Raw genomic sequence first — 113,907 nt, 5'->3', positions numbered from 1 at the left:
GCGCGCCTTGTCCAGCCGGTCGGTTTGGGTGCGTGTGAGCGCGGCGGCCGACTCCTGTGCGGCGCGTTTACGAAGCCCCATCACGATTTTGGGTTCGCGCTTGTTGGCCTGCATCTTGGCGCCGTAACGCTTGCGCTGCGCGATCACCCGCTCAGCCTCGGCCAGGTCGCGACGTTCGCGGCGCACCCCGGCCTTGGCCGTCGAAATCGCTTGCGCGGCAGCCTCCTGCTCGGCAGCTATCTGGTCAGCGTAAGCGCTGTAGCCGCCGCCGTACCAGGTGACGGAGCCGTCGCGCAGGTCACCGATCCGTTCGACACGTTCCAGCAGCTCCCTGTCATGGCTGATCACCAGCAGGGTGCGTGGCCAGGTCTCGACGAGATCGTATAGATGCGTGCGGGATTCGCCGTCGAGGTTGTTAGTGGGCTCGTCGAGCAGCAGGATATCCGGGCGGCGCAGCAGCAGCCGGGCGATGCCGAGCCGGATCACCTCGCCGCCAGAGAGCTCACCAAGGGTGCGGTCCAACACCGTCTTCGGCAGCCCGAGACGTTCCAGTTCGGCGGCAACCCGGTCGGCAAGATCCCAGTCGTCACCGATGGTCTCGAAGTGGACCTGATCGGTGGAGCCGTTCTCGATGGCCTCGATCGCCGTCAAGACCGGTGCGAGTCCCAGTAGTTCGGGTACCGATTCGTCGGCGCGGATGGTGAGATCCTGTGGTAGATAACCGATGTGACCGCCGGCATGAACGGTTCCCGACGTCGGCTGCAGCTCCCCCGCAATGAGCCGCAGGAGTGTGGACTTACCGGATCCGTTGACGCCCACGAAACCAGAGCGGCCCGCCGGGACCAGCATGTCGATCCCATCGAGGGCGATGGCCCCGTCGGGGTGGATGTACGTAAGAGCTGACGAGGATATGACGGCAGACATAAGGGAGCCTTTCGAGTGAGGTGTGTGGAGACCAAACCTCACAGCTCCATGTCGTACCTTTCGCCGGGAACAAGAACATCAACCACACTAGGAGCGACCGCCCTGAGCGGCAAGCGAATTTCCCTCGCAGGTCAGGGCCCTCGCGCGTAGCATGCTGCCATGCCGGCCGGAGCAACGTCGGAGGAGTCAGCGCGTCAGCCAGCCGACGCGCCGGGTGATGACGACGCTCCTGCGGCTGTCGCCGACTCATCAGATCCGGTATCGGTCCTTCGCCCCGTCATCGCCGTGATCACCACGGTGGGAACACCGTTGACCATGATCACCGCCCTGCTGCTGTACTTCGGGTGGGCGCGCAGTGACGCCCAGTCGCGGTGGATGGGTATCGAGGTGAGCCTGTTCCGCTTCAGCACCCAGGACTATGTGCTGCGCAGCATCAGCACCCTGTATCTACCGATACTGACCACCGCGATCATCGGAATCGCTTGGCTGGCAGCGCATCGCCAATTGAGCGACATGATCGCCCGAGACGGTACAACCGGAACCGTACGTGTGATCTGCCGGGCCGCGATGTTCGGCGGGCTGGGCATCGCGATACTCGGCGTGGTCCTGCCCTCGATGACTCGCCGCTGGGAACCAGGGACGGTGGTGTGGCCGCTGATGATCGCGATCGGCACAGCGGTGGCGGTGTACGGCCAGCACCTGAGCCGCCAAGGACAGGAGCGCACCCAGCCGCGCAATGTCATTGCTCGCCCACAAGATGTGCTCGAGGCCGTGCTCATCGGCATCGTGATCGCGGCAGCGGTGTTCTGGGCGGTGCAAGGCTATGCAGATATTGTCGGGCGGGGGTATGCGCAGCGCTACGAAGAATCGGTGTGGACGCTGCCCCGCGCGATGGCGATCAGCGAGAGCCCGCTGGGTATCCACTCACCCGTGGTGCGGACCGAGGAGATCACCACCGGGCCCAAAACGCTGTACCGCACCACGGGGTTACGGCTACTCGCCGAATCCGGCGGCCGACTGTTCCTGATGACCGAGGGGTGGACCATCGAGGAAGGCAGCATCATCGTGCTGGAGGAGGACCAGTCGGTGCACTGGCAGTTCTCCCACTGACTCAGCGGGTGGTCGGACTAGTTGTCGTTGTCGTTGTCGTTGTGGACGAGGTCGTCGTGACAGTGCTCGACGTGGTCGAACTCGTTGTTGTGGAATCGGTCTCGTCCGGCGGCACGAAGCTGTTGTTATCACGCGAGCATGCGGTTCGGCCGCCGGTCTGCGGGAAGGACAATTCAGGCTGGCTACCCGGGTGTTCGTCATGCCAGGCCAGGAGTTTTGTGACCATGGCGGCGATGGTGTCGTCGACGCACTGCACCGGGCCGATCTCGGTGCCCGCGCCGCGCGCCGCGAAGGCTGTGGCCGCCACATCCCATTGGGACTGTTCGCCATTCACCGCGGCACGGCATGCGGCCAGCGCGGCGTCGTAGAGCTTGCCCTCGGGTTTCTGGACGTTCTTCAGGCTCTCGCAGTCGTGCTTGACGAAATAGACGTAAACGTCCCAGCCCGGTGTCGGGAAGGCAGGGTCCTTGGGCCCGTAGGGCACCCACGCAAGTCCGTCGTCCTTGGGCGTCTTCGCCGGCGAGGACGAATCGTCGCCGCCGGTACTCCCGTGGGAGCCGCCATCCCGAGTGACCGTCGTCTGGTCGGTGACCGTATGAGTCACCGTGTGAGTGACGGTTTCGCCGGCGCCGCCGCAGGCGGCCACGAGGACTCCGGCGAACACCGCACAGACCATGCTGCGGCGAAGTCTCCCAACGGGAGTCGGTGATCCAGACATGGCAACCTCCCAAACGGGACCGATGAACCCGATGTGGAAGTTACTCCGATAGGCCACTACCGCACTGGGTACTTGATTACTCGATTTTTCCCGCGAAACAGAACAACCGTCTGGTCAGTTGACGGGGACCTGCAGAATCGGGCGGTCGGTACCGGCTCCGGGGCCGTCAAAATGCCACCACTCACCCGAATACACCTGCAGCCCGCCGGCCTGCATGGCGCCGCGCAGCCGGGCACGGTTGGCCTGCTGGGCAGCGCTCACCCCGTCGGTGGCGTAGGCCAGGGAGCGGGGCGAGAAATCGTCGAAGCCGGTGCCCATATCGACCAGGCTCTGCGCATTGGCGAGGGTAACGTCCACCGAGCGTCCGGCCTCGTGGCTGCGGGCGTACTGGCCGGGTTTGGCGACCCAGTTGGGGTTGGGCACCACCTGGAACATCCGGACCTGCACATCGTGCGGGCGGTAACAGTCCCAGAAGACCAGCCGTTCACCGTTGGTGCGCAGCGTGTCGGCGGCGGTCTTGAGTCCGGGCGCCATGGACTCATGCACCAGGCAGCGGGCATTGGCCGGGTACAGCTGCACGCCGGTGAAGTTGTTGGTGGTGGCGTACCGCAGGTCGATGACCGCGTCGGGGACGACGCTGCGCACGTCAAGCAGTCCGGCGGCCCGGGCCGCGTCGCTGACAGGTGGGATCCCGGGGTCCGCACTGGCGGGTGCGAACTGGCTGAGGGCGCACCCGAGACCGAGGGCAACGAGGGCGAGACGCTTGAACATTTGCCCATTGTCCCCGGTGCACTCTCAGATTCCCGTATTACGCTCGATTCGTGGTCACCCCAAAGCTGGACCGCCGAATGTTTCTGGGTCTGGTCGCCGCCGGCGCCGTCACCGTGACGGGGCTCGGCGGGTTCCTGGCGCTGGAGGGCCGCGTCGGGTCCCGGTTGACCGGACGCTCGTTCATCGACCTGTTCGAGGCCACCGGCGGCACGTTCGTCGGGTACCGACGCAATCACGCCAAAGCCCTTGCGGTGTCGGGGCGTTTCGAAAGCAATGGCGCCGGAGCCGAGGTGTCGTCGGCGTCGGTGTTCGTCAAGGGTGTGCATCCCGTCGTCGGACGGTTCTCGGTGGGCGGCCAGAATCCGCACCAACCGGACACCGGGTCGGGACAGGCTTTGGCCCTTGATTTTTCGCTGCCACAGGGCGAGCAGTGGCGCACCGCGATGGCCGCCGCCCCGGTCTTCATGGCGCCGACCCCGGAGATGTTCTTCGGGCTGTTGTCGGCGCGCACATCGGGTGACAAACAGCGGGCTACCGCGTTCCTGCGGGACAACCCGGCCACGGCCGCCGCCCAGACGCTGATCGAGGCCGCCCCCAAGGCCTCGTCTTTCGCGACTGCCACCTACAACAGCCTCAACACCTTCATGTTCGTCGGCACCGACGGTGCGCGGACGCCGGTGCGGTGGCGTGTGGTTCCCGATGCGTCTGATGCCGCCGCAGCACTGAAAAATGGACCGAACTGGATGTTCGAGGCGCTGGCTCAACGAGTGCGTCGGGGCGAGTTGCGCTATCGGCTGCTCCTGCAGATCGGCGTCCCCGGGCAGGACCCGACGAACGACCCGTCGCTGCCGTGGCCGGCCGATCGCCGCCAGATCGACGTCGGGACGATCATCCTCGGACGCGCAACCATGCCCGAGCAAGAACGGATCCGGGACACCAACTTCGATCCGACGGTGCTGCCCAACGGAATTGAGATCTCCGATGATCCGATCCTGGCGGCGCGCGCGGCGGTCTATGCGGAGTCGTTTCGGCGGCGGGCGCGTGAAATCCCTGCGCCAGTAGAACAGTTCGGGCAGGACATGTGATGGCTGATTCCTCGTCGTCCTCGACGGACGAACGTTTCGGGTGGGCGGCACAGCTGCTGCATTGGACGATGGCGGTACTGATCATCACGATGCTGGTGCTGGGCGCACTGCTCGTCGGCTCGGTAGGCGATTATCCGTTGGTGCTGGCCTGGCATAAGTCCATCGGTGTGGTGGTGCTGGCGCTAGCGGTGCTGCGGATCGGAAACCGCATCGTAAACAGGCCGCCGCCGCTGTCACTGGCCCAGCCGGAGCGGTTCATCGCGGCCGGTTCCGAGCTCGCGATGTACACGTTGTTCCTGGTGCAACCGGTGATCGGGTGGGCGCTGGTCTCGGCGTCCGGGGTGCCGGTGGAGATCGCCGGAATGCGTTTCCCGTCGATCGTGCCGACCAGCATCGGGACGTACGGGGTGCTGCGCGAAGCGCATGCGTGGGTGGCGTACGCGTTGCTCGCCTGCGTGGTCGCGCATGTCAGCGCAGTGCTGTTTCATACCATCGGGTTGCGGGACAGGTTGCTCGCGAGGATGCTTCCGCGCCACTAGCAGCGAAAATGGCCGGGGCTGCGCCCATACCGGGGGCGCACCCATTATCGTTTCGGGGTGCCCGAAATGGATCGCCGTAAACTGATACTCACCATGGGCTTCGGCATCGCCGCAGCTGCCCTGCCTATTGCGACGGCTCACGCCGACCGCGGACGTCAACCGGCAGCGCCGCCCGATGCCCAGACGCAGGGTTACGTCTTCAGCGACGAGTTCAACGGGCCGGCCGGTTCAGCACCGGATGGATCGAAGTGGGTCGCGGCCAAGTTCCGCGAGAAGATCAAGAACCCCGTGTTCTGGGACCGCCCCGAAAACATGGGCGAGTACCGCGACAGCCGCACGAACATCTTCCTCGACGGAAACTCCAACCTGGTGATCCGCGCGACGAAGGAAGGCAACAAGTACTACAGCGGCAAGCTGCACGGCACCTTCCGCGGCGGCATCGGCCACACCTTCGAGGCGCGCATCAAGTTCAACTGCTTGACCGACGGTGCGTGGCCGGCATGGTGGCTGCTCAACGACAACCCCGAGCGCGGCGGTGAGGTCGACCTCGCGGAGTGGTACGGCAACCGCGATTGGCCCTCGGGCACCACGATTCACGCGCGTCTAGATGGCACCTCGTTCGAGACGCTGCCGATGCCAATCGATAGCAACTGGCACACCTGGCGCTGCACCTGGACTGAGGCCGGGCTGTACTTCTGGATGGACTACCACGACGGCATGGAGCCGTACCTGACCGTCGACGCCAATTCCCTTGAGGATTGGCCGTTTAACGATCCCGGGTACACGCTGCAGCCGATGCTGAACCTGGCGGTTGCCGGGTCCGGTGGCGGCGATCCGGCCGGTGGTTCGTACCCGGCGGAGATGCTCGTCGACTACGTGCGCGTCTGGTAGTTCGTCGCGTACGGGTTCGGCCTGCTACTTGCCGTTAATCCGATGAGTACTGGGCGATACCGAAGGCTTTCTTGGCCCGGTACATCGCGCCATCGGCCTCCACGAGGAGGTGGGTGACGATGGGCCCGAGGGTGTGGATCGTCGTGCGATCCGCCTCGGGCAGCACCGCGGCGGCGACCCCGACACTGGCGGTCACCGGCAGGGTGTCGCCCTCATCGATCAATGCCTCGTGCACTGCGTACCGATAGTCCAGGTCCCGTGGCGAGTCGGTGACCGCGACAATGCCGAATTCGTCGCCACCGAGCCGGGCCAAGAAAGCGTTCGGCCCGGCCACCGACCGCAGGCGGTGCGCCGTACGCTGCAGCACCTGATCTCCAACGTGGTGGCCGAAGGTGTCGTTGATCTGCTTGAACGAATTCAGGTCAACCATGGCGACAACCACATGCATGCCCGGCACACCGACTCTGGCCTCGTACGCCTCTTGCAGACCGCGCCTGTTCAACAGACCGGTCAGGTCGTCATGTCGGGAGAGGTGGTCTTTCCCGACGGCATGCTTGGTGAACCGCGCCTTGCCCAGGTAGATCAAGCATCCGGCAAACAGGTTCGCCAGCAGCATGGCGACCACCGCCGCTTCGAGGACCACGGTGCTCGAATCGTCGCGCGATAGTGCTCCCGCTACGGCCAGAACAGTCCCGGTCGCGGTCACCAGCGTCTGCGCGATGACCGCCACCCGGCCATGGAGTATCGACACGTAGATGTTGATGCCCAGTAGCCACGTCAGCTTCACAAAGGCGACGGCCGTTGTCGTCACCACGCAAATCCCGATCAGAACGGCGATATCGCAGTAGAGGACATACGCGACCGACTCGGCGTAGGTCACGGGCTTGGTCCGTGCGTAACGGATCCCCCATCCAAACGCCGGGATCGCGAGGCAGAAACACACCAGCGGAATCGTTGACAGTCCCGCGGAGGCAAGCAGGATTGCCGACGCACCAATAGCGGTGATGAACAACGCATTCACTGGCGAAACAGCACGCCGCAGTCGAACCCGTTCAAGGAGTTCATTGTTGGTGTCGTAGATCCGCGCGCCGCGACTCCACCTCGGGCGTACGTCAGCCCGAACCCGACTTGTGATACCCACTTATCGCCCTTACCAAAGCAACCATCGACAAACATGCGTCAACCGACATTGCCCGACCCATCAGCAGCTGACACAAAAGTGGTCACCTGCTTACCCACAATTTAGGGATACTAGATCACTCGCGTTGCTGCCAAGCGCAGGCAGCGCTGTCATCTGTTACGCGAGCGTGGCATTGATCAAACGTGCCAGTCGTTCACCGGCAGAGCGCAGCTGCGATTCGGCGATCGGCCGGTTTTGGTTGGTGTAGTCGGCACCGATGGTCGAGGTGTTCGGATAGACGCCGACGGCGATCTGGCAGCTGTCCTGTGCCCACTCGGCGGGGTCGGTGCTGCCGAGCTCCGGGGCGGGCAAGCCCTCGATCACCGTGGCGTACTGGGCGTCGCTCAGCCCGCGGGTGCTCAGCAATCCGCTGTCCCACACCGCGTGCAGATTGGTCGATCGCCCGTTGTAGGTCAGGGGGATGTCGTTGCCGCCGCGGTCGCGGGCATAGCCGGCGTGCATCGGCTGGTGAATATCGCCGACGAAGTGGACGACGAACTTCAGGGCATCCCGGCGTTCGGCATCCGGCTTCGATGTGTCTTCCAGGATGGCGGTCTGGGTGCGGATGGCCTCGATGACGTTGTCGCCGTTGGCCCCCGGCACGTAGTGGCAGGCGTTCTCGCCGATGTCGGCGTAGTGCCAGGGCGCGGTCTCGGGCCGGCTGGGGCGTACCTGGTCGGCCCAGTTCGCGACTCCGGCAAGCGTGGGATTGGCCTCGCCGGCGAGCAGCCGGGCGACCTCCGCTTTCGCGGCTGGGGTGAGCTTCGTATCGGCGACTGCTCCGACGATGTTGTGGCCCTGCGGACCCCAGGCCGCGGCCAGCGGAGCGGTCACCAGCAGCAGGGCAGCGGCGATCAGGAGCGCACCAAGCCTTTTCATCACCACTCCACGGTGACACAGTGTGGCCGCGCTGGCGTAGGTAGACGCCTACTCGATCCATAAGTTGGTCAAGTTGTGGCCGCCCAGAAAGCGCTCCAGCGCGTAGCATCCGGTTTGTGAGCATCTGGCGGCGTACCGACGGCAAGCACACCGGTGTTGGTCGCGACGAACCTGCCGCCGAGTGCGGTACCGAGGTTGCCGAGGCCACTGCTGCCGGCCCGATCTACATCTGGGATGGCACAACTCCCGAAGACCGCAAGGGCGGGTTCGCGATCGACGAGTATCACCCCGGGTCGGCGGTGACCGGGCAGATCGTGATCGCGGCCGATAAGAAGCCGCCGTTCGGCGAGTGGGAACCGCTCACCGAGTGGCCCGTCTAGTCCTTGGCGAACGCGATCGCCAGCTTCCTCTCCAGGTTTTCGTACGGCTCCCCCGAAATGTCGACGACCACCTGCGCGATGGTTCCACCGGTGAACGCATAGGGCGACTTGTAGGCCGAGGACACCCCCGAGCCGCTGTTGCGTCCGACGGACAGACTGGCCCCGGCGAGACCGAATGTGCCCGGGTGGATTTCGACGTCTTTCAGTGATCCGACGGCTTGTTCGTCGATGAACAGGGCGACCTCACCGACCGGGGTGTGGCTGCCCGTCACCGTGCCGGTCTTGGCGAAGCGGGCGCCAAGCACGTGCGCGCCCGGCGGCACCGCACCTTCAGATGAGACCTTCTGCTCCTTCTCCCCCATGAAGTTGTAGATGTAGTGCAGCTTTGAATCCTGAACAAAGAGAACGTGGCCGCCGTGCGCGCCGCCCTGTTTGAAGATGACGCCCTCGACGCCGGTTTCCATGGTGACCTCGGCAAGGATCGAGAACGACTGTCCCCGAATCTCGACCGCGGCGCCCAGGCCCACCTCGGCGCTGTTCGGGTAGTAGGTGAACGATGTGCGCTCCCCCGCCAGGTAGGGCCGCCACCGGGTCAGGGTTTCGAGAATGTTTAGGTCGGCCAGGGGCAGGCCGTTGTACTTGTCGGCCTCGGCGAACCAGAGTTGTTTCAGCTCGTCGAGCTTCTCAGGTTCGGTGTCGGCGAGGTCGCGGCATTGGCTGCGGTCGGACTCGATGTGGAACAGCTCCCAGCGATCCTTGTCGAAGTTCGACCAGCCCGACGGTGTGGCGGCATGCACGGTGTTGGCGAACCAGCCCTTATGCCAGATGCCGCGGGTGCCGAGCATTGTGTAGAACTGGGTGTCCTTGCCGGTGCCTGCGGCGGGATCCTGCAGTGCTGCTTTGAAACTCAGACCGTCGAGCGGCTTCTGGGCGATGCCTTTGACTGCCTCGGGCGGGGTGATGCCCAGCAGGTCGTAGATGGTTGGGGTGATGTCACAGACGTTCACGTAGGTGTCGCGGACCTCGCCGTGTGCGGCGATTCCGTTCGGCCAGCTGATGATTGCGGTGTCGGCGATGCCGCCCTCGTGAGAGGCGTAGCGTTTGTACAGCTTGTAGGGCGTGTTGAACGCCATCGCCCACCCGATTGGGTAGTGGTTGTAAGTGTCGGTACCGCCGAGGCTGTCGTAGAAGCGCAGGCTCTCCTCGACGGTGTCGATGTAGCCGTTGAAGAACTTGACCTCGTTGACCGAGCCGTTGGGGCCGCCCTCGCCGCTGGCCCCGTTGTCGGAGATGACGACGATGATGGTGTTGTCGAGCTGACCCGACTCCTCCAGGTAGTCCAGGACCCGGCCGATCTGATCGTCGGTGTAGCTCAGGAATCCGGCGAACACCTCGGCCATGCGGCTGAAGAGCCGCTTCTCCTCGTCGTTCAGCGAGTCCCAGGGGCGCACGGTGTCCTGCAGTGGCCAGGGTTCGCCGTTGGGGCCCTTGACGTCGAGATACGGGTTGACGGGCGACAATTCGGTGTCCGGCGGGACGATACCGAGGTTCTTCTGGTTCTCCAGCACGATCTCGCGGTACAGCTCGTAGCCCATGTCGAACTTGCCGGCGTACTTGTCGGCCCACTCCTTGAAGACGTGGTGCGGGGCGTGGCCCGCTCCGGGGCAGACGTAGGAGAACCAGGGTTTGTCGGGGGCGATCACCTTGGCATCGCGGATGAATTCGATGGTCTTGTCGGCGATGTCCTTGGACAGGTGGTAGCCGTCTTCCGGGGTCGCCGGCGGATTCACGGGGTGGTTGTCATAGACCAGATCGGGATACCACTGATCGGTCTCACCGCCCATGAAGCCGTAGAACCGTTCGAAGCCTCGCGACAATGGCCAATGCCGTTTGGTGGCGGCGAGATTCGACTCTTCCAGTGGGGTCAGGTGCCACTTGCCGACGCAGTAGGTGTTCCAGCCCTTCTCGGCGAGCACTTCGGAGAGCAGTGCGGTGTCGAACGGGATGCGACCGCTGCAGTTCGGGAAGCCATCGGTGAACTCCTCGATGGTGGCCATGCCGACTGTGGTCGCGTTGCGACCCGTGAGCAGCGAGGCGCGGGTGGGCGAGCAGAGGGCGGTGGTGTGGAACTGCGAGAGGCGGACGCCACGCTCAGCGATTCGGCCCATGGCGGGCATCTCGACCAAGCCGCCAAAGCAGTCCCATGTCGCGATGCCGGTGTCATCCCAGACGAGGTAGAGGATGTTGGGTGCGCCCTCAGGGGCGGTAGGCGCGGCGTACGGAGTCCAGTCGGGCTCGGAATCCCTTATGTCCAAGGCGATCTTGCCGTTGAAGTCTGATTCTGGCGATCCAGTCATGGCTGCTCCCTCGTAGGAGTTTCAAGATCATGGAATGGTGTCATAGTACAAGCGCCGTGCTATCAGTTCACGCGAGCGGCCATCGCTCGATGGATATGGAAACGCCGAGTATCCACAGGAGAACGACTGTGACCGAGCGCGATTACCCGAACATTCGTACGTCGCTCACATTAGAATGGAGCCGAGCACAGCACTCTCACAGTGCGTGTTCGTCGGGACGAAGTCATGGGAGGGAACCTCGTCGTGGGCAGGAGCTACCCCGAAAAAGACATCAAGTTGCTGTGGGGGCTTGCCGCCGGCAGATGTGCGTACCCAGGCTGCAGAGAACCCTTACTCGTCCCAGCCTCGGACGATGATCCTGCCGTCGTGATCGGTCAGATCGCCCACATCTATGCGTTTTCCGATGATGGGCCACGCGCAGACCCAGGCTTGCCACCGCCGGATCGAAACAAGTACCCGAACTTGATCTTGCTTTGCGGCAACCATCATCCAAAGAGCGACAAGCAGCCCAACACATACTTACCTGCCGACATGCTCGGGTGGAAGAGCGATCACGAGCAGTGGGTCCAAGATCGACTCACCGAGGAGATGAGCCAACTGCATTTTGCAGAGCTAGAGGCGGTGTGTCACCACCTAGTCAACAGGCCCGACGGAGCCACCTCAACACCGATGATTGCCGTTGGGGTCGCAGAGAAGATGGCGGCGAATGGCCTTACAGGTCATACCAGCAACCTTGTTCGTATCGGCCTCATGCAAGCACCGCAGGTTCAGCGGTACCTCGCTACGGTTACGTCCAAGCTCGATTCCCAGTTCGCCGGTCGCCTTCGAGCGGGATTTCTTGACCTCTACAGCAAGCACGTGACTGAGGGAACGACCGGAGATTCTCTCTTCTTTGCCCTGGTGAACGACGTGTCGAGCGCGACTCCTGGTGCCCAGGATGCAGCTGGACGTATACGCTACGAAGCAGCGGCAATCGCCGTCCTGAGCCACCTATTCGAGATCTGCGACATTTTCGAGGCACCATGATTGAACTGCTGCCTTCAAAGTATGTGCCACTAAGCATGTCATTGATCGGCCATGCCGCGCTCTTGCTCGACGAGCGGAGACAAGACCAAACTGTGAACGAACTCTGGACCCGGACTCGAAGTCTGAATGAAGACGTAGGGTTTAGCCACTTCGTCGATGCACTCACTATCTTGCACGCGCTTGGCACTGTCGAATTACGTTATGGGATCCTCCGGTGGTCAGAATGAAACTAGTGGCCATATCGAGCAACAAAGATTCGTTCAAACCCGTGGCCTTCAAATCCGGCTTGAATCTTGTGCTTGCCGAAAGAACTGATCAATCATTATCGACAGACTCACGAAACGGCGTGGGCAAGACTACCCTGCTGCAGATAATTGATTACTGCCTCGGCGGCCGTGTTATAGAGGGCGATAGTCTGCATAAACTAATTGGCAAGGATTGGTATTTCACGCTAGACATTGAGATCGATGGATCGCGGCTATCCGTTTCGCGAAATGTGGACTCATCAGAAGTAACGATTGAAGGCGACGGCATTTATAAGCTGGGACTTTCCGAGAAGGCCGAAGAAGTCGGGGTTGTTATCGGCCCAGTCGAATGGTCCAATTGGCTTGGAGCGAAAAGGTTTGACTTAGCAGATAGGGTCGACAGAGCGCCGAATTCACCAACATTCCGTGGAATACTAAGGCACTTTCTTCGCTTTAGGAGTGAGGCGTACAACAACCCTTTCAAGACATTTGGTAGTCAACCCCCTGTTCAAACTCAGGCCGAGAACGCTTTCCTTTTGGGACTCAACTGGAAATATGCGTTAGAGTGGCAGCGGCTGAAAGACCGCGAGAAGCGCCTGAAAGCTCTATCACCCTCTGATGTAGAAGAACTTGGCGAGGAGCTTGCAGAGCTTCAAGCCCGTCGTGCGCGTGAATCCGCTCAACTGAATCGGCTTGAGTCTGATATCGCCGAGTTTCGCGTTCTACCTGAGTACCGGGAGGTCGAAGCGCGTGCCAACACCGCGGCAGCTAAGATGCGAGAAGTATCTAATCAGGTACTAATAACGTCTCGCGAAATTCAACTCTACGAAGAGCAAGCCGTAGCGGAGTTTACGGCCGAAGACCAAACTAGAGTTGAGGATCTCTTCAACGAGGTAGGCGTCGTCTTCTCGGAGGGGCTCCGCCGCACGCTAAAACAGACTAGGGATTTCCACGCTTCGGTAACATCGAACCGTAAACAGTATCTCGAATCAGAAATCCGACGACTACGCAATGTGCAGGATGTGCGCGAACGCAATCTGCAGCAACTGGACAATCAGCGCCGCGGCGACCTTCAAATGCTTCAGGCACACGGAGCTTTGGAAGACTACGCTGCAATGCAGAAGCGTCTTGGCATATTGTCAGCCTCTGTCACCGAGATCGGTACACGTATCGAGACGATTCAAGAGGTCCGGCGAGGCAAGGCGGCATTGAAGGCTGAAGTATTGGAGTTAAGCGAGCGGGTCGAGCAAGATCTTGAAGAGCGTAGTCCGGGCTACGCTCCGATCCTTAACCGATTTTCGGAAGCATTCGAAGCTCTTTATGGCGCGGAGGCGTATCTACTGGTCGATGTTGGTGACGCAGGCTATCGGTTCAGAGTGAAGGTCCCCCGAGAAGGGTCGACTGGTACAGGGAAAGTCGGCATCTTTGCGTATGACTTGGCAGTCGCCGAGGCGTGGGCGACCAATCATCAGGGCTGTGGGTTCTTAGCACACGATAGTGTGCTATTTGACGGAGTCGACGAACGGCAGACGGCCTCTGCAATGGCCCTTGCCGCGGACAGCGCCAGCGCAAACGGGTTTCAGTATCTACTCACCGCCAACTCAGACGACTTACCCGCCGAGGAGTTCACGCGGGTTGGCTTAGACATAGACGCCAACGTAATTATTCGCCTAACGGATGCCGAAGAGTCAGGTGGCCTACTCGGCGTACGGATATGAGGGGCAGAGGAGCGGTTTCGGGCTCGCGCCGGGGGGCGACCTTCGTACCTGCTGCACAGCAGTTTGATATCGCCCCCTCTGCCGAGCCACTTGGACACACGCCCGGCCTGTCTCAACACAATGTGCGAGCCTCCTTGGCCATCGACAACCGGGCACCGCCAACACGGCCTGATACCTCTACTCCGCCACGCTGAACTCCCTCATCTAGCGAGTGTCAAGTATCAACCGAAACAGATGTAAACCATCAGCCGAAACACTGCCAGGCGTCAACCGGCACCGAACCGACAAGCATCAATCGAGGTCATACACCTCTGAAGTAGGGCGGGCGGGGCTCGAACCCGCGACCAATGGATTATGAGTCCACGGCTCTAACCAACTGAGCTACCGCCCCTAGCAGCACAGAACTCTAGCCGATCCGCCTCCCCGCCCCGGGAGTCAGCCTTGAACTCACCACTCGGCACACTGACCAGCGATAACCCCACGAGCAACACGACCATCGCCTTAGGATCACCCGGTGCCGAGCTCCATGAATCACCGAGGCTGACCTCATGCAGTTCCTGCATGACCTCGCTGAGGACCTCGCCACCCACTGGGTGATCTACCTGTCCATGCCGTTCATAGCGGCGGCCATCGGCTACGTCACCAAGCTTGTCGCCGTCGAGATGATGTTCCGCCCCCTGGAATTCGTCGGCATCCCACCGTATTTGGGATGGCAGGGCATCATCCCCCGCAATGCGGCCCGCATGGCGCAGGCCGCGGTGGGCCTGCTCATGGATCGCCTAATCGATCCCAAGGAGCTCATCGAGCAGATCAACGTCGATGACCTCGTCGACAAGATGGGCACCCCGCTCAACGAGATGATCGAGCAGATCACCCGCGACCTCATGAAATCGCTGGCCCCCAACCTGTGGGTCTCGCTGCCCGAGGCCGCGCAGAGCATCGTGCTCAAGCGCGTCAAGGAATCGGTGCCCGCCCTACTCGCACAGTTCAAGGGGGAACTGAAGGACAACCTCGATGCCGTCGTGAATCTGCGCACCGTCGCCGTCAACGCCCTTGTCCGCGATAAGTCGATGACGGTCAAGATGATCCGCACCGTCGGGCAGAAGGAAATGCAGTTCATCGTCCGCATTGGCATCCCGTTCGGCTTCTTCCTCGGCATCATCCAGGCCGCCACCTGGGCGCTGACCCACTCCCCCTGGATCATGCCGCTGTTCGGCGCCTTCACCGGGTTGTTCACCGACTGGCTCGCGCTGCAAATGATCTTCCGGCCTAAACGTCCGCACAAGTACTTCGGATTCCTCAAGTGGCAGGGCCTGTTTCACAAGCGGCGTGACGAGGTAACCCACGACTACACCCAGCTCATTTCCAACGAAATTCTCACCCCGGCCAATCTCATCGAAGACATGCTGACGGGCCCGCGCTCCGACCGATTCATCTCCCTGCTCACCCAGCAGATCCAGACCGCGGTCGACACCGCTACGGGAATCGCCAAGCCTTTCGTGGCATTCGCCATCGGCTCGGAGAAGTACGCGGCCGTCAAGCATGAGATCGCCGATGCGGTCCTGCATCTGATGCGCACCCGCACCGACGAACTCGGCTCGGCCGCCGCGGACGCCATGCAGCTGCCCGCGCTGCTGGAAAGCAAGATGAAGCTGATGACCGACGACGAGTTCGAAGGTCTGCTACGCCCTGCCTTCAAACAGGACGAGTGGAAACTCGTCACCGTCGGCGCCGTGCTCGGCTACCTCATCGGCGAGCTACAGGTGCTCCTGCTCCTCGAATAGGCCACTACGCATGCCGAGCTGCCAAACGCGCATGAAGCTTCGGCGCCGAACCGAAGTTGGGCATGCGTACGGAAGCGGCTAGCGACTGGGAGCCATAGGGCACGCAGCCGGCCCGATGTTCGCGTCTGACGCCCGCACGTTGGCACGGCTCACGTTGTACTCGTACCACGGCGCGCTCGGCCTCAGCCGATCGGCGATCGAACGTTTCACGCATCGCCGTTGCTCCTCGGGTAGCGACTGCACCGCCGAGAAGGCGTCGGTAGACAGGCTGCCCATGTACCGCTCGTCGAACTTCCCTGTCTGCTGGAAGTACTGCACATTGCGCTGCGCCACATAGCCTTCGGGGTTGAAGATCGCCAACCCCAGCATGCCGAAGGCACCGACGGCCACTACCACAGTGGGCAACCACCGGGCGCTCATCCGGATCCCCGCCACCAGAATCATCACCAGCACCAAACCCATGCCGAGCTCGATCCAGCGCACCAACAACCGCTCCACGCTGTACCCGTAGGCCCCCTCGTACAACGACATCCGATGGATGGCCGAGGCCACGATCACCAGCGTGGTCAGGCACAGCCCGCCGATCAGCACCCGCAGATACAACCGGTCGCGGGCATCCTCACGCCCCGCCACCCGGATCGCCACCGCGATCACCCCCATCACCAAGATGGTGACGAACAGCAGCTGCCAAAAGCCCTGCCGCGCATACTCCGCGTAGGTCAACCCCTCAGTGACCTGCACATGCTCATCTCCCCCGAATAACACCGAAATCTGCACGCCCACAAAGGCAATGAACAGCAGGTTGAGCGCGGCCAGCGGCAGGCTCCACTCCCAGCGCGGCAGCTTCTTGGGCTCGGTCGGCGCCATCCGGTCGAACGTCGGCGGCTTGGACAGCACGTAAATGGCGCCCAGCGCGAACGCGCCCACCAGCGCCCCGACGACAATCCGCCCGAGGACATCAGCGAACGAGACGAACGGCATGATCCCGTTGACCAGCGCACTGAACCGCGCATCGGCGTCGGCCAACAGCGCACCGAACGCCACCACCAGGCCCACCGTGATCAGCACGACCACCGCCGCCCGGTCCGGGTTGACCTTGCGGCCCCGCGACATCGTGCGCGTCCCACGCCGCGCCCAACCAGCCACCCGCGACGGCACCATCAGCATGACGAACTGCCCGTACGCCAATCCTGTCCAGGTGCGGGCCGGAGCCAACGTATAGAAGAACAACGCCAGCGACGTCAAGACACACAGCGAGACAAGCCAATCCGCATCACGCACGGTCGGTACCACCGCCAGACACAGCGCCACCACCAGCGCGCCGATGCGCGTCGGTGTCCATTTGATCGGTTGCGTCGCGAACGCCACGAGCGCGATCACAAACGCCGTCACCGTCCAGCCCAGACCCGGAAGGGAAGACCGCCAGCACAGCGCGCCCACTAGCCCCGCTCCCACACCGCCGAGCAGCGCGCCGCCGGTCATCTTCGAACGGATATCGCGCGGCCAGGCCGTCAGGAACCGAGTCGGCGGACCAAAGATCGGAACCGGCGGGCGCGGCACCGGAGGTCCCGGCGGAAGCGGCTGTCCCGGAATCGGATACGGGTACGGATACTGCGGCGTGATTGTCATGAATTCCCCTCCTGTGCATCTGAATCAAACTGCGGCAACGTGACGCGAACCCGGCACCCGGGTGCGTCCAAGATTTCGATGCGACCGCCATGCAGGTCGACGGCCCACTGCGCGATCGCCAAACCCAACCCGGTGCCGCCGTCGCGCGACCCGCCGTGGGTGAATCGCTCAAACACACGCGATCTTTCGTGCGGGGCGACCCCGGGCCCCTCGTCGGCGACCTCCAGCAGCAGTGCGTCCTCGCTGGCCCGCGCGAACACCGACACCTGTCCCCCGGGCGGGCTGTGCCGCGACGCGTTGTCCAGCAGATTGGCCAGCACCTGGTGCAGCCGGGCGGTATCGGCGATCGCCGTCAGATCGAACGGCTCGACCGTCACGTGGTAGCGCACCGACCGTCCGGTGGCCTTGGCCTCGGCGACCGCACCGTCCACGAAGTCACGCACCATGAACGGTTCGCGTTGCACCCGAACCGATCCGTTCTCCAGTCGGGACAGGTCCAGCAGGTCATCCACCAGTCGGCCTAGCCGCTCGGTCTGCGCCAGCGCGGTTTTCAGCGTCTCGGGGTCCGGCGAAGCGACCCCGTCGACGATGTTCTCCAGCACCGCCTGCAGCGCCGTGATGGGTGTGCGCAGCTCGTGCGAGACGTTGCCCACCAACTCACGCCGATACCGCTCGGCCGACTGCAACTCGGCCGCCATGTGATTGAAAGCCGTTGCCAGCTCGCCCACTTCATCACGGGAGGTGGACCGCACCCGACGTGAATAGTCGCCCTGCGCCATCGATCGCGCCGCCGCCGTCATGTCCCGCAGCGGCGAGGTCATCCCGTGCGCCAGAAACCACGTCACCCCGAACGACACCAGCAGCGCCAGCGTCAGCGCATACCGCAGCTTCCACTCGGCCGTGATCCAGAGCAGGCAGGTGGCAATCGCCAGCGCCACCCCCACCAGCACCGCGGTCTTGAACTTGAAGGAACGCAACGGATCCAGCGGGCGCGGCAGAAATTCCAGCAACTGACTCATCGCGGCGCCTCCAACGCATATCCGATGCCGTGTACGGTGCGGATTAACTCCTGACCGAGCTTGCGACGCAACGCCTTGATGTGGCTGTCCACGGTGCGCCGTCCCGAGGGCAGCCCCTCACTCCAGCCCCACACCTGATCAAGCAGCCGCTCGCGGCTGATCGCCACCCGCGGGTTATCGGCCAGATAGGTCAGCAGGTCGAACTCGGTGCGGGTCAGGTGCACCTCGTCGTCCTGGTGATAGACGCGGCGCTCGGCGACGTCGATCCGCACCTGCCCGACGCGCACATCCGTCATCGGCGCAGCGACGCGGTCCGTGCGGCGCAACAGCGCGGCGACCCGGGCCACCAACACCCGCATGCTGAATGGCTTGGCCAGATAGTCGTCGGCGCCCACCCCCAGCCCGACCAACATGTCGGTCTCGGTGCCGCGGGCGGTCAGCATCAGCACCGGCAGCGGCGTGTGCGCCTGGATCTGACGGCATACCTCCAGACCGTCCAGCCCGGGCAGCATGATATCCAAGACCACCAGGTCGGGCGCATTTTCGCGGCAATGCCGCACCGCATCGAGGCCGTTGTCCTCGGTGTCGACGGCGTATCCCTCGGCGCGAAGCCGCGCGGAAATGGATGCACTAATAGTGGGCTCGTCGTCGACTACCAAGATTCGTCGCTGGCTGGGCACATGACCAGGGTATTTGATGGCTGTGGTGATCGCTGTGACGTTTTGTGAAGGTTCTGTGGAGGCCTCTTCCCTTTCATGGGGCATTAGCGATACTGTCAGTAATTAATACTTCTAGTACCGGTAGTTGAAATGGGAGCCTGCATGACCAGCACGATCGACGTCGACGCATCCGCCGTCACCGAGTCCAACGTGATCACCGAGCATTCGGTGCGCAACGGGGACATCGAGGTGGCCTACTACGTGCAGGGGAACCCGGACGGCGAGACGATCCTGCTAGTGCATGGCTGGCCCGATTCGCATCACCTCTGGGACGGCGTGACACCGCTGCTGCGGGAGCGGTTCCGGCTGGTGGCCATCGACAATCGCGGCGCGGGAAAGACGACCAATCCCAAGAGTTTCCGTGACTTCCGGCTCACCGAGATGGCAAGTGACTATGTGGCCGTAGCCAATAGGGTGAGCCCCGACAAACCGGTGCACCTGCTGGGCCACGACTGGGGCAGCGTCGCCGCGTGGGAGGCCGTCTGCAATCCCGATCTGCAACATCGCTTCGCCTCCTTTACCTCGGTGTCGGGTCCCTCGGCCAGCCACATGAGCAAGTGGATGCGCGCCCGCCTTTCGCGGCCGACACCGCGCAATGCAGCACTCGCGCTCGGGCAAGCTGGGTCACTGCTGTACATGCTGGCCTCCATGACGCCGGTGATACCGAGCCTTGCCCTCAAGCTGACGATGTCCGAGAGCCGTTGGCGTGCTGGTCTTTCCGCTGCGGAGGGCGCGCCACCCGAGCAGATACACCTGGGACCGACGTTCATGTCCGATATCACCCAGACGCTGCGCGTCTACCGCGCGAATGCACTGCCCGCCGTCATCCATCCCGAGGAGCGGCGCACCAGCGTCCCGGTGCAGGTCATCGTCGGGAAGCGCGATCCCGCGGTGCGCCAGTCCTGCTACGACGACGAACCGCTGTGGAACGAGCGCACCTGGCGACGCGTCGTCAATGGCGGGCACTGGCTGCCCTTCTCGCACCCGCAGTTACTTGCCGCGGCCGCGATCGAGCTGATCGACGCGGTGTCCGGAAACCCGCCAGCACGCACACTGCGTCGCGCCGAAATGGGCAAGAACCGCAAGCAATTCGAGGACCAACTGGTCGTCATCACCGGCGCCGGCAGCGGCATCGGCCGAGAGACCGCGAAGGCCTTCGCCCGCCGGGGCGCCGAGCTGGTGCTCTCCGATGTCAACCTGGCCAGCGCCAAGGAGACCGTCCAACTGATCAAGCAGGAGGGCGGCACCGCCCACGCCTACCAACTCAACGTCGCCGACGAGACCGCGATCAACGCCCACGCCGATAAGGTAATCGCGAAACACGGTGTGCCCGATGTGCTGATCAACAACGCCGGCGTCGGCGCCGCGGGCGGATTCCTGGAGACGCCGTCCGAAGAGTTCCGCCGCGTCCTCGACATCAACCTGTACGGAGTGGTCAACTGCAGCCGCGCCTTTGGCGCGAAAATGGCCGAACGCCGCCTCGGCGGGCACATCGTCAACCTGTCGAGCATGGCCGCGTACTCACCGCAACAGAAGTTCACGGCCTACTCGACTAGCAAGTCGGCCGTCTTCATGTTCTCGGACTGCCTGCGCGCCGATCTGGACAAACACGGCATCGGGGTGAGCACCATCTGCCCCGGCATCGTGCACACCAATATCATTGCCACCAGCAAGATCTCCGGCGTCAGCGCCGAAGAAGAACAGCGCATGCAGCAGGCCGGGGACAAGGCCTACGCGATGCGCCGCTACGGCCCCGAAAAGGTGGCCGAGCAGATCGTCGACGCGGTCCTGAAGAACAAGCAGGTGGTCCCGGTGACACCGGAGGCCCGCCTGCAATACCTCAACAACCGCATCGCCCCCGGCATCGGGCGCTACTTCGCAGCCAAGGGCGGTATGACCGACCTGATGAAGCTCTTCCCTACCGGGCGGCGCTGACCGATCCTCGTCACGCCGAAACCGAGGTTGTGGTGAATTCGTGCGAGACGAATACGCCATAACCTCGGTTTGAGCGAAGGCATCCTGCCTACTGGGCGGCGCTCACCGACGACATGTGAAAGTCCGGGATCCGCAGCGCCGGCATGGCTTGGCGCGTCGCGTAATCGCTCCACTCGCGCGGCAGCGTGTACTCGGTGGCGCCCACCTCGCTTACCCGCCGCAGCAGGTCGATCGGGCTCTCGTTGAACCGGAAGTTGTTGACGGCGCCCGCGATCTTCCCGTCGCGCACCAGGTACACGCCGTCGCGGGTGAGCCCGGTGAGCAGCAACACCGTCGGATCCACCTCGCGGATGTACCAGAGCGTGGTCAGTAGCAGACCGTTCTCGGTGGCGGCGATCATCTCCTCCAGGGTCGATGAGCCCCCGCCGGTCATGATGAGGTTGTCGGCGCCCACCGTCGGGGTGGCATTGAATTCGGCGGCGTCGGCGCGCGAGTAGCTCAGCGCGTTGATCACCCCGTCACGCACCCAGTCGACGCGTCCGATACCCGCCCCGTTGTCGAACACCGACAGCGCCTCACGAGAGATCGGCGTCGCCACGAACGGGCTGCTCTGCAGACCCGGATACGACGGATCCGAGTACACCGTGACGGGCAGCTCGGTGAGTCGTTCGCCGATGCGAGTGCCGCCAGGCCCCGCGAAGGCGTTTCGGCCCTCGTGCGCGGCGCGCCCACCCATCGTCCACACCAGGTACTGCATGAGGTCCCCGGTCGCCGACGGCGGCAGCAGCGTCTCGTAGCGACCGGCCGGGAGCTCGATCTGATTCTGTGCGGCCGTTAACCTTTCGCTGAGCTGACACAGCAGCGAGGCGGTCGGCACGTCCACGAATTCGGGGGTGCACACACCCGCCCAGGCGCTGCCCACACCGCGTTTGGCGTTGATCTCCACCTGGCCCGTCGGCTGAGTGAACCGGCGACGCAGCCCGGTGGACGAGGCCAAGAACGTGGTCTGCCGCTCGTGGCGCGCGTACCCGTACAGGGTGTCGGGACCGTCGAAGCCCGTCGACAGGTCGGCGGCCAGCGATCCGAAGACGTCGGCGCCGGTGCGTGAGATCTCCGCGTCCCAGGCCTCCCCCGGGCTGTCTCCGGGGCCCAGCAGCGGCATGGCGTCGCGTGACGGGGGCGCCGCAGCGGCTTCGGCCTGACTGGCCGCCACCAGATCGGCCAGTGCCGCCGGATCGGCGTCCTCGGTGAGTACCGAACCGACACGGGTCTGATCCCCTTGTCGAACAATGGAAATCACCGCGATGCCGCGCTTGACCGACTCGCCGTTGGTGGTCATGGAGCTGCCGGCCCACCGCAGCGATGCCTCGCTGCTGTCCTGGATCAGGACGATCGTGTCGTCAGCGCCGCCGCGTCGCGCGGCCTCGGCCAGAACGTCCTCGGCGACCTGCTGTGCGGGAATCACGCGTTTCCGCCTTCCTGCTTGGTGTTGAGCACGTTGACGCCGCGGAACAGCGCCGACGGGCAGCCGTGGCTCACGGCCGCCACCTGTCCGGGCTGAGCCTTGCCACAGTTGAACGCACCGCCCAGGCGCCAGGTGGATTGCCCGCCAACGGCTTCCATCGACCCCCAGAAGTCAGTGGTGGTGGCCTGGTAGGCGACATCGCGCAGCTGCCCGTCCAGCTTGCCACCGCGAATGCGGTAGAACCGCTGCCCGGTGAACTGGAAGTTGTAGCGCTGCATGTCGATTGACCACGACTTGTCGCCGACGATGTAGATGCCGTCCTCCACGCCGGAGATCAAGTCGTCGGTGCTGCGCTCGTCCGGGGAAGCCAGCAGCGACACGTTCGCCATCCGCTGGATCGGCACATGGTGCGGGGAGTCGGCGTACGAGCAACCGTTGGAGCGCTCCTGGCCCAGCCGAGGCGCGAACACCCGATCCAGCTGGTATCCGACAAAAGTCCCGTCACGCACCAGATCCCAGCGCTGGGAGGCCACCCCCTCGTCGTCGTATCCCACCGAGGCAAGCCCGTGCCGTTCGTTGCGGTCGGCGGTCACGTTCATGACGGGCGAGCCGTACTTCATGGTGCCAAGCTTGTCGGGGGTGGCGAAGGAGGTCCCCGCGTAGGCGGCCTCGTAGCCGATGGCCCTGTCGTATTCGGTGGCGTGGCCGATGGATTCGTGGATGGTGAGCCACAGATTGGTCGGGTCGATCACCAGGTCGGTGGTTCCGGCGACCACGCTGGGCGCCTTCACCTTCTCGGTGAGCAGCTCCGGGATCTCACGGAGTTCGGTGCTCCAGTCCCATACGCCGTCGCCACCGATGGCCTCCCAGCCGCGGCCCATCGGTGGGGCCAGGGTGCGCATCGTCTCGAAGGAACCGGTGGCGGCGTCGACCGCGATCGCGTCCAGCTGCGACATCACCCGGACCCGCTGCTGGGTGATCGACGAGCCGAAGGTGTCGGCGTAGAAGGTCTGTTCCTTGACCGCGGTGAGCGTCGCGGAGGCATGGTCCACTCCATCGGAGGCCAGCAGGCGCCCCGAATACTCCTGCAGCACCGCGATCTTCTCGGCCTGCGCCACCGTGAACGGATCGATCTCGTAGTCGGACACCCACTGGACGTCGGCGTAGACGGGCTCGGCCGCCAGCTCGACGCGTTCACGGTTCAGGCTGCCCAATCCGCGCGCGACGGCCACGGCGCGACGTGCGGTCTCGGCGGCAGCGGTCGTGTCGAGCTGAACGTGTGAGGCGAATCCCCAGGTGCCGTCGACGATCACCCGCACCGCCAAACCGATGGTGCGCCCGGACACCGCGGTCTCCACCTGCTCGTCGCGCAGCACCAGCTCCTCGTTGATGAGCCGATGGATGCGCAGGTCGGCATAGCTGGCGCCGACAGCGCGGGCCGCGTTCAGCGCGGCGTCGGCAAGTTCGGCGCGCGGCAGCGCGAGGAAATCGGGATCAACGGACCGAGTCACGCGCTCAACGCTACCGGCAGCGTCGACGGGGTTTAATGTTCCAGTGCAACGCTCCCGGCAGACAGCGCTGGCCTACGGGCTGCTGGCCCCGAGTCTGTTCGGGGTCGCGGCGTTTCTGCTGCTGCCCATCCTGGTCGTCGTGTGGCTGAGCCTGTGCCGCTGGGATCTGCTGGGCCCCATCGAGTTCATCGGCCTGGACAACTGGCGTTCGGTGTTCTCCGACGGCGCCTTCGGCCACTCCCTGCTGGTGACGCTGATCTTCGTGGCGCTGGTCATTCCGGTCCAGACGGCCCTTGGGCTGGCCGCGGCGACGCTGCTGGTGCGCGGCCTGCCCGGCACCGTGATCTTCCGAACCATTTACGTCATCCCGTGGATCTGCGCGCCGCTGGCCATCGGCGTGCTGTGGCATTGGATGCTGGCCCCCACCGACGGTGCCGTCAATGCTCTATTCGGCGCGCGCATCGAATGGCTCACCGACCCCAGCCTCGCACTGCCGGTGGTGGCGGCGGTGAGCGTGTGGACGAACGTCGGCTACGTTGCACTGTTCTTCATGGCGGGCCTGCTGGCCATCCCCGGCGATGTGCACAACGCAGCCCGGGTAGACGGCGCGACGCCGTGGCAGCGGTTCCGCCGCATCACCCTGCCGATGCTGCGGCCCACGTTCTTCTTCGTCCTCGTTACCGGTGTGGTGAGCGCGGTGCAGACCTTCGACACCGTGTACGCGCTCACCAGCGGCGGCCCGCAGAACCGCACCGACCTGGCCGCGCACCGCGTGTATGCCGAGGCGTTCGAGTCCGCGCATGTGGGGCGCTCGGCCGCCATGTCGTTGGTGCTGTTCCTGATCCTGGTCACCATCACGGTGATTCAGCACCGCTACTTCCGGACGCGGGTGAGCTATGACCTCACGTGAGAAGCGTCAGGCACCGTGCCGCAGCGAGTTCACCGCGATGAGCAGTGCGATGGCCCCGAGGAACCCGTACAGGCTGAAGCGCCGCCACGGATTGGGCTGCAGGGAGCGGCCAGCCAGGATCTGCTCGGCCTGCTCCTTCGCGATGGGCGCGGCCGCCCAGCCATGCTCGGTCCAGGTGTGTATGGAGTAGCTCCCACCGAATGTCACTGTGAAAATGAAGAACAAGTGAAAGTAGCGGTACGCGAATGCCAGCATTTGAGTCGGTGACAGCTCAAGCTGATTCGAGCGCCCACCCCAGCCCCAGAACAACATCGAAATTCCCCTCCAGATGAGACCAACAGGATCATTGGCGACGAGAGCCTACCACCGCCTTCGCTGGCAGGCGCCGTTAAGAACCGCCCCAATCTACCTGCTGCTGATCCTCGGCGCGGCGATCACGCTTGGCCCGTTTTTGTTGGCGTTATCGGCATCACTGAAGTCGACGCGGCAGTTTGCCACCGACTCTCCGCTGGCCGCGCCGAATCCGTTCACGGTGCTCAACTACACCGGGCTGGCCGACGCCGGATTCGGCCGTGCCGCAGTGGTGACGGTGTTGATGACGGCGATCATCGTGATCGGCCAACTGACGTTCTCAGTGCTGGCCGCGTACGCCTTTGCGCGGCTGCAATTTCGGGGACGCGACGGCCTGTTCTGGGTGTATCTGGCCACGCTGATGATTCCGGCGACGGTGACCGTGGTGCCGATGTATCTGATGTTCACACAAGTGGGGCTGCGGAACACATTCTGGGCGTTGGTAATCCCCTTCATGTTCGGATCGCCCTACGCAATCTTCTTGTTGCGTGAACATTTCCGCACCGTTCCCGACGACCTGATTCGGGCGGCCCGCCTGGACGGCGCCAATACGCTCGATGTCCTCTGGCATGTGGTGGTGCCGGTGAGCCGCCCGATCCTGATCACGCTGACGCTCATCACCGTGGTGTCGCAGTGGAACAACTTCATGTGGCCGTTGGTGATCACCAGCGGAGGCAACTGGCGCGTGCTCACCGTCGCGACCGCCGGCCTGCAATCCCAGTTCAACGCGCAGTGGCCCATCGTGATGGCGGCGACCACCGTGGCGATCGTGCCGCTGGTGATCCTGTTCGTGGCGTTCCAGAAGTACATCGTCCGCTCCATCACCCTGTCCGGACTCAAGTGATGAAGTCCTCCACCCGCGCCGCCGTCACACTAGGACTTGTCGCGCTACTACTCTTCGGCATTGCCGGGTGGCTGGGTATCCCCAAAACATCCCACGGGAAATCGGTTGTGACCGTGCGCGTGTGGGATGAGCAGGTGGCGCGCGCCTACCGCAGCTCGTTCGACGAGTTCACCCGGCGTAATCCCGACATATCAGTCGTGACGACGGTGACGTCGTACGCAAGCTACTTCAACACGCTGCGCACCGATGTCGCAGGCCATGGCGCCGACGACATCTTCTGGCTCAGTAACGCCTACCTGTCCGATTACGCCGATACCGGGAACCTGCGCGCGGTTGACCCGCACGCGGATTGGGATCCGTCCGTCGTCGCGCAGTTCACCCGCGGCGGCAAGCTCTGGGGTGTCCCCCAGCTCAGCGATGCCGGGATTGCGCTGTACTACAACAAGAACCTGCTCGACGAAGCGCAGGTCGATCCCGCCGAGCTCGCGGATCTGCGCTGGGACGCCGACCCCGCCGTCGACACCCTGCGCCCGATACTGCACCGTCTCACCGGGCCCGGACATTGGGCGTACAACGCCGCCAATGACTTACAGGGCATCTACCTGAACTACCTAGGCTCGGCGGGTGCCGTCTTCCAGCTGGATGACAGGTTCGCATTCGCCAATCCACAGGCCGAGATGGCATTCCGGTACCTTGTCGACCTCATCAACGTCGACAAGGTCGCGCCCTCGGCCGCCGACACCAACGCCAACAACGACTTCTCGCGCAACCAGTTCCTGCAGGGACGGATGGCACTGTTCCAGTCGGGCACCTACAACCTGGCGCAGATCCAGCAGAACGCCACCTTCCCGTGGGGCGTGGCGATGATGCCGGCGGGCCCGGACGGCCGCGTCAGCGTCACCAATGGCATTGTCGCCGCCGCGAACTCGTCATCGGCTCATCCGGAGGCCGCGCAGCAGGTGCTGGCCTGGATGGGCGGCGCCGACGGGAACTCTTTCCTGGGGCGTGACGGCTCGGCAATACCCGCGGTACTGACCGCGCGGGATCCGTACTTTCAGTACTGGGCCGGTAAGGGCGTGGACGTCGCCCCGTTCTTCGAGGTGCTGAATGGCGCGCAAATCGCGGCTCCGGGCGGGCAAGGGTTTGGCGCCGGGTTCGCCGCACTGAAGCCGTATTTCGCCGAGATGTTCCTGGGGCGCCTGGATGTTCACACCGCGCTGGCCCAGGCGCAGCAGGCCGCGAACAAGGCGATTGAGCGCTAGCGCCGCGCTACAGCACCTCGAACAATACGACCGCGGTCCCGATGCCGATCACCAACAGCAGCGCGACCGCGTCACGCAGACCGGGGCGCGCCGGATGCGCGGCGATCTGCCCAGTCCCTCCGCGCGCCGTGATCGCATCTCCCATCTCCGAGGCACGCCGCAATGCGACGGTGATTGCGGCGGTGAGCATGTCGACCACCTCGGCCACCCAGTGCAAGCCGCGCCTGCCCTCGCGCACCTGCGGCGGGCGCAATCTGCGGGCCGCGACGAGTACCCGGAATTCGTCGGACAACATCGGGAACGACCGCAGCGCCAGCGCCAACGTCGCCGCACGCTCGTCGACCGGAATCCCGAGGACCTTCAACGGCCGGCCCAACGTCGCAACGGCCGGCGCGATCTCGGAGACATTCGTCGTCCACGACACCATGGCACCCGCACCCAGCAGCACGATCGCAACCGCGGTGGTGCGCGCCACCGCCAGTACACCGTGAAATCCGATGGTGAGTCCGCCGATATGCCAGAACGGCGGGCCCCCACTGAAGAACACCGTGAGGCTGCCGCCGATCACCAGCGCCACCATCCACAGCGGAATGGTGGGCATTGCCCCGCGCGGGATCTGCGCCAGCCACGCGGTCAGAATCACCAACCCCGCTACCGCGCCGATCGCCGTCCAGGTCGGGAACAACGTCAGCAGCACCGAAATAAGGAAGACCACAATGAGTTTGGTGCCAGCCCACAGCTCGTGGATCGGCGAGGTGCCGGGGACGGGGCGCAGCAGTACCACCGGACGGCGCGGTGCGCGCGTTGTCATGACAGCACCGATTCGGGCAGCAGCACTCCGGATTGCAGGTGCACGGTCCGCGGACACAGTTCCTGCATGCCGTCGAAGTCATGCGAGATGACCACGATGGTGAGCCGTTCACGCTCCCGCACCTCAACCAGCAGCCGCAGCAGGCCTGCCTGAGCCTCGGCGTCCAGCCCCGCGAGCGGCTCATCGAGAATCAAGGCACGCGGAGAGCGAGCCAACAGCCCGGCCAACACCACTCGGCGCATCTGGCCGCCGCTGAGCTGATCGATGGGACGCTTGGCGAGGTCAGCGTCCAGCCCGACCCTGGCCAGCGCTTCGATGACCCTGCCTATATCGCGTGCAGAAAACCCTGCCGCCGAAGCAATTTCGTAGTCGACGCGGCTGCGTAGGAGTTGCAGTCGCGCCGCCTGGAAGCAGATGGCCACCGATCCCACCTGATCGGATACCGGGCTGCCATCCAGGAGACATTGTCCCGTCGTCGGCTTGGTCAGACCCGCGGCGATCCACGCGAGCGTCGACTTGCCCGAGCCGTTGCCGCCGTGGATGAGCACCCCGTCACCCTCGTGCACGGTCAACGACACCTCATGCAATGCCATTTTCGCCCAGGGTGTTCCGCTGGCGTACTGGTGACCGACCGCGTCGAATTCCAGGACGACGGGCGAGGCGGCATCGGGCACCGCGGCCGTGGTGGTGGGCACCGGCACCGTCTGAATGGCGCCCAGCGCCGACTTTCCATTGACCGCGCGCAGAGCCACCTCACGGTCGGCGGCAGCAGCCTCCGACTGAAAATGTGTGATGTGCACCACGGACATTCGGTGCTGATCGGTGAGCCGTGACAGCACGTCCAGGAGCACCTGGCGCCCCTGCGGGTCAACCATGCTGGTGATCTCGTCGGCTACCAGCAGCGCGGGGTCACGCGCCAACGCCGACGCCACCGCCAGTCGTTGCAGCTCGCCGCCCGAGAGCGAAGAAGTGCTGTGCTGACCCATCCCCTCCAGACCGACCTCGCGCAGCAGACCGTCGATGTCGACCTCGTGATCGGCCGGCAGACCCCACACCACATCGTCGGCGACCTTGGTACCCAGCACCTGACTTTCCGGGTGCTGCATGACGATTGCGGTGCCGCCGATAGCGCCGAGCCCCACCGAGCCGGGTCGCTCGATCTCACCGGAGGTGGGTTCACGCCCGGCCAGGATGCGCATCAAAGTGCTCTTCCCGGAACCGTTGGGCCCGGTGATCGCGACATGCTCGCCCACATCGATAGTCATCGACAGCGGCGCCAGCGCATCGGATTCACCGCGCGGATAGCGGAAGCGGACATCCTTCAGGCGGATCGGCACCGGCCCCACTGCGCCCGCTGCCACCGGCGGGTCCAACTGGTGCACGTCGGGAATCACCGCGAGACGCCGAATCACCCGGGAGAGCACCCACCAGCCGAACATCGTGTTGAACAGGACGAACACGAACACGATGCCGCCGATGAACCACATCCAGTTGCGAATCGCAAAGTCGATCGCACTTGTCGTGTGCACGCCGACGGCTTCCAAGTGCGGAAGATGGCTGATCATCTTGAACAGGCCCTCCAGCGAGGCGCGGATAGCGTCGAATATCAAAGTACGCATCCGGTTCAGCAGTCCCAGCGCCCCGACCGCCAAAACCGAGATGATCGCGCTGCAGATCACCGCCAGCACCGTCAGCACCGGCATCCCGTGACCGCGACGGCGCACCACACCAGTCAGCCCGCCGATGTAGACGCAGTTGCCCATCGCGATCAAACCGCCTAGCCCGGCGAGCAGGAACGCGATGACACCGCCGGCCACGGCGGCGGCCAGCAGCACGCGGATCCGATAGCGATATCCCAGCAGACCCATGGGAATGGCACCCAGCAGTTGCAGAGCACCGAAGATGGGCAAGGCGACTCCGATGATGACCATGGCGGCGGTGAGCGCGGCCATCACGGCCGCCTGAGCCAATTCATCGGGTTGCAGTGCCCTGCGCCGAGGCGCGCCGGTCAAATTCACTTAAACAATTCTGCCAGCCAGCATGTTGGCACTCAGCACATTCTCAGGTTCGCGCTGCGGCGCACTAATTCACCGCGACGCCAATCAGATGCCCTATCACATAGGTGGCCCCGATAGCGATGGCACCAAAAGCCAACTGGCGCAAGGCACTGCGCCACGGAGCGCGTGCCGTGTAGCGCCCCGCGATCCATCCCGCGATCAGCAGACCCACCCCACCGCAGATCAGCCCGGCCAGAAGTGACGCGAATCCCAGCAGGAACGGGATCAGCGGCACCACCGCACCCACCGAGAACGTCAGGAACGAGGAGATGGCAGCCACCCACGGCGACGGAGTGTCGTTGGGGTTGATGCCCAGCTCGCGGGTGAGGTGAATCGTCACCGCGGTGTTCTCGTCCTGGTGGATCTCCTCAACGGCAGCGGCCGCCGTCTGCGGCGAGAGCCCGATATCGCCGAGCATGGCCATCAGCTCCCGCTTCTCGGCGTCGGGGTGGAGCTGGATGGCGCGACGTTCCACACTCGCTTCGTGCTCGATCTGCGAGTTGGATGTCGACACGGACGTGAACTCGCCCAGCGCCATCGAGAACGCACCCGCCACCAGACTGGCGGCGCCGGTCAGCACGATCGCCTGGGTGTTGAGCCCGGAGGCGCCCACACCGGCGACCAGAGCCGTGTTGGTCACCAGGCCGTCCATTGCGCCGAACGTGGCCGCACGCAGCCATCCCCCGGACACGTCCGGGTGCGTATGGTCAAATTCATGCGGTAGTTCGGCAGATCCCGTAGAGCCGTCGAGTGCCACGATGTTTGAATCTACTGCCAGGCCTTTGCAATCGCACCGCTCAAGAGGGGTATTACCGAAATGAATCGTTCACTGGCCGCGCTCGGCACCGTCCTGGTGTCCGGCGGACTGATGCTGGCGTGTTCAAACAATGACAAGAAGGAAGAGTCCTCCGGCTCCTCGGCGAGCAGCAGTGCCGCCAGCACGGCGGCGGCTGCTGCCAGCGGAATCGACATCGACAAGATCGACGCGATCAAGGACCAGTTCCCGTCCGGGTACACCACACAGGTGCAGCCGAGGGCGACGGTGAGCCAGCAGGAACTCGATCAGATGAAGGGCATCTTCGATCAGGCCACCTTCCAACCCAAGGAGTGCGCCGACAAGATGATGGGCTCGATGCCCAAGGTCACCGGCACATCGATGAAGGGCGTCACTGGCGCCAAGCCCACCGATCCCGCCAACCCGACGGCCAAGACGATGATCGTCACGGCGGCAATCGAGACAGCCAACGCGATTCCCGAGGACACCAGCAACGGGCAGTGCGACAAGTTCACCGTGTCTATCGCGGGAATGGCCGAGGGCACCGGCGAGAAGATCGAAGCACCCGCCATTGAGGGTGTGAAGACGACGGGGACGTCAACGACGCTCAAGATCAGCGCTCCCGGTATGGAGCAGACGATGCAGCAGACGACCTACTCGGCGCAGCTGGACGACCACCACGCCGTGACGGTGTCGAGCATGGGCGAAGTGGACAACAACGACCTGACCGATGTCTTCGTGAAGGCAGTCAACGCCGTCAAGGGTTAGTTCGCACCGGGATGCCCGCTCCCGCTTGGGTCGGGTATCCCGGCATTCCCCCGTACATACCCGGCGGGTAGTACCCGTAGCCGTATCCCGGCAGGCTCGGCACGCCCTCACACTTGGTGGTGAAGCCGGCCGCGGCGCAGACGCTCGCCTGCGCTGCGCCCACTTGCGGATTGGGCAAGATCATTGGCGCTGAAGCCAGAGCTCCGGCAATGATCGCCGAGCAGAGAGTTCGCGCCACTCGTCGTGGTCGCTTCATGCCTCCAGGATAGTCCTGGTTCAGAGGCCTTGGCACTGAATGTGATTCGTCACAGCACAGCGCAAAGTGCGTCAAGAGGAGCTGGCGCTATTGCATTCAACCTATTGATCAGCCGAGTAACTGATATTGGACTCTACTGGCACTTTGGCCATGAGATGGATGTACGCCATTGCCAGCTTCAGCTCGAACCACCCAACGACGCCGACAAGTACCACTCTTCCGCGCCACCCTGTTAGAACGATTCGGAGCGAATGGTCCCAATAGAACCCAGCGTCATATCTGAATCCGAAGACTTTCTTCCGCCGCGCACTCAATGAAGCACACAGCGTGTGCCCTTCAGGTGCTTTCGATCAATTGCCAAAGGCGACAATGCATCTTAAGAATTGCAGCTAGAAATCCAGCTCTGATGCCAACCAGGGGTTGATGCACATGGCCTGCCCCCCTAAACCAGCAAGAATCAGCGCAGAGAAAGACCGACATGATCCAGCCTGGACATCAAATCTTACTTCTCGATGAAACCTTCTTTGACAATCCCTGGCGGCTGTATGACCGACTACGGCAAGAAGATGTGTCCTTGCATCGCATCAAGTTACCCAATGGACTGCTAGCCTGGCTCGTCATCGACCATGCCCTCGGCAAGGAGATACTCTCCGATCCACGACTGAGCCGGGATGCGCAATCAGCCTGCCGCGCAGCCCTGACACAGGGGATCGGCAAGGATTGGCAATCAGGTTCTGGACACAAACCCTGGCTGATCAGCCTGCTCAATAGTGATCCGCCGGATCACACACGATTGCGTTCCATGGTAGCCACAATGTTCACCCCGGTAGCGAGCGCCCGAATGCAACCCATCATCAAGCAAGTTGCAGCGGAACTTGTCCAGGGTCTGATCGTCAGCGCTAGCGCGGCTAGCATAAACCTAATAGCAAGGTACGCAGCACCTTTGCCGATGATGGTGATCTCTCGACTGCTAGGCGTACCCGTTGCCGACCGAGATCAGTTCGACTCTCTGGTCCTGACGATCATGGATGAAAGTGCATTCGCTGATGGCATGTCCGGACAATTAGCCCTCATAGAATTGGGGAACTATTTATCCGATCTGGTGGCCATCCGGCGAAGCGATGAGCACCCCGGCGAGGGAGACGAAACAAGGCGCGCAGTCGATTTTCTGGACACACTGATCGCCGCACAATTCGATCAGCAGGGCCTTACCGACGCGGAGCTGATCTATCACGTCGCACTCATGCTGATTGCCGGATACGACACCACTGTGCACCTGATTGCCAATGCTGCGCACGCACTAGCTTCCAATCCTGCGCTGCGGCGGCAGATAAATGCTAAGCCTGCCGGCACCGAATCTCTTATTGAGGAGGTGCTGCGACACGACGGCCCCGGGCACACAACAACGTTGCGGCACACCACAAGCCCAATCACCGTCGCAGGCACCACGATCGGCACCGGAGAGTTTCTGCTCGTTTCGCTCGCCGCAGCCAATCGTGACCCCGCAGCTTTCCCTGAAGCCAACCGCTTTAAAATAGAACGAAATGGGTTGACACATTTAGGATTTGGGCATGGAATCCATCATTGTGTGGGCGCACCCCTAGCACGTTTGGAGTCAACCATTGCTATTCGCGCATTGGTGGCGGCCTTCCCCAACTTCACCCTCGCGGTCGATCCCGCCGCCCTGAAATGGCGGCGCAGCCTACAAGTTCACGGCTATCTCAGGCTGCCAATCACGCTGCATGGATGCAACCCTCCGCTCCCACAGATAGATAGATGAAGGCCCCGCGAATAGCGAAGCCGCACTTTGCTCAGGGTAGCGTGTGCGACACGGCTGCAGAAATTCGTCGCACGACACACGACGACCGATCAACTGCTGTGTTGACGGTCAAGCCAAGCGGCCTGTGCGTGGATTTCGGAGACCGTTAAGGGCGGGGCATGGACCGTCGGGTCCTGCAGGAAGCGCAAGACCATGCCGATCGTAAGGTCCCGATGATCGGCGCGAGTGACAGCCAGCATTTTCACTTGGATACTGTGCAAGGGACCTGCCGCACCTGAACATGTTGTGTTCGCCACCACCGGTGCGAGTACGACGCCAGGCGGTGTGAAGTACCGCATTCGGTATGGAACGAGCGACACGCATGACCCCGAGGCGACATGCGCTAGCAGTCCCGTGACGGTGCTGGCGCTCGCCGTCTGACGTGGAATGAAACCCGCAGCCTGGCAGATGGAGACATACTCTCGCGCCAGGTTCGCCTGCTCCTGCCACGGGAGCGCGAACCGATCGGTTTCGAGGTCACCAAGCGCAATGGCCGGCGCGTGCGCAAGCCGGTGACCCGAGGGCAGCGCCACCATCATTGGCTCAGTGGTCACGACCGAAACTGACAGTCCCGCCGAATCATCCAGCGGCCCATACAGAACCGCCACATCGACGTGTCCGGACTTGACTCTCTCGATCATTTCGTCGGATCTGCAGTCTTGCAGCTGCATCTGCAAGTGCGGCAGATCCTCATGACATCGTCGCAAAAGTGCAGGAGCAAGTGTGTACGCAATGAAGCCTGTAGTTCCTAACCGGAGCTCACCTTCCTCGCCATTGGCCACGCGGCGCGCACGCGCCACTGCCGCGTGCTGCGCCTCCAGGACACCTTCTATATCGATGGCGAATGCCTTGCCCGCGGCGGTCAACTCCACTGTGCGCGAGGTTCTGCTCAACAACATGATGCCCAGGCATTGCTCAAGCCTGCCGATTGCCTGACTCAAAGACGGCTGACTGATAAGAAGACGGTCAGCGGCCCGCCCAAAGTGCTTCTCTTCGGCAAGCACGCAGAACTGCTGCAGAAGACGAGGGCTCAGCTCAACCGGTTTCACCTCACAAGTATGCCGACGTATTTCGATAGCGCTCGACACGTATGTGATCTCACCCAGATCGAATCTTTCGTGTGACTTAGATCGCACAGATACAACATTTATCTAGCGAGAACACTCGCACGATTGCCCCGAGCCTATGGATCAGCCGAGCGGATCATATTGGACAACCGTCGTATTCAAGCCTCAAATGGCTGTCATGCCCTGCAATCGCAAAACATGCACGAAACGGAATGCAACCTTCGCGGTCGATTCTATCGGTTTGCCAGGAAATCGGAAGGTTGTTGTCAGTAAATACGCAGATTCCTGATTCCCCCTTAGATCTAGAACCCAGGCGCGCGATTGCCATCTACCGATATCAGGCGAAGCAACCGAAAGGACGGCCGATGAAACATGGGCTGGCAGGATTCCAGTCTGGCTGCCGCTGCGCTACATGCTTCGAGGAAGAGACGAGGCGTGTCGAAAAGATAGCCGAAGAACAGCGTCAATACTGGCAGCCAATCAACGAGGCAGCCGACGCAGCCTGGAACAATCGCTGGCGGACGTGGAAACCTCGACATTCGAGCGCCCGCTCATGGACTGAGGATGAGATCGCACTGGCCCGAGACCGATCTTTGCCAGCACGCATGCTTACCGTCCCCCTGGGGCGCACTCTCAGCGCTATCAATGCGATGCGGTATCGCCCTGAGGTGTCACAAGATGCAGATCCCAGCAGGGACCATCAGCCAACAGAAGAAACGTCACAATGCTCGGCGTACCCCGCAGAAGAGGACGAGGAATCGCTCGGCGTACACCCGCCCATTGTGGGCGTACCGGTGTCGGCACAAATCACACATGTACTGCCAACAATTCTCTTGCGGAAGACAGATTGATCCAGTCCGCGGAAGCCCGCTATGCACTGCAAGTAAAAACAGCCCACAGTATTTGCGGCATTCGTACGAATCTGCTACACGATAGTTCAAAGTGAGGGTTCGCAATGATTTCATTCATGTCGCTTCTGCCTCTCGGCATGCGGAAAAATACTGCCAGAGGAAGTAGTGACAGACCTCCTTCACACGACGACGAACTACATATAGCCGGCACCGCGCTTACGCCAGAATCCACCATCACACCGGAGGCAAGCCAGAATGGGTCGATCGTTGGCAATAATGCTGACGATCGCGACTTGACACCAATTTCTGGTAGCCAGACTTCGGCGAGGGATATGGTGATTTTGGGTAGCGGCAACGCCCTAGAGTGGTTTGGATGGGTGGTGTTCGTTTCCACCGCACCCTTCTTTTCGGAGCAGATCTTCGCTCACTCGTCACCGCTTTCGGCCATTCTTGCTACGTTTGCAGTATTCGCTGTTGGTTTTGTGGCACGACCCTTGGGGGCAGCGCTGCTCGCCCATTTAGCCGATCGGCGTGGCCGCGTCATCGCGCTGGCGCTGTCTATCGCCTGCGTGGCCGCGGGAAGTATCGGTGTAGCGCTATTGCCCACCTATCAGTCGATAGGCGACTTGTCCGGGGTTCTACTGCTCTGTCTGCGACTCCTGCAGGGGCTTGGGGAAGGTGGAGAGCTTCCGACCGCCCAAACCTACGTTGCAGAGATCGCACCGCGAGGACGCCGCGGGCTTTGGTCAAGCATGATTTATTTATCAGGTCAGATAGGCGTCATCTGCGGCCTAGCACTACCCGCATCACTGAGCTGGTTCCTCGGCGCGGAGGCAATGTCGGAGTGGGGATGGCGAGTGCCCTTCGCGGTCGGCGGCATCGCCGGCTTGGCTGCGCTAGCGCAGCGCATGACACTTCAAGAACCTCCGAGTTCAGCAAGCGTCGTTAGGTCAAGAGACGCACACCGAACCCCGTGGGGCCTGTATCGGCAACGAGCACTACAGATATGCGGTTTGGTCGCCGGTCCAGCAATAGTCGCTTACAGCTGGGGAGCTGCCGCACCCGCGTACGCAACCACGATTCTAGGAGTCAACCCAACAGCGGCCTTATGGGCCGCAGTAGGTGCATACCTCCTTTCGGTCGCCTCACTACCGGCATGGGCAACGCTCTCTGACCGGTACGGTCGCAAGCCCAACCTGCTGATTGGGGCTCTAGGATGTGCCGCAGCAGTGGCGCCAATGGAACTGCTGCTACGTAGCAGTGCCTGGCAATTGTTCGTCGCAATGTCGGTAATCCTCGTGCTACAAAGTGCCACACTTGCCATCGCCCCAGCACTGTTCGCCGAACTCTTTCCCACACATATCCGCGTTAGAGGCATGGCACTTCCGTACGCGATCACGGTTGCATTATTCGGTGGCACTGCACCGTATGTAGAAACCTGGTTGACGGCCCACCACCACCCGCACCTGTTCACAGCTGCCACCATCGTTGCACTCCTCGTCAGCGCTGGCACCGCACTGACTCTGCCCGAGACCGTGGGCACCGACCTCGAAGCCGTCACATGAGCTTCAGAAATCCACATAATTCCAGCCCTAATCGCAAGCACAGTTAGTGTTCAGGAGTTTCTATGAAGTTGTTCGCCGTGATCATGGTAATTTGCGCTGCAATCACAACGGTTTTGTGGGTATGGATACTATGGTTGTGGCGAGATTGACAGTCAGCTTCGAGCGATTGCTCTCGCCATGGATTGCCAACCGGAAAATTTCGCCGAGTCGCGCCAGCTGCGTTGCAGCAGTATTACTTCCATTAATGTGAAGAAAGTGTCTATGAAGAGCTCACCAATCCTTCGATTTTGCCGTGTATATTTCGGAATATTGTCTACCCACAGAACGCGAATCGGAAGAATTGAACGCTCCATCCGGGCGTTGCTTCTTCTGCCGCCGTTTACGCTATTAATTACTTGGTTGTATATCCGACAACGCCTACGCGGCCCAGTGACGGTCGAGGGGATAACTAAAGCGGGCATCCGCATACAATGCCAGCTTCCCGACCTCATTCAGACATACATATATTTATTCGGCACATGGGAACCCAACCTTACTGCCTTCCTTCGTCATCGACTGCGTTCCGGCGACACCTTTATAGACGTCGGGGCGAACGTTGGATACGTAACCTCGATAGCCAGCGCGTCGGTTGGGCCGAACGGGACCGTAGTAGCCATCGAGCCCGCTCCGCCTACAATTGCTGCATTGAAGGACACTCTAGTGAAGAACGGCCTGGGAAATACCCGCATAGTTCCATGCGCGGTGTCCGACCATGAGCACAGCCTTCCGCTATTTTTTGGTCCTGCCCATAACACAGGGCATACCGCTACAACTACCCTCCGAGGCTTGCAGGAAAAGGGGCAGGTTCGGGCCGCGCCACTCAGCGCACTCGTCACTCACGAAGAATTAGCCTCTGCACGCCTGATTAAGATAGATGTCGAAGGCGGGGAGGTTGGCGTGCTTGCCGGTTTGCGAAATTCACTTGATAAGTTAGCTAGTTACACAGAAATTATAGTAGAAATTTCCCCACAATGGTGGGTCGATCCAAAATTGCGACCGATCGATGTGTTATCGCCCTTTATTGAGCACGGGTTCCATGTTTATCTGATACCAAATAATTCGATGCCCTGGCGACATCTGTGGCCCAATGACGTCGACGCACCGAGTCGACTTCGTGACCTATCGCTTTTGGAGCGGCGAGTAGCACAGATTGATATTGTGTTGTCGCGTAGCGACGCAGATCTATTGTGACCTGGGCCGTTGGGGTGAGGTGGCGATTCGATCGCATCCGACATGGGCCTGCGAACCCATCGCCTGTGGGCGGCAATCACCGGCCAGGTGCTAGTTCATCGAAGAAACTCCCAGCAGACGAAGGCTAGCTCGACCGCTCCATACCAACGGGGAATACGCTCGACTTCTCGGCGCCGTTGTTGGTGTGACCAGGATCTAGAACGCCGCCCGGCTAGTCGGAGACCTTCCGTGCTGCCCACGCGGTCACGACCACAACCAATTCAAGCAATGACATCACCGGCAACGCGGCATGATGGCCTGCCCGTTAAGCCCGTCCGCTCGCTGCAGAGGCAGCTCACGCCGCTGGACCCCGGGACGCAAAAGCTCCGCCTCCCGGAGGAGACGGAGCTTTTGCGATGCTGTGCTCCCCCGCTTGGACTCGAACCAAGAACCGTCCGATTAACAGTCGGAAGCTCTGCCAATTGAGCTACAGGGGATTACCCGGTTCGCGTTGTTTGTACCGCGAGCCGAGGCATGACTCTAGCTTACGAGCCGGGGTGAAAGCCAAGTCAGTTCCCCCTCCGAGCGCGTTGTCGCGTAGAGGCGGGCACCTGGAAGTGTCCTGGCTCAGCCCTTCACAGGTGCATCAGGCAGGATAGGGGCAACTTCGTACGTCGGTGGAGGGTTCGTGATTCGGGTTTTATTGGTGCTGGCAGCGGGCTACGTGCTGGGCGCGAAGGCTGGCCGCCGCCGATACGAGCAGATCGTCAACGGGTATCAGGCGGTTACGGCCAGTCCCGCGACCAAGAAGCTGATCGAGATCAGCCGTCGCCGTCTGGCGCACAGCCTCTCCCCCGACCCACACATGGTGGAACTCACACCGATCGACGAGACGACCATGATCTTGGAGCCGGAGCCTCAGCTCGACAACAAGCAGGTCAGCCCGACACCTCGTCGCCGCTGACCTGCTCCAGCAGACTGCGCCGATACGCCTCCAGCGCCACCAGATCACCGAACAGCGCGTGGTACTCGTCGGCGTGCTCCACCGGCGACATCCGCTGCAGCTTCGACTTGACCTCGGCCACCTGCCGTCCGACCCACACCTCTTGCAGCCTGGCCAACACCGACCCGATGTACCGGGGCAGCTGCTCATCGCTGTCGACCTGAATGGCATCGACGGTCAGCGCATTGATCAGCATCACCTGATTCTGGGACGACGCGCTCTGCCGCACCTTCTCCGTCCACTCCGCACCGACGACTCCCGCCGCGGTGCCCCCGGCCGCCTCGATAGCGGCGTGCACCGCCACGTAGCCGGGATGGGTGAAGCTGTCGGCGGGCAGTGAATCGAATACCGGCCCGGCCAAGGCGGGGAACTGTAGTGCGGCCTTGAGCGCTTCCCGCTGGGGAGACAGGGTGGGGTCCTTGGGGTCGGGCATCGCAACCTTGGGTGCGGCCCCAGCTTCGGCACCGCGGGCACGACGGTCGGGCGAAGCAGCGCCGCCCCTCGCCGCCTTACCGGCCTCCTCACGCACCCGCGCGAGAATCTGGGCCACGTCGTCCCAGCCGACCCAGCCGGCCAGCTGCCGGGCGTACTCGTCGCGCAGCGTCGGATCCTTGATCTTGGCGACCATCGGCACACAGCGCCGTAGCGCATCGACCCGGCCCTCGGCGATCTCCAGATCCGATTCCGCGAGCGCCGAGCGGATCGCGAAGGCGAAGAGCGGAATTCGACGCGCAACCAAATCACTCAGCGCACCCTCCCCCGACTTGAGCCTCAGATCGCACGGGTCCATGCCATCCGGGGCCACCGCCACAAACGACTGACCCGCCAGGTTCTGTTCTCCCTCAAAGGCTTTCAGGGCCGCGGCCTGGCCGGCGGCGTCTCCGTCAAAGACGTAGATGAGCTCGCCACGGAAGTACGAGTCGTCCATCATCAGACGTCGCAGCATCGAGAGGTGCTCTTCACCGAAGGCGGTGCCGCAGGATGCCACCGCCGTGGTCACCCCGGCCAGGTGCATCGCCATCACGTCGGTGTAGCCCTCGACGACCACCGCCTGATGTCCCTTGGCGATATCGCGCCGCGCCAGATCCAGCCCGAACAGCACCGAAGACTTCTTGTACAGCATGGTTTCCGGGGTGTTGACGTACTTACCCGGCATGGTGTCGTCATCGAAGATCTTGCGCGCCCCGAAACCGATGACTTCGCCACTGCTGGATCGAATCGGCCACAGCAGCCGCCGGTGGAATCGGTCGATGGGGCCGCGGCGCCCCTCCTTGGACAGACCGGCAGCTTCCAGCTCCTTGAATTCGAAGCCTTTGCGCATCAAGTGCTTTGTCAGGGTGTCCCACCCCGCCGGCGCGAACCCGCACCCGTACTGCTTGGCCGCGGCACCATCGAAATTACGCTCGGTCAGGTACTGACGTGCCGGTGCCGCCTCCGGGGAATCCAGTGCGGCAGCATAGAACTCCTGCGCCGCGGCATTGGCGGCGACGAGCCGAGCCCGGGTGCCGCGGTCACGCTGCACGGCGGTGCCGCCGCCCTCGTAGTTGATGGTGTAGCTGATCCGGTCGGCCAACCGCTCGACAGCCTCCACGAAGGTGATGTGTTCGACCTTCTGGATGAAGGTGTAGGCGTCGCCGCCCTCACCGCAACCGAAGCAGTGGAAGTGCCCGTGGTTGGGCCGCACATGAAAGGACGGCGACTTCTCGTCATGGAAAGGACACAGGCCCTTGAGCGAGTCGGCACCCGCACGCTTGAGCTGAACGTAGTCGCCGACGATGTCCTCGATCCGGGTGCGCTCACGGATCGCCGCGATATCGCGATCAGGAATCCGGCCGGCCACCCGGTTAGCTTAGCCAACCTCGCCGTCAGGCCCAGCTGGCTTGCACGCCCTGACTATCGCGGTCCACCCGCTCAAGTCGACTTTCGGTGTACGAGGCGATCTGATCCACCACCACCCGGGTGCGGGCCGCGTCGTCTGCGGCGGCCTCGAACGCGGGCAGGAACACCGGATCCAGCGTGGCCGGGGCCCCCGCGACCAGCCACTGCGCCACCCGGTGGATGCGTTCACGCTGACGGGCCTGTACCGCGATATGCCGCGGATCGGACATGATGAATTGCAGCGCAAGCATTTTCAGCACCGCCACCTCGGCGGCCACTATCTCGGGCACGGTCAGCTCGGCCTCGAACCTGATCAGCGGGCCGTCCCCCGCCACCGTCCGGGTGGCGCCGATCGCGGCCGAGGCGAACCGGCCCACGAATTCACTGGTCAGCCGCTTGAGGTTCGCCGACGCCGTCAACGTGCCGTCATAGGGGCCGATGGCCGCCACCACCGGCAGCGTCGCCAACCGCGCGGCCGCCTCCTCCAGCGCCCCCTGCTCCAGGCCGCCGAACGAACGCACCCCCAACTCGGCCAACACCTGCGCCTCCCCCGGCGACGCCAGCACCCGCAGGTCGATGCGCCCGGAGATGACGCCGTCCTCAACGTCGTGCACCGAATAGGCGACGTCATCTGACCAGTCCATGATCTGCGCCTCCAGGCAGCGCCGCTGCGGCGGCGCCCCGGCACGTACCCAGTCCAGTGCGGCGCTGTCGGTGTCATAGGCCCCGAACTTCTTACCGCCGGGCGCACGCAGCCACGGATACTTCGTCGCGGCGTCCAGTGCCGCCCGGGTCAGGTTAAGCCCGGCGCTGTTGCCTTCGGCATCAACGACTTTGGGCTCCAGCCGGGTAAGGATGCGCAGGTTCTGCGCGTTGCCCTCAAACCCGCCGCAGTCCACGGCCACCTCGTCCAACGCCCGTTCACCGTTGTGTCCGTACGGCGGATGTCCGATGTCGTGTGCCAGCCCCGCGAGGTCTACCAGGTCCGGATCGGCGCCCAACCCGGTGGCGATACCGCGCCCGATCTGCGCCACCTCCACCGAATGCGTCAGCCGGGTGCGCGGCGTATCGCCCTCACGCGGCCCCACCACCTGGGTCTTATCGGCCAAACGCCGGAACGCGGCGCTGTGCAGGACACGTGCCCTGTCGCGCGCGAAGTCGGTCCGGTACTCCTGCACGGCCGAGACGGCTGGGTTTCCGATCATCGCCGTCTTGGGTGTTTCGGTGACGACGCGTTCACGGTCGGAATCGGTGTAGGCATCCTGTTTGGGCATCGTGAGCCCAGTCTGCCAGGACGGGTCGGAGCGTCGCGCGAGGCACTAGATTGGCGAGCATGCGTCTGCTGCGTGCACTGGGTCCCTTGATCGCGGTGCTCATGGTGTTTGCCCCGACCTTGCTGTTGACACCGGTGGCGACTGCCGAACCGCCCTTCCGGGTACCGAGCTATGTCACCGATCGGGCCGGAGCGCTCAAGAACCCGGGCAAGGTGCGGGCCGCGATCGACCAGCTGTACGACAAGCAGAAGGTGCGGCTATGGGTGGTGTACGTCGATGATTTCGACGGCGCCGATCCCGCCGCGTGGGCGAGCAAGACCATCAAGGCAAGCGGACTGGGAGATCGCGACGCCCTTCTCGCGGTAGCAACCCAGGAGCGCAGCTACGCGTTCCAGGTCGCATCGGGTATCAAGAACGTCAGCGATTCCGAGATCGACAATCTACGCACCAACACGATCGAACCCGCACTGCGCACATCGGATTGGGACGGCGCCGCCATCAAGACCGCCAACGGACTGGATTCGGCGGCCTCGTCGTCAACCTCCATTCCGTGGATGGCGATCCTGGTCGCACTTGCCGTCGGTGCCGCCATCGTCGGGGCATTCATGCTGTACTCCTCGCTGCGAACCCGAGCACGTCGCAAGGCGGAGATCGAGGCGGCCAAAGGTATCGATCCGTCCGACGCACAGGCGCTGGCCGCTCAGTCTGTCGACGCGCTCGATGGTCTGTCGAAATCCATTGTGGTGAACGTCGACAACGCGGTCCGCACCAGTGATGCCGAGCTCACACTCGCCGTCGAGGAGTTCGGCACCGAGCAAACCGCCCCCTTCCGGCAAGCCGTCGACTCCGCAAAATCGGCGTTGGCGCAGGCATTCTCGGTGCGAAAGCAGCTCGACGATGCTGTCCCCGAAACGCCCACCGAACAGCGCCGGCTACTGATCGACGTCATCACATCTGCCACTCGGGCCGATCGAACATTGGACGAACAGAGCGCCGCGTTCGATGCGCTGCGCAACCTCGTCATCAATGCGCCATCAAGGCTGGACATTCTCACTCAGCAGGTGGTTGCCGTCACCGCGCGCATTCCGGCGTCAGAACGCGTTCTCGGGCAACTGCGTACCGAGTTCGACAGTGCGGCGTTGGCGTCGATCACCGACAACATCAAAGAGGCAACCGAGCGCGTCGGTTTCGCCGATTCGCGCATCTCCCACGGCCGGGAACTGGCGTCTCGGCCGGTCGAGGGCCAGCAGATGAACCTCGTCGACGCGGTTCGCGGCGCGGAATCGGCGCTGGCGCAGGCGACCGCATTGCTCGACGCAGTGGACAACGCCGCCAACAACATCCGCCACGCCACCGACTCGCTGCCCGCGTCGATCGCCGACACCAAATCGGGCATCGCCCAAGCGGAGGAGCTGCAGAAGCAGGCCGGTGTGGCCGCTACCGCGGACCTGGCGCAGGCACATGACGCCGCGGTAGCCGCGGTCACCTCAGCGGAACAGATCGGGTCGACGGATCCGCTGACCGCCTACACCCACCTGGCGACGGCAGATGCCGCGCTGGACAAATTGTTAACGACCGTGCACGAACAGCAGGCTGCCGCCGAGCGCCGGGCCCGGGCATTGGCTCAGGCCATTACCACCGCTCGCCAAAAGGTGAACTCCGCAAGCGAATACGTCGGCCTGCACCGGGGTGCCGTCGGTGCAGTCGCGCGCGCGGATCTCGCCGAGGCACAACGCAACATCGCGTCGGCCGAAGCCAGCCGCGACTCGAATCCGTCCGACGCCATTGCCTGGGCCAATCGAGCAGCCGAACTCGCGACGCGGGCCGAAAACGGTGCGCTACAAGAGGTCCGCGGTGCGCAGCGGTACTACAGCGACGGGTACAGCAATTACGGCGGGTACAGCGTCGCAGGGAATGTGGCCGGGAACATCGCCGGCGCGGTGATCGGCGGCGTCCTACGCGGCATGCTCAGCGGCGGATCCAGCCACCACAGCTCATGGTCGGGGTCCGGGTCGTCGTCGTTTGGCGGCTCCTCGCACTCCTCGGGTACCAGCTTCCGAGGCGGCGGAGGCCGCTTCTAGCTCACTCTTGCCACCGCGAGCGTCACGTTATGCACGCCGAGTACGGCGTGTCCGCGTGCGCAACGCCGCGCTCGGCGAGGTGTTACCAGCGACGACAGCCCGTTTCACCCCTGAAATGTCACGGGGCACTTGACGGGGCACGCTCGGCGATGTGCAATATATTGCATGCCGGTACCGCATTCGGAGGGCGTCGTCGCACGGTCCCTGCTCCGCGACGACGCGTACAAAGCCCTGCGTAAGGCCATCGTGGATGGCACCCTCGCGCCGGGCGAGCGGCTGCGTGACGACGAGCTCAGCCGCTGGCTGGGCGTGAGCCGAACCCCGATTCGCGAGGCTCTCGCCCGTTTGGACCAGGCCGGCCTGGTCCAAACCCAACCGGGCCGGCACACCATCGTCAGCCCCGTCGACGTCCGGGAGGCACGCGCGGCGCAGTCCGTCGCCGCCGCCATGCACGAGCTCGCCGTCCGGGAGGCAATCACCAGCATCTCGGCCGCTGATCTCGCCGCGATGCGGCACGCCAACTCCCGTTTCGCCGCCGCCCTCGACGCGCACGATCCCGATGCCGCACTGGCCGCGGACGACGAGTTCCACGCAGTCGCCGTCGAGGCCAGTGCCAACCCATACATCGCCGCCGTGCTCGAGCAAGTCACCCCGGTGCTGCGCCGCCTCGAGCGGATCCGGTTCTCCAGCCGCGACGGACGTCATTCCGTGGCGCTGCACGAGCAGATCATCGCGCGGTGCGAGGCCGGCGACAGCGACGGCGCGGGCCGCGCCGCGCGAGACAACTGGCACACCCTCATTCCCGCCCCCGAGGGCACCGCACACGAAGAGCTCGGAACCGGCTGAAAGACGCAGCCCCGCAACGACGTCCCCAAACATGCAGGAGAGCGCCTTGTCGATTCACGATTTCCCCCGCTATCCGCTGACCTTCGGGCCGAGCCCCGTCCATCCCCTGGAACGCCTGAGCCGCCACCTCGGCGGAGCGCAGATCTGGGCCAAGCGAGAGGACTGCAACTCGGGGCTTGCCTTCGGCGGCAACAAGATCCGCAAGCTCGAGTACATCGTTCCGGACATCGTGGCCAGCGGTGCCGACACATTGGTGTCCATCGGGGGCTACCAGTCCAATCACACTCGGCAGGTGGCTGCGGTGGCGGCGGTGCTGGGTATGCAGTGCCGCCTGGTTCAGGAGCGTTGGGTGGACTGGGACGATCCCGTCAACGACAAGGCCGGAAACATCCTGCTGTCGCGCATCATGGGCGCCCAGACCCGGCTGGACCCCGCGGGGTTCGATATCGGCATCCGCCGGTCATGGGAGGAGGCACTGGCTGCGGTCGAAAACAGCGGCGGCAAGCCCTATCCCATCCCCGCCGGCGCATCTGAACACAAGTACGGCGGCCTGGGCTTCGCCAACTGGGCGTATGAACTTGCCGCGCAAGAAGAACAGCTGGGCGTGTTCTTCGACACCATCGTCGTGTGCACTGTTACCGGCTCGACGCACGCCGGCATGATCGCGGGATTCGCCGCACTCGCCGATGCCGGAGGCCCCCCACGACGGGTCCTGGGTATCGACGCGTCGGCCACTCTCCCGAAGACCACCGACCAGGTGACCCGCATCGCGCGGCACACAGCGAACTTGATCGGCCTCGAACGCGACCTGCGCCCCGACGAGATCACTGTGCTCGAGGGATGGGCCGGCGAAAAGTACGGTGTACCTGTCGAATCCACCGTCGAGGCGATAAAGCTGTGCGGGCGGCTAGAGGCGATGATCACCGACCCGGTCTACGAGGGCAAGTCCATGGCAGGCCTGATCGACCTGGTCACCGACGGGACGATCGAGCCGGGCTCAACCGTCCTGTACGCCCACCTGGGTGGCCAACCAGCCCTGAACGCCTACAGCGGCGTGTTCACCGGCTAAACCGCGTATCCGTCGGCGACGTTCAGCGCCTCGTCGATGATCGACAGCCCGCGCCGCAGATCTTCCTCGCTGATGATCAGCGGAGGCGCCACATGCGTGCGGTTGAAGTGCGTGAACGGCCACAGGCCAGCCTTCTTGCACGCCGCCGCGAATGCGTTCATCGGTGCGGCCGCCTCGCCACTGGCATTGAACGGCACCAACGGCTCGCGAGTCTGCTTGTCGCGCACCAGTTCCACCGCCCAGAACAGGCCGCGGCCACGGATCTCGCCAACGCTCGGGTGGGTCTGCACCCAACGCTCGAGCTCGGGACGCACCACGCGCTCACCGAGGTCGCGCACGCGCTCCAGGATCTTGTCATCCTCGAACACCTTGATGGTCTCGACGCCGACCGCACAAGCCAACGGGTGACCGGAGTACGTCAGCCCACCCGGGTAGGGGCGGTGATCGAAGCTGGTGGCGATGGCATCGGAGATCACCACGCCGCCGAGCGGGATGTAGCCGGAGTTGATGCCCTTGGCGAAGGTGATGAGGTCCGGGGTGACGTCAAAGGCGTTGATGGCGAACCATTCACCGAATCGCCCGAACCCGACCATCACTTCGTCGGCGATGAACACCAAGCCGTACCGGTCGCAGATCTCCCGCACCCCGGCCAGGTAGCCCGGCGGGGGCACCAGCACGCCGTTGGTGCCGACCACCGATTCCAGGATGATCGCGGCGATCGTGGGCGGACCCTCTAACTGGATGGTCTGCTCCAGATGCTCCAGCGCCCGTTGGGTTTCCTGTTCGGGCGAGGTGGAGTGGAAGACCGAACGGTAGGCGTACGGGCCGAAGAAACGCACCACCGAGTTGTCGCCCGGGTCGTTGGCCCAACGGCGCGGCTCACCCGTCAGCGACATCGAGGTGGTGGTGCCGCCGTGGTAACTGCGGTATGCGGCAAGCACTTTGCGGCGCCCGGTGTGGTGGCGCGCCATGCGCACCGCGTGCTCCACGGCCTCGGTGCCGCCGTTGGTGAAGAACACCTTGTTCAAGGCGCCCGGCGCACGCTCGGCAACCAGGCGCGCGAGCTCGCCGCGCACATCGTTGGCGAAGGCGGGGGCGATGGTGGCCAATCGGCCGGCCTGACGCTGGATGGCCTCGACCAGGCGCGGATGCTGGTGTCCCAGATTGAGATTGACCAGCTGCGAGCTGAAGTCGAGGTACTCCTTGCCGGTGTAATCCCAGAACGTCGCACCCGATCCGCCGGCGATCGGCAGCGGATCGATCGTGGCCTGCGCCGACCACGAGTGGAACACGTGGCCACGGTCGTCGGCGCGAACCTGCGCCTCGGCCGCCGGTGCCTCGATCGGCGCGACGGCGGGATCAACGTGCAAGTCAGTCATGTTTCGCTCCTTGGCTAGCAGCCCTTGAGAGTTTTGGCGAGATGATCGGCCACGCCGCCGATCGGAATGCGCTGTTGGGTCATCTCATCGCGATCTCGGACGGTGACCGAGTCGTCTTCGAGTGAGTCGAAATCGACTGTGACGCAGAACGGGGTGCCGATCTCGTCCTGTCTACGATACCGCCGGCCGATGGCACCGGCGTCGTCGAAGTCGACGTTCCAGTACTGGCGCAGCTCGGCGGCCAGTGCCTTGGCGCGCGGGCTCAGGTCGGCATTGCGCGACAACGGCAGCACCGCGGCCTTGATCGGCGCCAGGCGCGGATCCAGCCGCAGCACGGTGCGGGTGTCCACTCCGCCCTTAGCGTTCGGCGCCTCGTCCTCGTGGTACGCGTCGACCAGGAAGGCCATGAAGGAACGCGTGAGGCCGGCCGCGGGCTCAATCACGTACGGGGTGTAGCGACGATCCTCGGCCTGGTCGTAGTACGACAGATCCTCACCGGAATGCTTGGAGTGCGTGGACAAGTCGAAGTCGGTGCGATTGGCGACGCCCTCCAGCTCGCCCCACGGGTTGCCGCTGAAACCGAACTTGTACTCGATGTCGACGGTGCCGTCCGAGTAATGCGACAGCTTCTCCTTGGGGTGGTCATACAGCCGCAGGTTCTCCGGGTCGATGCCCAAGTCGACGTACCACTGCAACCGGGCGTCGATCCAGTACTTGTGCCACTCCGGCGCCGTCGACGGTTCGACGAAGAACTCCATCTCCATCTGCTCGAACTCGCGGGTGCGGAAGATGAAGTTGCCGGGGGTGATCTCGTTGCGGAAGCTCTTGCCGATCTGGCCGATGCCGAACGGCGGCTTCTGGCGCGAGGTGGTGACGACGTTCTTGAAGTTCACGAAGATGCCCTGCGCCGTCTCGGGACGCAGGTAGTGCAGGCCCTCTTCGGTCTCGATGGGGCCCAGGTACGTCTTGAGCATCATGTTGAAATCGCGCGGCTCGGTCCATTGACCCTTGGTGCCGCAGTCGGGACAGACGATCTCCGTCATGGCGACCGACTCGGGATCCTCGATCTTCTTTTTCTCTGCGTAGCCCTCCTGCAGGTGATCCTGACGGTGACGCTTGTGGCAGTTCAGGCACTCGACCAGCGGATCGTTGAACACCTCGACGTGACCGGAGGCGACCCAGACCTGGCGCGGCAGGATCACCGAGGAATCCAGGCCTACGACATCATCGCGGCTGGTGACGACGGAGCGCCACCACTGCTTCTTGATGTTCTCCTTGAGCTCGACACCGAGCGGGCCGTAGTCCCACGCCGACTTGGTACCGCCGTAGATCTCACCGCACGGGTACACCAGTCCCCGGCGCTTGGCGAGGTTGACGACGGCTTCGATCTTCTTACCGGCGGCATTGGGCTTCGCGGCCACGATGAATTGCTCTCCTAGATGCTGGTTCTGACCTGCACAGCGTAGAGGGTGACGTTTGACATGCACGAGCATGCATGTCAAAGTGATAATCGTTTCCATTAATGCGGTCAATGCGGAGGTTAATGACAGTGGTAGACAGCGCGCTCAGCTCCGACCCCCAGTCCGCCGAGGACGACCTGCCGCACGCCCCGCATACCCCGCCCGGGCCACTCCCCTCCCGGGAGATCCTGGAGCAGTCAGGCGAGCTGTTGCGGGCACTGGCCGCACCGGTGCGGATCGCGATCGTGCTGCAGCTACGCGAGTCGCAGCGCTGCGTGCACGAACTCGTCGACGCCGTCGGCGTCGCCCAGCCGCTCATCAGCCAGCATCTGCGCGTCCTCAAGTCCGCGGGAGTGGTCTCCGGTGAGCGGCAAGGCCGCGAGGTGATGTACCGCCTCGTCGACGATCACCTGTCGCACATCGTCGTGGACGCCGTCGCACACGCCGAGGAACAGCTCTAGTGACCGTCCGCGCCACCCGGCAGCGGGCCGCCATCACCGCCCTGCTGGACCGGGTCGACGAGTTCAAGTCCGCACAGGACCTGCACGACGAGCTCAAGCGCGCCGGCGAGGGCATCGGACTGACCACCGTCTACCGAACCCTGCAAACCATGTCGACAGCCGGCGAGGTGGACGTGCTGCGCGCCGACACCGGCGAATCGGTGTACCGACGTTGCTCCACCGAGCACCATCACCACCTGGTGTGCCAGCACTGCGGGTTCACCGTGGAGATACAGGGTGATGCAATCGAGCTATGGGCGACCGACATCGCCGACCAACACGGATTCACCAACGTCAGCCACACCGTTGAAGTGTTCGGCGATTGCGGAAAATGCGGAACTAAAAACTGAGCGCTTTACGCGCGTCGGCACCCGTCGAGAACACCATCAGCAGCAGCGTTAACAACGCCTCATCGGTGATGCCGGTGGCAGGAAAGTTGTAGCGCAGCAACACATCTGCCTTGCGTCCCTTGGCGATCAGCAGAATGTTGCCGAACAACGACTTCTGCGCGAGCCCATCCACCAGGTGCCGCGATTTCGCGTTCACGGCCACGTCCCAGGCCAGCACCTGCGAGAGCGACACCACATCCAGACCCGCCGCGATGGTGACCGCGCGGATCGACGTCAGCGTCCCCTCGTAGTCCGCGGTCAGCGCCCCGTCGGATTCCTTGGTCACCGACAACACGGGGTGCAGCACGCGGTACACCCGGTCCAGGATCTCTGCAGCGTCGTCAGGCATTACGCCGACCCGAATCGGCGGTCACGCTGGGCGTATTCCAGGCAGGCCGCCCACAGATCGCGGCGATCAAAGTCGGGGTACATCTTTTCCTGGAACACGAACTCGGCGTACGCCGACTGCCACATCATGAAGTTGCTCGACCGGAACTCGCCGGATGGCCGCAAGAACATGTCGACGTCGGGCATGTCCGGCTCGTCGAGGTACTTGGCGATGGTTTCCTCGGTAATGCGGTCCGGCTTGAGCTGCCCGGACTCGACCAGGCGGGCGATTCTCCTTGTTGCCTCCGCGATTTCGGCCCGCCCGCCGTAGTTAATGCACGTCGTCAACGTGAGCGTGCTGTTGTTCTTAGTGAGCTCCTCGGTGATCTCGAGCTCCTTATAGACGCTGCTCCACAGCCGCGTCTTTTGACCGGCCCAGCGGAACCGCACGCCCATGTTGTTCAGATCGTGCCGGCGCCGCTTCACGACGTCACGGTTGAAGCCCATCAGAAAGCGAACCTCGTCGGCGGGACGGCGCCAGTTCTCCGTGGAGAACGCGTAGGTGGTGAGCCACGGGATGCCCATCTCGATGGCACCGCAGACCATGTCCATCATGGTGGCCTCACCCATCTTGTGACCCTCGGTGCGCGGCAGCCCGCGAGCCCGCGCCCAGCGCCCGTTGCCGTCCATCACCACCGCGACGTGCCGGGGTACCAGCTCCTTGGGGATGACCGGCGGCACGGCGCCCGACGGATGCTTAGGCGCAGGATGCGGCCGGGTGCCGCCGCGGCCCACACCGGGCAGCAGCTTGGGGAACACCGCAGGGAACACCGTCTTATCGGGGAACGTCGGGTTATAGCCCTGTGGGACGTCGGCCCAGTCGGTGTAGTACTTATCCTGCTGCGGATCGGGCTGGCTGCTCTTCACCATGGCTCATATTTAACCTGCTGCCGCGCTCGACGAGCGGGAGTGTCCGCAGCTTGCGTTCCAGGTGCCACTGCAAATGCGCCGCGATCAATCCGCTGGCCTGGGTGCGCTGCGTCTGCGGCACGTCATCGGTGGCCGCCCAGTCGCCGTCATGAAGCGCGGCCATCAGCTCCAGCACACCCTGCGGCGGGGTCGCCGCGCCCGCGGGACGGCAATGCGTGCAGACGCTGCCACCCGCCGCCACGTGGAAGGCACGATGCGGGCCCGGGGTCGCGCAGCGCGCACACTCACTGATAGCGGGTGCCCACCCGGCAATGCTCATGGCGCGCAACAGATATGCGTCGAGAACCAGCTCACGGGAGCGCTGCTGATCGGCGATTGCCCGCAGCGCTCCGACGGTGAGGCGATGCAGGGCGACAGCCGGGGCACGCTCTTCACCGGCGATCCGCTCGGCGGTCTCCAAGACGGCGCAGGCAGTGGTGTATCGGCCGTAATCGCTGACGATGTCCACCGTGAAAGCGTCGATGGCCTGTACCTGGGTGACGATGTCTAGATTGCGTCCAGGATGCAGCTGCACGTCGATATGCGCGAAAGGTTCCAGCCGCGACCCGAACTTACTGCGGGTGCGGCGCACCCCCTTGGCGACCGCCCGCACCAGGCCATGCTGGCGGGTCAGCAGGGTCACGATACGGTCGGCCTCGCCGAGCTTGTGCTGCCGCAGCACGACAGCACGATCCCGATAAAGCCGCATTCGAAGAGTTTCCCATCTGGTACCGACGAATCCCCGCATTGACGCACCATTTCGACCGCATACCCTTCTCGTCATGTCGGGCTTTCCCACGCTGACGTCGCAGTCCGCAGCGCTTGCTGCAGGCTCCGTCAGCTCCATTTCGTTAACGCTCGCCGCGCTCAATGCGATCAAGGCCAGCCAGACGACGCTGAACGCGTTCCGGGTGGTGTGCACCACGAGCGCCCTTGCCGACGCCACCGAGGCCGATAAACGGTTAGCTGCCGGTGAGCGGCTGCCATTGCTCGGAGTGCCCATCGCCATCAAGGACGACACCGACTTGGCAGGCACCCCAACCGCATTCGGCACGGCGGGAGCGGTCGGATCGGAGTCCGAGGACGCCGAGGTGGTGCGACGGCTGCGGGCCGCGGGCGCCGTGATCGTCGGCAAGACCAATACCTGCGAGCTGGGCCAGTGGGCCTTCACCAGTGGGCCCGGCTTCGGACACACCCGCAACCCGTGGAGCCGCGGCCATACGCCCGGCGGATCCTCCGGCGGTAGCGCCGCGGCGGTGGCGGCGGGCCTGGTCGCCGGGGCGATCGGTTCGGATGGCGCTGGGAGCGTACGGATTCCGGCCGCGTGGACACACCTGATCGGGATCAAGCCGCAGCGTGGCCGCATCTCGACGTGGCCGCATGCCGAGGCGTTCAACGGGATAACCGTCAACGGGCCATTGGCGCGCACCGTGGCCGATGCCGCACTGCTCTTGGATGCGGCGTCCGGAAATGTTGCGGGCGATCTACACAAGCCGCCGGGCGTGCGGGCCGTCGAGGCCGTCCATGAGGATCCGGGCCAGCTTCGGATCGCACTGTCGCTCAAGGTGCCGTTCTCGGGTTTCCCTGCGCGTCTGCATCCGACGATCGACGCCGCCACCCGCTACGTCGGGCATCAGCTACGTTCCCTCGGACACATGGTTTCCGACGGCGATCCGGACTACGGAATAGCCCTCGGGCTGAACTTCCTGCCACGAGCGACGGCCGGGCTGCTGCCCTGGATTGATCGACTCGACGCCGGAGCCGATTGGGACCAGCGCACATTGGCGAACATGCGGACCGGACGACGCCTGGCCGGGTTGGCCTTGCGTCGGGCGCGGGCGGCCGAGCCGCGATTGCACAAACGCGTCGGCAGTATCTTCGGCAGTTTCAACGTCGTGCTCGCGCCGACAACGGCGCAGCCGCCCACGGGGATTTACGATTTCGATGAGATCGGCAGTATTGCAACGGATCGCGGACAGATCGGCGCGTGTCCGATGACCTGGCCGTGGAACGTGCTCGGGTGGCCGTCGATCAATGTGCCCGCCGGGTTCACCGAGGACGGGCTGCCGATTGGCGTGCAGTTGATGGGGCCCGCGAACAGCGAGCCGCTACTCATTTCGCTTGCCGCACAATTGGAATCGATCAACAACTGGGCATCGGAAACCCCCGACCCCTGGTGGTGAGCGCGAGGCTTCGCCCGCTCCGCATCGAGACCGAGGTTGTGGCGGTTTCGTCTCGCACAAATTCGCCATAACCTCGGTCTCGCTGGCTAGGCGGCGCGCGATGCCCCATGCAGAGCGGCGCGCACCCGAGCGACTACCGCGCCAGGCTGCATGGTGAGCTGGTCTCGACTGACCCGCACCAGTCGCCATCCCATCGAAGCAATCACCTCTTGCCGCTCGATATCGCGACGATGCTGGACCGAGTCACCCCAATGTTGAGCACCGTCGAACTCGGCGGCAACTCGCTGTTCTCGCCAGCCCATATCGAGGCGAATGGTCCTGCCGTCTGGACCGCGCAACTCGATCTGAGTCTCGGGGCGCGGCAGACCCGCACCGACAAGGCACATCCGCAACCGTGTCTCTTGAACAGACTCGGCGCCCGGGTCGGCCAAGGACAACACATTCGTCAATCGCCGGATGCCGCGCGCGCCCTTATGCCGCGAGACAAGATCGATCACATCGCTCGTCGAACAGTCCCGAAGGAGCACATCGACCAATTCGACAGCACGAGGTGTGTGTACGCGGCGGGCGATGTCGAACACCGTCCTGGCCTGCGTGGTGACATCGATTCCGTCCATCACCATCAACTCGTCGGCGCAAAGCTTGTCCGCGTGCAAGACAATCCCCTTCGGCGCGGTGCGCCAATCGCGAACCAGCTCGGCCGAACGATCCGCGGATATCCACGGATTGCCGTGCAGCGCGGCGGCCGAAACACCGCACACCACACCCGCCCCGCCCGACCATAGAAACGCCGCCTCGGCACGCAGACGTGCGGTGAGCTCAACGCCGACCGGCAGGTAGACATTGCGGTAGACGCGTCGATAAGCGGTACGCAACTCGTGGCGTGTGAGCGTCCCAGACGCAATGGCTGCACTCCCCATGACCAGGCTCCCCATGTCGCGACCATGCCATGGGCCCCCGACAAATCAACGAGACCGAGGTTGTGGCGAATTTGTGCGAGACGAAACCGCCATAACCTCGGTTTCGGCGGGCGGGGCGGCCGGGCGGGGCGCGGCGACGCCCCTAGAACCCCAGCTTGCCGAGCTGCTTGGGGTCGCGCTGCCAGTTCTTAGCGACCTTGACACGCAGATCCAGGTACACCTTCGTCCCGAGCAGGTTTTCGATCTGCTTGCGCGCGTTGGTCCCAACCTCGCGCAGCCGCGAACCGCCCTTGCCAATGACGATGCCCTTCTGGCTGTCGCGCTCGACATACAGGATCGCGTGCACGTCAATCAGTTCCGAACCCTCGGGGCGGTCCTCGCGCTCGTTCACCTCGTCGATGACCACCGCCAGCGAGTGCGGCAGTTCATCGCGCACCCCTTCGAGCGCGGCCTCACGGATCAGCTCGGCCATGAGCACCTCTTCGGGCTCATCGGTTAGCTCGCCGTCGGGATAGAACGCCGGCCCGGATTGCAGCTTGGACGCCAAAACCTCTGTCAGCACCTCGACTTGGGCGCCGGAAACCGCGGACACCGGGACAATATCCACATCCGGCCCGACCAGCTCGGACACTGCGAGCAGCTGTTCGGCGACCTGCTCCTTGCTCACCTTGTCGATCTTGGTGACGACGGCGATGAGCGTCGTACGCGGCGCGACAAGCTTGATCTGCTCGTAGATCCACTTGTCCCCCGGTCCAATGCGCTCATCGGCCGGGATGCACAACCCGATCACGTCGACCTCGGAATACGTATCGCGCACAAGGTCGTTGAGCCGCTTACCCAACAGCGTGCGCGGCCGGTGTAGACCCGGAGTGTCGACGAGCACGATCTGAAAATTCTCGCGGTGCACAATCCCGCGAATGGTGTGCCGGGTGGTCTGCGGTCGGCTGGACGTGATCGCCACCTTCTGCCCAACCAGAGCATTGGTCAGCGTGGACTTGCCGGTGTTCGGCCGCCCCACGAAACACACGAAACCGGAACGGAACTCCGGCGAGCTCACAATTGCCCCGTAGGCACGCCGGTGCGGTCGGTCACGACGACCGTCGCCGACGGCGACAGCTCCCGCACCGCGTCGATACCCGGGTCATCGTGTGAACCGCCGACGAGGATCGCCGCCTCGATGGCCGTCGCGCCGCTGGACACCGCCGCCGCCACGGCCGCCTGCAGTGCAGTCAACGAGAGCGATGAAAGTACTACCGAAGCACCGGCATACGTTCGCCCGTCGCCATCGCGTACCGCCGCACCGGAGGTCGCCTCGGCACGTCCCATAGCCCCACGGGCCAGCACGACGAGCTTGTTGTCCTCAGGGTCCATTTCTTCTGGGTCCAACTCACTCATTCCGTTCCTCCGCTTCCTTGTCCTGCAATGCTTCCGGATCGGGCTGTATCAGAATGGTGCCGATACGTACCCGGCCACGGACATCCGGGCCGCCCTCGGCCTGTAACAACAGTCCATGCGAGGCGGCCCTGGCGCCGGGAAGCGGAACGCGGCCCAGCTCCAGCGCCAGCAGCCCGCCCACCGTCTCGACGTCCAGGTCCTCGTCGAATTCGATGCCGTACAGCTCGCCCAGGTCCTCGATGGGCAGTCTGGCGGACACCCGGAAGTTCTTGTCGCCCAAATCCTCCACCGGCGCGACCTCGTCATGGTCGTACTCGTCGGCGATCTCCCCGACGATCTCCTCCAACACGTCCTCGATGGTCACCAGCCCGGCGATCGCCCCGTACTCGTCGACGAGCAGCGCCATGTGCTTGCGGTGCAGCTGCATCTCGCGCAGCAACTCGTCCAACGGCTTGGAATCCGGGACAAAGACCGCCGGTTGCATCACCTGCGCAACGTTGACGTCCTGACCCCCGTTCACCGAGTAGTACGTCTGCTGCACAAGGTCTTTCAGGAATACGACACCGACCACGTCATCGACGTTCTCTCCGACGACCGGGATGCGGGAATGCCCGCTGCGCACCGCCAGCGACGTCGCCTGCCCCGCCGTCTTGTCGTTCTCGATCCACACCATCTCGGTGCGCGGCACCATCACCTCGCGCGCCGGGGTATCGCCGAGCTCGAACACCGACTGAATCATCCGGCGCTCGTCATCGGCCACCACACCCCGCTGCTGGGCCATATCGACCACCTCGCGCAGCTCGATCTCGGAGGAAAACGGGCCGTTGCGGAAGCCACGTCCAGGAGTCACCGCGTTACCCAACAGGATGAGCAGTCGAGAAATGGGTCCCAGCAGCACCGAAATCACCTGCAACGGAACGGCAGCGCCGAGCGCGATCGAATACGCGTGCTGGCGCCCCAACGTGCGCGGGCCCACCCCGATCGCCACGAAGCTCGTCACCACCATGACGATTGCCGAAATTGTCAGCGCGGCAACCAGACTCATCCGCGCCGTCAGGTAACCGACCAGGAACACCGTCGAGAGGATCTCGCACACCGTGCGCAGCAGCACCACCAGGTTCACGTAGCGCGGACGCTCCCGAATCACCCGGGAAAGCCTTACCGCACCGGGCCTTTCCTCACGCACCAGCTCATCGACACGCGCCGAGGACACTGTATTGATGGCCGCGTCGATGGCTGCGAACGCACCACCCAGTCCGACGAGCACGATTGCCGCCAGCAGCAGCCCTATTCCGCCCATCACTCGTCGAAGCGTTGCGATTTGTCGAGCAGTCGGCTATCGCGGTACAGCTGGGCCTGCTGCGCGTACCAGTCCTGCAGCAGCTGGTTCTGCAGCGCGAACATCTCGCGCTCTTCCTCCGGTTCGGCGTGGTCATACCCCAACAGATGCAGCACCCCGTGCACGGTCAGCAGTGCCAGCTCATGAGCCAACGAATGCCCAGCCGCCTCAGCCTGTTCCGCGGCAAACTGCGGGCACAGCACGATGTCTCCGAGCATCGACGGCCCCGGCTCGGGCGCATCGGGACGCCCGCCGGGCTCCAGCTCGTCCATCGGGAACGACATCACGTCGGTGGGTCCGGGCAGATCCATCCACCGCATGTGCAGATCGGCCATCGCCGCCAAGTCGACGAGCATCATCGAAAGTTCCGCCGCCGGATGCACATCCATCGCCGCGATGGCGAATCGTGCAACGCTGACTAGCTCGCCCTCGGCGACGTCGATACCCGACTCGTTAACGACCTCGATGCTCATCGCTGCCGGCTCCGGTTCCCCGAGGCGCGCCGCTGCGCGCGATTACTGTGCAGGCCGCCCTGCAGGTCCGAGTCCTCGAATCGGGCGTAAGCGTCCACGATCTCCGACACCAACCGGTGGCGAACCACATCGGCACTGGTCAACTCCGAGAAGTGAATTCCCTCGATATTGTCCAGGATCTCCATCGCCGCACGCAGACCCGAGCGAGAACTGCCCGGCAGGTCCACCTGCGTGATGTCGCCGGTCACCACGATCTTGGAGCCGAACCCCAGCCGGGTGAGGAACATCTTCATCTGCTCGGCGGTGGTGTTCTGCGCCTCGTCGAGAATGATGAACGCATCATTGATCGTCCTGCCACGCATGTATGCCAGCGGCGCAACCTCGATGACCCCCGCATCCATCAGCTTGGGAATCAGCTCCGGGTCCATCATGTCGTGCAGCGCGTCGTAAAGCGGGCGCAGGTACGGGTCGATCTTCTCGCTCAGCGTCCCCGGCAGAAATCCCAGCCGCTCCCCCGCCTCGACAGCGGGACGTGTGAGGATGATGCGCGACACCTGCTTGCTCTGTAACGCGTTGACCGCCTTGGCCATTGCCAGATAGGTCTTGCCAGTGCCGGCCGGGCCAATACCGAACACAATGGTGTTGACGTCGATCGCGTCCACATAGCGCTTCTGATTCAACGTCTTTGGACGGATGGTCTTACCGCGGCGCGCCAGGATGTCCAGGCTCAACACCTCGGCGGGCGACTCGCTGGTGTCTCCGGTGAGCATCGCTACGGTGTGCCGAACCGTCGAGGGCGTCAGCTGCTGGCCGCGGCGGGCGATCACCATCAGCTCGGAGACCACTCTCTCGGCCAGCGCCACCTCGGCGGGTTCGCCGGTAAAGGTGATGGTGTTGCCGCGAGCGTGCACCTCGGAGGGAAGGACGTCCTCTAGCTCGCGCAGATTTTCATCAGCTGAACCCAGCAGGCCCATGATGAGGTCGTTCGGAATCTCGACGCTGCTGCGGACTTCCTTGGAAGGTACAGCGGCACGTTCTTCTCGGCTCGTCACGTGGTTTTCGATGCCTACTCTCTGGGGTTTTGGTGACATCTCAGTTTACCGCTCAGTGCCCTAGTGCTCCATTCGATTGGCGCCGTCGCCTCTTCGCGCAGGCGCTCATCAGTGCCGTCGCCTCTTCGCGCAGGCGCTCATCGATGCTCGAGCGGAGCACTTACCCACCGATTCGTCAGCACCCCGAGCGCCCCCAGTGCCACCGCCGCGGCAGTCGAGGTCCGCAACACCGTGGGCCCCAAGCGCACCGGGACCGCGCCCGCGTCCGTCAAAACCCCCAGCTCCTCGTCCGCGATACCGCCCTCGGGCCCCACAATCAACATCACCGACGGCGCGGCAGACAGCCGATCGCGCATCGAACTCAGCGGCGCAGGTTCGGACTCATGCAGCGCCAACACCACGGCTCCGTCAGCGACCCGCTGACGGACTAGATCGGCCAGATCTACCGTGCCGACCAGCGCCCCAATGTCCGGCACAAAGGCCCGTCGCGATTGCCGCGATGCCGCGCGGGCGACGGCCTCCCAACGCCGCTGCCCCTTGCGCGCCTTGTTCGCGTCGTTCGATGCATCCCAGCGCGACACACAGCGCTGCGCCTGCCACGGGACGATCTCGTCGGCGCCGGCCTCCACCGCCAGCTCGACGGCCAGCTCGGAGCGCTCTGATTTGGGAAGTGCCTGCACCACAGTGACTTTGGGAGAAGGAGAAGGAACCGACCAGCGCGCCGATACCGTGATCGAGAGGCCTGCGCGCTCGACCTCGGACACGACGCCGTCGCCCACGCAGCCGGCACCGTCACAGACCATGACGGACTCGCCGGCACGCATGCGCAGCACCCGTGCCGCGTGATGCCCCTCGTCCCCGTCAAGGACCAGCGACGCGCCCGCTGCCGGGACCTGCTCGACGTAGAAGATCGTGGCGGCCGCCATGGCGACTACTACCGGCCCGTGAAGGCCTCGCGCAGCCGCGAGAACACCCCACCGGACGCAGAGTCGGCCCAGACCACTTCGGCTTCTTCCTTGTGCCGGGCCTTCTTGAAGTCCTTCAGCAGTTCACGTTCCTTGGAATCCATCCGGGTCGGCACCACCACATCGAGATGGGCGTGCAGATTTCCGCGCACGCCCGTGCGCAGATGCGGCATACCCTTTCCGCGCAGCGTCACCACCGACCCCGGCTGCGAACCCGGGTCGACCTTAATGACGGTCGGTCCGTCGATGATCGCGTCGACGGACACGCTGGTGCCCAACGCCGCCTCGACCATCGGGACGCGGACCGTGAAGTGCAGGTCATCCCCGTCGCGGATAAACACGTCGTGCGGCTTCTCGTGCACCTCGACGTACAGGTCACCGGCCGGGCCGCCGCCGGGCCCCACCTCACCCTGGGCCGCGAGCCGCACGCGCATCCCGTCGCCGACACCGGCAGGGATCTTGACGGTGATCTCGCGCCGCGCACGCACCCGACCGTCGCCACCGCACTTGTGGCACGGGTCGGTGATGACCTCGCCGGCCCCCTGGCACGTCGGGCAGGGCCGCGACGTCAAGACCTGGCCTAGCAGCGAACGCTGCACGGTTTGCACCTCGCCACGCCCGTCACAGGTCTCGCAGGCGCTCGGCGCCGAGTTTCCGTGGGTGCCCTTGCCGCCGCAGCCGTCGCACAGCACCGCGGTGTCGACGGTTACCTGCTTGCTGACACCCGTCGCGCATTCGATCAGTTCAAGCCGCATCCGCAACAGCGAGTCGGATCCGGGCTGCACCCGGCCACGCGGGCCGCGCGATCCTCCGGCCGATCCACCGAAGAAGGCCTCGAACACGTCGCCCAGACCGCCGAAACCGGAACCGAAGCCGCCGAAGCCGTTGCCTCCGCCGCCGTTTTCCAGCGGGTCGCCGCCGAGGTCGACGATGCGCCGCTTCTCGGGATCGGTCAGCACCTCGTAGGCGACGCTGACCTCCTTGAACCGGGCCTGGGCCTGTTCGTCGGGGTTGACGTCGGGGTGCAGCTCGCGGGCGAGCTTGCGATATGCCCGCTTCAGCTCGCTGTCGCTGGCACCCTTGCTGACCCCGAGGATGCCGTAGTAATCACGCGCCACAGTGCTCTTACGTCCTAATCTGTTCACATACTGCTAGCGATTGGCTAGCACTTCGCCGATATACATGGCAACCGCCGCAACGTTCGCGATGGTTCCCGGGTAGTCCATCCGGGTGGGCCCCAGCACACCCATTCCGCCGAATACCGCTCCGCCCGCACCATACGGGGTGGAGACGACGGAGGTGCTCACCATCTGCTCAGCAGCGGTTTCGTGACCGATGTGCACGGTGACTCGGCCCGCTTCCTGTTGCACCGCGAGCAAGCGCAGCACCACCACCTGCTCCTCCAGCGCCTCCAGCACGGAGCGCAACGATCCCCCGAAATCGGCGGAGTTGCGCGTCAGGTTGGCCGTTCCTCCGAGCAGCAGACGCTCCTCGTGATGCTCGACGAGCGTCTCCACCAGCACGGTTGCCGCGCGGGTGAGTACGTCGCGCAGATCATCTGTGGCCTGTTCGGCCAGTTCGGCGACGGCCACCGAGGCCGCCGAGAGCTTCTTGCCGTCCAACGCTGCACCCAACAGCACGCGCAGCCGGCCGAGTTTTTCGTCATTGATGACGTCCCCGAGCTCGACGATCCGCTGATCAACCCGCCCGGTGTCGGTGATGACGACCAACAGCAGCCGGGCCGGAGTCAACGACACCACCTCAAGATGACGCACGCTGGATGAGGACAGCGTCGGATATTGCACGACAGCGACCTGTCGGGTCATCTGGGCGAGCAGCCGCACGGCCCTGCGCAGCACGTCGTCCAGGTCGACGCCGCCCTCCAGGAAGTTGAGGATGGCCTTGCGCTCGGCACCCGAGAGCGGCTTCACGTCCTCGAGCCGGTTCACGAATTCGCGGTAGCCCTTTTCCGTCGGAACCCGCCCTGAGCTGGTGTGCGGCTGGGCGATGTAGCCCTCGGCCTCCAGCACCGCCATATCGTTGCGGACGGTAGCGCTGGATACCCCGAGGCTGTGCCTGTCGACCAGGGCCTTGGACCCGATGGGTTCCTTGGTGGTGACGTAGTCGGCCACGATGGCGCGCAGCACCTCGAATCGTCGGTCGTCGGCGCTGGCCATGGTCACCTCCCTGCTGCGGCTGTTTCCCTCATTTTACGGGGCCATGCAGGGCTAACACGCCAGTGAGGCCGTTCAGGCTAACCTCGGGAGTTATGACGGGATCTGCAAGGAATGATTTGCAGTGATATTTAAGGGTGTTCGCGAAGGTAAGCCGTACCCCGAACACGGACTGTCCACGCGGGATTGGTCACGCATCCCGCCCCGGCAGATCCGCCTCGACGAGCTCGTCACCACCACCACGGTGCTCGCCTTGGACCGCCTGCTCAGTGAGGACTCCACGTTCTACGGCGATCTGTTCCCCCATGCCGTGAAGTGGCAGGGCGTCATCTATCTGGAGGACGGGCTGCACCGAGCAGTCCGGGCCGCGCTGCGGAATCGGGTTGTGCTGCATGCCAGGGTTTTCGATATGGATGCATTGCACTAATCCAGGATCGAACGCACCACACCGTCGGCGAGCAGTCGCCCCTCATCGGTGAGCACCAGCCGATCGCTCACCAACCGCCCCAGCCCCTTGGCCACCACCTCAGGCACCCGACCTCGCTCGTCAACTGTCAAGTCCGCCAAAGCAATTCCGGTATTGAGGCGCACCGCGAGTAGCACGTCCTCGGTGTGCCGTTCGACGGGGCTGAGGATTTCATGCCCGCCAACCGGAAGATGGCCCTCCCCGAGGTGTTTCGCGTAGGTGTTGGGGTGCTTGACGTTCCACCAGCGCACGCCGTTGACGTGTCCATGAGCACCGGGCCCGGCACCCCACCACTCGCCGCCTGCCCAGTAGCCCAAATTGTGGCGGCACTCGCCGCCGGGGCGCGCCCAGTTGGACACCTCGTACCAGCCCATACCGGCCGCCGAGAGCGCGGTGTCGAGGAGTTGATAGCGATCGGCTAGAGCGTCCTCGTCGGGATTCGGCAGCTCGCCGCGACGCACGCGTCGCGCCAGGGCCGTGCCCTCCTCGACGATCAGCGCGTACGCCGATACGTGGTCGACGCCGGCATCGAGCACCGCGTCGATGGATCGACGCAGGTCGTCGTCGGTCTCGCCGGGGGTGCCGTAGATGAGATCGAGGTTGACGTGCCCGAGACCGGCCGCACGTGCTTCGCGGGCGGCGGCCACGGCCCTACCCGGCGCGTGCACGCGATCCAACGTGGCCAGCACATGCGGGGCCGCCGATTGCATGCCCAACGAAACCCGCGTGTACCCGGCCGCACCGATCGCCTCGAAAAACCGCGGCGACGTCGACTCGGGATTGGCCTCGGTGGTCACCTCGGCACCCGGTGCGAGCGTGAAATGCGCGCGAATCGCGTCGAGCACCTCGGCAAGCCCGGCACCGCCCAACAGCGAAGGTGTCCCGCCCCCGACGAACACGGTTTCCACCGGCGGATTCGAGTCGAGGGTCCGCGCAGCCAACTCCAGTTCCGTGCGCAACGCCTCCAGCCAGCCGCTGGTCGAGGTGCCCTCGCCGAGCTCATCGGCGGTATAGGTGTTGAAGTCACAGTATCCGCAGCGTGTGGCACAGAACGGCACGTGCACATAGATCCCAAATGGGCGCCCCGCCGCCGGCACCAAGGGCGGCAAAGTGGCGATCGTTTCGGGCCTCACCGATCAAGTGTGTGTCAGTGTCGGCGGGAGAAAAAATCTGTGTGGTTCCTGGCGGGAATCCCCCACACCAAATAGGGGTTTTGCTCAGTGTGAGCAGAATTACGGCCCGGTGGCGCGTGGTATCAGGTTCGCGTGGCACAATTGGCCGCGTGAGCACAGTTCAGGTCCCTCTTGTCGCGCGGCGACACATTGACCTGAAGCGTGTCTGTAGCGCGTGTTGTCTCCCTTACTGACGTAGTCCTGCCCCGTCTGCCACCCAACGGTCGTGAGGATTTGCGCCTCCGGTCAGCCCCCGGTGTGACGCCCACGACTGTGCCCGCCTTGTGAGGAGCACCATGACCACCAGCGAGACCAAGCCCGCTCGCCCCAAGCCCCAACGCAGCGAGGGCCAGTGGGCTCTCGGAGAGCACGAGCCGCTCAACCCCAACGAGCAGGTGAAGAAGGACGACCACCCGCTCAACGTGCGCGAGCGCATCGAAACCATCTATTCCAAGCAGGGATTCGAGAGCATCGACAAGACCGACCTGCGTGGCCGGTTCCGTTGGTGGGGTCTGTACACCCAGCGCAAACAGGGTTACGACGGCACCTGGACCGGTGACGACAACACCGACATGCTCGAGGACGACCACTTCATGCTGCGGGTGCGTTGCGACGGCGGCGCCCTGACCACCCAGGCGCTGCGCACCATCGGTGAGCTGTCGACGGCCTACGCACGCGACACCGCCGACATCTCCGACCGCCAGAACGTCCAGTACCACTGGATCCGGGTCGAGGACATGCCCGAGATCTGGCGTCGCCTCGACGAGGTCGGGCTGTACACGACGCAGGCCTGCGGCGACTGCCCCCGCGTGATCCTCGGATCCCCACTGGCGGGCGAGTCGCTCGATGAGGTGCTCGACCCGACGTGGGCGATTGACGAGATCACCAGCCGGTACATCGGGAACAAGGAGTACTCGAACCTGCCCCGCAAGTTCAAGACGGCCATCTCCGGTCTGCAGGACGTGGTGCACGAGATCAACGACGTCGCGTTCGTCGGCGTGGTGCATCCCGAACACGGCCCGGGCCTGGACGTGTGGGTGGGCGGCGGCCTATCGACCAATCCCATGTTGGCCCAGCGCCTCGGGGTGTGGGTGCCCCTGGATGAGGTGCCGGACGTCTGGGAGGGCGTGGTAGGGATCTTCCGCGACTACGGGTACCGACGGTTGCGTTCCAAGGCCCGGTTGAAGTTCCTGGTCAAGGACTGGGGCGTGGAAAAGTTTAGGGAAGTTCTCGAGACCGAGTACCTGAAGCGGACTTTGATCGACGGACCCGCCCCGGTTGCGCCCGCGCACCCGATCGATCACGTGGGCGTGCAGCGACTCAAGAACGGGCTCAACGCCATTGGCATCTCCGCCATTGCCGGGCGCGTCTCTGGCACGACGCTGTCGGCGATCGCCGATCTCGCCGAGAAGGCCGGTTCCAACCGCGTCGCCCTCACACCGCACCAGAAGCTGATCATCCTCGACATTCCCGACGAGAATCTGGCCGAGCTCGAAACGGGGCTCGACGCACTGGGCCTGCCCTCGCGGCCGTCGCATTGGCGAAAGAACCTACTGGCGTGCACGGGCATCGAATACTGCAAGCTGTCTTTCACCGAAACCCGGGTGCGGGCACAGAGTTTGATTCCCGAGCTGGAGCAGCGACTCGACGACCTCAATTCCCAGATCGATACCCCCGTCACCATCAACATGAACGGCTGCCCCAACTCGTGCGCGCGGTCTCAGATCGCCGATATCGGGTTCAAGGGCCAGATGGTCGACGACGGAAACGGGAACAGCGTCGAGGGTTTCCAGGTGCACCTGGGCGGAAGCCTGGGCCTGGACAGCGGATTCGGCCGCAAGCTGCGTCAGCACAAGGTGACCAGCGCCGAACTCGGCGACTACATCGACCGGGTGGTGCGCAACTTCGTCAAGGAGCGCACCGACGGAGAGCGCTTCGCGCAGTGGGCGGTTCGAGCCGAGGAGGCTGACCTGCGATGAGCGCGAGAACCCTGGACGAGTCCGCTTTACGTGACATTGCCGCCCGCGGCGCCGCCGAGTTACAGGACGCCTCCGCCGAGGAACTGATCCGGTGGACCGATGAGAACTTCGGTGGTGATTACGTCGTCGCGTCCAACATGCAAGATGCGGTGCTGGTTGACCTTGCCGCACAGGTGCGTCCGGGTGTCGACGTGTTGTTCCTGGACACCGGATATCACTTCGCCGAGACCATCGGCACGCGTGACGCGGTCGAATCGGTCTACGACATCCATATCGTCAACGTCGCCCCCGAACAGACGGTGGCGCAGCAGGACGAGCTGGTGGGCAAGGACCTGTTCTCCACCAATCCCGGGGAATGCTGCCGGTTGCGCAAGGTCGTTCCGCTACGCAAGTCGCTCGGCGGATATTCGGCCTGGGTGACCGGGATTCGCCGCGTCGAGGCACCAACGCGGGCCAACGCGCCGCTCATCAGTTTCGACGAGGCGTTCGGGCTCGTGAAGATCAACGCAATCGCGGCCTGGACCGACGAAGATATGCAGAAGTACACCGACGAGCATGGCGTGCTGGTGAATCCGCTTGTGGACGAGGGGTATCCGTCGATCGGCTGCGCCCCGTGCACGGCCAAGCCGGCACTCGGCGGCGATGCCCGGAGTGGACGCTGGCAGGGCCTCGCCAAGACAGAATGCGGGTTGCACGCCTCATGACGATTACCGAATCGGGAACAGAATCCACCATGGAATTTACCGAGACTCTCACCGATCTTGAGTCCGAGTCGATCCACATCATCCGCGAGGTGGCCGGCGAATTCGAGCGCCCGGTGTTGCTTTTCTCCGGCGGCAAGGATTCGACGGTGTTGCTGCACACCGCGCTCAAGGCCTTCTGGCCCGCGCCGCTTCCATTCGCGCTACTGCATGTCGACACCGGGCACAACCTCCCCGAGGTGCTGGCCTTCCGCGACGAGATCGTTGAGCGGCACAACCTGCGCCTGGTGGTCGCCAAGGTGGAGGACTACCTGGCAGACGGGCGGCTGACGGAACGGCCGGACGGTATCCGCAACCCGCTGCAGACCATTCCGCTGCTGGAGGCCATCACCGACAACAAGTTCGACGCGGTGCTGGGCGGTGGACGCCGCGACGAGGAGCGATCGCGCGCCAAGGAACGAATCTTCAGCCTGCGCAACGCCTTCGGACAGTGGGATCCCAAGAAGCAACGCCCCGAGCTGTGGAGCCTCTACAACGGCCGCCACTCGCCGGGTGAGCACGTTCGGGTGTTCCCGATCAGCAACTGGACCGAGCTGGACGTCTGGCGCTACATCGCCCGAGAAGATGTGCAACTGGCCGACCTGTACTACGCGCATGAGCGCGAAGTGTTCAACCGCGACGGCATGCTGTTGACCCCAGGCCCCTGGGGCGGGCCGCGCGACGGCGAAGAACTACAGACACTTTCGGTGCGCTACCGCACCGTTGGCGACGGTTCGACCACCGGCGCGGTGCTCTCGGATGCTGCTGACGTGCAGGCAGTGCTTGCCGAGGTGGCATCGTCGCGAATCACCGAGCGCGGCGCGACCCGCGGCGATGACCGGGTGTCTGAGGCGGCGATGGAAGACCGCAAGCGAGAGGGCTATTTCTGATCATGAGCGATCTTCTGCGCATTGCCACCGCCGGCAGCGTCGATGACGGCAAGTCCACCCTGGTGGGCCGGCTGCTGTACGACACCAAGTCGGTACTCATCGACCAATTCGAAGCCGTCGCCAAGGCTTCGGAGTCACGCGGCCTCGACGCCCCGGACCTGTCGCTACTCGTCGACGGTCTGCGTGCCGAGCGCGAGCAGGGCATCACCATCGATGTCGCATACCGGTACTTCGCCACTCCCAAGCGCTCGTTCATCCTCGCCGACACTCCCGGACATGTGCAGTACACCCGGAACACGGTGTCCGGGGCGTCGACGGCGCAGCTGGTGATCCTGCTCGTGGACGCGCGCAAGGGCGTCATCGAGCAGACCCGTCGCCACGCGGCCGTGTTGGCACTGCTGGGGGTGCCCCGGCTGGTGTTGGCGGTCAACAAGATCGACCTGGTGCCCGATAGCGCGCGGATCTTCGAGGCGATTAGCGCCGAGTTCAACGAGCTGACAACCTCATTGGGCTGGAAGCCTGAGAACGTCGTCGAGATCCCGGTGTCGGCTCTGCACGGCGATAACGTTGCCAACCGCAGTGAGCGTACCGGTTTCTACGATGGACCTACCCTCATCGAGCACCTGGAATCCGTTCCGGCGCACGAGGAATCGAGTTCGGTGGGGCTGCGTTTCCCCGTCCAGTACGTGATCCGGCCCCGCACCGCCGAATACCCCGACTACCGCGGCTACGCCGGCCAAGTGGCTGCCGGCTCCGTGCGAGTGGGCGACGAGGTGGTGATCTCCCCGGCCGGGCAGCGCACCACGGTGGCCGGTATCGATACCGCCGACGGACCCCTTGAGGTCGCCGAAGCGGGTCGCAGTGTGACGCTGATTCTTGCCGACGATGTGGATGCCTCACGGGGTGATCTGATCGCGTCGACCGATGTGACCGAGCCGGTTTCGGAGATCGACGGCACGGTGTGCTGGCTGGCCGACAAGCCGTTGAAGGCCGGAGCGCGGCTGCTGCTCAAGCATGGGACCCGCACCGTCCCCGCGATTATCGCGGAGCTGGTGGAGCGTTTCGACGAGCAGAACCTAACCGCCGATCCTGCGCCGGAATCCTTGGAACTCAACGACATCGGGCAGATCAGTGTTCGCCTGGCCGAGGCGATCAGTGTCGACGAGTACGTCGACAGCCGGACGGCGGGGAGCTTCCTGCTGATCGATCCGTCGAGCGGTAACACGTTGGCGGCGGGGCTGGTTGGCGATGTCCTGCGCCATGTCGAATTGAATCGTGTCTAGTCCAACGCTTCTTGCCGTAGCGCACGGGAGCCGCGACCCGCGGTTCGCGAAGAATGCGCAGCGGCTGGTCTCACAGGTGCGGATGCTCCGACCGGACCTGGATGTTCGGTTGGCTTTTCTTGAGCTGTCGGAGCCGAACCTCGTTGACGTGCTGGCTGAATTGAGCGGCGCCGCCGTAGTGGTGCCGCTGCTGCTGTCGGATGCTTACCACGCACGGATCGACCTGCCGACGATCCTCTCCTCCGCCCCCTCGGGACTGCAGGTGACTCAGGCCCCGGTGCTGGGTGCCGATGATCGGCTGCTGCATCTGGCCCGGCTGCGAGTGGCCGAGCTCGGCATCGAGAACCCCGGTGTCATCCTCACGGCGGTCGGTTCTTCGGATCCCACTGCCAATGCCCGCACCCGGGCACTGGCCGCACAGTGGGCGATATCGACGACGGTGTTCGCCACCGGCGACTCGACGAGCTTGGGCGATGCGGCCGACTCACTGCGAGCCCACGGCGCTACGAAAATCGTTGTAGCGCCGTGGTTCCTCTCCCCCGGACTGCTGCTGGACCAGGTCCGTGCCGAAGCCGCAGATGTCGATATCGCGGTGGCCGCACCGCTGGGAGCGAATCGGTCGGTGGCACGCGTCGTGCTTGACCGCTATCAGTCGACCGTGCGTGCGTATCAGGACACCTCCCCTTTGGTCCCCGCTACCTAGCAACACATTGTTGCATGCGCATGTGTGGTCTAGTGTCTATGTCATGACGAGCACCGAGCACGAGACGCACAGCCACCCCGATCATGTTCACGGCCCCGAGTGCGGCCACGAGGCCGTTACCCACGACGATCACGTGGATTATGTTCACGACGGACACCGCCACGCCCCGCATGGTGATCACTACGACGAGCACTGAGCCTTGAAGTAGCGATGGCCTCCGGACAACACCGGGGGCCATTTCTTTATCAGAAGCACTCTTCGTTGTGCCCGGCTACGAGCGACAACAGCACCGATGCACATACAACGTCAGCAGGTACCGCAGCTCAACACCGCGTACCAGTTTCTTGTCAGTCATTCCCGCACGATGGCACTACCTACCGACGGAGCGGCATTTGTCGCTCATAGCAGGGCACTTGCGGGTGTGCTCCGAAACGCGGCGACTCCTAGGACGCGACCTCGGCCAGCTCACCCACATCGGGGAACCGTGTCACCCTGACGTACACCGGATCACCTTCATGCAGACCCAACGCCTCGGCGTCACCGCGGGTGATCTGCGCGGTGAACTGCTCGCCCGTCGCCGCACTGGTCAGCTCGACACGCACCTCGAAGCCGAGATACACCACCCGATCAACGGTCGCCTTGGTCACCCCGGTGGTCTCCCCCGTTCCCTCCGCGGCGGCGCGGGACAGGTCCGCGTTGCGCCCCACGCGAATATCGTGCGGGCGCACCAGGATTCCATTGAGCTTGGCCACCGGCCCCAGGAACGACATCACGAAGCTGTTGGCCGGACGGTCGTAGAGATCCTCCGGCGACCCGACCTGTTCGATGCGCCCCTTGTTGAGCACCGCGATCCGATCAGCGACATCGAGCGCCTCGGCCTGATCGTGAGTCACCAGCACAGTGGTCACATGCACCTCGTCATGCAGGCGCCGCAGCCACGTGCGCAGGTCCTCGCGCACCTTGGCGTCCAACGCGCCGAACGGCTCGTCCAACAGCAGCACCTGCGGGTCGACCGCCAACGCGCGCGCCAATGCCATGCGCTGGCGCTGGCCACCCGAGAGCTGCGCAGGGTAGCGAGTGTGAAACCCGCTGAGCCCCACCACACCCAGCAGATCGTCGACCTTCTTCTTAATCTCCGCCTTCGGCTTCTTGCGGATCTTGAGCCCGAAGGCGACGTTCTCCCACACGGTCAGGTGCTTGAACGCGGCGTAGTGCTGGAACACGAAACCGATATCGCGACGCTGCGGCGGCACGCCGGTGACATCGCGGCCGTTGATGGTGATGGTGCCGGTATCGGGATGATCGAGCCCAGCGATCGAGCGCAGCAGCGTCGACTTACCCGAACCCGATGGACCCAGCAACGCGGTCAACGATCCGCTGGGCACATCGAAGTCGATGTTGTCGAGGGCGGCGAAATCACCGTAGTGCTTATTGGCGCCCCGGACGGTAATGGTGTTTTCTTGCGATGAGCCGCTTGCGCGAAGAGCGTTGGAGGCAGTCATGATTCCTTCTTGGTTATTTCGAGGTCTTGGCACGATTGCGGTCGAGAACCACCTGCACGACGAGGACTATCAGCGCCACGCCCATCAGCACGACGGACAGCGCATACGCCCCGTATTCGTCGCCCCGCAGATGGCGGTCGGACACCAACAGTGTCAGCGTCTGCGACTGACCGGGCAGCCCGGAGGACACCATGATCACCGCGCCGTACTCACCGAGCGTGCGGGCGACCGTCAGCACGATGCCGTAGGTCAGACCCCAACGAATCGACGGCAAGGTGATACGCCAGAACGTCTGCCACGGATTGGCACCCAGCGTCGCGGCGGCCTGTTCCTGATCGTCGCCGATCTCGTGCAGCACCGGTTCCACTTCGCGGATCACGAACGGCAACGTCACGAAAATGCTCGCCAACACGATGCCGGGCAGCCCGAAGATGATCTTGAACTTCCAGTCGTTCTCCACGAATCCGAGTAGACCGCCCGAGCCCCACAACACGATCAACGCCACACCGACGATCACCGGCGACACCGCGAACGGTAGGTCGATGACAGCCTGCAGGATGCCCTTGCCGCGGAACTTGTTGCGGGCCAGGACCAATGCCGTCGGTACCCCGAAGATCACGTTGAGCGGCACCACGATCGCCACCACCAGCAGCGAGAGGTTGAAGGCCGAGATCGCGGCGGGCGTGGAGATGTACTGCCAAAACTGCACCAGACCGGGCTCGAATGCGCGCCACAGAATCAACCCGAGCGGCACGATCAGCAGCACCGCGACGTAGAGCAGCGCGATCACACGCAACGCGTACTTGACGGCCGGTGAGAGCGTCATCGGTCAAGCTCCTCTCGCTTGGCCGCACGCGAACCCAGCCCGCGCAGGATGAACAGCACCACAAACGAAATGGCGAGCAGCACAATGGAGATGGCCGCGGCACCGGTTCGGTCGTCGTTCTCGATGAGCGTCCGGATCCACTGTGAGGACACCTCGGTCTCCCCTGGCACCGCGCCACCGATCAGGACGACGGAACCGAATTCGCCGATGGCCCTGGAGAATGCGAGACCAATGCCGGACAGCAGCGAAGGCAGCAGCGCCGGCAGAATCACCTTGCTGAAGATCACCGGGTTACTAGCGCCCAGCGAGGCCGCAGCCTCCTCCACCTCCCGTTCGAGCTCGAGCAACACCGGCTGCACGGCCCGCACCACGAAGGGCAGCGTCACGAAGAGCAGGGCAATCCCGACACCCCATTTGGTGTGCTGCAGATGCACATTGATCGGACTGCTCGGGCCGTACAGCGCGAGCAGCACGATGCTGGCCACAATGGTCGGCAACGCGAACGGCAGGTCGATCAACGTGTCGACGATCCGCTTGCCGGGGAAGTTGTCGCGCACCAGAACCCAGGCCACCAACAGACCGAAGATTCCGTTGACGACGGCCACCGCGATCGAGATCAGCAGCGTCACCTTGAACGAGGCCAAGGCCGAGTTGGAGGTGATGGCGCTGGCGAATGCGGTCCATCCGCCCTCGGCCGACTGCCACACGATCGCTGCCAACGGCAGCAGCACGATGACCGACAGCCAGATGCTGGCCACGCCGATGCGCAGCGGGTCGTCGCTGAAGCGCTTACGGAAACGGCCCGGAGCCGCGTCAGACTTGGCGGGAGATACCGGTTCGGTCAGGGTGCTCATCCGGTCGCCTCTTTGTAGATCTTGGTGATGGATCCGTCGTTCTTGTCGAACAATTCCTTGTCGACGCTCTTCCACCCGCCCAGATCCTTGATGGTCCACAGCTTGGACGGCACCGGGAAGGAGGACGCAAACTCCGCGGACACTCCGGGATCGACGGGCCGGAACCCGGCCTTGGCCCAGATCCGCTGCGCCTCAGGGGTGTACAAGAAATTCTTGAACTCGGTGGCCTTCTTAATGTGCAGGCTCTCCGACACCACCGCCACCGGGTTCTCGATCTTGAATGTGATCGGCAGGTTGACGTGCTCGATCGGCTTGCCGAGGCTCTCGGTGAAGATGGCCTCGTTCTCGTAGCTAATCAGCACATCTCCGCTGCCTTGCACGAACACCTCGGTGGCCTCCCGACCCGAACCCGGCCGCATCTTGACGTGCTCACGCACCAGCTTGGAGACGAAATCCAGTCCGGCTTGCGGGTTCTTGCCGCCCTCGCTCTTGGCGGCGTACGGGGCCAACAGATTCCACTTGGCCGAGCCGGAACTCAGCGGGCTGGGGCTGATGACCTCCAGACCGGGCTGCAGCAGGTCGTCCCAATCTTTGATGTGCTTCGGATTGCCCTTGCGGACAACCACAGTCACTACCGACCCGAACGCGATGCCACCGAATGCATCCTTGTCCCAGTCGGCAGACACCTTCTTGGCCTTGACCAAACGGGTGATGTCCGGTTCCACCGAGAAGCTCACGATGTCGGCCGGCTTACCGCCTTCGACGCCGCGCGACTGGTCACCGGAGGCCCCATAGGACTGGGTGACCTGAATGCCCTTACCCGCCTCGGTGGCATTGAAGGCAGGAATGATCTCCCGGAATCCGGGCTCCGGAACCGCGTAGGCCACCAGGGTGAGCGTCGTATCGGCGTCCCCGCCTCGCCCGCCGCCGGGGACATCGCTGGGTCCGCCCTGGCAGGCGGCGGTGAGCGCGGTCGCGACAACCAATGCACCAAGTCTGCGCATCGATGACTTACTGGGGATCAAGACGACCCTTTCCGTGGCTGGGACTTGAGGGAGGAACCAAGAAGGATTCTCACGGGCTCGGCCACGGGATGCGATCGTCAGCTCAGCGGGAGGGTCTTACAGACCTGGGCCAAGGCGGCACGCGCGGACGGGCGAAAACCGTCAGCGACAACAGGCGACGTCGACAACCGGACCCACAGCAATGAGCGCCAACTGATGGCGCGGCTGGTATCCGGAAAGCATGGCGGGAAGCCTAGCAGAGGATATTGATGCGGTCTTGACGGACGAATCACCTGGTAGACGCGCTATTACCTCAACGAGCAGTCGTTAGCGACTCAACAGCCAGGCGACTACCACCAGAACGGCCAGCGCAATCAGGGCCAATGTCACGCGTGACTGCGGCATGCCACTCATGACGGGTCCGCCGGAACCACCGAGGCCGCGACAGCCGCCTCCACGGGATGGCGTTGTACGGGATCCGACCAGCCGAACCGACTCATCACGCTGAGCAGCACAAACAGGATCTTGTCTCCGGCCACCGCCACCGCATACGCCAACGTCAGAACCACTGGCATCACGATGATCGTTTGCAAAATGAACCCGCGCCCGCTGAGCCACAGCTCCACGCCGTCCCACCAACTCAGCAGGCCGATCACGCTGTCGCTGTTCACGTCGCCAGTTTAGGCGGGACCCCCGCGCGCGCCCGCCGGGGCAGGGCAGACTGAGTGACGATGAGCCGCTTGCGCGAGATATGCCTGTTCCTGGTGCTCGCATTGTTCGCACTATGCAGTGGTGCCCCCGTGGCGTTGGCCGATTCGGCCGCCGCGGGTGCCGACGTACAGGTCGCGCAGAGCCTCGGCCCGCGTGAGCTCACCGTGATCGCGCGCCGCGTCACCAGCATCCCGGGACCGTTGCGCGTCGATGTGATCACTCACCAAGGCACCGCGGCCGGCCCGCTCCGGCTGCAACTGGTGCCCACCGGCGCGAGCACCGACGAGCGGCAACCGGCTCCGGGTGTCCCCACGTCGACGGCGATGGTGATCCTCGGCGAGAAGCCAGGCCCGTACGGCGCGACCCTCAACGTCGACCGCACCGGGCCGGCCGACCTCACCATCAGCGACGGTGTGCACACCGCCCGGATCCCGCTGGTACTCATGGGTCAGGCGATGTCGCCACCCGAGCGGGTGGCCTACGTGGGGCTGGCCGCCACCGGACTGCTGTTGGTGGTCTCACTGGTGGTGGCCACCCGGGTACGTCGCGGGATATGGATCGCGCTGCCGGTGACGGCCACGGCCCTGGCTCTCGCGGTCGCCATCACCGGGGCCGTGTTGTCCACGTCGGCACCGCCGCCGCCCGAGCCGGGAGCACAGCGGGACCCCACCGTCGACAACGCCGCCAACCCCTACCTACTGGACCGTCCCGCGGTCACCGACTACTCCCGCCCCTCAGCCATGCTCATCGCCGAGCAGCCGGTGCTCGAATCGGGGCGCGCATCGGATGTCTACTTCTCATTGATCGACACCGCGACCGGGCTACCCGCCGACGATGTGGTGATCCATGACAGCGCATTGATCCACCTGCTGGTGGTGGCGCCGGACGGAAGGCTTTCGCATCTGCATCCGATAAGGGTTGCGCCGGGCCGCTATTCGGTGTCGCTCTCGACGACGGCGGCGGGCCGATACGCGGTATCGGCAGAGTTCGTGCGACGCGGCGGCGGGGTGCAGACGGTGCGCTTGCCGGGCGGACTCACCTCGCGAGGCGGGAAGCCCGCCACGCCGGCACCGTTCGTGGGCCCAGGGATGCGCATGATCGACGGGCTGCACGTGCACGTGACCGCCACCGGCCTGCACGCGGGACTGCCGACCACTGTCACCGCGAGCGTCGGCTCGGAGCCCGTCCTACAGCCGTGGCTCGGCATGCTCGGCCATCTCGTGATCGCGGGCCCGATACCGCCCGACACCCCCTCAGCCGATCTCGGTACCGCGGTGCAGGATTCGGCGGTCTGGGCACACGCGCATTCCATGGGCGGGCATGGTGGTACCGATATGCCTGGTATGGAACATGATTCGATGGCACCCGTGGTCGGGGTCCCACCGCTGAACGGCGACAGCCCGCCCGACGAGACGGTGGCCGCTTTTGGCCCGAATGTGCCGTTTACCTTCACCTTCCCCAGACCAGGTCGGTATCTCGCGTGGATTCAGGCTCAGCGCGACTATCGGGTGCTGACGATCCCCATACGACTGGACATCTCATGACACCTCGAGTGTGGGCGGGGCTCGCGGTGATCGTCGCCGCGGTACTGGCGCTGGCCTGGATTGGCTGGCCCAGTGCGCCGCAGGCCATCACTCTGTATTCAGGTACCGAGCACTACGCCATTGCGGTGACAGTCGACAGCCCGCGTGTCGGTACGACCGCGCTGGAAATCGCGGTCGACAGCAAGGAGGAGCATGACCTCCCCGAATCCGAGTCAGTGACAGTCGAATTGGTCATGCCGCTGATGGGTCATGCGATGCCGCCACTGCGGGAAGTCGTGTCCGGTCGCACCAAGTTTGACCAGGTGATGCTGTCCATGGCCGGGCCTTGGGAGATCGTCGTGACGGTTACACCGCCAGCGGGTGACCCCGATGAACGCGTGACAGTGCCACTATGGGTCAGTGGAGGTTGAGATGAGCCCCGAGACAAGTACCGCGCATGCCGGTGCGGAGCAGACGACGCGAATCACCCGCGAGACCGTCGAGAAGTACGCACCGCTGGGCGCATTCGGGGTGCTGTTGGGCAGCGTGGTTGGGTCCGTCGGCACCACCTGGGACGTGCAATGGCATAGCGACGTAGGACCTGACACGTTCTTCACGCTGCCGCACCTCTTCCTGTATTCGGGCAGCGCCATCAGCGGGATCGTGAGCCTCGCCATGATTTTGATGGTCACCGCCGTCCAGCGCGCGGGTGACGAGGCGCCACGGTGGGTGGGCGGCGTCCCGATTCGTGTACTCGGCGGAAAATTCACCGCGCCCTTGGGCTTCCTGCTCTCAGGGTGCGGCGCTGCCGCCTTCTTGCTGTACGGGCTGCTCGATCTGTGGTGGCACACCGTCTACGGATTCGACGCGATCCTGGCCTCTCCGCCGCATTTCGCGCTGTTCGTATCGGGAACCGTCACCGATCTCGGCAGCGTTGTCACCTTCGCCGCGGCCCGTCGATTCCGTTGGGGTGTGGTCGGTTTGATGGCGCAATCCTCGATAGTTGCGGCGATGACGGCGATTCCGTTCACCGCGCTCTACGCGTTCAAGTTCGCCTTCAACCCGCTGTCGCTGGGCTCGGCATTCACCGTCCCGCTCGTCCTGCTGATCGTCGCGGGTGTGGTGCGGTCGCCGCTGGCACCACTCGGCGTGGCGGCGGCCATGGGCGCAATACAAGCGATCTTCTGGTGGTTCTCGCCGTGGGCCGCACGCGAATACGCTGCCGCAGTGGGCCTGCCGCTACGCGACGACCTGTGGGGCGGACCACCCGCAATACCAGGGATGATGCCCGTGTTCCTGGGCGTGTTCGCCGCACTCGCGGCAGCTCTGCTGTATCTCACCAAGGACCGTCAGTGGGAACGCTGGCCCATGACGATCATCGGCGCCTTCCTGGGCGCGGCTGCGGGCATCGGATATCTGCTACAGGGGTCAATGCTGTACCACGAACGGGTTGACCCGTGGAGCAGTCACCTCACCGTCGGACTCACTGGGCTGGTGCTGGGTGCGCTCGCCGGATTCTTAGCGCAGCGCATCGCGCTGATGCTGCGGGTGCCCGGAAACCAGACCGACCCTGCCGAGGCCGTCGCATGAAGCTCTCTCGAATCCTGCTGGCGCTCATCGCTGTCACGGCACTGTCCCTCGGCGTCAGCGCCCCCGCGAACGCCTACGCACCCGTCAACGTGGTGCACACCGAGCAGGTGGCCGCAGGTCCGTATCAGCTGACGGTGGGATTCTCCACCTGGCCGCTGCGCGCCATGCAATCCCTGGACTTCACCTTCATCCCCGCCGATGGGATTACCGGAAAATCGGGCACCCTCACCATCGTGACTCCCGACGGCCGGGAACCACGCCCGGAACCGTTGGCGCGCCATCCGCGCAAGCGCGATGTCTGGGGTTTGGACATCCGGGCGCTGCAAGAAGAAGGTCATTACCAATTCATCTTCGACGTCACCGGTCCGCGCGGCCCCGGAAAGGGTCTCCTTGATGTGGAGGTCCTCCCCCAACCGGGACCACCCCTGGCCTTGAGTTGGACATTCTCGTTGATTCCCGTGTTCGCATTGGCCGGCGTCTTGATCGCGGCCTGGAGGAGGACGCGTGACGAAAGCTGATCAGTCACAAGGCACCACCTGTGCCATCGCGGGCGGTGGTCCCGCGGGGATGATGTTGGCCCTGCTGCTCGCGCGTGCGGGCGTCCCCGTCACCGTTCTGGAGAAGCACCCCGATTTCCTGCGGGACTTCCGCGGCGACACCGTGCATGCGAGCACCTTAAATCTGCTCGACGAATTGGGGCTCGGCGCGAAATTCGCGGCCATGCCCCACAATCTGGTGGAGCAGGTCACCGTGGACCTCGGAGAGCAGACATTCCGGCTAGGCGATCTCCATCGACTTCCCGGGCCGCACAAACATATCGCGATGGCACCCCAATGGGACTTCCTCGAATTGCTGGCCAGCGCGGCCGAGTCCGAGCCCACCTTCCGGCTGCTGCGCAGCACCGAGGTCACCGGGCTCCTGCGTTCCGGCGATCGCATCACCGGAGTCGAATATCGCACCGCCACAGGGGAAACCGGGAAGCTCAAGGCCGATCTCACGGTCGCCTGCGATGGCCGCGCCTCGGTGCTACGCGCGGCAGCGGGGATGCGCCCTCGATCCTTCGGGGTTCCGATCGATGTCTGGTGGTTCCGCCTGCCTAAGCGTCCCGACGATCCGAAGGGGCCGCGGGCACGGGTCGGCACCAACCGGTTCATGGTGATGCTCGATCGGGGCGATTACTTCCAGTGCGGATACCTCATCGGCAAGGGCACCGACTCGCAGATGCGCAGCGGCGACGTCCAGGTCCTGCGCGACCGGATCGCCGAGATGGTGCCGTGGCTGGCCGATCGCACCGAGGCGATTACCGGCTGGGACGACGTGAAACTGCTTGATGTGCAGCTGAATCGACTTCACAAGTGGTACCGAGACGGCCTGCTGTTCATCGGTGACGCCGCGCACGCCATGTCCCCGGTCGGCGGGGTCGGCATCAATCTCGCCATCGCCGATGCGGTGGCCACCGCACGCATCCTCGCCGAGCCGCTGCGCAACGGCACGCTCACCACCGCGGACCTCCGCAAGGTGCAGCTGCGCCGATGGGCGCCGACGGCCTTGATCCAGCGTGTGCAGCGGGCCGTGCATCGGCGGGTGTTCTCCGCGGTGGACTCGACGACCACAACAACTCCGAGTGCCAAGATCGCCTCGGTTCTGTCGATTGCCACCAAATACCCATGGTTGCAGGCAATTCCGGCCTATGGGGTGGCGATTGGTCCACTGCCGGAGCACGCCCCGGACTTCGCGCGTCGCTGATCGAACCACCCGCGAGCGCCACGTTATGCACGCCAAACTCGGCGCGTCTTGGTGCGCAACGCCGCGCTCGCCGCCTACCCGCTGAGCACAGTCTGTATACCGGGAGCCACCTGATCACGAATCTTCTCCCACGGCACGGTGACCGGGACGGAATCCCCGGCAACGTGCGGAACGGTGACAAAGAAGGTCAGCCCATTGGGCGCGGGCACCCAATGCAGGAACTGCTCGGCCTTCATGTCTCCGGCCGCCTTGATTTGGTCGCGCGGACCGAATTCCTGCGCCAGCTTCCGCAATTGTTCCCGCGCCGAATCTTGGTTTAGGAACACGTCACCAAACATGATCGGCTTGACAGTATCGGTATTAATGGTGATGGTGGCCACCGACTGGTTCGGGTGTGCGCCACCGGCATTCCAGTAGAAGATCGCGACACCCGCGACTACATGCGGACCGATGAAGTAGACCCGGCTCGTCTGCTTGTCATACAGCTGCCCGTCACCAACCGTCGCCGCCGCGGTGAGCTTAGGATCGTCCAACCCGCGCGCCACGTCATTCAGTGCCGTGCGCATGCCCTCGTTGAACCTATCCCTAGCGGCCGCTTTGTCTCCGGTCACCAGCGGCAATTTGACCTTGTACTCGACCTTTCCCTGCTTGCCGCTTACATCCTCCAACGTCGGGGTGAAGCCGAATGCCGGCTTGGCGGTCGGCGCCGCCGGCGCCGGGGTCAGCGACATCGCCGGTTTCGATGTCGTTGGTGCAGTGGTGGATTGGGTGGTCTGCGGCGGTGCCGGGGGCTTTCGATCTCGCCCGCCCGTCGGGATACATGCGGTTGCACAGATCAGCACCGCGACAACTGCTAACCCGCCCCTGGTCCTCATTCGATGAGGTTAGCGGACCCCAAACGTCACGTGGGTGCGTTTGCCGGCTGGAAGGCGCCGCTCACATCGGCCTCCTCCTCGGCCCGAATGACGTGCACCACCGCATTGATCAACGCCAGATGGGTGAACGCTTGCGGGAAATTGCCCAGGTGCCGTCCGGTACGCGGATCGATCTCCTCGGCGAAAAGCTGCAGCGGGCTGGCAAAAGACAGCAGCCGCTCGCACAGATGCCGCGCCCGGCGCACCTCGCCAATCTCGACCAGCGCCGACACCAACCAGAACGAACAGATGGTGAAGGTGCCTTCCTCACCGGACAGCCCGTCATCGGTCTCCTCGACCCGATAGCGCAGTACCAGACCGTCATGGGTCAGCTCATCGGCGATCGCCAGCACCGTGGCCCGGATTCGCGGATCGTCCGGCGGCAGGAAGCGGTTAAGCACCGCGAGCAACAGCGAGGCATCCAAAGCCGTTGAACCATAACGCTGCACGAGCACGCCGCGATTGTCCACGCCGTGTTCGAGAATATCTGCCCTGATTTCGTCGGCGACACCGCGCCACTGCTGCGCATAGCTCTTCTCACCGTGCATCTCGGCGAGTTTGGCGCCACGATCCATTGCAACCCAACACATGATCTTCGACGAGGTGAAATGCTGCGGCTCTCCGCGCACTTCCCAAATGCCACGGTCGGGTTCATGCCAGTGCCGTGCGGCCTCTTCGGCCTGGTTCTTCAGAATCGGCCACAGCGTCGCCGGAATCTGTTCCCGCGACTTGGCGTGCACATACACCGAATCGAGCATGGTGCCCCAGATGTCGTGCTGGATCTGGTCGAACGCGCCGTTGCCGATCCGCACCGGCCGCGCCCCGTCATACCCGGACAGGTGCGGCAACTCCCCCTCGGTCAAGGTGCGCTCACCGCCGACGCCATACATCACCTGCAACGGATGTCTTTCCCCATTGTTCGCACCCGATGCGTCGGCGATGAACGAGAAGAAGTCATCCGCCTCGCGATCCAGACCCAGCGTGTACAGGCCCCACAACGCAAACGTCGAGTCTCGCACCCACGAATATCGGTAGTCCCAGTTACGCACTCCCCCAGGTGTTTCCGGTAGCGATGTGGTGGACGCCGCCAGCAGTGCACCGGTCGGCGAGTACGCCAGTCCCTTGAGGACCAACGCGCTGCTCTGCAGATATGACCGCCACGGATGGTCGGGAAATTCGCCGATATTGATCCACTGCCGCCACGCTTCGGCGGTCTTCCACATCTTGTCGGCGGCCTCCGCGTATGTCTGCGGTACAGGGTGTTTCGACCAGCTCAGCGCGACAAACACACTGTCGCCCTCGGTGAGCCGGGTACGCGCCCGCGCTTCGCGGCCCTCCAGCCCCAACCGCAGATTCGTGGTGAGCTTGAGTGTCGGGTTGGCCTCGGGGTTCTTGGCCGCCCGGGCGATCGCCTCGCCGTATCCGTCGCCGGTGTACTCCCAAGTAGCCCCGTCGCGGTGATAGTCAAAGGCGGGCTCGCAATTCATGAGCACCTCGACGGTCCCGCTGACACACCGCACGGTGCGCAGCAGGATGTGCTCGGCATCCCAGTCGGTCGGGGTGCGCCGATGCGTTTTCGAACGCGAGTTCACGTCATGCCAGGGACCCAGAACCAACGCGTCGCGCACGGTGAGCCAGCCGGTCTTGGTCTGCCAGGTGGTTTCCACCATGAGACTGCCCGGCAGGTAGCGGCGCGAGGCCGGCACGTTGTGTCCGTACGGGCCGATCCGGAAATGGCCGGCGCTGCGGTCGAGAATGGCCCCGAAGATGCTCGGCGAGTCCGGGCGTGGGACGCACATCCACTCCACCGACCCGTTGGAGGCGATCAGGCAGGTGTTCTCCCAGTCCGAGAGGAACGCATAGTCGGCGATCGGTGGGAACGGACCGCGACGCTGAACAGGAGACTGACTGGAGATCAGTCCTTCTAGCGACAGCTCCGGATCTGGGTCTGCCGCTCTTTGCGCAAGCGGCTCATCGACGTCTGACACCATCGCACCATCGTAGGTGCGACTCGGGGGCTAGCCCCGTCTTTAGCGTTGGCGGCGAAGGTAGACGCCGAGTCCAACGAACAGCATCAGATTGAATAACAGCAGTCCCACCAGGGCGCCAGTGGAGTTACCGCTGCGCGGCCCTGCCATGTAAATCAACACGTCAAGACCGATCAACACGCACGCGGCGACGACCATGGTCCACATCAGAGCAACCGGTTTCATCTCTTCACCTAACCCTGAGCCGCGTTCAGCTCGGCCGCCAAGGTGGCCATCAACTCTGCCACCGGGAGCGCCCGAGCACGGTGATGTTGAGTCCCGGCCCACAGCGACATCACATCGGGGTCGCCGCTCGCCCGGAGATCCTTGGTCGCCGAATTCAGCGCCGGGAAGCTCACCGGGGCAACCGATTCCATATCCCGCTGGAATGCGTTCGAGATGCTTCGCGCCGGCCGACCGGAGAACACCCGGGTCACCACCGTCTCGGCCGGTTGCAGCAGCGCGTCCTTGTAGACCTGTTTGGCGCCCGACTCGTCGGTCACCACCAGCGCGGTCCCGAGCTGCGCGGCAACGGCGCCGGCACTCAGCACCCGGGCAATGTCGGCGCCGTCCATGATGCCCCCGGCGGCGACGAGCGGCAGCGCGGTCACCTCCCGCACCTTCGCTATCAGGTCCAGCAGCGGCTCCTCCGGAGCACCCGCATCGAAACTGCCGCGATGCCCTCCAGCCTCCGGGCCCTGCACAATCAGCGCATCTGCGCCGATGCCCGCAGCGATCGTGGCCTCGGCGGCACTGGTCACGGTGATCCATACCTCGGATCCGGCTCCACGCAGCCTGTGCGCGTCCTGCGCCGACGGCACGCCAAAGGTGAACGACACCACCGGGACCGGGCGAGTGACCAGGTACTCGATCTTGTCGGTGTACGCGTCGTCATGCCACACCGGATCGCCGGGAGCGACCTCGAGCTTGTCAGCCCAGACCTTCAGCCTGTCCAGATACTCACTCAGATCGGCACCCTGATCGGGGGTGGGGACAAACACGTTGAAGCCGAAGGGCAGATCCCCCATGTCGGCGCGGTCCTGCTCCAGCTGCGCGACGCTGCGATACCCGGCGGGCATCAGGCCGAAACCTCCCGCGGCGCTCACGCCGCGCGCCAACGCCGCAACAGTGATGCCCCCGGCCATCGGGGCACCGACCACCGGAAGGGCAAGCCCGCCAAGCACGCTACTCATGCATCTCAGCGTATCGGCGCGATGAGTTTTCGGACCCAGGTGGGTCGGTATAGGTATGAGCACACCAACCGCCTACCCCGACGTCGTGAGCCGCGAAGAATGGCTGGCGGCGCGCAGGACACTGCTTGCCCGCGAACGAGAAGCCACGCATCTGCGCGATGCCGTCAACGCCGAACGCCGACGGCTGCCCATGGTCAAGGTCGACAAGGACTACGTCTTCGAGGGTCCCGACGGCCATGTGCGGCTCGTGGACCTGTTCGAGGGGCGGCACACGCTGTACATCCACCACTTCATGTGGATCGACGAGATCGATCGCGGGTGTCCCAGCTGCACCGGGGCCGCCGAGATGACGTTCACCGAGCGGGACCGGAAGCTCTTGACCGACAAGGGCGTCACCTTCGCGTGCGTGTCGCGCGCACCGTACGTCAGCATCGCGCGCTACCGCGACGAACACCGGTGGACGTTCCCGTGGTACTCCACCAATGACGGCGATTTCAGCTACGACTTCCACGTCAGCCTGGACTCGTCACGGGTTGCGATCGAGTACAACTACAAACCCGTCGAAGAGCTGCATGCCGATGGCTTCAACGACGCAGACCTGCGTGGAGACTGGCCGGGTGCGAGCATCTTCCTGCGCCGCGGTGACGAGGTTTTTCATACTTACTCGGCTTTCGCGCGCGGGCTGGACCATTCCGCGGTCGGGTATCCATTCCTGGACCTGACCCCGTACGGACGTCAGGAGCCCTGGGAGGACTCCCCCGCCGGCTGGCCGCAGGGCGGAGCCATCGTCGGCATGCCGAGTCAGGAATGCGAACACTGAGCCGAGTGTGCGGATTTCGGTGGGATTCTTGCGAAAAGCACCGTAAATCGCACACTCGCCGGTACTGATCGGCGGCGCGCGACCTACTTCTTCGGTTTATCCCCGGAGGAGTCGGTGGACAACGCGGCCACGAAGGCCTCCTGCGGCACCTCGACCCGGCCGATGGTCTTCATGCGCTTCTTGCCTTCCTTCTGCTTCTCCAGCAGCTTGCGCTTGCGGGTGATGTCACCGCCGTAGCACTTGGAAAGCACATCCTTGCGGATGGCCCGAATATTCTCGCGGGCAATGATTCTCGACCCAACGGCCGCCTGAATCGGCACCTCGAACTGTTGACGCGGGATGAGCTCCTTGAGCTTTCCGGTCATCTTGTTGCCATACGCCTCGGCACCGTCCTTGTGCACGATGGCACTAAACGCGTCGACCGCCTCACCCTGCAGCAGGATGTCAACCTTCACCAGGTCGGCCTCCTGCTCGCCGGACTCCTCGTAGTCCAAGCTGGCATAGCCGCGGGTGCGCGACTTCAACGAGTCGAAGAAGTCGAAGATGATCTCCCCCAACGGCATGGTGTAGCGCAGCTCGACGCGCTCCGGCGACAGGTAGTCCATGCCGCCGAGCTCGCCGCGCCGCGACTGGCACAGCTCCATGATCGAACCGATGAACTCGCTCGGCGAGATGACCGTGCACTTCACGACAGGCTCGTAGACGGCACGGATCTTGCCCTCGGGCCAGATGGACGGGTTGGTGACGGTCAACCCGGGATCACCCGACTGCGTCGCCTCGGTAATCACCCGGTAGACAACATTCGGTGCCGTGGAAATCAGGTCGAGATTGAACTCGCGCTCCAGCCGCTCGCGGGTGATCTCCATGTGCAGCAACCCCAAGAAGCCGCAACGGAATCCGAAGCCCAGCGCCACCGAGGTCTCCGGCTCGTAGGTCAGCGCCGCGTCGTTGAGCTGCAGCTTGTCCAGTGCCTCACGCAGATTCGGGTAATCGGATCCGTCAACCGGGTACAGCCCGGAGTAGACCATCGGCTTGGGTTCGCGATACCCCGTCAGCGGTGTGGTGGCACCCTTGCGCGCGGAGGTCACGGTGTCGCCGACCTTCGACTGGCGGACATCCTTCACTCCGGTGATCAGATAACCCACCTCGCCGACCCCAAGGCCCACAGAGGGTTTGGGGTCCGGTGAGACGATGCCCACCTCCAGCAGCTCATGGGTGGCGCCGGTCGACATCATCGCGATCTTCTCGCGCGGGGTGATCTTCCCGTCGACCACGCGAACGTAGGTGACCACGCCGCGGTAGATGTCATACACCGAGTCGAAGATCATCGCGCGCGCCGGGGCGTCCGGATCACCTTGCGGCGCAGGGATTGTTCGCACCGTCTCATCGAGCAGCGCGGCGACACCCTCGCCTGTTTTACCCGAGACCCGCAGCACATCGGAGGGCTCGCAGCCGATGATGTGCGCGATCTCCTCGGCGTACCGCTCCGGGTCGGCGGCGGGCAGGTCGATCTTGTTGAGGACCGGGATGATCGTCAGATCCTTGTCCAGCGCCAGATACAGGTTGGCCAGCGTCTGCGCCTCGATACCCTGTGCCGCATCGACCAGCAGCACCGCGCCCTCACAGGCCTCCAATGCGCGGGACACCTCGTAGGTGAAGTCGACGTGTCCAGGGGTGTCAATGAGATGCAGGACGTAATCCTGACCGTTCACATTCCAGGGCAGCCGTACGTTCTGCGCCTTGATGGTGATGCCGCGCTCACGCTCGATATCCATCCGGTCCAGATACTGGGCACGCATGGACCGCTCGTCGACCACACCGGTCAGCTGCAGCATCCGGTCGGCCAGCGTCGACTTCCCGTGGTCGATGTGGGCGATGATGCAGAAATTTCGGATGAGCGCCGGGTCGGTGAACGTCGTGTCGGCAAAACTTGGCACGGCACCATGGTCCCACGCCGATGACCGTGCTTTTGACACGAGCAGCCCGGAGCGACACAGGTCAGTATGCTCGCACCATGGCGTCACAGTGGCAGACGCTCGGGCGGAGGCTCGGGAAGATCGCGGTGGACACTCTCGAACAGGTGGTGTTCCGCGAAGGCCCGAAGGTGCTGCGGCAACTACAGGGGTCGGAATTCGTCCAGCGCGGACTGCAGCGCGGCCTGGAGGCCATCGGTGTCGTAGAGCCCGAGGAGCAGACCGCTATCCCCGGCCGTCCGGTCACCAACCGCAGCGTCCCCACAGCCCATCGGGCTCGTCGCGTCGAATACACGCCCGACCTGGACGGCCGCGCCGATCCTGGGGAAGTCGTCTGGACGTGGGTGGTTTACGAGGACGACCCGACACAGGGGAAGGACCGTCCCGTGCTGGTGGTGGGACGGGACGGCTCGGTCTTGCTCGGGCTAATGCTGTCGAGCCAGGAGCGACACGCCACCGACACGGATTGGGTGGCGCTCGGCAGTGGAAGCTGGGACTACGACGGACGACCCAGTTGGGTACGCCTCGACCGGGTATTGGACGTTCCAGAGGAGGGCATCCGACGCGAAGGGGCGATTCTGGACGTGGAGCGATTTAACGTCGTCGCGGCACGTCTGCGCGCGGGATTCTCCTGGAGCTGATCGAATCGATCAGCTCACCTCAGTGTTCTACGGAGTTGTGCACCGGCGCCGCTATGCGCACCGGAGTCGACGTGAACATGGCCTGGTCAACGAACTGGGCGGTGTACTCGGCCAGTTCCTCACGCTCCAGACGCAGCCGTCCGTCCAGCCATGCGAGCACGGTGCCGGCCACTCCCGCAGCCAGGGCCTCGGCCTGCACTGCGGTGTAGTTCGGATCGGCATCCGGATCGAACTCGGCGCGGGCGGCACCGAGCATCAGCGCCATGTAGTGCGTCAACCGCATGCGACGACGGGTGAGCCGTTGGCTGCCCATCGCCTCGGTGGCGATCACACGGGCGCGCCGCGGATCAGCAGTCAGGGCGGTCACCGCACCCACGACGCCGGCATGCACCTGCGAACGCGAGTCCTTGTCGGCCGCGGCCATCGCCGAACCAGCCGTGGCGATGCTGTCTTCGATGATCCAGTCGAAAACCGCGACGAGCAGCTCATCGAGACCATCGAAGCACTCGTAGAAGTAGCGGGTGTTCAGTCCGGCTGTCTTGCAGATCTCCCGAACCGTGGTCGCCGCCCAGCCTGAGCTGGCCATAACTTCGAGCCCCGCCTCCAGGAGGCGTCGCCTCCGCTCCGCGCGGCGCTCGTCTGCCGTTCGTCCGCCGTATAGCCCGGTAGCTTGTTTGGTCACCATGGTCTACGCATTATTACTCTTCTTGCCAGACACCTGTGCAATAACTGCGTTTTCTGGCGCTTTTAGGCGAGTCTTGTGACTTCCACCACAACATCCAAGTCCGTCGAACCGCCCCCCGAATAGATGCCCTTAAGAGGACTAACGTCCGAATAGTCGCGCCCGACGCCGACAGTGACGTACTGCTCGTTGATCTCGCTGTCGTTGGTGGGGTCGTAATCCCACCAGCTGCCGGCCCAGGCCTGGATCCAGGCGTGACTTTGTCCGTCCACCGTTTCGCCCACCGCTGCCTCGCCGTTGGGGTGCAGGTAGCCCGACACGTAGCGCGACGGAATGCCCATACTGCGCAGCAGGACCAGTGTCAGGTGTGCGTAGTCCTGGCAGACACCCTTGCGCTCGCGGAGCGCATCGAGGGCCGACGAGTGCACGCCCGTGGTCCCGGGCACATAGTCGAGCTCGGCGTGCACCCACTTCGATGCCGCAACAATTGCCTCGGCGGGAGTGGCGTCCTTGGCGATCTTCTTGCCCACCGCCTGCACCTTCTTGCTATGCGGGACATACGCGCTGGGAGATAGGTATTCGTCGAATCGGTCTATCACCGCCTTGGCGTGCACCTCATCCCAGTCCACCGCATTCTCGGGTTTTTCGGCGACATCGGTCTCCACCACCGACAGGCCGGTGACCTCCAGCTCGGTGTGCGGCGCATGCAGATCGAACGTCGTGACCGCGGTACCCCAATAGTCGTCGTACCGGTAGGAGCGTGTGGCGGGGACCGTCTCCACGCGATTGAGGATGACGTTCTGGCGGCCGTCGCTACGCGGCGTTAGACGCGCCTCGTTGTAGGAGGCGGTCACCGGCGTCTTGTAGGCATAGCCGGTGGCGTGGACGATGCGCATGCGCCACATCAGATTTCTCCCTCTTCAATGGGCTCGAAGTCGTGGGCGCCACCGGCATCGGTCCACGCCACCCACGGCGCGGCGTGGAAGTACTGCTGCGCCACCGCCTCACCCAACTCTCGGCAGGTCAGTTGCAATCCGGCCAGTCGAGTGGGCAGGTCCTCCAGCAACACACCCGGACGCATGAACTCCAGCTCGCTGCGCGCACGGCCAAGCAGCCGCTGGGCCTCGGCGCGCGCGCCGACTCGGCTGTGCGGCCGGTGGTCCAGTTCGTCCAGGCTCAGCTCGGCCTGGCGCAACGAATGGAACACCGATCGTGGGAACAACCGGTCCAGCAGCATGAACTCGACAACCCGATTGGCGTCCAGCACACCGCGGTAGGTGCGCAGATAGGTGTCGTGTGCACCCGCGCTGCGCAGCAGCGTCACCCACGCGGGCGAGGACGCCCGGTCCCCGACACGCGAAAGGAGCAATCGCACCGTCATATCTACGCGCTCAATGGACCTGCCGAGCACCAAGAAGCGGTAGCCGTCGTCGCGACTCAGCGTCGAGTCGGCCAGCCCCGCGAACTGCGCGGCGCGCCCCTCCACATAGGTAAAGAACTCGTGCGGGCCCAGCCGGCGAGCAGCGCGTTCGCGGTCCGCCAACGCGTTGAACGTGGTGTTGAGACATTCCCACATTTCGGTGGAGGTCACTTCGCGTGCGCCACGGGCATTTTCGCGCGCCGACGAGATGGAGTCGACGATCGACCCGCCCTGCGCTCCGCTGAACGCGACCAGCTCGGTGAGCGACCACACGTCGAGCACGATGTCCGGCGCCTCGATACCCAGCACGCGCAACAGCACCCGGGAGGCGTAGTCAGGGTCGACGCTGGCGTCCTCAAGCAGCTGATGCACCGTGACATCCAGGATACGCGCGGTGTCATCGGCACGCTCCACGTAGCGACCAATCCAATACAGCGACTCCGCATTTCGGGCCAGCATCAGTGTTCACTTCTCTTCGCGCGAGCGCTCATCGGGACCATCCGAGCCTGTTGTTGCTGCAGCTGGTGCTGCTGCAGTCCCGCGGTGGCCACCTCGGGGCCCTGCTCGACCTCCGTCGGCTCCGGCAGCTCCGACACCAGCTCGGCGCCGGCGAGCTCGCGTTCGGCGACAGATGCCCGCGAGGCGAGCACCCAAGTGTCCTTCGACCCGCCGCCCTGGCTGGAATTCACCACCAGCGAGCCCTCCGGCAGCGCCACTCGGGTGAGCCCGCCAGGCAGCACCCACACGTCGTCGCCGTCGTTGACCGCGAACGGACGCAGGTCGACATGCCGGGGTACCAACTGGTCGCCGATCTTCGTGGGCACCGTGGACAACTGGACCACCGGCTGCGCCACCCAACCGCGCGGGTCGGCCTTGATCTTCTTGGCGATCGCGGCGCGTTCCTTCTCGGATGCGTCCGGCCCGAACACAATTCCGTATCCCCCGGAGCCTTCGACGGGCTTGATGACGAGCGAATCGATGCGGTCCAGCACCTCCTCGCGCTCGTCGTCGAGCCAACATCGGTACGTATCCACGTTCGCCACAATGGGTTTCTCGCCCAGGTAGTACTCGATGATGGTCGGGACGTAGGTGTAGACGAGCTTGTCGTCCCCCACCCCGTTGCCGACGGCGCTGGAGATGACCACGTTTCCGGCGCGTGCGGCATTGAGCAGCCCCGCGACCCCCAGCACCGAATCGGGACGGAACTGCATGGGATCCAGGTAGGTGTCGTCGATGCGTCGGTAGATGACGTCGACCTGACGCTCGCCCTCGGTGGTGCGCATGTAGACCTGGTTGTCGCGGCAGAACAGGTCGCGTCCCTCAACGAGTTCGACCCCCATCTGCCGGGCCAGTAGCGAGTGCTCGAAGTACGCGGAGTTCGCCACACCCGGAGTCAGCACCACGACCGTCGGATCGGCCTCGTTGGTGGCTGCCGACTTGCGCAGCGCCCGCAGCAGATGCGAAGAGTAGTCGTCTACCGCACGCACTCGATGGGTGGCGAACAAGTCGGGGAAGACGCGCGCCATGGTGCGTCGGTTCTCCATGACGTAGGACACACCCGAGGGGGATCGCAGATTGTCCTCGAGCACCCGAAAGGTGCCCTGGGCATCGCGGACCAGGTCGATGCCCGCGACATGTATCCGCACGCCGTTGGGCGGGTTGATCCCGGCGGCCTCGCGATGGAAGTGCTCACAGGAGGTGACGAGGCTGCGCGGGATCACGCCGTCGCGCAGGATCTCCTGGTCGCCGTAGATGTCGGCCAGGTACATCTCCAGCGCCCTGACCCGCTGGGCGATGCCCCGCTCCAGCCGCGACCACTCGGCGGCAGCGATCACCCGCGGCACTAGGTCCAACGGAAACGGGCGTTCCTGGCCCGACAGCGAGAACGTGATGCCCTGGTCGATGAACGCCCTGCCCAACGCGTCGGAGCGGGCCGCCAGATCGGCGGCATCGGTGGGCGCAAGTTCTGCGTAGATCCCCTTGTAGGGCCCCCGCACATTGCCCTCGGCATCGAACATTTCGTCGAAGGCCCGGGAGTAGGACCCCTTTTCAGACACCAGCTCGCGGTACCCACCGAAAATCTGGTCGTCTCGCCGGGTTAACCGGGACGACGTCGCCGTGCGCGTCGGGCGCCCCGAGTTCGGCATCACTGTTCGCAAGCTCACCACCAATATGCTGCACCAATTCGGCGGATTCGGCAGGGCGTGCGGGCGTATCCGCGATACTTGCTGGCAACCTGCCGGTCATCGACCCGATGGCGGCGCCCCTTGGGTTTCAGGTTTCCGACGGTGGCCTGGTAGTCTTGTCCTCTGCGGCAGCCCTATGGCACTGACCAGCTGCCCCTGATCCAACGACGCTGGGCCTTCACTACCGGGCTCGCTCTCAAGAACTAGACGACTGACGAAGGAACTGACGCGTGGCCAACATTAAGTCGCAGGAAAAGCGCATCCTCACCAACGAGCGTGCCCGGTTGCGCAACCAGGCGACCCGGTCGTCCCTGCGTACGGCCATCCGCGGTTTCCGCGAGGCCATCGCCGGCGGCGACAAGGGCAAGGCGGGCGAGCTGCTCGTTTCGGCCAGCCGCAAGCTGGACAAGGCCGTCAGCAAGGGCGTCATCCACAAGAACCAGGCCGCCAACAAGAAGTCGGCGCTGGCTCTGGCTCTGAACAAGCTCTGACCTAAATCTCTGATCAACGCCGAGTGTGAGCGCTAACGCGCACACTCGGCGTTTTTCGTGCCCTGAGGCTCACACTCGGGGCATCACGTGCTCACCAGTTCGGCCACCTTGCGCACCGCCGATTCCAGGGCGTAGTCGGCATCGGCTGCCACCCCCTTCACATCGGCGTTGAGCGCGGCCACCACCCGTATCGCCTCGGCCACCGCGTCGCGCGACCACCGCCGTGCCTGTTTCTGTGCCTTCTCGATGCGCCAGGGCGGCATCCCCAGCTCGGAGGCGACCGTGTAAGCGTTCTGCTTGATGGGGCCCACCCGCGCGATGGTGTGCACGGCCTCGGCGAGCGCGTCGGCCAACAGCACGTGCGGCACGCCCCGCTGCATTGCCCAGCGCAGCGCTTCCGTCGAGCCGGCGACATCGCCCACTACCGCCTTGTCGGCGATATCGAATCCGGAAACCTCCGCACGGCCGGAGTGGTAGCGGCGCACTGCGGCCTCGTCGACATTGCCGTCGGTGTCCGATACCAATTGCGAACAGGCAGCTGCCAATTCACGAATGTCGGAACCGACGGCATCGATGACAATCGCGACGACGTCGACATCCACCTTCTGCCCAAGACGGCGAAATTCCTTGTGCACAAAATCCGCCCGCTCGGCGGCCTTGGCGATCCGCGCGCAGTTGTGCACCGCGGCGCCGAGATTCTGCAACGTGGCCACCAACGCCTTCGCCCGGCCACCACCCGAATGTTGCACGAGCAGAAAGGTTCCCGGCGGCAGGTCGGAGGCGGCCTGCTCGATGAGCGCCACCGCGTCCTTGCCCGCTTCGGCCGCGGCCTCGACGACGATGACCCGCTCGTCGGCGAACAGTGAGGGGCTGAGCAGCTCGGCCAGTTCGGCGACATCAATCTGACCCGCACGCAGCTTGTTGACCGGGATGTCCGCACTCGACTTGCCGCGGACCGCTTGGAGCACCGAGGTCACCGCCCGCTCGATCAGTAGTTCTTCGTCTCCCAGGATCAGGTGCAGCGCATCGGTCACCCGACGATCGTCCCATGCGGTGACGACAAGCCCCCTCGTCCGGCCGGGAGCAGTCTCGAATAGAGAAATCTAAGCTTTTTCTAAGAAATTAAGAGATTCATAAGGGTAGGGTGCATCGAGACGAAAGGATCAGCAGATGACACCTGAAGTGCAGGAACGCAGAGATCACGCGGTTGTGCTGGGCGCCGGGATCGCGGGGCTGGTCGCGGCGAGGGTGCTTTCAGAGACGTACGAATCGGTCACCGTCGTCGAGCGCGACGATGCACCGCGGGGCGCCACCCCGCGCAACGGCGTGCCACAGGGACAGCACTTTCATTCGTTCATGAGCTCCGGTTCACAAACCCTGGAGCGACTGTTCCCGGGAATTCTGGACGAGCTCGTCGACGGCGGAGCGACGGTCTGCGATGAGGGAGACCTCTCCCACATCCGGCTACGAATCGGACCGCGAGAGATGCTCAACCGGTGGGAGAAGTTCAGCGACCCCGAGACGTTCAAGCTCTATCTCGCGACGCGTCCCTTCCTGGAATTCCACATACGGCAACGTGTTCAATCCATAGGCAATGTCAGATTCCTGGACGGGCACGATGTCGTCGAGCCCATGACCGAGGAACATCGTGTCACCGGGGTTCGGGCGGCGCGGCGATCCACCGGCCTAGTGACGACGCTCATCTCGGACCTGGTGGTCGATGCCACCGGACGGAAACCGCGCACTCTCACATTCTTGGATCGACTCGGCTACGAACGACCATCGGAGATCCGGGTGACAGCGCCAGTGACATACGCCAGCCAACTCCTGCGCGTCCACGCCGACGTCGACGCCGATGCGGACAAGCTCGCGTTCATCAATTCGGCGCCTGGTTATCCGTACGGCGGAGGTATTGCCCGGTGTGAAAACAACACAATCATGATGACCCTCGGTGCGTTCGACATGGAAGAACCACCGACAAGTTTCACCGAAATGGTACTATTTGCAGAACAATTCGTGCCTAGCGGAATGCTGGGCACCGTCCGGTCGGCGATCCCGATCAGCGACGTCCACACCTTCCGGTACCGCGAAGCCGTGTGGCGACGCTATGACCAGATGCCGCAATTCCCGGAGGGCCTCCTGGTTATCGGCGACGCGATCTGCAGCCTGGACCCCATCAAGGGCCAGGGAATGACGATGGCCATCTTCGAAGCCATCACGCTGCGGGACTGCCTCATGGAAGGCGACGCTGACCTCGCCCGCCGATACTTCGGTGCCGTCGCCACCCGCGTCAACTCGGTGTGGCAACAAAACAAAATGACGGCCCCGCAGCATTCCGACCCACCCGCAGATGCCCCCGTCGCACAACGGGTCGGCTGGCGGCTATTGGCGTGGTGGACGGGCAAGGTACTGGACGCGGCGCGCGACGACATTCGTGTCACCGAGACGATTCTCCGCGTCAATCAATTACACGACTCGCCATCGCAGATGCAGCGGCCCGGGTTCCTGTGGCGGGTGGCCACACATCGTTGGCGACGGCCCCACACGCCCTCGAAAACGCCTTGTCGCCAACTCGCCGTTTCCGAGGCATAGTCCGAAGTGCCCGACTACGAGCGACAACCGCTACTGCGACCCGGCCATGAGGCCGTTGGGGCCTATCGTCTCGTCCACGAGCGTGTCAGCGCGCTCCTACGTGGCCGTTACGACGTTGCCGATGTACCGGTGGCCGCGTGTCCCGCCTGGACCGTGCGCCAAACGCTCGCTCATCTCACCGGCGTCGCGCAAGACATCGTGGCGCTCAACATGGAAGGAGGAGGCACCGCCTCCTGGACCCAGGCACAGTTAGATCGCCTCGGACACAACACCATCGACGAACTACTCGACCTATGGGCACAGACGCTCGACACGGTGATCGCGCGAGTCGGTCAAGACGGACTCCAGGGCCCCGCCGCCCAACTGGTCTTCGATGCCCTGACGCATGAACACGACATTCGCGGTGCACTCGCTGAACCAGGCGTACGTACAGAGGACCCGGTGTTCGCTGTCGCCATGGAATTCTTGATGACGAGGTATGACCAGATGGTTCGGCAAGGGGAACTTCCCACACTCAGGCTGACCACTCCCACAACCGGTTCGGTGCAGCTTGGCGACCACAACCTCGCAACGGATCGCGTCGTCCTCGCGGTGTCGGACTTTGAGGCGCTGCGCGCATTTGGCGGACGACGCAGTATGCGGCAACTGATGGTGCTTCCTTGGCTCGGGGATCCGACAAACCTATTGTCCGCCTTCGGGAACGACGCCATCCGACCGCCACAGCGCGATCTCGTCGAATAGCGCCGTTGTCGCTCACAGGCGGGCACCAGGCACAGTGCTCCGACGGTTGATCAGCCCGCCAACCTCGCGGACACAATCAACGCGAGGACACACAGCGCCCCACACCATGCCACCCCGCGGAACCACCGTCGACGCCACAGCAGCACCGAAACGCCAAGCGCCCCGGCTACCAACCCGAATCCGGCCGCACCCGAAGGCACCGGGATAGCTGTCGATCCCCCGGCGGACGAGTACTCAGCGACCCGCAGCAGCCACCACAGTTCCGGCCCGCAGAACCTCACGAACAGACCTGCGCCCGCCGGTGAGATCACGGCGAGCCCGGCGGCGGCGGTACCGAGGATGGTGATGGGCGCGATGACCAGTCCCGCCACGAGATTGGCGGCGACCGAGGCCACGCTGACACTTCCCGAGATTGCGGCGATCAGCGGCGCGGTCACCAGCTGAGCCGCGGCAGCGATGCATAACGCGTCCGCGAAAGGCTTGGGCCACCCTCGCGCGCACAGGCGGGCAGACCAGCGCGGAGCCAACACCACCAACGCCGCCGTAGCGGTCGCGGACAGCGCGAAACCGATGTCGACGGCAAGACCTGGGGAAACCGCGAGCAGCACCAAAACTGTTGCGGCCAATGCAGGAACTGCTTGCCTACGCCGAGAGGTCAATACTGCCAGCAGACCGATCGCTCCCATCACCGCGGCCCGGAGCACGCTCGGTGACGGTCTGACCAACATCACGAAGCCCACGAGAACCAGAGCCGCCAGCACCACCGCGACCCGCGGCCCAATCAGCCGCCCCAGCAGTAGCACCGTCCCGCACACGATGGACACGTTGGCTCCCGACACCGCCATCAGATGCGTAAGTCCCGATGTTCGGAACATCCCGATGGTGTCCGCATCTAGCGCACTGGTGTCCCCGAGAACGAGCGCGGGCAGCAGCGCAGCCTGCTCGGCAGGCAGTGCACTCCCGGCGACCTCGACAAATCGATCGCGAATACCGTTGGCTGTGTGATGGATTGACGAGTGTCCGAGAACCTGCGGGTCTCCGGTCGCCGTCAGCGTCGCGATGGTGAGGTCGCGGCGAGACGGTCGCGAAGCCGCCGCACGCAGTTGTACCGTGTCACCCACCGCGACCGCGCCGAGGAGCGAGGCAGACCCGAAGACCGTCACGGCGCCTGCACTCGGCCGCGCCGGTTCGCCCATCGAGACAAGATCGGCACGCACCATCGCTCGACCACCCATGATCGGGCGCGGGTCGTCGGCCACCCGCAGTTGCACCGTGACCACGTGTCCCATACGGGAGCGCAACGGATGATTCTGCACGCCCTCGTACCTCATCGCCGCGGCCACCGAGAATCCAACACCCGCGATGAATACCGCGAGTATCGCGGTGACCATAGTGTTGGTGAATCGTCGGCGAAATAGCTGCACCGCAAGTGTTCCGCACCCCAGCGCCGCGGCGGTCACATAGCCGAATGGCCACAGGATGCCGCCCGCGGTCGCCACCCACGCGGCGAGCGCGGCCGGTACCAAACGCAGATCGAGAAGAGAGTCATCCGATCCACGAAAGCTCACAGCACGACGAGTGCCCGCAGCTTGTCCAGCCGCGCGGGGCCGATTCCGTCCACTTCCGACAACTGGTCGATGTTGGTGAACTTCCCGTGCTCTGATCGCCACCGCACGATGGATGCCGCCATGACCGGCCCCACTCCGGGCAGACCGTCGAGCTCGGATTCTGTTGCTGTGTTGAGGTTTACCCGGACCGAGGCACCCGCCGCCTTGGCGCCGACGCTGCTCGCCGAGCCCTGTCCGGCAGCGACGATGGAGCTTGCCATTCCCACCGGCTGCCCGCGTGCCGGAGCCAGCCCGACCACTATTTGGTCACCATCAACAACCGGCCGCGCCATGTTCAGGCCGACGACATCGGCGCCGTCGGCCACTCCCCCGGCCGCCGTGACCGCGTCGGCCACCCGGGCGCCACCGGACAACGTGACGAGGCCGGGCTTCTTGACCAAGCCCACCACGCTGACAACCAGCGAGCTCGGCGCGGCCATGGAGCTGGACGAAGCCTGTTGCACCGGTGGCAGATTCGCACTCACCGGAGGCGGCGGCTGCCGCATGATGGTGAAGATGGTGACCAGCACCGCCAGTGCCCCGACCGCACCCAACGCAACCACGCCGGCACGACCGGGATCGGTGCGAACAGACTCAAGCCAGCCGCGGGCCCCGTCCGTCGTCAGGGCATCCGGGAGCCAGCGCAGCGACGAATCCGACTCCGAGCCCGCACCAGCCGCCGTCCCCGCGACATCTTCCTCATCGTCATCAACCGCACGCCCGGGCGGCGCGAGACGGCGGTGCAGCAGCTCGGAATCCATCTCTCGACGCTAGAAGGGAACGAACCATCCGACCAGCGGAAAAACATCAACTGTGGATAAGTGCAGATCTGTGGAGAACCGTCACTCCACGGGTTCGGCACACACCCCAACCGCGCCCGGCCCGACATGCACGGCCAGCACCGGCCCCATCTCCGAGATCACCGGATCATGGGCGGTGTTCAGCCGCGAGCGCACCAGCTCGTTCACCTTCTCGGCGGTCTCGGTGTTGTCGACATGGTGAATGGTCACCGATACCCGACGCTCACCCACGAATTCGACAATGTTGTCGACCATCGCCCCGATTGCCTTGGTGGCGGTACGAACCCGCTGCGCGAGAACAAGTTTGCCGTCCTCGTCGATCTGCAGGACCGGCTTGAGCGCCAACGCGGTACCCAGCCAGGACGAGGTGGCGCTAATCCGTCCGCTGCGCCGTAGGTGGTCCAGCTTGTGCACCACCATGACGCATCGACTGCGCCCCACCGCATCCCGCGCGGCCTGATAGGCCGCACTGAGATCGGCGCCAGCGACCGCCGCACTCGCGGCAGCCAGCGCGACAAAACCACTGCCCATCGCCGCCGACCGCGAGTCCACGACATGTATCCGATCGCCGCACTCGCGAGCCGCCTGCTCGGCGGCCTCGTACGTGCTCGACAACCTTCCGGACAGATGCACCGCGACCACTCCGTCGCCGCGGCTGTCGGCGAGGGCCTGCTGGTACACCTCGGTGAGCTCGGCCGGCGATGCGCCCGCCGTGGTGGCACGGCCCTTCTCGTACACCGAGGCGGGTATGGGGTCCACGCCATCACGCAGGTCTTGATCGCCGGTCAGCACATGCAGGGGCACCAGCCGGATGCCCAGCATCTCGACGTCTCGCGGTTGCAGTCGAGCCCCAGAATCCGTCACCACCACAACCGGCATGCAATCACCCGACCCTGAGCTCGGGCATCGCGGTCTGCAGTGCGTTGATCATCAACTCGGCAACGCGCTCATGCGCGACGAAGTTCCAGTGAATCCCATCCGGGTTTCCTCGGCCCGCGAAGATCTCCTCGCCGACGGCCTCCTTGAGATCCACGACAGGCATCTTGTGTTCGGACGCCCACGACTCGATCGCTGTCGCGGTGGCTTCCCTGCCCTGGTGTGCACAGCCGTATGACTCGGCAATGTGCACCGAAGGCAACGAGGCAATCATCGGCAGCCCTGGACGGTTGAAGTCGAGTGCGCCGCGGGTCTTTTCGAGGTACTCCACGGTGAGCTTGGGCGGCAGCGCATTAGGGGCAATCGGCGACAGCCGTGGTTGCAGCCAGCCGTAGCCGTCGCGGACCCAGCTTCGCAGCCTGGCTGGCCGAACTAGCCGGATCGATTCCCGCAACGCCGTCGGCAAAGGCGAAGGCAGTGAGTCCATGCCCGCAGTCGCGAAGATCACCGCTCCCGCGCTGGGGACCGCGGCCCACGCTCGCGGGTCCTGTATCGCGGCCCACCATACGTCGCGGCAGGTCCAGCCGATCCGTGCGATCAGCTCTACGTCCCAATCAAGTTTCTTGGCCACGAGATTGGGCCAGATGCGGGGGTCATCGGCGGGCAAGCCACCGGTCGGCCCGTAGTAGGACAGCGAGTCAGCGAAGACCAGCAGTGTCCGGCGCCGATCAGAGGACGTCATTGGTCACCTGCGCCGAGGCGTTCCACACGTCCAGACGCCACCGGATGTCCTCAAACCCAGCGCCGTCGGCCGAATGTCCACCCAGCTGCACCCAGCTCGCATTACCCATGCCACCAAGCACCGGCCAATTGCTCACATCCAATCGCAGCAGTGCCGCGGTGAGCGCCGCAATCAGCCCGCCGTGCGCCACCAGAACCACCGGATGGTCACGCTCATCGGTTCCCCATTCCTTGACCGCGTCAACGAGTTCGGCGACCAGGGGAATGCTGCGGTTGGCGACGTCGATGCGACTCTCTCCTCCGTGCGGCGCCAACGTCGCATCATCGCGCCACGCGGCCCGGGCGCCGGGAGCGACGGCATCGACCTCGTGATGCGTCAGGCCCTGCCAGTCGCCGAGATGTGTTTCCCGCAGTCGCTCATCGACAGACACCCCGACATGACAGCGGTCCGCCAACGCAGTCGCGGTGTCGTACGCGCGCTGTAGATCCGAGGAGACGATGACCAGCGGAAGCCGCTTGGCCAGTACCTCTGCGGCGGCAACCGCCTGTGCCCGACCCAGATCCGATAACCCGGTGTCCAGCTGTCCCTGCATACGACTGTCGGCGTTGAAAGTCGTCTGACCGTGCCGCAGCAGCACCAACCGGCGGATCATGCGCCGTCCTCGCCGTGCGGCTCCAAATCGACCGGGATAGTCGGGCAGTCACGCCAAAGCCGTTCCAGCGCATAGTAGTTTCGCTCATCTTCGTGCTGCACATGCACGACGACATCCACATAATCCAGCAGCGTCCAGCGTCCCTCGCGACCACCTTCGCGGCGGACGGGTTTGTGGCCGGCCTCCCGGAGCTTTTCTTCGACCTCGTCGACGATCGCGTTCACCTGACGTTCGTTAGCAGCCGAGGCGATAACGAAGCAGTCGGTGATGACCAACTGCTCGGACACGTCGATGACGACAACGTCGGTGGCAAGCTTGGACGCGGCGGCCTGCGCGGCGCGTGTCGCCAACTCGACGGCATCTGCGGTAGCGGTCATGCTAGGCCTCCTCGGGCTCGTGGGATATCGCTGTATAGCTGGTGTTTGGCGACATACTGCACGACGCCATCGGGCACCAGGTACCAGATGGGCCGGCCCTGTCCCGCCCGGACCCGGCATTCGGTCGACGATATGGCGAGCGCCGGCACCTCGACGAGGGTGAGCCCGTCGGGCGGTAGCTCGGCGTGCGCGATGTGATCGGAACTCAGTTCGTATCCGGGTCGGCTGACCCCTATGAACTTGGCCAAGGTGAACAGCTGCTCCCAGTTCTCCCACGACAGGATCGATGCCAGCGCGTCCGCGCCGGTGATGAAGTACAAGTCGGCATCGGGATGCGCGTCTCGCAGGTCGGTGAGCGTATCGGCGGTGTAGGTCGGACCCTCGCGGTCGATATCTGCCCGACTGACGGTGAAGCGGGGATTGGACGCCGTCGCGATGACGGTCATCAGATACCGGTGCTCGGCCGCGCTGACCTTCCGCCCCTGCTTCTGCCACGGCTGACCCGTCGGAACGAATATCACCTCGTCGAGCCCGAACCGGTCGGCGACCTCGCTGGCGGCAACCAAGTGACCGTTATGGATGGGGTCGAACGTCCCGCCCATGACGCCGAGCCGTCGTCGATCAGATTGCACGAATTGCCAGCTTACTGGAGTGATGAGCACCCGCCGGAGTCGGTTTCCCACACCGGCGGTGGCGGGACATCCCGACAGGCTCCGCCACGAGAAGGTGCTGAAGACGCCCACCGTCCACATTTCGTCGACAGCAGTCTATTTGCCACAGCTAGCGAACGGAGCAGCAGGACCACTCCATCCAACAACACGGAGACGATGGCTCTCAACGAAGAATGGCTAACTTTTGGCGCTTTCAACGGGAAGCTCAAACCAGACCATACACACATCGACACCCGTCGGGTTGAACCCTCTAAAACAGTAGCCAGTATCAAGATCGTTGCAGTTCATTGATCTGTTTAAGTTTTCTACACTTGACGATCAACCACGGCGCACGTAACCTTGGATCCAAGCAGAGGGGATGATTCCAAATTTGTCGCAAATCTGATGACTGAGACGACGTTCAGCGGAAGCCCGGCGCAGATCCCCTGATTCGGCGGTGCATTTCGAAATTGCGGAAGCGTACTAATGCACCCAGTTTCCACAGAGAGGGCACGAACATGACGCCGAGGTGGATGACGCCGCAGCACGTTCCATCCAAGCTGCGAGTCACACTCGCAGCTATCTCCATGGTGGCCATCGCCGGCGCAACAACCCAAGTCACGTCCGGTCTCGGACTCTCGCCCAACGGTCTCGTTACGATGCAGACCGCCGCAGCAGACCCCACGGGCCCCACGGGCGGGCCGAGTGGACCGAACGGCAATGGTTCGGAGTTCCAGCCTCCATCGATTCCATCAATGCCGAACTACGACACCGGTCGCGGCTATCCGGCTCCCGACCAAAGCAATGGCGTAAGCATCTACAACACACCCGGCCAATCCGCTCCCGATCAGGGCGGTCACGGCTCGGGGAACGCGTCGCAACCCCAGCCATGGGATCGCGCCGCCAATGGCGAACAAACGCCCGCGGACCGTCAGCCACTGCCGTATTCGCAGGCACCCAGCCAACCGAATCCGGAGTACCGGCCGCCTGCGCAACAACCGCCCCAAGCCCAGCCGGGGAATCCGCAGCAAGGTCATCCGAGCCCACAGCAGCAGGATTCGGCGCCGCACGACCCGTCCGAAAGCGACCCGCAACGAGAACCAGACGACAACGCCGACTACATCAGGGAGAACGGTAAAGACAACACACCCGAACAGTGCAAGCAGGGTTTCGCAGAACTCGCTGCAGGTCAGCCGCTATCTGATTTCGAGATGCTTTACACGCTCGGCTCTGATCATGTTCAGAAAATCACCATGGGAATCCTGCAGTCCAATGTGCTTGTGTACCAATCCACCTTGAACGGTATCCCGGCAGATGCTTTGAGCGACGCGATAAGCCAATGGAACGGGGCACTCAGCGGCGCGCGAATCTCTCCGAAGACCAATGCGAATGGCAGTAGCCCGATTATGACGATTCGCGGCGAAAAGCAGGGCAACAATGGCATCACAGCAAGCGTTTCCAGGGACCCTGTTGCCCCCGAACTCATAATCAATGAGTCATACTTTTCCCAGTTCTCCGATGCTGAACAGAAGTCGAAGCTGACACAGACGTTCCTGCACGAACTGGGCCATGCACTGGGCCTGGCACACTCCTGCCCAGGCACCGTGATGCATAACGCTCAAGACAGTTTGGCAAACTACTCGCTGAGTACGATGGACGTCACAGTTGCCAACAGGTTGTGGCCAAAACCGGGCCCATTGGCTACCAAATAGTTCGAGAAGCAATCCGAGGAGAGATCAGAATGCGCGATTCGCTTCAGCGAAAATGGCTGCTGTACACCGCAATTGCAATACCCTTGTGCTTGCTGCTGATTGGGGGCGTTTACCTGCTGCAGCGAAACGCGACGGAAGTTCAGTCGGGACAACCGCATGGGGATACGACCGGACCTATCGAACAACCCCTACCCGTACTCACAGATCGACAGGGCTGCACGATGGAGACGTATCCAAGCTTCGACCTCAACGACTGGAAGACAGTCGCTGCAAATTCTGGATTCATCGCCGAAATATCGATCACTAAGAATCGTGGATCGGGCGAGCCAGCGCCATACAAGTCCACTGTTTTTGATGCGTCCGTGTCCAAGAACATCAAGGGACAACTGCCGCCCAGCGTCAGTTTCGCACAGCTGGGCACAGCTGAATGCGAAGCGCAAGGCAGACCGCTGTTGCGCGAAGGACGTCGCTACCTCGCTGCCTTGAACAGCAACACAGATGTACCCGTGATGAGCCTGGTTTCCAGCGTCGAACTGTCAACCGCTGATGCGGATGCATTGGAGCGCGGAGCACCCGTAAGCCCGTCCATCGAGACAATCCTTCGGTCGATCTCGGGGTGATCCGCACTCGCCGCGCTAGACGGGCAGCAGGTTGTCGATCACCTCGGCCAGCTGCTTAGCCGACCGGCATTCATGCATGGCGATGGCGTCCTGGTAGCGCGTCGCCGCCGAATCACCGGTTCCCCAGTGGTTCTTGGGCTCAGGGTTCAGCCAATACGCGTGACGGCTGGAGGACACCATGGATTGCAGGGTTTCGAGCGCGGGACTCCGATAGTTGGTACGCGCATCACCCAGGATGAGCAGCGCGCTACGCGGGGACAGCACCGTCGGAAACTTCTCGACGAACGTCTTGAAGGCATGCCCGTAGTCGCTGTGCCCGTCACCGGTGAACACCTGCGCCTCCCGGGTGATTCGCACGATGGCCTCGGCCAAATCACAGTCAGGACCGAATAGGTGCGTCACCTCGTCCGTGGTGTCGATGAACGCGAAGACGCGCACCCGCGAAAACTGCTGACGCAGCGCGTGCACCAACAGCAGGGTGAAATGCGAGAACCCGGCCACCGATCCCGACACGTCGCACAGCACGACCAGCTCGGGGCGCGCCGGGCGCGGCTTCTTCTGCACGACGTCGATGGGCACACCGCCGGTGGACATCGACTTGCGCAGGGTGCGGCGCAGATCTATCTGGCCGGTGTGCGCCCGTCGGCGCCGGGCCGCCAAACGGCTGGCCAGCGTCCGTGCCAGCGGCTGGACAACGCGACGCATGTTGCGCAGTTGCTCCCCCGAGGCGCGCAGGAACTCCACGTTCTCGGCGAGCTGCGGCACCCCGTAGGCGGTGACGCGTTCGCGCCCCAACTGCTCGGCGGTGCGCCGTTTGGTCTCGGCCTCCACGAGCTGCCGCACCTTCGAGATACGTTGTTTGGCAACCGATTTCGCAACCGCCTGGTCTGTGGGCGACGCGTCATCACCGCTGCCCAGCAAGCCCAACAGCAGCTTGGCCTCGATCTGATCCAGGGACAGCGACTTCATCGCCTGATAGGCCGAGTACGAGGTCCCCCGCGTCGATTTGTACTTCCCGTATGCCTCCACGATCTGGGCGATCAGGGAGTTCAGGGGCAGATCACCGGCATCGGCGGCGAGCAGGTCCACCAGCTGATCGCGTACCTGCTCAATATCATCGATATTGATGCCGTCTTCAGCATCGACCTCCACGAATCGCGCCCCGAGCGCGGGCGGGAACCATAGATCGAACAGCACATCGAAGGTGGGTCGGTGATCGGCGCGGCGCAGTACCGCGCAGGCCAGGCCTTCTCGGAGTTCGGTGCGGCTTTGCAGCCCCAGCACGGTCATCACCCGGCCGGCGTCCACCGTCTCCGACGGACCTACCGAGATGCCTTGTTCGCGTAGTGCTTCCACGAAACCCACCAGGTGACCCGGCAGTCCAAACGGCGCCAGGGGCAGCACCGCCTTGGGCGCCTTACGCGGGGGCATCAGCAGAACCTCATCAGTTCAGCCTCAGCTCGCCTGCGGCACGCTGCTGATCGGAGTGGTGTTTGAGGATCACGCCGAGTGTCGATGCGATGACGGCGTCATCGAGGGTGTCCAGTCCGAGCGCCAGAATGGTGCGTCCCCAGTCGATGGTCTCGGCCACCGAGGGGACCTTCTTGAGCTGCATGTTGCGCAGCACACCGATGATGCGCACCAGCTCCTCGGCCAACGCGGCGGGCAGCTCCGGCACCCGCTTCAGCAGGATGCGGCGTTCCAGATCGGCGTCGGGGAAATCGATATGCAGGAACAGGCAGCGGCGCTTGAGCGCCTCCGACAGCTCACGGGTGGCATTGGAGGTCAACAGCACGAACGGCTTTCGGGTAGCCGCGATGGTGCCCAGCTCCGGGATGGTGACCGCGAAATCGCTGAGCACCTCAAGCAGCAGACCCTCGATCTCGATATCGGCCTTGTCGGTTTCATCGATGAGGAGCACCGTGGGGTCCTCGCGCCGGATAGCGGTGAGCAGCGGGCGCGACAGCAGGAATTCCTCGGCGAAGACGTCCGTCTTGGTCTCGTCCCAGTCTGCGTCTTTATCGGAACCGGCCTGGATACGCAGGATCTGCTTGGCGTGGTTCCACTCGTACAGTGCGCGCGCCTCGTCCACACCCTCGTAGCACTGCAGCCGCACCAGTTCCGAGCCGGTGGTTTGCGCTACTGCCCTTGCCAATTCGGTCTTGCCGACGCCCGCCGGGCCCTCCACCAACAGCGGCTTGCCCAGCCGGTCGGCCAGGAATACCGCCGTCGCGGTGGCGGTGTCGGCAAGATATCCGGTCTCGGCGAGCCGCGCGATGACGTCGTCGATGCTCGTGAACAGCGGTGCGGTCCGGGTTCGGTCGGACGCCGGTGAGCCGCTTGCGCGAAGAGGATCAGACACAGTTCTCCAGGTGTTAGGCGGGACGGATCTGACCGTCGCCGAGGACGATCCACTTAGTGGTGGTCAATTCGGACAGCCCCATGGGGCCGCGGGCATGCAGCTTCTGGGTGGAGATGCCAATCTCGGCACCAAACCCGAACTGTTCGCCGTCTGTGAACGCCGTGGAGGCGTTGACCATGACCGCCGCACTGTCGACCCGATCGGTGAACTCTTGGGCCGCACCGAGATTCGCAGTGACGATGGCATCGGTGTGTCCGCTGGAGTACTGCTCGATGTGGCGTATCGCGGCATCGAGGTCGTCAACAACGGCCACCGCGATGTCCAGAGACAGATACTCGGTGCCGAAGTCCTCCTCGGTCACCGGAACAATCGCCGATAGGCCTGCTTCCAACGCTCTTCGCGCAAGCGGCTCATCGCCATGCACGGTCACTCCCGCCGCCTGCAGGGCACCGATAAGACGAGCGCTCCCTGCGTCACCCAGGGCCCGGTCCACCAGCAGCGTTTCGGCGGCATTGCACACACTGGGCCGACGCGTCTTGGAGTTCAACAGGATCCGCTCGGCCAGATCGAGGTCGGCGTCGGCATGTACATACACGTGACAGTTGCCGACCCCGGTTTCGATGGTGGGCACCTGCGCGTCGCGGACCACGGCATCGATCAAGCCGGCACCGCCGCGCGGAATAACCACATCGACCAGACCACGCGCCTGGATGAGATGAGTGACCGTCACTCTGTCCCGACTGTCCAGCAGCTGGACCGTGTCGGAGGGCAGCCCCCTGGCGGCCAACGATGCGCGCAGCACCCGCACGAGTTCGGCGTTGGAGGTTGCGGCCGATGAGCTACCGCGCAGCAGCACCGCGTTGCCCGACTTGAGGGTCAACCCGAAAGCGTCGACCGTGACATTCGGTCGCCCCTCGTACACCATGCCGACAACGCCGAGCGGCACCCGGAGCTGCCGCAGCCGCAATCCGTTGGGCCGCGTGGAACCACGCAGTATCTCGCCGACCGGGTCGGGCAGGCCGGCGACCTGGCGTAACCCGTCAGCGATACCGCTGATTCTCCCGGCATCGAGTGCCAGGCGGTCGAGCATGGCCTCACCGATACCGGCGGCCCGTGCTCGCTGCAGGTCATCGGCATTGGCCGCGATGATGGAATCGGTGGCGGCGGCGATGGCATCGGCGGCGGCAAGCAGCGCGGCGTTCTTCGTGTCGGTGGTCAACCGAGCCAGGTCACGGGCTGCAATCCGGGCCCGCCGGGCGGCCGCATGAACGTCGGCGCGCAGCTCGGATGTCGCCGACCCCGCAGCTCCAGGGTCTGCCATGGCTCCGGGACTGGATGTCACCGGCCCTGCGGCCCCGTGAGCCAACTCGTTGGTTGAAACGCTCATCGTGTCAGGGTATCCGGGTGCCCGAAATGTAGCTGCGCCAGGACTAACCTGGGCGGGTGACCGAGTTAGCCATCGATGAACCGCGTGCGCGACGAGAGTTGGCCACGGTCTGCGTCCTCGGCAGCATCAACATGGATCTGACGTTGCGGGTGGATGAGCTGCCCGCCCCTGGCGCGACGGTAATGGCGACCTCCGCGCGCCCCGCCCCCGGCGGCAAGGGCGCTAACCAGGCCGTCGCCGCCGCGCGTGCCGGCGCCTCGGTGCAGTTCATCGGAGCGGTGGGCACCGACGGTGCTGCACCGATGCTGCGAGATCACTTGCAGAACAACAATGTTGGGATAGACGGGCTGATCGAGGTCGATGGCCCCAGCGGCATGGCCACCATCACCGTGGAGGAATCCGGCGAGAACTGCATCGTGGTGGCGCCAGGCGCCAACGGCGCCTTCACCCTGGACGAGAAACTGCACAAGGACATCATTTGTTCCCACGATGTGCTGTTGTGCCAGATGGAAATTCCCGTTTCGGTGGCGCTGATCGCGGCCCGGTGGGCATCCGAGGCGGGAAAACAGTTCGTGCTGAACGCTTCTCCCGTACCGGAACGCTCACCCGACCTGGCGGAGCTGGCGTTTCGCGCGAGCGTGGTGGTCGTCAACCAGACCGAATCGAGATCCTGGCTGTACCCGTCACGGCATCTGGTGACGACCCTGGGCGACGAGGGGGCGCGGTACCGAAGCCCGCAGGGCGAGATCACGGTCCCGTCGTATCCGGTACGCCCCATCGACACCACCGGCGCCGGAGACGTCTTCGCGGGCGTGCTGGCCGCATGGTGGCCGCACGGAGCCGAGACCGCGCTGCGTCGAGCGAATGTGGCCGGTGCGCTCGCCACGCTGCGCTCAGGAGCCGGAAACGCCGCCCCCATGGCGGGCAGGATCGAGCTGTCCTTGAAGGGTGCCTGACGCTAGCGGACAGTCAGTACCGGGTTGCAGTAACGCCAGGCGTCGCGCTCGTAGGTCAGATACCAGTCGGAGCTGGTGGTCTTGGGTGAGTCGTTTCCCCACACCAATGACGTGGTCACCGTCACCGTCGCATTCTTGGCCTCGATGACGTTGACCTTGTCGATATTGGTGACCGTCAGATGCGCGTTCTCCCGCACGACCTGGACCGATGCCTGCCGGAACGCGGCGGCGTCCTTGCGCTTGGCAGCGTCGAGCAACTGATCAAGGGTCTCCTGGGTGAGCTTGGGGAACTTGGCATACAGATCCGAGGGCTTGACGAAGTCATCCCACGTCGGGATCCGGGACTCGTTTTGCGCCTGCTCGCGGTCTCGGTACTTATCGCAGGTCAAGTCGCCGATCTTGTTGGTGTCGACGTCGTTGTACGCCTTTTCCCAGGCCCGGACGTGCTCCGTGACCGCGTCCCGATTGGGTGCCGCCTGAACGACGGGAGCACCCAATCCAGTCAATGCGACAACCGCGGCGGTGATGACGAGTGCTCGCTTCACGGTTCCCTCCCCTGGTTGGCAGTGCTTCATGACGTTATCGCCGCGGGATGCCGCGTCCGTTACGTGCGGCTACGCCCCGCCGGACGGAGCGCAGTCGAGCCACTTGCCGTTTTCCTTGACGTACTTGATGGTCTGCTTCTCGTTGGATGGCGGCTTGTCCCCCGTGGTGGTGGTGACCGTCAGCTCGGCGGTCGCCTGGTCACCCTTGATTTCGATGTTCTGGACATCGGTGACCTTGACCGTGATCAGCGACTTCAACAGATTGCGCATCGCGGCCTGATAGGCAGCCTCATCCTGCGCAATGAGGCTGTCGACCACGGCGTTGATGACATCGGGCGGAACCGTCGAGAACTTCTGAGATAACAACGCGCGCAGCGCATCGCCCGCGCCGGGCACCGTGGCGATCTCCGGCGGTGCGATTTCGCTCATCGGCGGGATGGGCGGTCCGCTTTGAGCGGTGGCGTCGCGATACTTGGCGCACTTGGTCTCGGCCAGCTTCGCGAAATCGAAACTCGCGGTGTACGTGTTCTGCTGCTCGATCAGGGCCTTGATCTGATTTTCATCACGTGTTGTCGCGAGCGCCTCGGCATTGGGCTGACCGTCGCCGTCGACGGTTTGTGTACATCCCACACCACCGAACAGCAGCGCCCCCGCAAGCACCGCGCTCGCCCATCTCCGGCAAACCATGACAACCCTCGCTCGTATCCACCACTCGTCTCCGAGCTAATTTCTATCAGGCCAGATCAGCTCGTGCCACCCTCACCGAGCAAACCTACCAGTCAGCGAGGCGCAGAGATTGCGTTCGCCAGCCGGCCGGGAGCGTCGACAATGGCATCGGGAACGAGCCTGAGCCGGGGACCGGTGTCCCCGTAGACCGAATCGTCACAGTCCTTCCAGGTATCGGCCTCACGCGCAAAAGATCTGTCGCTGGTGCTCGCGGGAACGTCCGGAAGTCCGCTCGCGGTGACGGAGGCAATCGCGGTGTCACCCGAGATGGTGATCTTTTCGATCCTCATTCTGAGCGGCGCCCAGAGTTCCTTCCATACCTCGCGCCACGCGGCCCGGTATGCGTCCTGATCCTGATCTACGATCGCCCGCGCCACCTTCTTGAGTGCGGTCTTCGAAACACCCTTGAACGTCGTGGTCAGCGCGTCGTAAATCGTGTCGTAGTCGGCGCCACTGGGCCAAATATCGAGTGGAGGAGGCTGCCCAACTGAATCCGCCTCCGCCTCAACCTTGGCGCGGTACTTCTCGCAGACGTACGAGGCGAACTTCATACCGTCCACTTCCTTGAGGGCCGCCAGCTCGCCGGCCACGACGCCACGGATCTGCTGCTCATCGGTGGGCGCTGCGATCGCGGTAGTCGACTGGCCGACCAGTGCAATGCCAAGAAGCGCGGCGGCCAGCCTACTGACCGCGCGGCTCGCCCTAGCCACCCATCACGCTCTCGTGCAGCGGGGCCTCGTAACCGATTGCCGAATCCGCTTGCGTGGCCTCGGGCGTGCAGTCCTTCCAGACACCGTCCTCGCGCACAAACTTCCTCGGCTCGGTCCCGCGCCCGCCGGTGTTGCGGTAGGCGATGGTGGCGTCGGCCGTATCGCCGTTCACCGTCACCTTGGTGACTTTGAAGGTCAGGTTCGCGAACGTCTCCACCCAGAATCGATGCCAGGCGGACGACAGCAGTTCCTGGTCCTGGTTTTCCACCGCGGTCATGAAGTCCTTGACGGTGGCATCAGTAGCGAGCGGGAAGACCTGACGAACCATCTCGCGCAGCCTGTTCTGGTTCGAACCCTGCAACCGGGTGACGTCGGGCGGGGAGAACGATTGCGCCCAATCGGATTCCACCTTGTCGTGCACGTCGGCACAGAAGAACGAGGCGTACTGGATCGCATCAACGGCGTGCAGTGCCGCCAGCCGCCCCGCCGTGACATCGCGGATCGCGGCGTCATCGGTCTCGGTGGCACTGGCGACGGCCGTTTGCGCAAGCAGTCCCATCGTCACGAAAAACGCTGCCATCCAACCGAAGAGCCGTCCCCCACGTGTCGGCACTCGGGTCACTCCCCGAGTTGCGAAGCGTCCAGCAGACTCTGCTGGCCTTGGCCGCCGCCGACGAGGCCGCGAGCACTATCCTGCTCGCTCGACGGTGTGCAGTCCTTCCACTGGCCATCCTCGCGGGTCAAGTCCCAACGCGCGTTGCCGCTCTCGCCACCGATGACACGAACGGCAACGCTGGCCACGGCGCTGTCACCGGTGACCTTGACGGTCTTCACCCGATACGACAGCTTCGCAAACGAGCTCACCCACAACTGGTGCCACGCGGCGTCAACCGAGCCCTGGTCCACATCGGCGACGGCCTGGACAAACGCCTCGACCGCCTCGCTCGACGCCACCGGGAACAGCTCCTTGATCTTGGCGCGTAGCTTCTTGGCGTTGGCGCCCTCAAGTTTCTTGGCGCTCGGCGGTGTGAACATGGCGGCATGGTCAGACTCCACCTTGTCGCGACGATCCGCGCAGTACGTTGCCCCGTACGCGACGGCATCGACGGCCTGCAGCGCGGTCAGCTGGCCCGCGATGAGTTCCTTGACCTGGGCCTCATCGGTGTCGGGTGAGGCGCTTGCCACCGCCATCGAGCTGAGCAAACCCGCCAAGAGCGCCACCACGCTCAAGAATGCGCTGACGATCCCCATACTGCGGCGTGCCATCTGAACCCTCCCAAACGAAGCCCGAGGCACATCCCCAGGCTGAGAACTAGCTGCCCGTTTCTATCAGGCGCCGTGGCGAAGCGCCACTCTTTCGAGCAAATGTGCGAATCGTCAGGTAACCAGGTCGTCGGCGTGCACCGCGGGGCGCCGCAGATCTTCGGGTAGCTCGTTGGTCGAACGCCCCAGCATGGTCGTCAATTCGGCCACGTCATAGGCCACCACACCGCGGCCCACCATGGCGCCTTCCGCGTCGCGGAGTTCCACGACATCCCCGCCGTGGAACCGCCCGGAGACCTCGGTGATCCCTGCCGGCAGCAGCGAACGCCGGGATGACACCACGGCCCGTACCGCGCCCGCATCCAGTGTCAGCGAACCGGTGGCCTCGGCGGCATAGCGCACCCAGAACTTGCGGGCAGACATGCGCTGCGGACGCGCAGCGAACACCGTTCCGCAGGATCCGTCGCCGAGAGCCGCGGTGGCCTCGGTCGCCGAAGCCAGCAGCACCGGAACACCGGCATCGGCCGCCAAGAGGGCCGAGGAGAGTTTAGAGGCCATTCCCCCGGTGCCGCGCGAACCGCCCGGTCCGGCGATCACGCCGCCCAGATCCTCCGGCCCACTCACCTCGGAAATAAAGTGCGCGTTACCTTTTCGTGGATCAGAGTCGTACAACCCGTCGATATCGGAGAGCAGCACCAGCGCATCGGCACCCACGAGGTGCGCGACGAGCGCCGACAACCGGTCGTTGTCACCGAAGCGAATCTCGTTGGTGGCCACTGTGTCGTTCTCGTTCACGATGGCGACCGCGTGCAGTGCCCGCAGTCTGTCGAGTGTGCGTTGCGCATTGGTGTGATGCACGCGCATGGAGATGTCATGGGCGGTGAGCAATACCTGGCCCACGGTGCGTCGATAGCGTGCGAACGCGGCGCTCCAGGCGCCGATGAGGGCGACCTGGCCGGCGCTGGCGGCTGCCTGCTTGGTCGCCAGATCCGTTGGGCGCTTGGTCAATCCGAGCGGAGCCAGACCCGCCGCGATGGCCCCCGAGGACACAATCACCACGTCGGATCCGGCCTTCATGCGGCCTTCGATGGCCTCGACCAGGTATTCCATCCGGTCGGCGCAGAACGTACCCGTCGCATCGGTGAGGGCGGCGGTACCAACCTTGACGACAACGGTGCGTGCCGACTGAATGGATTGGCGGGCGTGAGCGCCCGGGCTGGATGTCGCCGGCTGCCCGGCTCCAGGACTCATTCGGGATCGATTTGTCCGCGGCGCACGCGGCGGGCCTGGCGACGCTCCGTCGCACCCACCCGATCGGTCTTGTCGATGCGCGTATCGGTACCGCGCCCGCTCGGGGTCACATCGACACCCGCCGGCGTCTGCGGGTCCCAGTCGAAGGTCATAGTGCCGATGGTGACCGCGCAGCCGGGTTGTGCGCCCAGTTTGAGTAGCTTTTCTTCGACACCCAGGCGCGCCAATCGGTCGCCCAGATAACCGACGGCCTCGTCGTTTTCGAAGTTGGTCTGACGGATCCAGCGTTCTGGGCGCACACCGCGCACCACAAATCCACCGGGGTTCGCCGGATCGGGAGTCACGGTGAAGCCGCTCTCGTCGACCGGGATAGGCCTGATCACCGGCCGGGTTTTCACCTGCTCGGGACGCGTAGCCCGGACTTGCGCGACCATTTCCCATAGCGCGTAGGTCAGCGGTCGCAATCCGTCACGGGTCAGGGTGGATACGTTGAAGACCGGCCAGCCGCGCGCGGAGACCTCTTCGGTGACGAAGTCGGCCAGCTCGGCCGCCTCGGGCACGTCAACCTTGTTGAGTACCACCGCGCGGGGCCGGTCCGCCAGATCACCGAGCACGGAATCAGCTTGCAGCGTCGGCTGATACCTCGCCAACTCATTTTCCAGGGCATCGATATCGGAAACCGGATCGCGACCCGGTTCCAGCGTGGCGCAGTCGACAACATGGACGAGCACCGCGCAGCGTTCGATATGCCGCAGGAACTCCAACCCCAAGCCACGACCGTCAGCGGCACCGGGAATCAGCCCGGGAACGTCGGCCATGACAAAGGAATGTTCGCCTGCAGACACCACGCCGAGATTGGGCACCAGTGTGGTGAACGGATAGTCCGCGATCTTCGGCTTCGCGGCCGAAAGCACTGACACCAGAGAGGATTTACCCGCCGACGGGAATCCGACCAGCCCGACATCGGCGACGGTCTTTAGTTCGAGGGTAAGTTCGGCTTCGTCTCCGACCTCACCGAGCAACGCGAATCCGGGAGCCTTGCGCGCGCGAGATGCCAACGCGGCGTTGCCCAATCCCCCACGACCTCCGGCAACCGCGTCGAAACGCGTTCCAGCGCCGACCAAATCGGCCAGGATCCGACCGTCTTTGTCGAGCACGACGGTGCCGTCGGGAACCCTGAGCACCAGGTCATCGCCGTTGGCCCCGTTGCGGTGGGCGCCCATCCCCTGCGTGCCACTGGGTGCCTGCAGATGTGGGTGGAAATGGAAATCCAGCAGGGTATGTACCTGCGGGTCCACTTCGAGGATTACGCTGCCGCCGCGACCGCCATTACCGCCGTCGGGACCACCAAGCGGTTTGAACTTTTCGCGATGTACGGACGCACAGCCGTGCCCACCGGTACCGGCCTTGGCGTGGATAGCGACGCGGTCAACAAACCGAGGCATAGAGACGCCTCCTTCAACTGTTCTGCGTCCGATGCTCTTCGCGCGAGCGGCTCATCGCCGTTCGCTCATGCACCGAACACCGAACACGGGGTGAATCTAGGCGTCGACCGGCAGGATGTTGATGACTCGGCGACCGCGCTTGGCGCCGAACTCGACGGTGCCAGCCGACGTTGCGAATAGGGTGTCATCGCCGCCACGTCCGACATTCACGCCGGGGTGGAAGTGGGTGCCGCGCTGGCGGACCAGGATCTCGCCAGACTTGACGAGCTGACCGCCGAACCGCTTGACGCCGAGACGCTGCGAGTTGGAATCACGACCGTTGCGCGAGCTAGACGCGCCCTTCTTATGTGCCATGAGTCAAATCCTCTACTTGATTCCGGTGACCTTGAGCACGGTCAACGGCTGACGGTGACCCTGCCGCTTGTGGTAGCCGGTCTTGTTCTTGAACTTG

General features: G+C 64.1%; 113 protein-coding genes and 2 tRNA genes (2 of these 115 cut by a window edge). 45 read left to right on the top strand and 70 right to left on the bottom strand.

Annotated elements, in window-relative coordinates; genetic code table 11:
• On the bottom strand, nt 1-924 hold the 5' portion of the coding sequence (locus tag FZI91_RS12140; protein ID WP_155939254.1) for an ABC-F family ATP-binding cassette domain-containing protein. It extends 663 nt beyond the left edge of the window; the window shows 924 of its 1,587 coding nt (coding positions 1-924); it begins with the start codon at nt 922-924; the stop codon falls past the left edge of the window.
• Nucleotides 925-1,083: 159 nt separating this feature from the next.
• Here FZI91_RS12140 and FZI91_RS12135 point away from each other — a divergent pair, with 159 nt between their 5' ends.
• Entirely contained in the window at nt 1,084-2,034 is a 951-nt protein-coding gene (locus FZI91_RS12135; protein ID WP_239001632.1) for a hypothetical protein, read from the top strand.
• Nucleotide 2,035: 1 nt separating this feature from the next.
• Here FZI91_RS12135 and FZI91_RS12130 read toward each other — a convergent pair whose 3' ends face one another.
• Both FZI91_RS12130 and FZI91_RS12125 read right to left on the bottom strand, forming a co-directional pair.
• Nucleotides 2,036-2,752 (bottom strand): hypothetical protein, encoded by a 717-nt coding sequence (locus tag FZI91_RS12130; protein ID WP_155939253.1) that lies wholly within the window; start codon nt 2,750-2,752, stop codon nt 2,036-2,038.
• A gap of 114 nt (nt 2,753-2,866) precedes the next feature.
• Entirely contained in the window at nt 2,867-3,523 is a 657-nt protein-coding gene (locus FZI91_RS12125) for a M15 family metallopeptidase (RefSeq protein WP_155939252.1), read from the bottom strand.
• A gap of 50 nt (nt 3,524-3,573) precedes the next feature.
• Between FZI91_RS12125 and FZI91_RS12120 the strand changes: the two genes are divergently transcribed.
• The 3 genes from FZI91_RS12120 (at nt 3,574) to FZI91_RS12110 (ending at nt 6,038) form a co-directional block, all read left to right on the top strand.
• Nucleotides 3,574-4,608, top strand: a complete 1,035-nt coding sequence (locus tag FZI91_RS12120) for a catalase family peroxidase (RefSeq protein WP_162525590.1) — start codon at nt 3,574-3,576, stop codon at nt 4,606-4,608.
• Nucleotides 4,608-5,147 carry a cytochrome b gene (locus tag FZI91_RS12115; protein WP_155939251.1) on the top strand — a complete coding sequence of 180 codons (540 nt, stop codon included), beginning with the start codon at nt 4,608-4,610 and terminating at the stop codon, nt 5,145-5,147. Before FZI91_RS12120 ends, FZI91_RS12115 begins: the two co-directional genes overlap by 1 nt.
• A gap of 66 nt (nt 5,148-5,213) precedes the next feature.
• Nucleotides 5,214-6,038, top strand: a complete 825-nt coding sequence (locus FZI91_RS12110; RefSeq protein ID WP_162525591.1) for a family 16 glycosylhydrolase — start codon at nt 5,214-5,216, stop codon at nt 6,036-6,038.
• A 34-nt stretch (nt 6,039-6,072) separates the two neighbouring features.
• On the opposite strand, the gene FZI91_RS12105 is transcribed toward FZI91_RS12110, so the two are convergent.
• Entirely contained in the window at nt 6,073-7,179 is a 1,107-nt protein-coding gene (locus FZI91_RS12105; protein ID WP_162525592.1) for a diguanylate cyclase, read from the bottom strand.
• A 156-nt stretch (nt 7,180-7,335) separates the two neighbouring features.
• Nucleotides 7,336-8,097 (bottom strand): S1/P1 nuclease, encoded by a 762-nt coding sequence (locus FZI91_RS12100; protein ID WP_155939522.1) that lies wholly within the window; start codon nt 8,095-8,097, stop codon nt 7,336-7,338.
• A gap of 116 nt (nt 8,098-8,213) precedes the next feature.
• On the opposite strand from FZI91_RS12100, the gene FZI91_RS12095 reads away from it, so the two are divergent.
• A complete protein-coding gene (locus tag FZI91_RS12095; protein WP_162525593.1) occupies nt 8,214-8,477 on the top strand; it encodes a hypothetical protein in 264 nt (87 codons plus the stop codon).
• Here the strand turns inward: FZI91_RS12095 and FZI91_RS12090 are convergent.
• Nucleotides 8,474-10,834, bottom strand: a complete 2,361-nt coding sequence (locus FZI91_RS12090) for an arylsulfatase (protein WP_155939250.1) — start codon at nt 10,832-10,834, stop codon at nt 8,474-8,476. The genes FZI91_RS12095 and FZI91_RS12090 overlap by 4 nt on opposite strands.
• A 225-nt stretch (nt 10,835-11,059) precedes the next feature.
• Between FZI91_RS12090 and FZI91_RS12085 the strand changes: the two genes are divergently transcribed.
• From FZI91_RS12085 to FZI91_RS24210, 3 genes are read left to right on the top strand one after another with little or no spacing between them, the layout of a single operon-like run.
• On the top strand, nt 11,060-11,860 hold the full coding sequence (locus FZI91_RS12085; RefSeq protein WP_162525594.1) for an ABC-three component system protein: 801 nt from the start codon (nt 11,060-11,062) through the stop codon (nt 11,858-11,860).
• Complete coding sequence (locus FZI91_RS24325) at nt 11,857-12,087, top strand: ABC-three component system middle component 7 (RefSeq protein ID WP_375234340.1); 231 nt, start codon at nt 11,857-11,859, stop codon at nt 12,085-12,087. Before FZI91_RS12085 ends, FZI91_RS24325 begins: the two co-directional genes overlap by 4 nt.
• Before the next feature lie 5 nt (nt 12,088-12,092).
• Nucleotides 12,093-13,823 (top strand): DUF2326 domain-containing protein, encoded by a 1,731-nt coding sequence (locus FZI91_RS24210; RefSeq protein ID WP_162525595.1) that lies wholly within the window; start codon nt 12,093-12,095, stop codon nt 13,821-13,823.
• A 317-nt stretch (nt 13,824-14,140) separates the two neighbouring features.
• On the opposite strand, the gene FZI91_RS12075 is transcribed toward FZI91_RS24210, so the two are convergent.
• Nucleotides 14,141-14,214: transfer RNA gene (locus FZI91_RS12075), tRNA-Ile, on the bottom strand.
• Between the two features lie 157 nt (nt 14,215-14,371).
• On the opposite strand from FZI91_RS12075, the gene FZI91_RS12070 reads away from it, so the two are divergent.
• Nucleotides 14,372-15,607, top strand: a complete 1,236-nt coding sequence (locus tag FZI91_RS12070) for a DUF445 domain-containing protein (protein ID WP_155939247.1) — start codon at nt 14,372-14,374, stop codon at nt 15,605-15,607.
• A gap of 78 nt (nt 15,608-15,685) precedes the next feature.
• Here FZI91_RS12070 and FZI91_RS12065 read toward each other — a convergent pair whose 3' ends face one another.
• From FZI91_RS12065 to FZI91_RS12055, 3 genes are read right to left on the bottom strand one after another with little or no spacing between them, the layout of a single operon-like run.
• Entirely contained in the window at nt 15,686-17,236 is a 1,551-nt protein-coding gene (locus FZI91_RS12065; RefSeq protein ID WP_155939246.1) for a DUF4153 domain-containing protein, read from the bottom strand.
• A complete protein-coding gene (locus FZI91_RS12060) occupies nt 17,233-18,255 on the bottom strand; it encodes a HAMP domain-containing sensor histidine kinase (RefSeq protein ID WP_155939245.1) in 1,023 nt (340 codons plus the stop codon). Before FZI91_RS12060 ends, FZI91_RS12065 begins: the two co-directional genes overlap by 4 nt.
• Nucleotides 18,252-18,914 carry a response regulator transcription factor gene (locus FZI91_RS12055; protein WP_155939521.1) on the bottom strand — a complete coding sequence of 221 codons (663 nt, stop codon included), beginning with the start codon at nt 18,912-18,914 and terminating at the stop codon, nt 18,252-18,254. Before FZI91_RS12055 ends, FZI91_RS12060 begins: the two co-directional genes overlap by 4 nt.
• Before the next feature lie 162 nt (nt 18,915-19,076).
• On the opposite strand from FZI91_RS12055, the gene FZI91_RS12050 reads away from it, so the two are divergent.
• A complete protein-coding gene (locus FZI91_RS12050; protein WP_155939244.1) occupies nt 19,077-20,909 on the top strand; it encodes an SDR family oxidoreductase in 1,833 nt (610 codons plus the stop codon).
• A gap of 88 nt (nt 20,910-20,997) precedes the next feature.
• Here FZI91_RS12050 and FZI91_RS12045 read toward each other — a convergent pair whose 3' ends face one another.
• The gene (locus tag FZI91_RS12045) at nt 20,998-22,374 is read right to left on the bottom strand and encodes a metallopeptidase TldD-related protein (protein WP_162525597.1); all 1,377 of its coding nucleotides are present in this window, start codon (nt 22,372-22,374) and stop codon (nt 20,998-21,000) included.
• Entirely contained in the window at nt 22,371-23,885 is a 1,515-nt protein-coding gene (locus FZI91_RS12040) for a TldD/PmbA family protein (protein WP_162525598.1), read from the bottom strand. Before FZI91_RS12040 ends, FZI91_RS12045 begins: the two co-directional genes overlap by 4 nt.
• Nucleotides 23,886-23,928: 43 nt before the next feature.
• Here FZI91_RS12040 and FZI91_RS12035 point away from each other — a divergent pair, with 43 nt between their 5' ends.
• The gene (locus FZI91_RS12035; protein ID WP_162525599.1) at nt 23,929-24,795 is read left to right on the top strand and encodes a carbohydrate ABC transporter permease; all 867 of its coding nucleotides are present in this window, start codon (nt 23,929-23,931) and stop codon (nt 24,793-24,795) included.
• A 6-nt stretch (nt 24,796-24,801) separates the two neighbouring features.
• Here FZI91_RS12035 and FZI91_RS12030 read toward each other — a convergent pair whose 3' ends face one another.
• Nucleotides 24,802-25,107 carry a hypothetical protein gene (locus tag FZI91_RS12030; protein ID WP_155939243.1) on the bottom strand — a complete coding sequence of 102 codons (306 nt, stop codon included), beginning with the start codon at nt 25,105-25,107 and terminating at the stop codon, nt 24,802-24,804.
• Nucleotides 25,108-25,123: 16 nt separating this feature from the next.
• Here FZI91_RS12030 and FZI91_RS12025 point away from each other — a divergent pair, with 16 nt between their 5' ends.
• Both FZI91_RS12025 and FZI91_RS12020 read left to right on the top strand, forming a co-directional pair.
• A complete protein-coding gene (locus tag FZI91_RS12025) occupies nt 25,124-25,990 on the top strand; it encodes a carbohydrate ABC transporter permease (protein ID WP_375234341.1) in 867 nt (288 codons plus the stop codon).
• On the top strand, nt 25,990-27,252 hold the full coding sequence (locus tag FZI91_RS12020; protein ID WP_155939241.1) for a sugar ABC transporter substrate-binding protein: 1,263 nt from the start codon (nt 25,990-25,992) through the stop codon (nt 27,250-27,252). The genes FZI91_RS12025 and FZI91_RS12020 overlap by 1 nt, the downstream gene beginning before the upstream one ends.
• A 7-nt stretch (nt 27,253-27,259) precedes the next feature.
• On the opposite strand, the gene FZI91_RS12015 is transcribed toward FZI91_RS12020, so the two are convergent.
• The 3 genes from FZI91_RS12015 to FZI91_RS12005 form a co-directional block, all read right to left on the bottom strand.
• A complete protein-coding gene (locus FZI91_RS12015; RefSeq protein ID WP_155939240.1) occupies nt 27,260-28,063 on the bottom strand; it encodes an energy-coupling factor transporter transmembrane protein EcfT in 804 nt (267 codons plus the stop codon).
• On the bottom strand, nt 28,060-30,048 hold the full coding sequence (locus FZI91_RS12010; RefSeq protein ID WP_162525676.1) for an ABC transporter ATP-binding protein: 1,989 nt from the start codon (nt 30,046-30,048) through the stop codon (nt 28,060-28,062). The genes FZI91_RS12015 and FZI91_RS12010 overlap by 4 nt, the downstream gene beginning before the upstream one ends.
• 97 nt (nt 30,049-30,145) lie before the next feature.
• Complete coding sequence (locus FZI91_RS12005) at nt 30,146-30,877, bottom strand: VIT1/CCC1 transporter family protein (RefSeq protein ID WP_162525600.1); 732 nt, start codon at nt 30,875-30,877, stop codon at nt 30,146-30,148.
• 60 nt (nt 30,878-30,937) lie between these two features.
• On the opposite strand from FZI91_RS12005, the gene FZI91_RS12000 reads away from it, so the two are divergent.
• A complete protein-coding gene (locus FZI91_RS12000) occupies nt 30,938-31,663 on the top strand; it encodes a DUF5642 family protein (RefSeq protein WP_155939238.1) in 726 nt (241 codons plus the stop codon).
• Here FZI91_RS12000 and FZI91_RS11995 read toward each other — a convergent pair.
• Nucleotides 31,653-31,919: a hypothetical protein gene (locus tag FZI91_RS11995; RefSeq protein ID WP_155939237.1), complete on the bottom strand. Its 267-nt coding sequence runs from the start codon at nt 31,917-31,919 to the stop codon at nt 31,653-31,655. The two genes, FZI91_RS12000 and FZI91_RS11995, sit on opposite strands and share 11 nt — an antisense overlap.
• Nucleotides 31,920-32,397: 478 nt before the next feature.
• Between FZI91_RS11995 and FZI91_RS11990 the strand changes: the two genes are divergently transcribed.
• Nucleotides 32,398-33,699, top strand: coding sequence for a cytochrome P450 (locus tag FZI91_RS11990; RefSeq protein ID WP_155939236.1), 1,302 nt, complete (start codon nt 32,398-32,400; stop codon nt 33,697-33,699).
• Nucleotides 33,700-33,788: 89 nt separating this feature from the next.
• Here the strand turns inward: FZI91_RS11990 and FZI91_RS11985 are convergent, their stop codons facing one another.
• Nucleotides 33,789-34,787, bottom strand: coding sequence for a LysR substrate-binding domain-containing protein (locus FZI91_RS11985; protein WP_162525601.1), 999 nt, complete (start codon nt 34,785-34,787; stop codon nt 33,789-33,791).
• A gap of 973 nt (nt 34,788-35,760) precedes the next feature.
• Here FZI91_RS11985 and FZI91_RS11980 point away from each other — a divergent pair.
• Nucleotides 35,761-37,221, top strand: a complete 1,461-nt coding sequence (locus tag FZI91_RS11980) for an MFS transporter (protein ID WP_155939234.1) — start codon at nt 35,761-35,763, stop codon at nt 37,219-37,221.
• 177 nt (nt 37,222-37,398) lie between these two features.
• Nucleotides 37,399-38,451, top strand: coding sequence for an FkbM family methyltransferase (locus FZI91_RS11975; protein WP_155939233.1), 1,053 nt, complete (start codon nt 37,399-37,401; stop codon nt 38,449-38,451).
• Between the two features lie 403 nt (nt 38,452-38,854).
• Here the strand turns inward: FZI91_RS11975 and FZI91_RS11970 are convergent.
• Nucleotides 38,855-38,927, bottom strand: a tRNA-Asn gene (locus tag FZI91_RS11970).
• 191 nt (nt 38,928-39,118) lie between these two features.
• Here FZI91_RS11970 and FZI91_RS11965 point away from each other — a divergent pair.
• Entirely contained in the window at nt 39,119-39,394 is a 276-nt protein-coding gene (locus tag FZI91_RS11965; protein WP_162525603.1) for a hypothetical protein, read from the top strand.
• On the opposite strand, the gene dnaG is transcribed toward FZI91_RS11965, so the two are convergent.
• Nucleotides 39,369-41,273 (bottom strand): DNA primase, encoded by a 1,905-nt coding sequence (gene dnaG / locus FZI91_RS11960; RefSeq protein ID WP_162525604.1) that lies wholly within the window; start codon nt 41,271-41,273, stop codon nt 39,369-39,371. The genes FZI91_RS11965 and dnaG overlap by 26 nt on opposite strands.
• Nucleotides 41,274-41,298: 25 nt before the next feature.
• On the bottom strand, nt 41,299-42,585 hold the full coding sequence (locus FZI91_RS11955) for a deoxyguanosinetriphosphate triphosphohydrolase (RefSeq protein ID WP_155939232.1): 1,287 nt from the start codon (nt 42,583-42,585) through the stop codon (nt 41,299-41,301).
• A 59-nt stretch (nt 42,586-42,644) separates the two neighbouring features.
• Between FZI91_RS11955 and FZI91_RS11950 the strand changes: the two genes are divergently transcribed.
• The 3 genes from FZI91_RS11950 to FZI91_RS11940 all read left to right on the top strand — a co-directional run bounded on the left by FZI91_RS11950 (nt 42,645) and on the right by FZI91_RS11940 (nt 46,581).
• Nucleotides 42,645-44,666, top strand: a complete 2,022-nt coding sequence (locus tag FZI91_RS11950) for a YgcG family protein (protein WP_155939231.1) — start codon at nt 42,645-42,647, stop codon at nt 44,664-44,666.
• A 165-nt stretch (nt 44,667-44,831) separates the two neighbouring features.
• Nucleotides 44,832-45,512, top strand: a complete 681-nt coding sequence (locus tag FZI91_RS11945; RefSeq protein WP_155939230.1) for a GntR family transcriptional regulator — start codon at nt 44,832-44,834, stop codon at nt 45,510-45,512.
• Nucleotides 45,513-45,558: 46 nt separating this feature from the next.
• On the top strand, nt 45,559-46,581 hold the full coding sequence (locus FZI91_RS11940) for a 1-aminocyclopropane-1-carboxylate deaminase (protein WP_155939229.1): 1,023 nt from the start codon (nt 45,559-45,561) through the stop codon (nt 46,579-46,581).
• Here FZI91_RS11940 and FZI91_RS11935 read toward each other — a convergent pair.
• A complete protein-coding gene (locus FZI91_RS11935) occupies nt 46,578-47,960 on the bottom strand; it encodes an aspartate aminotransferase family protein (protein WP_155939228.1) in 1,383 nt (460 codons plus the stop codon). The genes FZI91_RS11940 and FZI91_RS11935 overlap by 4 nt on opposite strands.
• 14 nt (nt 47,961-47,974) lie before the next feature.
• Nucleotides 47,975-49,381, bottom strand: coding sequence for a glycine--tRNA ligase (locus FZI91_RS11930; protein WP_162525605.1), 1,407 nt, complete (start codon nt 49,379-49,381; stop codon nt 47,975-47,977).
• 122 nt (nt 49,382-49,503) lie between these two features.
• Here FZI91_RS11930 and FZI91_RS11925 point away from each other — a divergent pair, with 122 nt between their 5' ends.
• Nucleotides 49,504-49,881 carry a metalloregulator ArsR/SmtB family transcription factor gene (locus FZI91_RS11925; protein WP_155939227.1) on the top strand — a complete coding sequence of 126 codons (378 nt, stop codon included), beginning with the start codon at nt 49,504-49,506 and terminating at the stop codon, nt 49,879-49,881.
• The gene (locus FZI91_RS11920) at nt 49,881-50,270 is read left to right on the top strand and encodes a Fur family transcriptional regulator (RefSeq protein WP_162525606.1); all 390 of its coding nucleotides are present in this window, start codon (nt 49,881-49,883) and stop codon (nt 50,268-50,270) included. Before FZI91_RS11925 ends, FZI91_RS11920 begins: the two co-directional genes overlap by 1 nt.
• Here FZI91_RS11920 and FZI91_RS11915 read toward each other — a convergent pair.
• The 3 genes from FZI91_RS11915 to recO are packed head-to-tail and all read right to left on the bottom strand — an operon-like array spanning nt 50,260 to nt 52,314.
• On the bottom strand, nt 50,260-50,658 hold the full coding sequence (locus tag FZI91_RS11915; protein WP_155939226.1) for a hypothetical protein: 399 nt from the start codon (nt 50,656-50,658) through the stop codon (nt 50,260-50,262). The genes FZI91_RS11920 and FZI91_RS11915 overlap by 11 nt on opposite strands.
• Nucleotides 50,658-51,566: an isoprenyl transferase gene (locus tag FZI91_RS11910; protein ID WP_155939225.1), complete on the bottom strand. Its 909-nt coding sequence runs from the start codon at nt 51,564-51,566 to the stop codon at nt 50,658-50,660. Before FZI91_RS11910 ends, FZI91_RS11915 begins: the two co-directional genes overlap by 1 nt.
• Nucleotides 51,529-52,314 carry a DNA repair protein RecO gene (gene recO / locus FZI91_RS11905; RefSeq protein ID WP_155939224.1) on the bottom strand — a complete coding sequence of 262 codons (786 nt, stop codon included), beginning with the start codon at nt 52,312-52,314 and terminating at the stop codon, nt 51,529-51,531. The genes FZI91_RS11910 and recO overlap by 38 nt, the downstream gene beginning before the upstream one ends.
• A 73-nt stretch (nt 52,315-52,387) precedes the next feature.
• Between recO and FZI91_RS11900 the strand changes: the two genes are divergently transcribed.
• Nucleotides 52,388-53,788, top strand: a complete 1,401-nt coding sequence (locus FZI91_RS11900; protein ID WP_155939223.1) for an amidase — start codon at nt 52,388-52,390, stop codon at nt 53,786-53,788.
• An 86-nt stretch (nt 53,789-53,874) separates the two neighbouring features.
• Here FZI91_RS11900 and FZI91_RS11895 read toward each other — a convergent pair whose 3' ends face one another.
• The 9 genes from FZI91_RS11895 to hrcA form a co-directional block, all read right to left on the bottom strand.
• Complete coding sequence (locus FZI91_RS11895) at nt 53,875-54,723, bottom strand: DUF559 domain-containing protein (RefSeq protein ID WP_155939222.1); 849 nt, start codon at nt 54,721-54,723, stop codon at nt 53,875-53,877.
• A gap of 127 nt (nt 54,724-54,850) precedes the next feature.
• Nucleotides 54,851-55,765, bottom strand: coding sequence for a GTPase Era (gene era / locus FZI91_RS11890; RefSeq protein ID WP_162525607.1), 915 nt, complete (start codon nt 55,763-55,765; stop codon nt 54,851-54,853).
• Entirely contained in the window at nt 55,762-56,103 is a 342-nt protein-coding gene (locus FZI91_RS11885; protein WP_155939221.1) for a cytidine deaminase, read from the bottom strand. Before FZI91_RS11885 ends, era begins: the two co-directional genes overlap by 4 nt.
• Nucleotides 56,096-57,403, bottom strand: a complete 1,308-nt coding sequence (locus FZI91_RS11880; protein WP_155939513.1) for a hemolysin family protein — start codon at nt 57,401-57,403, stop codon at nt 56,096-56,098. The genes FZI91_RS11885 and FZI91_RS11880 overlap by 8 nt, the downstream gene beginning before the upstream one ends.
• Nucleotides 57,403-57,915 (bottom strand): rRNA maturation RNase YbeY, encoded by a 513-nt coding sequence (gene ybeY / locus FZI91_RS11875; protein ID WP_155939220.1) that lies wholly within the window; start codon nt 57,913-57,915, stop codon nt 57,403-57,405. Before ybeY ends, FZI91_RS11880 begins: the two co-directional genes overlap by 1 nt.
• The gene (locus FZI91_RS11870; protein ID WP_162525608.1) at nt 57,912-58,967 is read right to left on the bottom strand and encodes a PhoH family protein; all 1,056 of its coding nucleotides are present in this window, start codon (nt 58,965-58,967) and stop codon (nt 57,912-57,914) included. Before FZI91_RS11870 ends, ybeY begins: the two co-directional genes overlap by 4 nt.
• Nucleotides 58,968-59,104: 137 nt before the next feature.
• Nucleotides 59,105-59,893 carry a 16S rRNA (uracil(1498)-N(3))-methyltransferase gene (locus FZI91_RS11865; protein WP_155939219.1) on the bottom strand — a complete coding sequence of 263 codons (789 nt, stop codon included), beginning with the start codon at nt 59,891-59,893 and terminating at the stop codon, nt 59,105-59,107.
• Between the two features lie 8 nt (nt 59,894-59,901).
• A complete protein-coding gene (gene dnaJ / locus FZI91_RS11860; protein WP_162525609.1) occupies nt 59,902-61,050 on the bottom strand; it encodes a molecular chaperone DnaJ in 1,149 nt (382 codons plus the stop codon).
• Nucleotides 61,051-61,083: 33 nt separating this feature from the next.
• Nucleotides 61,084-62,109, bottom strand: coding sequence for a heat-inducible transcriptional repressor HrcA (hrcA, locus tag FZI91_RS11855; protein ID WP_155939218.1), 1,026 nt, complete (start codon nt 62,107-62,109; stop codon nt 61,084-61,086).
• A gap of 121 nt (nt 62,110-62,230) precedes the next feature.
• On the opposite strand from hrcA, the gene FZI91_RS11850 reads away from it, so the two are divergent.
• Complete coding sequence (locus FZI91_RS11850) at nt 62,231-62,533, top strand: type II toxin-antitoxin system VapB family antitoxin (RefSeq protein WP_162525610.1); 303 nt, start codon at nt 62,231-62,233, stop codon at nt 62,531-62,533.
• Here FZI91_RS11850 and hemW read toward each other — a convergent pair.
• Nucleotides 62,530-63,705, bottom strand: a complete 1,176-nt coding sequence (gene hemW / locus FZI91_RS11845) for a radical SAM family heme chaperone HemW (RefSeq protein WP_162525611.1) — start codon at nt 63,703-63,705, stop codon at nt 62,530-62,532. The genes FZI91_RS11850 and hemW overlap by 4 nt on opposite strands.
• On the opposite strand from hemW, the gene FZI91_RS24320 reads away from it, so the two are divergent.
• From FZI91_RS24320 to FZI91_RS11815, 7 genes are all read left to right on the top strand, one after another.
• Nucleotides 63,648-63,938 (top strand): Ms4527A family Cys-rich leader peptide, encoded by a 291-nt coding sequence (locus FZI91_RS24320; protein ID WP_375234342.1) that lies wholly within the window; start codon nt 63,648-63,650, stop codon nt 63,936-63,938. The two genes, hemW and FZI91_RS24320, sit on opposite strands and share 58 nt — an antisense overlap.
• 102 nt (nt 63,939-64,040) lie before the next feature.
• On the top strand, nt 64,041-65,723 hold the full coding sequence (locus FZI91_RS11840; protein WP_155939217.1) for a nitrite/sulfite reductase: 1,683 nt from the start codon (nt 64,041-64,043) through the stop codon (nt 65,721-65,723).
• Nucleotides 65,720-66,427: a phosphoadenylyl-sulfate reductase gene (locus FZI91_RS11835; RefSeq protein WP_155939216.1), complete on the top strand. Its 708-nt coding sequence runs from the start codon at nt 65,720-65,722 to the stop codon at nt 66,425-66,427. Before FZI91_RS11840 ends, FZI91_RS11835 begins: the two co-directional genes overlap by 4 nt.
• Nucleotides 66,424-67,353 (top strand): sulfate adenylyltransferase subunit CysD, encoded by a 930-nt coding sequence (gene cysD, locus FZI91_RS11830; RefSeq protein ID WP_155939215.1) that lies wholly within the window; start codon nt 66,424-66,426, stop codon nt 67,351-67,353. Before FZI91_RS11835 ends, cysD begins: the two co-directional genes overlap by 4 nt.
• Before the next feature lie 2 nt (nt 67,354-67,355).
• Nucleotides 67,356-68,636: a sulfate adenylyltransferase subunit 1 gene (locus tag FZI91_RS11825; RefSeq protein ID WP_155939214.1), complete on the top strand. Its 1,281-nt coding sequence runs from the start codon at nt 67,356-67,358 to the stop codon at nt 68,634-68,636.
• On the top strand, nt 68,629-69,339 hold the full coding sequence (locus FZI91_RS11820) for a sirohydrochlorin chelatase (RefSeq protein ID WP_162525612.1): 711 nt from the start codon (nt 68,629-68,631) through the stop codon (nt 69,337-69,339). The genes FZI91_RS11825 and FZI91_RS11820 overlap by 8 nt, the downstream gene beginning before the upstream one ends.
• Nucleotides 69,340-69,382: 43 nt before the next feature.
• Nucleotides 69,383-69,535, top strand: coding sequence for a zinc transporter permease (locus FZI91_RS11815; RefSeq protein WP_155939213.1), 153 nt, complete (start codon nt 69,383-69,385; stop codon nt 69,533-69,535).
• A gap of 247 nt (nt 69,536-69,782) precedes the next feature.
• Here FZI91_RS11815 and FZI91_RS11810 read toward each other — a convergent pair whose 3' ends face one another.
• From FZI91_RS11810 to FZI91_RS11790, 5 genes are all read right to left on the bottom strand, one after another.
• Nucleotides 69,783-70,841, bottom strand: coding sequence for a sulfate/molybdate ABC transporter ATP-binding protein (locus FZI91_RS11810; protein WP_155939212.1), 1,059 nt, complete (start codon nt 70,839-70,841; stop codon nt 69,783-69,785).
• 13 nt (nt 70,842-70,854) lie between these two features.
• Entirely contained in the window at nt 70,855-71,667 is an 813-nt protein-coding gene (gene cysW / locus FZI91_RS11805) for a sulfate ABC transporter permease subunit CysW (RefSeq protein WP_155939211.1), read from the bottom strand.
• Nucleotides 71,664-72,437 carry a sulfate ABC transporter permease subunit CysT gene (cysT, locus tag FZI91_RS11800; RefSeq protein WP_155939508.1) on the bottom strand — a complete coding sequence of 258 codons (774 nt, stop codon included), beginning with the start codon at nt 72,435-72,437 and terminating at the stop codon, nt 71,664-71,666. The genes cysW and cysT overlap by 4 nt, the downstream gene beginning before the upstream one ends.
• 80 nt (nt 72,438-72,517) lie before the next feature.
• Complete coding sequence (locus FZI91_RS11795; RefSeq protein ID WP_375234343.1) at nt 72,518-73,546, bottom strand: sulfate ABC transporter substrate-binding protein; 1,029 nt, start codon at nt 73,544-73,546, stop codon at nt 72,518-72,520.
• A gap of 389 nt (nt 73,547-73,935) precedes the next feature.
• On the bottom strand, nt 73,936-74,196 hold the full coding sequence (locus FZI91_RS11790; RefSeq protein ID WP_162525613.1) for a hypothetical protein: 261 nt from the start codon (nt 74,194-74,196) through the stop codon (nt 73,936-73,938).
• A gap of 60 nt (nt 74,197-74,256) precedes the next feature.
• Here FZI91_RS11790 and FZI91_RS11785 point away from each other — a divergent pair, with 60 nt between their 5' ends.
• The 5 genes from FZI91_RS11785 to FZI91_RS11765 are packed head-to-tail and all read left to right on the top strand — an operon-like array spanning nt 74,257 to nt 79,095.
• Nucleotides 74,257-75,780 carry a hypothetical protein gene (locus FZI91_RS11785; protein WP_155939209.1) on the top strand — a complete coding sequence of 508 codons (1,524 nt, stop codon included), beginning with the start codon at nt 74,257-74,259 and terminating at the stop codon, nt 75,778-75,780.
• On the top strand, nt 75,777-76,190 hold the full coding sequence (locus FZI91_RS11780) for a hypothetical protein (RefSeq protein ID WP_155939208.1): 414 nt from the start codon (nt 75,777-75,779) through the stop codon (nt 76,188-76,190). Before FZI91_RS11785 ends, FZI91_RS11780 begins: the two co-directional genes overlap by 4 nt.
• A gap of 1 nt (nt 76,191) precedes the next feature.
• Complete coding sequence (locus FZI91_RS11775) at nt 76,192-77,349, top strand: hypothetical protein (RefSeq protein WP_155939207.1); 1,158 nt, start codon at nt 76,192-76,194, stop codon at nt 77,347-77,349.
• A complete protein-coding gene (locus FZI91_RS11770; RefSeq protein ID WP_155939206.1) occupies nt 77,346-77,867 on the top strand; it encodes a hypothetical protein in 522 nt (173 codons plus the stop codon). Before FZI91_RS11775 ends, FZI91_RS11770 begins: the two co-directional genes overlap by 4 nt.
• Complete coding sequence (locus tag FZI91_RS11765) at nt 77,854-79,095, top strand: FAD-dependent oxidoreductase (RefSeq protein WP_162525614.1); 1,242 nt, start codon at nt 77,854-77,856, stop codon at nt 79,093-79,095. Before FZI91_RS11770 ends, FZI91_RS11765 begins: the two co-directional genes overlap by 14 nt.
• A gap of 74 nt (nt 79,096-79,169) precedes the next feature.
• Here the strand turns inward: FZI91_RS11765 and FZI91_RS11760 are convergent, their stop codons facing one another.
• Genes FZI91_RS11760 through FZI91_RS11745 form a run of 4 tightly spaced genes read right to left on the bottom strand, consistent with a single transcriptional unit; the run spans nt 79,170 to nt 83,229 of the window.
• Nucleotides 79,170-79,970, bottom strand: a complete 801-nt coding sequence (locus FZI91_RS11760) for a hypothetical protein (protein ID WP_239001633.1) — start codon at nt 79,968-79,970, stop codon at nt 79,170-79,172.
• 26 nt (nt 79,971-79,996) lie between these two features.
• Nucleotides 79,997-82,000, bottom strand: a complete 2,004-nt coding sequence (locus tag FZI91_RS11755) for a glycoside hydrolase family 15 protein (RefSeq protein WP_155939205.1) — start codon at nt 81,998-82,000, stop codon at nt 79,997-79,999.
• 39 nt (nt 82,001-82,039) lie between these two features.
• A complete protein-coding gene (locus FZI91_RS11750) occupies nt 82,040-82,222 on the bottom strand; it encodes a hypothetical protein (protein WP_155939204.1) in 183 nt (60 codons plus the stop codon).
• Nucleotides 82,223-82,230: 8 nt separating this feature from the next.
• Nucleotides 82,231-83,229, bottom strand: coding sequence for a nitronate monooxygenase family protein (locus tag FZI91_RS11745; RefSeq protein ID WP_155939203.1), 999 nt, complete (start codon nt 83,227-83,229; stop codon nt 82,231-82,233).
• Between the two features lie 55 nt (nt 83,230-83,284).
• Here FZI91_RS11745 and FZI91_RS11740 point away from each other — a divergent pair, with 55 nt between their 5' ends.
• The gene (locus FZI91_RS11740) at nt 83,285-84,049 is read left to right on the top strand and encodes a DUF899 domain-containing protein (RefSeq protein WP_155939202.1); all 765 of its coding nucleotides are present in this window, start codon (nt 83,285-83,287) and stop codon (nt 84,047-84,049) included.
• An 83-nt stretch (nt 84,050-84,132) separates the two neighbouring features.
• Here FZI91_RS11740 and lepA read toward each other — a convergent pair whose 3' ends face one another.
• Nucleotides 84,133-85,986, bottom strand: a complete 1,854-nt coding sequence (lepA, locus tag FZI91_RS11735) for a translation elongation factor 4 (protein WP_162525615.1) — start codon at nt 85,984-85,986, stop codon at nt 84,133-84,135.
• A 77-nt stretch (nt 85,987-86,063) separates the two neighbouring features.
• Between lepA and FZI91_RS11730 the strand changes: the two genes are divergently transcribed.
• Entirely contained in the window at nt 86,064-86,663 is a 600-nt protein-coding gene (locus FZI91_RS11730) for a type II toxin-antitoxin system PemK/MazF family toxin (RefSeq protein WP_155939201.1), read from the top strand.
• A 19-nt stretch (nt 86,664-86,682) separates the two neighbouring features.
• Here the strand turns inward: FZI91_RS11730 and FZI91_RS11725 are convergent, their stop codons facing one another.
• From FZI91_RS11725 to FZI91_RS11710, 4 genes are all read right to left on the bottom strand, one after another.
• The gene (locus FZI91_RS11725) at nt 86,683-87,348 is read right to left on the bottom strand and encodes a TetR/AcrR family transcriptional regulator (protein WP_155939200.1); all 666 of its coding nucleotides are present in this window, start codon (nt 87,346-87,348) and stop codon (nt 86,683-86,685) included.
• Nucleotides 87,349-87,410: 62 nt separating this feature from the next.
• A complete protein-coding gene (locus tag FZI91_RS11720) occupies nt 87,411-88,250 on the bottom strand; it encodes a transglutaminase family protein (protein WP_155939199.1) in 840 nt (279 codons plus the stop codon).
• Complete coding sequence (locus tag FZI91_RS11715; RefSeq protein ID WP_155939198.1) at nt 88,250-89,224, bottom strand: alpha-E domain-containing protein; 975 nt, start codon at nt 89,222-89,224, stop codon at nt 88,250-88,252. The genes FZI91_RS11720 and FZI91_RS11715 overlap by 1 nt, the downstream gene beginning before the upstream one ends.
• Nucleotides 89,224-90,912, bottom strand: coding sequence for a circularly permuted type 2 ATP-grasp protein (locus tag FZI91_RS11710; RefSeq protein WP_155939504.1), 1,689 nt, complete (start codon nt 90,910-90,912; stop codon nt 89,224-89,226). The genes FZI91_RS11715 and FZI91_RS11710 overlap by 1 nt, the downstream gene beginning before the upstream one ends.
• A gap of 269 nt (nt 90,913-91,181) precedes the next feature.
• On the opposite strand from FZI91_RS11710, the gene rpsT reads away from it, so the two are divergent.
• Nucleotides 91,182-91,442: a 30S ribosomal protein S20 gene (gene rpsT / locus FZI91_RS11705; RefSeq protein ID WP_162525616.1), complete on the top strand. Its 261-nt coding sequence runs from the start codon at nt 91,182-91,184 to the stop codon at nt 91,440-91,442.
• An 83-nt stretch (nt 91,443-91,525) separates the two neighbouring features.
• Here rpsT and holA read toward each other — a convergent pair whose 3' ends face one another.
• Nucleotides 91,526-92,476: a DNA polymerase III subunit delta gene (gene holA, locus FZI91_RS11700; RefSeq protein WP_162525617.1), complete on the bottom strand. Its 951-nt coding sequence runs from the start codon at nt 92,474-92,476 to the stop codon at nt 91,526-91,528.
• A gap of 136 nt (nt 92,477-92,612) precedes the next feature.
• Between holA and FZI91_RS11695 the strand changes: the two genes are divergently transcribed.
• Both FZI91_RS11695 and FZI91_RS11690 read left to right on the top strand, forming a co-directional pair.
• Complete coding sequence (locus FZI91_RS11695) at nt 92,613-94,034, top strand: NAD(P)/FAD-dependent oxidoreductase (protein ID WP_155939197.1); 1,422 nt, start codon at nt 92,613-92,615, stop codon at nt 94,032-94,034.
• A 6-nt stretch (nt 94,035-94,040) separates the two neighbouring features.
• Complete coding sequence (locus tag FZI91_RS11690) at nt 94,041-94,775, top strand: maleylpyruvate isomerase N-terminal domain-containing protein (RefSeq protein WP_155939196.1); 735 nt, start codon at nt 94,041-94,043, stop codon at nt 94,773-94,775.
• 50 nt (nt 94,776-94,825) lie between these two features.
• Here FZI91_RS11690 and FZI91_RS11685 read toward each other — a convergent pair whose 3' ends face one another.
• From FZI91_RS11685 to nadD, 7 genes are all read right to left on the bottom strand, one after another.
• On the bottom strand, nt 94,826-96,343 hold the full coding sequence (locus FZI91_RS11685) for a ComEC/Rec2 family competence protein (RefSeq protein ID WP_162525618.1): 1,518 nt from the start codon (nt 96,341-96,343) through the stop codon (nt 94,826-94,828).
• Nucleotides 96,340-97,143 carry a helix-hairpin-helix domain-containing protein gene (locus tag FZI91_RS11680; protein ID WP_155939195.1) on the bottom strand — a complete coding sequence of 268 codons (804 nt, stop codon included), beginning with the start codon at nt 97,141-97,143 and terminating at the stop codon, nt 96,340-96,342. Before FZI91_RS11680 ends, FZI91_RS11685 begins: the two co-directional genes overlap by 4 nt.
• Before the next feature lie 81 nt (nt 97,144-97,224).
• Nucleotides 97,225-98,061 carry a DegV family protein gene (locus FZI91_RS11675; RefSeq protein ID WP_155939194.1) on the bottom strand — a complete coding sequence of 279 codons (837 nt, stop codon included), beginning with the start codon at nt 98,059-98,061 and terminating at the stop codon, nt 97,225-97,227.
• A gap of 4 nt (nt 98,062-98,065) precedes the next feature.
• Nucleotides 98,066-98,800, bottom strand: a complete 735-nt coding sequence (gene octT / locus FZI91_RS11670) for a diglucosylglycerate octanoyltransferase (protein WP_155939193.1) — start codon at nt 98,798-98,800, stop codon at nt 98,066-98,068.
• A complete protein-coding gene (gene gpgP / locus FZI91_RS11665; protein ID WP_155939192.1) occupies nt 98,787-99,452 on the bottom strand; it encodes a glucosyl-3-phosphoglycerate phosphatase in 666 nt (221 codons plus the stop codon). The genes octT and gpgP overlap by 14 nt, the downstream gene beginning before the upstream one ends.
• Nucleotides 99,449-99,829 carry a ribosome silencing factor gene (gene rsfS / locus FZI91_RS11660; RefSeq protein ID WP_155939191.1) on the bottom strand — a complete coding sequence of 127 codons (381 nt, stop codon included), beginning with the start codon at nt 99,827-99,829 and terminating at the stop codon, nt 99,449-99,451. Before rsfS ends, gpgP begins: the two co-directional genes overlap by 4 nt.
• On the bottom strand, nt 99,826-100,431 hold the full coding sequence (nadD, locus tag FZI91_RS11655; protein WP_155939501.1) for a nicotinate-nucleotide adenylyltransferase: 606 nt from the start codon (nt 100,429-100,431) through the stop codon (nt 99,826-99,828). The genes rsfS and nadD overlap by 4 nt, the downstream gene beginning before the upstream one ends.
• A 635-nt stretch (nt 100,432-101,066) precedes the next feature.
• Between nadD and FZI91_RS11650 the strand changes: the two genes are divergently transcribed.
• On the top strand, nt 101,067-102,191 hold the full coding sequence (locus FZI91_RS11650; protein ID WP_155939190.1) for a matrixin family metalloprotease: 1,125 nt from the start codon (nt 101,067-101,069) through the stop codon (nt 102,189-102,191).
• 29 nt (nt 102,192-102,220) lie between these two features.
• Entirely contained in the window at nt 102,221-102,811 is a 591-nt protein-coding gene (locus FZI91_RS11645; protein WP_155939189.1) for a hypothetical protein, read from the top strand.
• A 15-nt stretch (nt 102,812-102,826) separates the two neighbouring features.
• Here FZI91_RS11645 and FZI91_RS11640 read toward each other — a convergent pair whose 3' ends face one another.
• From FZI91_RS11640 to FZI91_RS11630, 3 genes are read right to left on the bottom strand one after another with little or no spacing between them, the layout of a single operon-like run.
• On the bottom strand, nt 102,827-104,242 hold the full coding sequence (locus FZI91_RS11640; protein WP_155939188.1) for a VWA domain-containing protein: 1,416 nt from the start codon (nt 104,240-104,242) through the stop codon (nt 102,827-102,829).
• Between the two features lie 13 nt (nt 104,243-104,255).
• The gene (locus tag FZI91_RS11635; protein ID WP_162525620.1) at nt 104,256-105,173 is read right to left on the bottom strand and encodes a MoxR family ATPase; all 918 of its coding nucleotides are present in this window, start codon (nt 105,171-105,173) and stop codon (nt 104,256-104,258) included.
• 13 nt (nt 105,174-105,186) lie between these two features.
• Nucleotides 105,187-106,560, bottom strand: a complete 1,374-nt coding sequence (locus tag FZI91_RS11630; protein ID WP_155939187.1) for a glutamate-5-semialdehyde dehydrogenase — start codon at nt 106,558-106,560, stop codon at nt 105,187-105,189.
• Nucleotides 106,561-106,616: 56 nt separating this feature from the next.
• On the opposite strand from FZI91_RS11630, the gene FZI91_RS11625 reads away from it, so the two are divergent.
• Complete coding sequence (locus FZI91_RS11625; protein WP_309224055.1) at nt 106,617-107,516, top strand: ribokinase; 900 nt, start codon at nt 106,617-106,619, stop codon at nt 107,514-107,516.
• 2 nt (nt 107,517-107,518) lie between these two features.
• Here the strand turns inward: FZI91_RS11625 and FZI91_RS11620 are convergent, their stop codons facing one another.
• From FZI91_RS11620 to rplU, 9 genes are all read right to left on the bottom strand, one after another.
• A complete protein-coding gene (locus tag FZI91_RS11620; RefSeq protein WP_162525621.1) occupies nt 107,519-108,061 on the bottom strand; it encodes a hypothetical protein in 543 nt (180 codons plus the stop codon).
• A 69-nt stretch (nt 108,062-108,130) separates the two neighbouring features.
• Complete coding sequence (locus FZI91_RS11615; RefSeq protein WP_162525679.1) at nt 108,131-108,721, bottom strand: hypothetical protein; 591 nt, start codon at nt 108,719-108,721, stop codon at nt 108,131-108,133.
• A 119-nt stretch (nt 108,722-108,840) separates the two neighbouring features.
• Nucleotides 108,841-109,497, bottom strand: coding sequence for a hypothetical protein (locus FZI91_RS11610; RefSeq protein WP_155939184.1), 657 nt, complete (start codon nt 109,495-109,497; stop codon nt 108,841-108,843).
• On the bottom strand, nt 109,490-110,110 hold the full coding sequence (locus FZI91_RS11605; RefSeq protein ID WP_155939183.1) for a hypothetical protein: 621 nt from the start codon (nt 110,108-110,110) through the stop codon (nt 109,490-109,492). Before FZI91_RS11605 ends, FZI91_RS11610 begins: the two co-directional genes overlap by 8 nt.
• Nucleotides 110,111-110,115: 5 nt before the next feature.
• Nucleotides 110,116-110,763 carry a hypothetical protein gene (locus FZI91_RS11600; RefSeq protein WP_155939182.1) on the bottom strand — a complete coding sequence of 216 codons (648 nt, stop codon included), beginning with the start codon at nt 110,761-110,763 and terminating at the stop codon, nt 110,116-110,118.
• A gap of 111 nt (nt 110,764-110,874) precedes the next feature.
• Nucleotides 110,875-112,011 (bottom strand): glutamate 5-kinase, encoded by a 1,137-nt coding sequence (proB, locus tag FZI91_RS11595; protein ID WP_155939181.1) that lies wholly within the window; start codon nt 112,009-112,011, stop codon nt 110,875-110,877.
• Nucleotides 112,008-113,456 (bottom strand): GTPase ObgE, encoded by a 1,449-nt coding sequence (gene obgE, locus FZI91_RS11590; protein ID WP_155939180.1) that lies wholly within the window; start codon nt 113,454-113,456, stop codon nt 112,008-112,010. The genes proB and obgE overlap by 4 nt, the downstream gene beginning before the upstream one ends.
• 96 nt (nt 113,457-113,552) lie before the next feature.
• Nucleotides 113,553-113,810: a 50S ribosomal protein L27 gene (gene rpmA / locus FZI91_RS11585; RefSeq protein ID WP_155939179.1), complete on the bottom strand. Its 258-nt coding sequence runs from the start codon at nt 113,808-113,810 to the stop codon at nt 113,553-113,555.
• A gap of 12 nt (nt 113,811-113,822) precedes the next feature.
• Nucleotides 113,823-113,907, bottom strand: partial view of a 50S ribosomal protein L21 gene (gene rplU / locus FZI91_RS11580; protein WP_155939178.1) — the 3' end only. 227 nt of this gene lie beyond the right edge of the window; the window shows 85 of its 312 coding nt (coding positions 228-312); its start codon lies beyond the right edge, outside the window — the gene reads right to left on this strand; it ends in the stop codon at nt 113,823-113,825.

It is taken from the genome of Mycobacteroides sp. CBMA 271 (genome assembly GCF_009729205.1).
In the GTDB taxonomy this organism is placed as follows: domain Bacteria; phylum Actinomycetota; class Actinomycetes; order Mycobacteriales; family Mycobacteriaceae; genus Mycobacterium.
The sequence above is the reverse complement of the archived record's forward strand: the minus strand, read 5'-3'. Positions and strand labels throughout refer to the sequence as shown.

Excerpts from the sequence above, each read along its gene's own strand:
- FZI91_RS12135 (WP_239001632.1), top strand. The coding sequence starts at position 1,084 with ATGCCGGCCGGAGCAACGTCGGAGGAGTCAGCGCGTCAGCCAGCCGAC.
- FZI91_RS12130 (WP_155939253.1), bottom strand. The coding sequence starts at position 2,752 with ATGTCTGGATCACCGACTCCCGTTGGGAGACTTCGCCGCAGCATGGTC.
- FZI91_RS12125 (WP_155939252.1), bottom strand. The coding sequence starts at position 3,523 with ATGTTCAAGCGTCTCGCCCTCGTTGCCCTCGGTCTCGGGTGCGCCCTC.
- FZI91_RS12115 (WP_155939251.1), top strand. The coding sequence starts at position 4,608 with ATGGCTGATTCCTCGTCGTCCTCGACGGACGAACGTTTCGGGTGGGCG.
- FZI91_RS12110 (WP_162525591.1), top strand. The coding sequence starts at position 5,214 with ATGGATCGCCGTAAACTGATACTCACCATGGGCTTCGGCATCGCCGCA.
- FZI91_RS12100 (WP_155939522.1), bottom strand. The coding sequence starts at position 8,097 with ATGAAAAGGCTTGGTGCGCTCCTGATCGCCGCTGCCCTGCTGCTGGTG.
- FZI91_RS12090 (WP_155939250.1), bottom strand. The coding sequence starts at position 10,834 with ATGACTGGATCGCCAGAATCAGACTTCAACGGCAAGATCGCCTTGGAC.
- FZI91_RS12085 (WP_162525594.1), top strand. The coding sequence starts at position 11,060 with ATGGGAGGGAACCTCGTCGTGGGCAGGAGCTACCCCGAAAAAGACATC.
- FZI91_RS24325 (WP_375234340.1), top strand. The coding sequence starts at position 11,857 with ATGATTGAACTGCTGCCTTCAAAGTATGTGCCACTAAGCATGTCATTG.
- FZI91_RS12070 (WP_155939247.1), top strand. The coding sequence starts at position 14,372 with ATGCAGTTCCTGCATGACCTCGCTGAGGACCTCGCCACCCACTGGGTG.
- FZI91_RS12065 (WP_155939246.1), bottom strand. The coding sequence starts at position 17,236 with ATGACAATCACGCCGCAGTATCCGTACCCGTATCCGATTCCGGGACAG.
- FZI91_RS12060 (WP_155939245.1), bottom strand. The coding sequence starts at position 18,255 with ATGAGTCAGTTGCTGGAATTTCTGCCGCGCCCGCTGGATCCGTTGCGT.
- FZI91_RS12050 (WP_155939244.1), top strand. The coding sequence starts at position 19,077 with ATGACCAGCACGATCGACGTCGACGCATCCGCCGTCACCGAGTCCAAC.
- FZI91_RS12030 (WP_155939243.1), bottom strand. The coding sequence starts at position 25,107 with ATGTTGTTCTGGGGCTGGGGTGGGCGCTCGAATCAGCTTGAGCTGTCA.
- FZI91_RS12025 (WP_375234341.1), top strand. The coding sequence starts at position 25,124 with ATGAGACCAACAGGATCATTGGCGACGAGAGCCTACCACCGCCTTCGC.
- FZI91_RS12020 (WP_155939241.1), top strand. The coding sequence starts at position 25,990 with ATGAAGTCCTCCACCCGCGCCGCCGTCACACTAGGACTTGTCGCGCTA.
- FZI91_RS12015 (WP_155939240.1), bottom strand. The coding sequence starts at position 28,063 with ATGACAACGCGCGCACCGCGCCGTCCGGTGGTACTGCTGCGCCCCGTC.
- FZI91_RS12000 (WP_155939238.1), top strand. The coding sequence starts at position 30,938 with ATGAATCGTTCACTGGCCGCGCTCGGCACCGTCCTGGTGTCCGGCGGA.
- FZI91_RS11995 (WP_155939237.1), bottom strand. The coding sequence starts at position 31,919 with ATGAAGCGACCACGACGAGTGGCGCGAACTCTCTGCTCGGCGATCATT.
- FZI91_RS11990 (WP_155939236.1), top strand. The coding sequence starts at position 32,398 with ATGATCCAGCCTGGACATCAAATCTTACTTCTCGATGAAACCTTCTTT.
- FZI91_RS11980 (WP_155939234.1), top strand. The coding sequence starts at position 35,761 with ATGATTTCATTCATGTCGCTTCTGCCTCTCGGCATGCGGAAAAATACT.
- FZI91_RS11975 (WP_155939233.1), top strand. The coding sequence starts at position 37,399 with ATGGATTGCCAACCGGAAAATTTCGCCGAGTCGCGCCAGCTGCGTTGC.
- FZI91_RS11955 (WP_155939232.1), bottom strand. The coding sequence starts at position 42,585 with ATGCCCAAACAGGATGCCTACACCGATTCCGACCGTGAACGCGTCGTC.
- FZI91_RS11950 (WP_155939231.1), top strand. The coding sequence starts at position 42,645 with ATGCGTCTGCTGCGTGCACTGGGTCCCTTGATCGCGGTGCTCATGGTG.
- FZI91_RS11945 (WP_155939230.1), top strand. The coding sequence starts at position 44,832 with ATGCCGGTACCGCATTCGGAGGGCGTCGTCGCACGGTCCCTGCTCCGC.
- FZI91_RS11935 (WP_155939228.1), bottom strand. The coding sequence starts at position 47,960 with ATGACTGACTTGCACGTTGATCCCGCCGTCGCGCCGATCGAGGCACCG.
- FZI91_RS11925 (WP_155939227.1), top strand. The coding sequence starts at position 49,504 with ATGACAGTGGTAGACAGCGCGCTCAGCTCCGACCCCCAGTCCGCCGAG.
- FZI91_RS11915 (WP_155939226.1), bottom strand. The coding sequence starts at position 50,658 with ATGCCTGACGACGCTGCAGAGATCCTGGACCGGGTGTACCGCGTGCTG.
- FZI91_RS11910 (WP_155939225.1), bottom strand. The coding sequence starts at position 51,566 with ATGGTGAAGAGCAGCCAGCCCGATCCGCAGCAGGATAAGTACTACACC.
- recO (WP_155939224.1), bottom strand. The coding sequence starts at position 52,314 with ATGCGGCTTTATCGGGATCGTGCTGTCGTGCTGCGGCAGCACAAGCTC.
- FZI91_RS11900 (WP_155939223.1), top strand. The coding sequence starts at position 52,388 with ATGTCGGGCTTTCCCACGCTGACGTCGCAGTCCGCAGCGCTTGCTGCA.
- FZI91_RS11895 (WP_155939222.1), bottom strand. The coding sequence starts at position 54,723 with ATGGGGAGCCTGGTCATGGGGAGTGCAGCCATTGCGTCTGGGACGCTC.
- FZI91_RS11885 (WP_155939221.1), bottom strand. The coding sequence starts at position 56,103 with ATGAGTGAGTTGGACCCAGAAGAAATGGACCCTGAGGACAACAAGCTC.
- FZI91_RS11880 (WP_155939513.1), bottom strand. The coding sequence starts at position 57,403 with ATGGGCGGAATAGGGCTGCTGCTGGCGGCAATCGTGCTCGTCGGACTG.
- ybeY (WP_155939220.1), bottom strand. The coding sequence starts at position 57,915 with ATGAGCATCGAGGTCGTTAACGAGTCGGGTATCGACGTCGCCGAGGGC.
- FZI91_RS11865 (WP_155939219.1), bottom strand. The coding sequence starts at position 59,893 with ATGGCGGCCGCCACGATCTTCTACGTCGAGCAGGTCCCGGCAGCGGGC.
- hrcA (WP_155939218.1), bottom strand. The coding sequence starts at position 62,109 with ATGGCCAGCGCCGACGACCGACGATTCGAGGTGCTGCGCGCCATCGTG.
- FZI91_RS24320 (WP_375234342.1), top strand. The coding sequence starts at position 63,648 with ATGGGCGCCCCGCCGCCGGCACCAAGGGCGGCAAAGTGGCGATCGTTT.
- FZI91_RS11840 (WP_155939217.1), top strand. The coding sequence starts at position 64,041 with ATGACCACCAGCGAGACCAAGCCCGCTCGCCCCAAGCCCCAACGCAGC.
- FZI91_RS11835 (WP_155939216.1), top strand. The coding sequence starts at position 65,720 with ATGAGCGCGAGAACCCTGGACGAGTCCGCTTTACGTGACATTGCCGCC.
- cysD (WP_155939215.1), top strand. The coding sequence starts at position 66,424 with ATGACGATTACCGAATCGGGAACAGAATCCACCATGGAATTTACCGAG.
- FZI91_RS11825 (WP_155939214.1), top strand. The coding sequence starts at position 67,356 with ATGAGCGATCTTCTGCGCATTGCCACCGCCGGCAGCGTCGATGACGGC.
- FZI91_RS11815 (WP_155939213.1), top strand. The coding sequence starts at position 69,383 with ATGACGAGCACCGAGCACGAGACGCACAGCCACCCCGATCATGTTCAC.
- FZI91_RS11810 (WP_155939212.1), bottom strand. The coding sequence starts at position 70,841 with ATGACTGCCTCCAACGCTCTTCGCGCAAGCGGCTCATCGCAAGAAAAC.
- cysW (WP_155939211.1), bottom strand. The coding sequence starts at position 71,667 with ATGACGCTCTCACCGGCCGTCAAGTACGCGTTGCGTGTGATCGCGCTG.
- FZI91_RS11785 (WP_155939209.1), top strand. The coding sequence starts at position 74,257 with ATGAGCCGCTTGCGCGAGATATGCCTGTTCCTGGTGCTCGCATTGTTC.
- FZI91_RS11780 (WP_155939208.1), top strand. The coding sequence starts at position 75,777 with ATGACACCTCGAGTGTGGGCGGGGCTCGCGGTGATCGTCGCCGCGGTA.
- FZI91_RS11775 (WP_155939207.1), top strand. The coding sequence starts at position 76,192 with ATGAGCCCCGAGACAAGTACCGCGCATGCCGGTGCGGAGCAGACGACG.
- FZI91_RS11770 (WP_155939206.1), top strand. The coding sequence starts at position 77,346 with ATGAAGCTCTCTCGAATCCTGCTGGCGCTCATCGCTGTCACGGCACTG.
- FZI91_RS11760 (WP_239001633.1), bottom strand. The coding sequence starts at position 79,970 with ATGAGGACCAGGGGCGGGTTAGCAGTTGTCGCGGTGCTGATCTGTGCA.
- FZI91_RS11755 (WP_155939205.1), bottom strand. The coding sequence starts at position 82,000 with ATGGTGTCAGACGTCGATGAGCCGCTTGCGCAAAGAGCGGCAGACCCA.
- FZI91_RS11750 (WP_155939204.1), bottom strand. The coding sequence starts at position 82,222 with ATGAAACCGGTTGCTCTGATGTGGACCATGGTCGTCGCCGCGTGCGTG.
- FZI91_RS11745 (WP_155939203.1), bottom strand. The coding sequence starts at position 83,229 with ATGAGTAGCGTGCTTGGCGGGCTTGCCCTTCCGGTGGTCGGTGCCCCG.
- FZI91_RS11740 (WP_155939202.1), top strand. The coding sequence starts at position 83,285 with ATGAGCACACCAACCGCCTACCCCGACGTCGTGAGCCGCGAAGAATGG.
- FZI91_RS11730 (WP_155939201.1), top strand. The coding sequence starts at position 86,064 with ATGGCGTCACAGTGGCAGACGCTCGGGCGGAGGCTCGGGAAGATCGCG.
- FZI91_RS11725 (WP_155939200.1), bottom strand. The coding sequence starts at position 87,348 with ATGGTGACCAAACAAGCTACCGGGCTATACGGCGGACGAACGGCAGAC.
- FZI91_RS11720 (WP_155939199.1), bottom strand. The coding sequence starts at position 88,250 with ATGTGGCGCATGCGCATCGTCCACGCCACCGGCTATGCCTACAAGACG.
- FZI91_RS11715 (WP_155939198.1), bottom strand. The coding sequence starts at position 89,224 with ATGCTGGCCCGAAATGCGGAGTCGCTGTATTGGATTGGTCGCTACGTG.
- FZI91_RS11710 (WP_155939504.1), bottom strand. The coding sequence starts at position 90,912 with ATGCCGAACTCGGGGCGCCCGACGCGCACGGCGACGTCGTCCCGGTTA.
- FZI91_RS11695 (WP_155939197.1), top strand. The coding sequence starts at position 92,613 with ATGACACCTGAAGTGCAGGAACGCAGAGATCACGCGGTTGTGCTGGGC.
- FZI91_RS11680 (WP_155939195.1), bottom strand. The coding sequence starts at position 97,143 with ATGGATTCCGAGCTGCTGCACCGCCGTCTCGCGCCGCCCGGGCGTGCG.
- FZI91_RS11675 (WP_155939194.1), bottom strand. The coding sequence starts at position 98,061 with ATGCCGGTTGTGGTGGTGACGGATTCTGGGGCTCGACTGCAACCGCGA.
- octT (WP_155939193.1), bottom strand. The coding sequence starts at position 98,800 with ATGACGTCCTCTGATCGGCGCCGGACACTGCTGGTCTTCGCTGACTCG.
- gpgP (WP_155939192.1), bottom strand. The coding sequence starts at position 99,452 with ATGATCCGCCGGTTGGTGCTGCTGCGGCACGGTCAGACGACTTTCAAC.
- rsfS (WP_155939191.1), bottom strand. The coding sequence starts at position 99,829 with ATGACCGCTACCGCAGATGCCGTCGAGTTGGCGACACGCGCCGCGCAG.
- nadD (WP_155939501.1), bottom strand. The coding sequence starts at position 100,431 with ATGGGCGGGACGTTCGACCCCATCCATAACGGTCACTTGGTTGCCGCC.
- FZI91_RS11650 (WP_155939190.1), top strand. The coding sequence starts at position 101,067 with ATGGTGGCCATCGCCGGCGCAACAACCCAAGTCACGTCCGGTCTCGGA.
- FZI91_RS11645 (WP_155939189.1), top strand. The coding sequence starts at position 102,221 with ATGCGCGATTCGCTTCAGCGAAAATGGCTGCTGTACACCGCAATTGCA.
- FZI91_RS11640 (WP_155939188.1), bottom strand. The coding sequence starts at position 104,242 with ATGCCCCCGCGTAAGGCGCCCAAGGCGGTGCTGCCCCTGGCGCCGTTT.
- FZI91_RS11630 (WP_155939187.1), bottom strand. The coding sequence starts at position 106,560 with ATGAGCGTTTCAACCAACGAGTTGGCTCACGGGGCCGCAGGGCCGGTG.
- FZI91_RS11600 (WP_155939182.1), bottom strand. The coding sequence starts at position 110,763 with ATGGCACGCCGCAGTATGGGGATCGTCAGCGCATTCTTGAGCGTGGTG.
- proB (WP_155939181.1), bottom strand. The coding sequence starts at position 112,011 with ATGAGTCCTGGAGCCGGGCAGCCGGCGACATCCAGCCCGGGCGCTCAC.
- obgE (WP_155939180.1), bottom strand. The coding sequence starts at position 113,456 with ATGCCTCGGTTTGTTGACCGCGTCGCTATCCACGCCAAGGCCGGTACC.
- rpmA (WP_155939179.1), bottom strand. The coding sequence starts at position 113,810 with ATGGCACATAAGAAGGGCGCGTCTAGCTCGCGCAACGGTCGTGATTCC.